Origin of the sequence: Bacillus sp. OV166, from assembly GCF_900177675.1 — a bacterium.
Taxonomy (GTDB): domain Bacteria; phylum Bacillota; class Bacilli; order Bacillales; family Cytobacillaceae; genus Neobacillus.
In genome coordinates this window covers 2,523,501-2,635,493 of record NZ_FXWM01000001.1, presented here as the reverse complement: position 1 = coordinate 2,635,493, position 111,993 = coordinate 2,523,501, and the positions used below count along the sequence as shown (strand labels likewise).

Annotated in this window: 136 protein-coding genes, 1 pseudogene and 1 other annotated feature (2 of these 138 running past the window's edge); of the genes and pseudogenes, 38 read left to right on the top strand and 99 right to left on the bottom strand. The window is 37.9% G+C overall.

What is annotated here, in order from left to right; all coding sequences use genetic code 11:
• Positions 1-269 carry the 5' portion of a hypothetical protein gene (locus CCK98_RS12650; RefSeq protein ID WP_088086914.1) on the bottom strand. It extends 151 nt beyond the left edge of the window, so the window shows 269 of its 420 coding nt (coding positions 1-269); its start codon is at positions 267-269; the stop codon falls past the left edge of the window.
• 115 nt (positions 270-384) lie between these two features.
• Complete coding sequence (locus CCK98_RS12645; protein WP_088086913.1) at positions 385-609, bottom strand: hypothetical protein; 225 nt, start codon at positions 607-609, stop codon at positions 385-387.
• A gap of 231 nt (positions 610-840) precedes the next feature.
• Between CCK98_RS12645 and CCK98_RS12640 the strand changes: the two genes are divergently transcribed.
• From CCK98_RS12640 to CCK98_RS12630, 3 genes are all read left to right on the top strand, one after another.
• Positions 841-1,020, top strand: coding sequence for a helix-turn-helix transcriptional regulator (locus CCK98_RS12640; protein WP_256942330.1), 180 nt, complete (start codon positions 841-843; stop codon positions 1,018-1,020).
• Between the two features lie 63 nt (positions 1,021-1,083).
• On the top strand, positions 1,084-1,458 hold the full coding sequence (locus CCK98_RS12635) for a hypothetical protein (protein ID WP_088086911.1): 375 nt from the start codon (positions 1,084-1,086) through the stop codon (positions 1,456-1,458).
• A 21-nt stretch (positions 1,459-1,479) separates the two neighbouring features.
• Positions 1,480-1,728, top strand: coding sequence for a hypothetical protein (locus CCK98_RS12630; protein ID WP_088086910.1), 249 nt, complete (start codon positions 1,480-1,482; stop codon positions 1,726-1,728).
• A 41-nt stretch (positions 1,729-1,769) separates the two neighbouring features.
• On the opposite strand, the gene CCK98_RS12625 is transcribed toward CCK98_RS12630, so the two are convergent.
• Genes CCK98_RS12625 through CCK98_RS12610 form a run of 4 tightly spaced genes read right to left on the bottom strand, consistent with a single transcriptional unit; the run spans position 1,770 to position 4,301 of the window.
• Entirely contained in the window at positions 1,770-2,783 is a 1,014-nt protein-coding gene (locus tag CCK98_RS12625; RefSeq protein WP_088086909.1) for a peptidoglycan-binding protein, read from the bottom strand.
• Positions 2,783-2,974: a hypothetical protein gene (locus CCK98_RS12620; RefSeq protein ID WP_088086908.1), complete on the bottom strand. Its 192-nt coding sequence runs from the start codon at positions 2,972-2,974 to the stop codon at positions 2,783-2,785. The genes CCK98_RS12625 and CCK98_RS12620 overlap by 1 nt, the downstream gene beginning before the upstream one ends.
• A 6-nt stretch (positions 2,975-2,980) precedes the next feature.
• On the bottom strand, positions 2,981-3,262 hold the full coding sequence (locus CCK98_RS12615) for a hypothetical protein (RefSeq protein ID WP_088086907.1): 282 nt from the start codon (positions 3,260-3,262) through the stop codon (positions 2,981-2,983).
• A gap of 46 nt (positions 3,263-3,308) precedes the next feature.
• On the bottom strand, positions 3,309-4,301 hold the full coding sequence (locus CCK98_RS12610) for a tyrosine-type recombinase/integrase (protein ID WP_088086906.1): 993 nt from the start codon (positions 4,299-4,301) through the stop codon (positions 3,309-3,311).
• 115 nt (positions 4,302-4,416) lie between these two features.
• Between CCK98_RS12610 and CCK98_RS12605 the strand changes: the two genes are divergently transcribed.
• Positions 4,417-4,635: a helix-turn-helix transcriptional regulator gene (locus CCK98_RS12605; RefSeq protein WP_088086905.1), complete on the top strand. Its 219-nt coding sequence runs from the start codon at positions 4,417-4,419 to the stop codon at positions 4,633-4,635.
• Between the two features lie 16 nt (positions 4,636-4,651).
• Here CCK98_RS12605 and CCK98_RS12600 read toward each other — a convergent pair whose 3' ends face one another.
• The 28 genes from CCK98_RS12600 to CCK98_RS12475 form a co-directional block, all read right to left on the bottom strand.
• The gene (locus CCK98_RS12600) at positions 4,652-4,945 is read right to left on the bottom strand and encodes a hypothetical protein (RefSeq protein ID WP_088086904.1); all 294 of its coding nucleotides are present in this window, start codon (positions 4,943-4,945) and stop codon (positions 4,652-4,654) included.
• A 221-nt stretch (positions 4,946-5,166) separates the two neighbouring features.
• Positions 5,167-6,513 (bottom strand): nucleotide sugar dehydrogenase, encoded by a 1,347-nt coding sequence (locus CCK98_RS12595; RefSeq protein ID WP_218780155.1) that lies wholly within the window; start codon positions 6,511-6,513, stop codon positions 5,167-5,169.
• A gap of 40 nt (positions 6,514-6,553) precedes the next feature.
• Positions 6,554-7,237, bottom strand: a complete 684-nt coding sequence (locus tag CCK98_RS12590; RefSeq protein WP_088086902.1) for a PIG-L deacetylase family protein — start codon at positions 7,235-7,237, stop codon at positions 6,554-6,556.
• A gap of 395 nt (positions 7,238-7,632) precedes the next feature.
• Positions 7,633-8,559, bottom strand: a complete 927-nt coding sequence (locus CCK98_RS12585; protein ID WP_088086901.1) for a hypothetical protein — start codon at positions 8,557-8,559, stop codon at positions 7,633-7,635.
• 69 nt (positions 8,560-8,628) lie between these two features.
• The gene (locus CCK98_RS12580; protein WP_088086900.1) at positions 8,629-10,533 is read right to left on the bottom strand and encodes a BppU family phage baseplate upper protein; all 1,905 of its coding nucleotides are present in this window, start codon (positions 10,531-10,533) and stop codon (positions 8,629-8,631) included.
• Between the two features lie 62 nt (positions 10,534-10,595).
• A complete protein-coding gene (locus tag CCK98_RS12575) occupies positions 10,596-10,790 on the bottom strand; it encodes a hypothetical protein (protein WP_088086899.1) in 195 nt (64 codons plus the stop codon).
• On the bottom strand, positions 10,791-10,931 hold the full coding sequence (locus CCK98_RS35300) for a hypothetical protein (protein WP_179195786.1): 141 nt from the start codon (positions 10,929-10,931) through the stop codon (positions 10,791-10,793). It abuts the gene before it with no gap.
• Positions 10,932-11,216 carry a hypothetical protein gene (locus CCK98_RS12570; RefSeq protein WP_088086898.1) on the bottom strand — a complete coding sequence of 95 codons (285 nt, stop codon included), beginning with the start codon at positions 11,214-11,216 and terminating at the stop codon, positions 10,932-10,934.
• Between the two features lie 14 nt (positions 11,217-11,230).
• A complete protein-coding gene (locus tag CCK98_RS12565; RefSeq protein ID WP_088086897.1) occupies positions 11,231-11,734 on the bottom strand; it encodes a hypothetical protein in 504 nt (167 codons plus the stop codon).
• 3 nt (positions 11,735-11,737) lie between these two features.
• Positions 11,738-12,997, bottom strand: a complete 1,260-nt coding sequence (locus CCK98_RS12560) for a phage tail spike protein (protein WP_088086896.1) — start codon at positions 12,995-12,997, stop codon at positions 11,738-11,740.
• Between the two features lie 13 nt (positions 12,998-13,010).
• The gene (locus CCK98_RS12555) at positions 13,011-14,678 is read right to left on the bottom strand and encodes a distal tail protein Dit (protein WP_179195785.1); all 1,668 of its coding nucleotides are present in this window, start codon (positions 14,676-14,678) and stop codon (positions 13,011-13,013) included.
• Positions 14,675-18,097, bottom strand: coding sequence for a phage tail tape measure protein (locus CCK98_RS12550; RefSeq protein WP_088086894.1), 3,423 nt, complete (start codon positions 18,095-18,097; stop codon positions 14,675-14,677). Before CCK98_RS12550 ends, CCK98_RS12555 begins: the two co-directional genes overlap by 4 nt.
• Positions 18,098-18,111: 14 nt before the next feature.
• The gene (locus tag CCK98_RS36230; RefSeq protein ID WP_256942329.1) at positions 18,112-18,240 is read right to left on the bottom strand and encodes a hypothetical protein; all 129 of its coding nucleotides are present in this window, start codon (positions 18,238-18,240) and stop codon (positions 18,112-18,114) included.
• A gap of 26 nt (positions 18,241-18,266) precedes the next feature.
• The gene (gene gpG, locus CCK98_RS12545; protein ID WP_088086893.1) at positions 18,267-18,578 is read right to left on the bottom strand and encodes a phage tail assembly chaperone G; all 312 of its coding nucleotides are present in this window, start codon (positions 18,576-18,578) and stop codon (positions 18,267-18,269) included.
• Between the two features lie 64 nt (positions 18,579-18,642).
• Positions 18,643-19,524 carry a major tail protein gene (locus CCK98_RS36225; RefSeq protein ID WP_256942328.1) on the bottom strand — a complete coding sequence of 294 codons (882 nt, stop codon included), beginning with the start codon at positions 19,522-19,524 and terminating at the stop codon, positions 18,643-18,645.
• Between the two features lie 12 nt (positions 19,525-19,536).
• Positions 19,537-19,857: a hypothetical protein gene (locus CCK98_RS12535; RefSeq protein WP_088086892.1), complete on the bottom strand. Its 321-nt coding sequence runs from the start codon at positions 19,855-19,857 to the stop codon at positions 19,537-19,539.
• A complete protein-coding gene (locus CCK98_RS12530; protein ID WP_088086891.1) occupies positions 19,854-20,219 on the bottom strand; it encodes an HK97-gp10 family putative phage morphogenesis protein in 366 nt (121 codons plus the stop codon). Before CCK98_RS12530 ends, CCK98_RS12535 begins: the two co-directional genes overlap by 4 nt.
• The gene (locus tag CCK98_RS12525; RefSeq protein ID WP_088086890.1) at positions 20,212-20,574 is read right to left on the bottom strand and encodes a hypothetical protein; all 363 of its coding nucleotides are present in this window, start codon (positions 20,572-20,574) and stop codon (positions 20,212-20,214) included. The genes CCK98_RS12530 and CCK98_RS12525 overlap by 8 nt, the downstream gene beginning before the upstream one ends.
• A complete protein-coding gene (locus CCK98_RS12520; RefSeq protein ID WP_088086889.1) occupies positions 20,574-20,852 on the bottom strand; it encodes a hypothetical protein in 279 nt (92 codons plus the stop codon). The genes CCK98_RS12525 and CCK98_RS12520 overlap by 1 nt, the downstream gene beginning before the upstream one ends.
• A 58-nt stretch (positions 20,853-20,910) precedes the next feature.
• Positions 20,911-22,188, bottom strand: coding sequence for a phage major capsid protein (locus CCK98_RS12515; RefSeq protein ID WP_088086888.1), 1,278 nt, complete (start codon positions 22,186-22,188; stop codon positions 20,911-20,913).
• 19 nt (positions 22,189-22,207) lie between these two features.
• Positions 22,208-22,864: an HK97 family phage prohead protease gene (locus tag CCK98_RS12510; protein WP_088086887.1), complete on the bottom strand. Its 657-nt coding sequence runs from the start codon at positions 22,862-22,864 to the stop codon at positions 22,208-22,210.
• Positions 22,851-24,104, bottom strand: coding sequence for a phage portal protein (locus CCK98_RS12505; protein WP_088090390.1), 1,254 nt, complete (start codon positions 24,102-24,104; stop codon positions 22,851-22,853). The genes CCK98_RS12510 and CCK98_RS12505 overlap by 14 nt, the downstream gene beginning before the upstream one ends.
• 13 nt (positions 24,105-24,117) lie before the next feature.
• Positions 24,118-25,836, bottom strand: coding sequence for a terminase large subunit (locus CCK98_RS12500; RefSeq protein ID WP_088086886.1), 1,719 nt, complete (start codon positions 25,834-25,836; stop codon positions 24,118-24,120).
• On the bottom strand, positions 25,833-26,159 hold the full coding sequence (locus CCK98_RS12495) for a hypothetical protein (protein ID WP_088086885.1): 327 nt from the start codon (positions 26,157-26,159) through the stop codon (positions 25,833-25,835). Before CCK98_RS12495 ends, CCK98_RS12500 begins: the two co-directional genes overlap by 4 nt.
• Before the next feature lie 119 nt (positions 26,160-26,278).
• Complete coding sequence (locus tag CCK98_RS12490; protein ID WP_256942327.1) at positions 26,279-26,578, bottom strand: hypothetical protein; 300 nt, start codon at positions 26,576-26,578, stop codon at positions 26,279-26,281.
• 11 nt (positions 26,579-26,589) lie between these two features.
• Entirely contained in the window at positions 26,590-27,273 is a 684-nt protein-coding gene (locus CCK98_RS12485) for an HNH endonuclease signature motif containing protein (RefSeq protein WP_088086884.1), read from the bottom strand.
• Positions 27,274-27,276: 3 nt separating this feature from the next.
• On the bottom strand, positions 27,277-28,086 hold the full coding sequence (locus tag CCK98_RS12480) for a terminase small subunit (protein ID WP_088086883.1): 810 nt from the start codon (positions 28,084-28,086) through the stop codon (positions 27,277-27,279).
• 65 nt (positions 28,087-28,151) lie between these two features.
• Positions 28,152-28,412, bottom strand: a complete 261-nt coding sequence (locus CCK98_RS12475; RefSeq protein ID WP_088086882.1) for a hypothetical protein — start codon at positions 28,410-28,412, stop codon at positions 28,152-28,154.
• A gap of 95 nt (positions 28,413-28,507) precedes the next feature.
• On the opposite strand from CCK98_RS12475, the gene CCK98_RS12470 reads away from it, so the two are divergent.
• On the top strand, positions 28,508-29,107 hold the full coding sequence (locus CCK98_RS12470; protein ID WP_088086881.1) for a hypothetical protein: 600 nt from the start codon (positions 28,508-28,510) through the stop codon (positions 29,105-29,107).
• A gap of 88 nt (positions 29,108-29,195) precedes the next feature.
• Here the strand turns inward: CCK98_RS12470 and CCK98_RS12465 are convergent, their stop codons facing one another.
• The 4 genes from CCK98_RS12465 to CCK98_RS12455 all read right to left on the bottom strand — a co-directional run bounded on the left by CCK98_RS12465 (position 29,196) and on the right by CCK98_RS12455 (position 30,883).
• Entirely contained in the window at positions 29,196-29,813 is a 618-nt protein-coding gene (locus CCK98_RS12465; protein WP_088086880.1) for a hypothetical protein, read from the bottom strand.
• A gap of 122 nt (positions 29,814-29,935) precedes the next feature.
• A complete protein-coding gene (locus CCK98_RS35295; protein ID WP_179195784.1) occupies positions 29,936-30,088 on the bottom strand; it encodes a hypothetical protein in 153 nt (50 codons plus the stop codon).
• Between the two features lie 53 nt (positions 30,089-30,141).
• Positions 30,142-30,321, bottom strand: a complete 180-nt coding sequence (locus tag CCK98_RS12460; protein WP_088086879.1) for a hypothetical protein — start codon at positions 30,319-30,321, stop codon at positions 30,142-30,144.
• Between the two features lie 292 nt (positions 30,322-30,613).
• On the bottom strand, positions 30,614-30,883 hold the full coding sequence (locus CCK98_RS12455) for a hypothetical protein (RefSeq protein ID WP_088086878.1): 270 nt from the start codon (positions 30,881-30,883) through the stop codon (positions 30,614-30,616).
• Positions 30,884-32,165: 1,282 nt separating this feature from the next.
• On the opposite strand from CCK98_RS12455, the gene CCK98_RS12450 reads away from it, so the two are divergent.
• Positions 32,166-32,927, top strand: a complete 762-nt coding sequence (locus CCK98_RS12450; RefSeq protein WP_088086877.1) for an MbeD/MobD family mobilization/exclusion protein — start codon at positions 32,166-32,168, stop codon at positions 32,925-32,927.
• Positions 32,928-32,941: 14 nt separating this feature from the next.
• Here the strand turns inward: CCK98_RS12450 and CCK98_RS12445 are convergent, their stop codons facing one another.
• The 6 genes from CCK98_RS12445 to CCK98_RS35290 form a co-directional block, all read right to left on the bottom strand.
• A complete protein-coding gene (locus tag CCK98_RS12445; RefSeq protein ID WP_088086876.1) occupies positions 32,942-33,403 on the bottom strand; it encodes an ArpU family phage packaging/lysis transcriptional regulator in 462 nt (153 codons plus the stop codon).
• A gap of 51 nt (positions 33,404-33,454) precedes the next feature.
• Entirely contained in the window at positions 33,455-33,931 is a 477-nt protein-coding gene (locus CCK98_RS12440; RefSeq protein WP_088086875.1) for a hypothetical protein, read from the bottom strand.
• 2 nt (positions 33,932-33,933) lie between these two features.
• Positions 33,934-34,203 (bottom strand): hypothetical protein, encoded by a 270-nt coding sequence (locus CCK98_RS12435; protein ID WP_088086874.1) that lies wholly within the window; start codon positions 34,201-34,203, stop codon positions 33,934-33,936.
• Complete coding sequence (locus CCK98_RS12430; RefSeq protein ID WP_088086873.1) at positions 34,204-34,536, bottom strand: nucleoside triphosphate pyrophosphohydrolase family protein; 333 nt, start codon at positions 34,534-34,536, stop codon at positions 34,204-34,206.
• 208 nt (positions 34,537-34,744) lie between these two features.
• Positions 34,745-35,194, bottom strand: coding sequence for a hypothetical protein (locus tag CCK98_RS12420; protein WP_088086871.1), 450 nt, complete (start codon positions 35,192-35,194; stop codon positions 34,745-34,747).
• Between the two features lie 9 nt (positions 35,195-35,203).
• Positions 35,204-35,377 carry a hypothetical protein gene (locus CCK98_RS35290; protein WP_179195783.1) on the bottom strand — a complete coding sequence of 58 codons (174 nt, stop codon included), beginning with the start codon at positions 35,375-35,377 and terminating at the stop codon, positions 35,204-35,206.
• A gap of 144 nt (positions 35,378-35,521) precedes the next feature.
• Between CCK98_RS35290 and CCK98_RS12415 the strand changes: the two genes are divergently transcribed.
• Together CCK98_RS12415 and CCK98_RS12410 are read left to right on the top strand one after the other, a co-directional pair.
• The gene (locus CCK98_RS12415) at positions 35,522-35,602 is read left to right on the top strand and encodes a YjcZ family sporulation protein (RefSeq protein WP_088086870.1); all 81 of its coding nucleotides are present in this window, start codon (positions 35,522-35,524) and stop codon (positions 35,600-35,602) included.
• Positions 35,603-35,852: 250 nt separating this feature from the next.
• Positions 35,853-36,050, top strand: a complete 198-nt coding sequence (locus CCK98_RS12410) for an aspartyl-phosphate phosphatase Spo0E family protein (RefSeq protein ID WP_088086869.1) — start codon at positions 35,853-35,855, stop codon at positions 36,048-36,050.
• Positions 36,051-36,236: 186 nt separating this feature from the next.
• On the opposite strand, the gene CCK98_RS12405 is transcribed toward CCK98_RS12410, so the two are convergent.
• The 18 genes from CCK98_RS12405 to CCK98_RS12335 form a co-directional block, all read right to left on the bottom strand.
• Positions 36,237-36,446: a hypothetical protein gene (locus CCK98_RS12405; protein ID WP_088086868.1), complete on the bottom strand. Its 210-nt coding sequence runs from the start codon at positions 36,444-36,446 to the stop codon at positions 36,237-36,239.
• Between the two features lie 155 nt (positions 36,447-36,601).
• Complete coding sequence (locus CCK98_RS12400; RefSeq protein ID WP_088086867.1) at positions 36,602-36,829, bottom strand: hypothetical protein; 228 nt, start codon at positions 36,827-36,829, stop codon at positions 36,602-36,604.
• Positions 36,826-37,404 carry a hypothetical protein gene (locus CCK98_RS12395; protein ID WP_088086866.1) on the bottom strand — a complete coding sequence of 193 codons (579 nt, stop codon included), beginning with the start codon at positions 37,402-37,404 and terminating at the stop codon, positions 36,826-36,828. Before CCK98_RS12395 ends, CCK98_RS12400 begins: the two co-directional genes overlap by 4 nt.
• Positions 37,382-37,522, bottom strand: a complete 141-nt coding sequence (locus CCK98_RS35285) for a hypothetical protein (RefSeq protein WP_179195782.1) — start codon at positions 37,520-37,522, stop codon at positions 37,382-37,384. The genes CCK98_RS12395 and CCK98_RS35285 overlap by 23 nt, the downstream gene beginning before the upstream one ends.
• A gap of 3 nt (positions 37,523-37,525) precedes the next feature.
• Entirely contained in the window at positions 37,526-37,759 is a 234-nt protein-coding gene (locus tag CCK98_RS12390) for a hypothetical protein (RefSeq protein WP_088086865.1), read from the bottom strand.
• Between the two features lie 24 nt (positions 37,760-37,783).
• The gene (locus CCK98_RS12385; protein WP_088086864.1) at positions 37,784-39,070 is read right to left on the bottom strand and encodes a DnaB-like helicase C-terminal domain-containing protein; all 1,287 of its coding nucleotides are present in this window, start codon (positions 39,068-39,070) and stop codon (positions 37,784-37,786) included.
• Positions 39,051-39,908 (bottom strand): replication protein, encoded by an 858-nt coding sequence (locus tag CCK98_RS12380; RefSeq protein WP_088086863.1) that lies wholly within the window; start codon positions 39,906-39,908, stop codon positions 39,051-39,053. Before CCK98_RS12380 ends, CCK98_RS12385 begins: the two co-directional genes overlap by 20 nt.
• Before the next feature lie 15 nt (positions 39,909-39,923).
• The gene (locus CCK98_RS12375) at positions 39,924-40,133 is read right to left on the bottom strand and encodes a hypothetical protein (protein WP_088086862.1); all 210 of its coding nucleotides are present in this window, start codon (positions 40,131-40,133) and stop codon (positions 39,924-39,926) included.
• A complete protein-coding gene (locus tag CCK98_RS12370; protein ID WP_088086861.1) occupies positions 40,134-40,877 on the bottom strand; it encodes an MBL fold metallo-hydrolase in 744 nt (247 codons plus the stop codon). It abuts the gene before it with no gap.
• Positions 40,878-40,880: 3 nt separating this feature from the next.
• Complete coding sequence (locus tag CCK98_RS12365; protein WP_088086860.1) at positions 40,881-41,780, bottom strand: RecT family recombinase; 900 nt, start codon at positions 41,778-41,780, stop codon at positions 40,881-40,883.
• A 14-nt stretch (positions 41,781-41,794) separates the two neighbouring features.
• Positions 41,795-41,947, bottom strand: coding sequence for a hypothetical protein (locus CCK98_RS35280; protein ID WP_179195781.1), 153 nt, complete (start codon positions 41,945-41,947; stop codon positions 41,795-41,797).
• A complete protein-coding gene (locus tag CCK98_RS12360) occupies positions 41,944-43,458 on the bottom strand; it encodes an AAA family ATPase (RefSeq protein WP_088086859.1) in 1,515 nt (504 codons plus the stop codon). Before CCK98_RS12360 ends, CCK98_RS35280 begins: the two co-directional genes overlap by 4 nt.
• 4 nt (positions 43,459-43,462) lie before the next feature.
• A complete protein-coding gene (locus CCK98_RS35965) occupies positions 43,463-43,987 on the bottom strand; it encodes an AP2 domain-containing protein (protein ID WP_218780153.1) in 525 nt (174 codons plus the stop codon).
• Positions 43,988-44,001: 14 nt separating this feature from the next.
• Positions 44,002-44,253 (bottom strand): hypothetical protein, encoded by a 252-nt coding sequence (locus CCK98_RS12350; RefSeq protein ID WP_088086858.1) that lies wholly within the window; start codon positions 44,251-44,253, stop codon positions 44,002-44,004.
• A 6-nt stretch (positions 44,254-44,259) separates the two neighbouring features.
• Complete coding sequence (locus tag CCK98_RS35275) at positions 44,260-44,415, bottom strand: hypothetical protein (protein ID WP_179195780.1); 156 nt, start codon at positions 44,413-44,415, stop codon at positions 44,260-44,262.
• 4 nt (positions 44,416-44,419) lie between these two features.
• Positions 44,420-44,704 (bottom strand): DNA-entry nuclease, encoded by a 285-nt coding sequence (locus CCK98_RS12345; protein ID WP_088086857.1) that lies wholly within the window; start codon positions 44,702-44,704, stop codon positions 44,420-44,422.
• A gap of 194 nt (positions 44,705-44,898) precedes the next feature.
• The gene (locus CCK98_RS12340) at positions 44,899-45,207 is read right to left on the bottom strand and encodes a hypothetical protein (protein ID WP_088086856.1); all 309 of its coding nucleotides are present in this window, start codon (positions 45,205-45,207) and stop codon (positions 44,899-44,901) included.
• A 142-nt stretch (positions 45,208-45,349) separates the two neighbouring features.
• The gene (locus CCK98_RS12335) at positions 45,350-45,601 is read right to left on the bottom strand and encodes a helix-turn-helix transcriptional regulator (RefSeq protein WP_179195779.1); all 252 of its coding nucleotides are present in this window, start codon (positions 45,599-45,601) and stop codon (positions 45,350-45,352) included.
• Between the two features lie 221 nt (positions 45,602-45,822).
• On the opposite strand from CCK98_RS12335, the gene CCK98_RS36810 reads away from it, so the two are divergent.
• The 4 genes from CCK98_RS36810 to CCK98_RS12315 all read left to right on the top strand — a co-directional run bounded on the left by CCK98_RS36810 (position 45,823) and on the right by CCK98_RS12315 (position 50,189).
• Positions 45,823-46,206, top strand: a complete 384-nt coding sequence (locus tag CCK98_RS36810) for a helix-turn-helix domain-containing protein (protein ID WP_306298936.1) — start codon at positions 45,823-45,825, stop codon at positions 46,204-46,206.
• A 135-nt stretch (positions 46,207-46,341) separates the two neighbouring features.
• A complete protein-coding gene (locus CCK98_RS12325; RefSeq protein WP_088086854.1) occupies positions 46,342-47,568 on the top strand; it encodes a type I restriction endonuclease in 1,227 nt (408 codons plus the stop codon).
• Positions 47,569-47,700: 132 nt separating this feature from the next.
• Complete coding sequence (locus tag CCK98_RS12320; RefSeq protein WP_088086853.1) at positions 47,701-48,717, top strand: ImmA/IrrE family metallo-endopeptidase; 1,017 nt, start codon at positions 47,701-47,703, stop codon at positions 48,715-48,717.
• A gap of 53 nt (positions 48,718-48,770) precedes the next feature.
• Complete coding sequence (locus CCK98_RS12315; protein WP_088086852.1) at positions 48,771-50,189, top strand: recombinase family protein; 1,419 nt, start codon at positions 48,771-48,773, stop codon at positions 50,187-50,189.
• Positions 50,190-50,421: 232 nt separating this feature from the next.
• On the opposite strand, the gene CCK98_RS12310 is transcribed toward CCK98_RS12315, so the two are convergent.
• The 3 genes from CCK98_RS12310 to katA all read right to left on the bottom strand — a co-directional run bounded on the left by CCK98_RS12310 (position 50,422) and on the right by katA (position 53,164).
• Entirely contained in the window at positions 50,422-50,892 is a 471-nt protein-coding gene (locus CCK98_RS12310; RefSeq protein ID WP_088086851.1) for a GyrI-like domain-containing protein, read from the bottom strand.
• A gap of 141 nt (positions 50,893-51,033) precedes the next feature.
• Positions 51,034-51,558, bottom strand: a complete 525-nt coding sequence (locus CCK98_RS12305) for a CBO0543 family protein (protein ID WP_088086850.1) — start codon at positions 51,556-51,558, stop codon at positions 51,034-51,036.
• Positions 51,559-51,703: 145 nt separating this feature from the next.
• Entirely contained in the window at positions 51,704-53,164 is a 1,461-nt protein-coding gene (gene katA, locus CCK98_RS12300) for a catalase KatA (RefSeq protein WP_088086849.1), read from the bottom strand.
• Between the two features lie 401 nt (positions 53,165-53,565).
• Between katA and CCK98_RS12295 the strand changes: the two genes are divergently transcribed.
• Both CCK98_RS12295 and CCK98_RS12290 read left to right on the top strand, forming a co-directional pair.
• Positions 53,566-53,769, top strand: coding sequence for a hypothetical protein (locus CCK98_RS12295; protein ID WP_088086848.1), 204 nt, complete (start codon positions 53,566-53,568; stop codon positions 53,767-53,769).
• Positions 53,762-53,959 carry a YwbE family protein gene (locus tag CCK98_RS12290; RefSeq protein ID WP_088086847.1) on the top strand — a complete coding sequence of 66 codons (198 nt, stop codon included), beginning with the start codon at positions 53,762-53,764 and terminating at the stop codon, positions 53,957-53,959. The genes CCK98_RS12295 and CCK98_RS12290 overlap by 8 nt, the downstream gene beginning before the upstream one ends.
• Positions 53,960-54,083: 124 nt before the next feature.
• Here the strand turns inward: CCK98_RS12290 and CCK98_RS12285 are convergent, their stop codons facing one another.
• Positions 54,084-54,284 carry a cold-shock protein gene (locus CCK98_RS12285; protein ID WP_088086846.1) on the bottom strand — a complete coding sequence of 67 codons (201 nt, stop codon included), beginning with the start codon at positions 54,282-54,284 and terminating at the stop codon, positions 54,084-54,086.
• A 123-nt stretch (positions 54,285-54,407) separates the two neighbouring features.
• Positions 54,408-55,163 carry a Cof-type HAD-IIB family hydrolase gene (locus tag CCK98_RS12280; RefSeq protein ID WP_088086845.1) on the bottom strand — a complete coding sequence of 252 codons (756 nt, stop codon included), beginning with the start codon at positions 55,161-55,163 and terminating at the stop codon, positions 54,408-54,410.
• Between the two features lie 218 nt (positions 55,164-55,381).
• On the opposite strand from CCK98_RS12280, the gene CCK98_RS12275 reads away from it, so the two are divergent.
• From CCK98_RS12275 to CCK98_RS12265, 3 genes are read left to right on the top strand one after another with little or no spacing between them, the layout of a single operon-like run.
• On the top strand, positions 55,382-55,648 hold the full coding sequence (locus CCK98_RS12275) for a spore germination protein (RefSeq protein ID WP_088086844.1): 267 nt from the start codon (positions 55,382-55,384) through the stop codon (positions 55,646-55,648).
• A gap of 20 nt (positions 55,649-55,668) precedes the next feature.
• Positions 55,669-55,911 carry a spore germination protein gene (locus CCK98_RS12270; RefSeq protein ID WP_088086843.1) on the top strand — a complete coding sequence of 81 codons (243 nt, stop codon included), beginning with the start codon at positions 55,669-55,671 and terminating at the stop codon, positions 55,909-55,911.
• A 12-nt stretch (positions 55,912-55,923) separates the two neighbouring features.
• Positions 55,924-56,346 (top strand): Hsp20/alpha crystallin family protein, encoded by a 423-nt coding sequence (locus tag CCK98_RS12265; RefSeq protein ID WP_088086842.1) that lies wholly within the window; start codon positions 55,924-55,926, stop codon positions 56,344-56,346.
• Positions 56,347-56,410: 64 nt separating this feature from the next.
• On the opposite strand, the gene CCK98_RS12260 is transcribed toward CCK98_RS12265, so the two are convergent.
• Positions 56,411-56,713, bottom strand: coding sequence for a heme biosynthesis protein HemY (locus tag CCK98_RS12260; protein WP_088086841.1), 303 nt, complete (start codon positions 56,711-56,713; stop codon positions 56,411-56,413).
• A gap of 374 nt (positions 56,714-57,087) precedes the next feature.
• On the opposite strand from CCK98_RS12260, the gene qoxA reads away from it, so the two are divergent.
• From qoxA to qoxD, 4 genes are read left to right on the top strand one after another with little or no spacing between them, the layout of a single operon-like run.
• A complete protein-coding gene (gene qoxA, locus CCK98_RS12255; protein ID WP_088086840.1) occupies positions 57,088-58,050 on the top strand; it encodes a cytochrome aa3 quinol oxidase subunit II in 963 nt (320 codons plus the stop codon).
• Positions 58,040-60,016, top strand: a complete 1,977-nt coding sequence (gene qoxB, locus CCK98_RS12250) for a cytochrome aa3 quinol oxidase subunit I (RefSeq protein WP_088086839.1) — start codon at positions 58,040-58,042, stop codon at positions 60,014-60,016. The genes qoxA and qoxB overlap by 11 nt, the downstream gene beginning before the upstream one ends.
• A complete protein-coding gene (gene qoxC / locus CCK98_RS12245) occupies positions 60,006-60,611 on the top strand; it encodes a cytochrome aa3 quinol oxidase subunit III (RefSeq protein WP_088086838.1) in 606 nt (201 codons plus the stop codon). The genes qoxB and qoxC overlap by 11 nt, the downstream gene beginning before the upstream one ends.
• Entirely contained in the window at positions 60,611-60,904 is a 294-nt protein-coding gene (qoxD, locus tag CCK98_RS12240; RefSeq protein WP_088086837.1) for a cytochrome aa3 quinol oxidase subunit IV, read from the top strand. Before qoxC ends, qoxD begins: the two co-directional genes overlap by 1 nt.
• A gap of 78 nt (positions 60,905-60,982) precedes the next feature.
• Here the strand turns inward: qoxD and pssA are convergent, their stop codons facing one another.
• The 4 genes and pseudogenes from pssA to CCK98_RS12220 form a co-directional block, all read right to left on the bottom strand.
• Positions 60,983-61,609 (bottom strand): CDP-diacylglycerol--serine O-phosphatidyltransferase, encoded by a 627-nt coding sequence (pssA, locus tag CCK98_RS12235; protein WP_251026664.1) that lies wholly within the window; start codon positions 61,607-61,609, stop codon positions 60,983-60,985.
• 94 nt (positions 61,610-61,703) lie between these two features.
• Positions 61,704-62,375 carry a phosphatase PAP2 family protein gene (locus CCK98_RS12230; protein ID WP_088086836.1) on the bottom strand — a complete coding sequence of 224 codons (672 nt, stop codon included), beginning with the start codon at positions 62,373-62,375 and terminating at the stop codon, positions 61,704-61,706.
• 193 nt (positions 62,376-62,568) lie between these two features.
• Positions 62,569-63,375, bottom strand: a pseudogene (locus tag CCK98_RS12225) (TerC family protein); the annotation flags it as partial.
• A 278-nt stretch (positions 63,376-63,653) separates the two neighbouring features.
• Positions 63,654-65,186, bottom strand: a complete 1,533-nt coding sequence (locus CCK98_RS12220) for a carboxypeptidase M32 (protein WP_088086834.1) — start codon at positions 65,184-65,186, stop codon at positions 63,654-63,656.
• Positions 65,187-65,458: 272 nt separating this feature from the next.
• Between CCK98_RS12220 and CCK98_RS12215 the strand changes: the two genes are divergently transcribed.
• Positions 65,459-67,546: a penicillin-binding protein 2 gene (locus CCK98_RS12215; protein ID WP_088086833.1), complete on the top strand. Its 2,088-nt coding sequence runs from the start codon at positions 65,459-65,461 to the stop codon at positions 67,544-67,546.
• A 39-nt stretch (positions 67,547-67,585) separates the two neighbouring features.
• Here CCK98_RS12215 and CCK98_RS12210 read toward each other — a convergent pair whose 3' ends face one another.
• The 3 genes from CCK98_RS12210 to CCK98_RS12200 all read right to left on the bottom strand — a co-directional run bounded on the left by CCK98_RS12210 (position 67,586) and on the right by CCK98_RS12200 (position 70,118).
• On the bottom strand, positions 67,586-68,017 hold the full coding sequence (locus tag CCK98_RS12210) for a (2Fe-2S)-binding protein (RefSeq protein WP_088090385.1): 432 nt from the start codon (positions 68,015-68,017) through the stop codon (positions 67,586-67,588).
• Between the two features lie 60 nt (positions 68,018-68,077).
• Complete coding sequence (locus CCK98_RS12205) at positions 68,078-68,911, bottom strand: xanthine dehydrogenase family protein subunit M (RefSeq protein WP_088086832.1); 834 nt, start codon at positions 68,909-68,911, stop codon at positions 68,078-68,080.
• Between the two features lie 193 nt (positions 68,912-69,104).
• Complete coding sequence (locus CCK98_RS12200; protein WP_088086831.1) at positions 69,105-70,118, bottom strand: XdhC family protein; 1,014 nt, start codon at positions 70,116-70,118, stop codon at positions 69,105-69,107.
• Positions 70,119-70,269: 151 nt separating this feature from the next.
• On the opposite strand from CCK98_RS12200, the gene CCK98_RS12195 reads away from it, so the two are divergent.
• Positions 70,270-71,640 carry an MFS transporter gene (locus tag CCK98_RS12195; RefSeq protein WP_088090384.1) on the top strand — a complete coding sequence of 457 codons (1,371 nt, stop codon included), beginning with the start codon at positions 70,270-70,272 and terminating at the stop codon, positions 71,638-71,640.
• Positions 71,641-71,728: 88 nt separating this feature from the next.
• Here the strand turns inward: CCK98_RS12195 and CCK98_RS12190 are convergent, their stop codons facing one another.
• The gene (locus CCK98_RS12190; protein ID WP_088086830.1) at positions 71,729-72,379 is read right to left on the bottom strand and encodes a hemolysin III family protein; all 651 of its coding nucleotides are present in this window, start codon (positions 72,377-72,379) and stop codon (positions 71,729-71,731) included.
• A gap of 575 nt (positions 72,380-72,954) precedes the next feature.
• Between CCK98_RS12190 and CCK98_RS12180 the strand changes: the two genes are divergently transcribed.
• Positions 72,955-73,305, top strand: coding sequence for a hypothetical protein (locus CCK98_RS12180; RefSeq protein WP_088086828.1), 351 nt, complete (start codon positions 72,955-72,957; stop codon positions 73,303-73,305).
• Here the strand turns inward: CCK98_RS12180 and CCK98_RS12175 are convergent.
• Complete coding sequence (locus CCK98_RS12175; RefSeq protein WP_088086827.1) at positions 73,302-73,931, bottom strand: TVP38/TMEM64 family protein; 630 nt, start codon at positions 73,929-73,931, stop codon at positions 73,302-73,304. The two genes, CCK98_RS12180 and CCK98_RS12175, sit on opposite strands and share 4 nt — an antisense overlap.
• Before the next feature lie 112 nt (positions 73,932-74,043).
• Positions 74,044-74,817, bottom strand: a complete 774-nt coding sequence (locus CCK98_RS12170) for a C40 family peptidase (RefSeq protein ID WP_088086826.1) — start codon at positions 74,815-74,817, stop codon at positions 74,044-74,046.
• A 412-nt stretch (positions 74,818-75,229) separates the two neighbouring features.
• Between CCK98_RS12170 and CCK98_RS12165 the strand changes: the two genes are divergently transcribed.
• Both CCK98_RS12165 and corA read left to right on the top strand, forming a co-directional pair.
• Complete coding sequence (locus tag CCK98_RS12165; protein ID WP_256942325.1) at positions 75,230-76,360, top strand: TIGR04053 family radical SAM/SPASM domain-containing protein; 1,131 nt, start codon at positions 75,230-75,232, stop codon at positions 76,358-76,360.
• Between the two features lie 197 nt (positions 76,361-76,557).
• On the top strand, positions 76,558-77,508 hold the full coding sequence (gene corA, locus CCK98_RS12160; protein ID WP_088086825.1) for a magnesium/cobalt transporter CorA: 951 nt from the start codon (positions 76,558-76,560) through the stop codon (positions 77,506-77,508).
• 37 nt (positions 77,509-77,545) lie between these two features.
• On the opposite strand, the gene CCK98_RS12155 is transcribed toward corA, so the two are convergent.
• The gene (locus CCK98_RS12155; RefSeq protein ID WP_088086824.1) at positions 77,546-77,857 is read right to left on the bottom strand and encodes a hypothetical protein; all 312 of its coding nucleotides are present in this window, start codon (positions 77,855-77,857) and stop codon (positions 77,546-77,548) included.
• Between the two features lie 179 nt (positions 77,858-78,036).
• Between CCK98_RS12155 and CCK98_RS12150 the strand changes: the two genes are divergently transcribed.
• On the top strand, positions 78,037-79,128 hold the full coding sequence (locus CCK98_RS12150) for a M42 family metallopeptidase (RefSeq protein ID WP_088090382.1): 1,092 nt from the start codon (positions 78,037-78,039) through the stop codon (positions 79,126-79,128).
• A 124-nt stretch (positions 79,129-79,252) separates the two neighbouring features.
• The gene (locus CCK98_RS12145; RefSeq protein WP_088086823.1) at positions 79,253-79,468 is read left to right on the top strand and encodes a twin-arginine translocase TatA/TatE family subunit; all 216 of its coding nucleotides are present in this window, start codon (positions 79,253-79,255) and stop codon (positions 79,466-79,468) included.
• A gap of 379 nt (positions 79,469-79,847) precedes the next feature.
• Here CCK98_RS12145 and CCK98_RS12140 read toward each other — a convergent pair whose 3' ends face one another.
• The 7 genes from CCK98_RS12140 to hmpA all read right to left on the bottom strand — a co-directional run bounded on the left by CCK98_RS12140 (position 79,848) and on the right by hmpA (position 86,517).
• Entirely contained in the window at positions 79,848-80,411 is a 564-nt protein-coding gene (locus CCK98_RS12140) for a hypothetical protein (protein WP_088086822.1), read from the bottom strand.
• Between the two features lie 572 nt (positions 80,412-80,983).
• On the bottom strand, positions 80,984-81,352 hold the full coding sequence (locus CCK98_RS12135; protein WP_088086821.1) for a glyoxalase: 369 nt from the start codon (positions 81,350-81,352) through the stop codon (positions 80,984-80,986).
• 289 nt (positions 81,353-81,641) lie between these two features.
• Positions 81,642-82,622 (bottom strand): ABC transporter permease, encoded by a 981-nt coding sequence (locus CCK98_RS12130; RefSeq protein WP_088086820.1) that lies wholly within the window; start codon positions 82,620-82,622, stop codon positions 81,642-81,644.
• Positions 82,615-83,529, bottom strand: a complete 915-nt coding sequence (locus tag CCK98_RS12125; RefSeq protein WP_088086819.1) for an ABC transporter ATP-binding protein — start codon at positions 83,527-83,529, stop codon at positions 82,615-82,617. Before CCK98_RS12125 ends, CCK98_RS12130 begins: the two co-directional genes overlap by 8 nt.
• A gap of 13 nt (positions 83,530-83,542) precedes the next feature.
• Positions 83,543-84,316 (bottom strand): SGNH/GDSL hydrolase family protein, encoded by a 774-nt coding sequence (locus CCK98_RS12120; RefSeq protein ID WP_088086818.1) that lies wholly within the window; start codon positions 84,314-84,316, stop codon positions 83,543-83,545.
• A gap of 188 nt (positions 84,317-84,504) precedes the next feature.
• Complete coding sequence (locus CCK98_RS12115) at positions 84,505-85,113, bottom strand: DedA family protein (protein ID WP_179195777.1); 609 nt, start codon at positions 85,111-85,113, stop codon at positions 84,505-84,507.
• A gap of 189 nt (positions 85,114-85,302) precedes the next feature.
• The gene (hmpA, locus tag CCK98_RS12110; protein ID WP_088086816.1) at positions 85,303-86,517 is read right to left on the bottom strand and encodes an NO-inducible flavohemoprotein; all 1,215 of its coding nucleotides are present in this window, start codon (positions 86,515-86,517) and stop codon (positions 85,303-85,305) included.
• A gap of 313 nt (positions 86,518-86,830) precedes the next feature.
• Here hmpA and CCK98_RS12105 point away from each other — a divergent pair, with 313 nt between their 5' ends.
• The 3 genes from CCK98_RS12105 to CCK98_RS12095 all read left to right on the top strand — a co-directional run bounded on the left by CCK98_RS12105 (position 86,831) and on the right by CCK98_RS12095 (position 88,398).
• A complete protein-coding gene (locus tag CCK98_RS12105; RefSeq protein ID WP_088086815.1) occupies positions 86,831-87,067 on the top strand; it encodes a DegV family protein in 237 nt (78 codons plus the stop codon).
• Positions 87,046-87,678: a DegV family protein gene (locus CCK98_RS12100; protein WP_179195776.1), complete on the top strand. Its 633-nt coding sequence runs from the start codon at positions 87,046-87,048 to the stop codon at positions 87,676-87,678. Before CCK98_RS12105 ends, CCK98_RS12100 begins: the two co-directional genes overlap by 22 nt.
• A gap of 132 nt (positions 87,679-87,810) precedes the next feature.
• Positions 87,811-88,398, top strand: coding sequence for a YdcF family protein (locus tag CCK98_RS12095; protein ID WP_088086813.1), 588 nt, complete (start codon positions 87,811-87,813; stop codon positions 88,396-88,398).
• A 71-nt stretch (positions 88,399-88,469) separates the two neighbouring features.
• On the opposite strand, the gene CCK98_RS12090 is transcribed toward CCK98_RS12095, so the two are convergent.
• Both CCK98_RS12090 and proS read right to left on the bottom strand, forming a co-directional pair.
• The gene (locus CCK98_RS12090; protein ID WP_088086812.1) at positions 88,470-89,036 is read right to left on the bottom strand and encodes a GNAT family N-acetyltransferase; all 567 of its coding nucleotides are present in this window, start codon (positions 89,034-89,036) and stop codon (positions 88,470-88,472) included.
• A gap of 330 nt (positions 89,037-89,366) precedes the next feature.
• On the bottom strand, positions 89,367-90,797 hold the full coding sequence (proS, locus tag CCK98_RS12085) for a proline--tRNA ligase (protein WP_088086811.1): 1,431 nt from the start codon (positions 90,795-90,797) through the stop codon (positions 89,367-89,369).
• A gap of 78 nt (positions 90,798-90,875) precedes the next feature.
• Positions 90,876-91,092, bottom strand: a binding site (T-box leader).
• 152 nt (positions 91,093-91,244) lie between these two features.
• On the opposite strand from proS, the gene CCK98_RS36205 reads away from it, so the two are divergent.
• Complete coding sequence (locus tag CCK98_RS36205) at positions 91,245-91,376, top strand: hypothetical protein (RefSeq protein ID WP_256942324.1); 132 nt, start codon at positions 91,245-91,247, stop codon at positions 91,374-91,376.
• Between the two features lie 166 nt (positions 91,377-91,542).
• Positions 91,543-92,436: a cupredoxin domain-containing protein gene (locus CCK98_RS12080; protein WP_088086810.1), complete on the top strand. Its 894-nt coding sequence runs from the start codon at positions 91,543-91,545 to the stop codon at positions 92,434-92,436.
• Between the two features lie 58 nt (positions 92,437-92,494).
• On the opposite strand, the gene CCK98_RS12075 is transcribed toward CCK98_RS12080, so the two are convergent.
• From CCK98_RS12075 to CCK98_RS12065, 3 genes are all read right to left on the bottom strand, one after another.
• Positions 92,495-93,757: a cell wall metabolism sensor histidine kinase WalK gene (locus CCK98_RS12075; RefSeq protein ID WP_088086809.1), complete on the bottom strand. Its 1,263-nt coding sequence runs from the start codon at positions 93,755-93,757 to the stop codon at positions 92,495-92,497.
• Positions 93,758-93,766: 9 nt separating this feature from the next.
• On the bottom strand, positions 93,767-94,438 hold the full coding sequence (locus CCK98_RS12070; protein ID WP_088086808.1) for a response regulator transcription factor: 672 nt from the start codon (positions 94,436-94,438) through the stop codon (positions 93,767-93,769).
• Positions 94,439-94,566: 128 nt separating this feature from the next.
• On the bottom strand, positions 94,567-95,532 hold the full coding sequence (locus tag CCK98_RS12065) for an efflux RND transporter periplasmic adaptor subunit (protein ID WP_088086807.1): 966 nt from the start codon (positions 95,530-95,532) through the stop codon (positions 94,567-94,569).
• Positions 95,533-95,811: 279 nt separating this feature from the next.
• Between CCK98_RS12065 and CCK98_RS36805 the strand changes: the two genes are divergently transcribed.
• Positions 95,812-97,293, top strand: coding sequence for a TerD family protein (locus CCK98_RS36805; protein WP_088086806.1), 1,482 nt, complete (start codon positions 95,812-95,814; stop codon positions 97,291-97,293).
• Positions 97,294-97,337: 44 nt separating this feature from the next.
• On the opposite strand, the gene selB is transcribed toward CCK98_RS36805, so the two are convergent.
• The gene (gene selB, locus CCK98_RS12055; RefSeq protein WP_088086805.1) at positions 97,338-99,221 is read right to left on the bottom strand and encodes a selenocysteine-specific translation elongation factor; all 1,884 of its coding nucleotides are present in this window, start codon (positions 99,219-99,221) and stop codon (positions 97,338-97,340) included.
• A 257-nt stretch (positions 99,222-99,478) separates the two neighbouring features.
• Between selB and CCK98_RS12050 the strand changes: the two genes are divergently transcribed.
• The 3 genes from CCK98_RS12050 (at position 99,479) to CCK98_RS12040 (ending at position 102,131) form a co-directional block, all read left to right on the top strand.
• Positions 99,479-99,925 (top strand): hypothetical protein, encoded by a 447-nt coding sequence (locus CCK98_RS12050; RefSeq protein WP_088086804.1) that lies wholly within the window; start codon positions 99,479-99,481, stop codon positions 99,923-99,925.
• Between the two features lie 198 nt (positions 99,926-100,123).
• Positions 100,124-101,779, top strand: coding sequence for an FAD-binding dehydrogenase (locus CCK98_RS12045; protein ID WP_088086803.1), 1,656 nt, complete (start codon positions 100,124-100,126; stop codon positions 101,777-101,779).
• 34 nt (positions 101,780-101,813) lie between these two features.
• Positions 101,814-102,131, top strand: a complete 318-nt coding sequence (locus CCK98_RS12040) for a putative quinol monooxygenase (RefSeq protein ID WP_088086802.1) — start codon at positions 101,814-101,816, stop codon at positions 102,129-102,131.
• A gap of 106 nt (positions 102,132-102,237) precedes the next feature.
• On the opposite strand, the gene CCK98_RS12035 is transcribed toward CCK98_RS12040, so the two are convergent.
• The 5 genes from CCK98_RS12035 to CCK98_RS12015 all read right to left on the bottom strand — a co-directional run bounded on the left by CCK98_RS12035 (position 102,238) and on the right by CCK98_RS12015 (position 109,369).
• Complete coding sequence (locus CCK98_RS12035) at positions 102,238-105,375, bottom strand: AAA family ATPase (protein ID WP_088086801.1); 3,138 nt, start codon at positions 105,373-105,375, stop codon at positions 102,238-102,240.
• The gene (locus CCK98_RS12030) at positions 105,372-106,517 is read right to left on the bottom strand and encodes an exonuclease SbcCD subunit D (protein ID WP_088086800.1); all 1,146 of its coding nucleotides are present in this window, start codon (positions 106,515-106,517) and stop codon (positions 105,372-105,374) included. The genes CCK98_RS12035 and CCK98_RS12030 overlap by 4 nt, the downstream gene beginning before the upstream one ends.
• A gap of 199 nt (positions 106,518-106,716) precedes the next feature.
• Positions 106,717-106,917, bottom strand: coding sequence for a cold-shock protein (locus CCK98_RS12025; RefSeq protein ID WP_007083969.1), 201 nt, complete (start codon positions 106,915-106,917; stop codon positions 106,717-106,719).
• A 328-nt stretch (positions 106,918-107,245) separates the two neighbouring features.
• Positions 107,246-107,599 carry a helix-turn-helix transcriptional regulator gene (locus tag CCK98_RS12020; protein WP_088086799.1) on the bottom strand — a complete coding sequence of 118 codons (354 nt, stop codon included), beginning with the start codon at positions 107,597-107,599 and terminating at the stop codon, positions 107,246-107,248.
• Between the two features lie 21 nt (positions 107,600-107,620).
• Positions 107,621-109,369 carry a SulP family inorganic anion transporter gene (locus CCK98_RS12015; RefSeq protein ID WP_088086798.1) on the bottom strand — a complete coding sequence of 583 codons (1,749 nt, stop codon included), beginning with the start codon at positions 109,367-109,369 and terminating at the stop codon, positions 107,621-107,623.
• 351 nt (positions 109,370-109,720) lie between these two features.
• Here CCK98_RS12015 and CCK98_RS12010 point away from each other — a divergent pair, with 351 nt between their 5' ends.
• Positions 109,721-110,515 carry a TIGR00266 family protein gene (locus tag CCK98_RS12010; protein ID WP_088086797.1) on the top strand — a complete coding sequence of 265 codons (795 nt, stop codon included), beginning with the start codon at positions 109,721-109,723 and terminating at the stop codon, positions 110,513-110,515.
• Between the two features lie 59 nt (positions 110,516-110,574).
• On the opposite strand, the gene CCK98_RS12005 is transcribed toward CCK98_RS12010, so the two are convergent.
• Both CCK98_RS12005 and CCK98_RS12000 read right to left on the bottom strand, forming a co-directional pair.
• Positions 110,575-111,567: an ABC transporter permease subunit gene (locus tag CCK98_RS12005; RefSeq protein ID WP_088086796.1), complete on the bottom strand. Its 993-nt coding sequence runs from the start codon at positions 111,565-111,567 to the stop codon at positions 110,575-110,577.
• On the bottom strand, positions 111,564-111,993 hold the 3' portion of the coding sequence (locus tag CCK98_RS12000; protein ID WP_088086795.1) for an ABC transporter permease subunit. Its footprint extends 446 nt past the window's final position; the window shows 430 of its 876 coding nt (coding positions 447-876); its start codon lies beyond the right edge, outside the window — the gene reads right to left on this strand; it ends in the stop codon at positions 111,564-111,566. The genes CCK98_RS12005 and CCK98_RS12000 overlap by 4 nt, the downstream gene beginning before the upstream one ends.

Here is a 111,993-nt window from a genome sequence, read left to right as displayed (position 1 = left end):
TTACCGACTGATTTTATTGTATCGATCCCGCCTTTAAAAACAATGATCCACTTTCCAACGCCAATCACTTCTTTATAAAGTTTATTTGCTTCAACATCGATGCTCCCAGCTGCGAATACATCGCCCCCCATCCCAGTTAAAAGAATCAAGGTTACTCCAGCAACTTTATAAACCAATCCATACTTTTTAAAATGACGTTCAACTTTTATAGAAATAGGCTCTTTTTCTCTATTTAAAAACTGACTTATGGACATAGCCTGTGTTTTCATTGGTTAACCTCCGTCAAACTTTATTTTGGTTCCTAACCCGGTGTACTTGCATTATTCCGTAATCTGGAGCATAAGCTGACGTAAGAGCGCGTCGGCTACCTAGCCATAGTCTGCACTATAATTTAATCCCGTTTAATTGCGTCATACTCAGGTTACTAACCACCTGGGATGGCGCTTTTTTTATGCTTCTTACCTTTGTCCCCTCCTCCATATCCCTTTGAATCAATCTCTTCACATAAGCTGAAAAATTCGGGTATTGCTCCGCATAATCTTTCATCTGTTTTTGAAACGGGTCTACCAAATTAAAACTCACTGACTTATTCCTAATTTCCTTTGCCATACTGGATACCTCCTAACTAAATATGCGCTAGATAGTAACTGAATAAGACCTCTTAACTGGTTACTATCTAGCTCTTTACTAAATCATATGTGCGTTTGCCTAGATATTGCATGTACCTAAACATTTTTGATAACTTTTTTTATCATTTTTTTTAACAGGAGTTAGCGAATATGTGTTGAATTGGTAATAACAAGAAGGTGATAATAATTGTTTACTAACAGGATTGAATATTTGGCCAAGCTTAAAGGGGTTAAACATAATTACTTAGCAAAAGAATGTGGAGTTTCGATACAAACTTTTTCTCGCTGGGCAAACAATAAAACTCAGCCTGATTTAGAAAAAGCGTTTATATTGGCGAAAATATTACATTGTAAAATGGATGATTTAGTCGAAGTTATTGAGAACGAGTGAAACTTGCTGCTTTATTAAACGTAAGAGTAAATGGGTTTTATAAATTAAAGGGGGAAGTCAGTTATGAAAGAACGGATTGAAAAAATACTTAATATTGTCGGTTGGGTATTCATGGTCTCAGGGATACTTTTGGGGTTAATAACTTATGGAGGAATTGATAAGGAGCCTTATGAAAACGCTAAAGAGGCATATGAAAGTATTCCAGATAATGAGCTTGCACAAGCAGCTTACCAAACTGCGCTAAATATTTACAATGTCCAATTTACTTATGCTATGTCGATATTGTTTGGTGGAATTGTAATTGGATTGTTATTCATCGGATTTGCCAGGATTATTGAATTGCTAAAGGAGAAAAATGAGAGGGATTATAAAACCGCGCAATTAGTAAGCAGAATTGATACACATTTAACCGAACTGAAAGATATTAATCATTCCTGATAACTAAGGGAAGTGAAGAAAATGAACGTAGTGATTGAGATACATTACAAAGCTGATAGTAGAGCCTTGCAAGTTGGTACATTTCCTCTTAAAGGACGTAAACCTGAATATATCGCTCTTGAGTTTTGGAGGCAAATTAAGAAGCAAATGTCTCACCGAGCAGAATTAGAAAAAATTATTAGCGATGGGGATCGAGACATCACGCAGCTAGTGATTGACCTGGAAAAACATGAGTGGAATAAATCGATGAATGATAATTTGCCTTTTTAAAGCAGAAAAAGCCCCTCTCCAGTGAGAAGGGCTTTAAAACTTTAATAACCTTTCGATTTTAGGACAGCTTGTAATTTCTTACGAGTATTTTGTCCGTAAACACCATCCACTTCATATGGCAAGTAAACCTTTTGAAATCGTGTAACAGCATCTTCGGTCCCAGGACCGTAAATCCCATCCACATTGCCACAATCGAAATAAACAGCGATTAATGCTCTTTGTAGCTGTTTAACCCATTCACCTTTAATTCCTCGCTTTAGGGTGTCATTTGGAACCGGAAATCTGTAGAGTTCTTGTGGTTTCATAGGTTCTTCTGGTTTAGGAGTAAATGCATTTTTTGCTTTGCCTAATTTAATCTTTTGCCCCACTTTAAGTTTCGTCGGATCCACAACAGGATTTGATGCAATCAGATCCTCCACTGTCACCCCTTGAGCTCCATCCCGTCCAGCAATGCTCCAAAAAGTGTCACCCTCTTGAATAGTGTACATTCCAGGCAGCGGATCCGGAGTCGGATTTACCTTAGCTGGGGTAGCGCCTTTGTAGGCGATCGCCGCATGATAATCATACATACAACATTCTTTCCAGCTGTAACCAGGCATTTCTCTGTGTGACTTATCCTCTTTTCCAATACCATCCTTAACAAGTGCAGCATGAAGTTCAGAGATAGATTTTAGTGTAGTTTCATCCAACTTGTCTGACCTGTAGTCCCCAGCCACACAGATTCCCAATGAAAATTTGTTGCTGTTTCCTACATGATAGGAGCTGACTCCAGGATCATGAGCCCACACGATTCTGGCTCGGTTCTTTCCATCTGCACCTCTGACCAAATTCTTTGGCTCAATGATAAAATGATATCCTACTCCCGGCCAGCCCAGGCTTTCATGATAATTAGCAAAAGCCTCAGCCGTTGAACCAGATAGCTCTTTTTTTGTCAGGGAGTGATGCCACACCCGGACAGTTTTGGTAGACACCCCGTAATTTTTGTATTCTCCAATTTCTTTGAGCCCTTCTCTCATGTCCACTAACTGAGGTAATTTTTCAAAAGCATACACCATTATTTACCCTCTCCTTTATGAGCATTTTTAGCATCCACATGGGCTTGTCCAAGGACGTACGCAGCAACTAAAGAAACTAGCGAAAGTACAGTGTTATTATCCAGTTTTAAATTGAAATAATCGTTTGCTACAACAGTAATTACACCCGCAATTGTGACCAGAAATTTTCTAGAGCTAAGCTTCTTTTTCAATTCATCCTACTCCCCTTTACCTTCCATTTTGTCGATTCGTTTATGGAGCGACTTGTTCGATTCTTCCACTCTTGTTACTCGCTCGCTTAATGCTCCAATTTGACGCTCGTTGGCTTTTAAATCGATGCGGATATCATCGACCCCTTTGCCGATATAATCAAGTTGCGCTTGGATTTTAGCATCTTGCCTTGATTCTGATTTTGTTTCTTTTTGTTTGTTAAGTTGAAATCCTTGATAAGTGATAATTAAACTAAGAGCTCCTATTACAACTACCCACTGAATATCCAAGCGACCACCCCGTTCTCAAAATAAAAAGAGCCCTGGGAAGGACTCTTTACATAACATGATATCTTTTAAATGCTTGCTGTTTACGTTCTTCTGAAACTTGACTATAAATAAGCGTAGTTCCTGGATTGCTGTGTCCCATCAGATGTTGCAAGTCTGCAAGCTCGATTCCTGCATCCATACTTAAGTTTGCAAAAGTATGGCGCATAACGTGAGGTGTTAATTTTCTCTGTATTTTGGATGCTTTTTCGATTGCATCTATTTCCCTTTGTATCGCTCGGTTTCCCAAGCGGCAATAAGGTTTTTTGCTCGTGACAAACATTGCTTCACTGTCATCATTTCTGCTGTTTAAATATTTCTTCAACTGTCTATAGGCCTTAATGGAAAGATATACAACCCTTTCCTTATTACCTTTTCCGATGACCTTCATGTTCATATCCTGAATATTAATATCATTTTTACTCATGTTTGAGACTTCCGATAATCGGCAACCAGTTGAATACATTACCTCAATTAGGGCTCGTTGCCGTAAAGTTTCGCATGAATCACGTATCGTTTCTAATTCCTCGATACTAAGACCTTTGGGTAAGCGTTTCGGCTTTTTAGGCAATTTGACCTTCGCTGTTGGATCACGTAGAAGTATTTCCTCTTTTACCATCCACCCGAAAAAACTTTTAAGGACGGATAACTTTTGTCCAATCGTACTCATCATCGCCTCATTAAAAGATGCTAAGAAACTCCGGATATCGGCAGTAGTGACCAGGACCGTTGCTTTGTGACAGAAACGACTAAACACATATAGCTCACTTTTGTAGCCGGCGAGCGTTTTTGAACTTAGGCCTTCCAACTTCTTAGAAGATATATAGAGTTCGATTTTCTCTGGGATGTCCATTGCCAGCTTCTGATCTGACTTTCTACTAATCTCATAATTACATAATACCTCCTCCAATCGGATAGAAAGTTTATTAATTTCGACATCGGGGACAATGGTACTTATTACTGTATTTAAGTCATTCATGAGGCGGGCTGTGTCGTTTGACATCTCTCTTCCTCCTTTTTTAATACGTTTAACGTATTGATTAATTTAAATATATTGTAATACACTAAACGTATCAATAACTAAAACGTATCAAAATTAAAATAAGGAGGAAAGTCCTATGAGAGTTGTCATCAAATTAGATAAATTGCTTAATGATCGTAACATGTCTCAGCATGAGCTATCCCGGTTAACAGGGATAAGGCAGCCATCAATAAACGAAATGTGTCGGAATCAGACAAGAAGAATACCAGCTGATAACCTGGCAAAGATCTGTGAGGTATTAAACTGCGAAATATCTGATTTGTTAGAGCTAGTAAAAGAAAATCCCGACTGTTAATCAGCCGGGATTTTTACTAATAGAGTAGCTTGTTTTTGTGTTTATCAAACTCAAGTCTAGCTTGGTAGTATACCTCTACTAGGTTGCTAATTTGAGTTTTTACTTGCTCAACATCACCATTACTGTTGGAAATTACACTTTCTACATTTGAGTGAAGAAAGTCTTTTAAGAAATTATTCACTCTTTCTCTGTAGATAAGTTTAAAATATTGTATTGATCCATAGGGTTCTTGTTCTTGTTCTTGAACGAAAATTAATTCTCCAGACGTATCTACTTCATCTCCAAAAACCATCTTAAAATCTTCTGCCAAAAAAATCGCCCCCTCTTCTCATATTTGGATACGTATAAAATTATGATGAGGGATTCTTTATTATTACGTCACTTAGTAAAAATAACCTCGAACCCATAAAAAAAAGAAGACTGAATATCAGCCCTCTCTCTTACTCAATTCTTACTTATCTCTTACGACGCTATTTCGTCCAAGTGTTCATTCAAAAGAATAAATAGCAATTGTTTTAGATAAAAACATTTTTAAACTTCGATTAATTTATTAACTTTACTATAATTTAAATTATTTCCTAACACATGAATTTTTTCAGAATTATACGTTGATTTAGTTACATTCCTAGTATCATAAATTAATTGAGCGTTGTCTGTTATCCATTCATAATCAACATTTGAATGATCAGTTGAGATAACAACAAGATCACATTCGTTTACTATTTCTTTTGTTAATTCTACAGAATTAACAACAATCCCTTGATTATTAATCTCCTTTATATATGGGTCAAAGTAAATAACATTTGTCCCTATTCTCTCTAATTCACTAAAAAGTTTAATGGCAGGAGATTCTCTGTAGTCATTTACATCTTTTTTATACGCTACACCTAATAACATGACCTTCGAATTTATCAATCCTTTGTTTCTTTTTTCCAACAAAGTAATTATTTCATTAAGCATAAAGCCAATCATATCCTTATTAACCTCATTTGCAAGTTTGATAAACTGACTATTGAAGCCAATCTTATTGGCTTTCCATAATAAATATATAGGATCTACCGGTATACAATGTCCTCCTACTCCTGGACCAGGGTAAAAAGGCATAAAACCGAAAGGCTTCGTATCAGCTGCCTCTATTACTTCCCAAATATTTATCCCAATATGAGAAGACATTTGTGCAAATTCATTTACCATTCCGATATTTACAGCTCGAAATGTATTTTCAAATAATTTTACCATTTCAGCAGTTTCTAAGGAGTTTACAGGCACGACCATATTAACAATTTCTTTATAAAACATTGCACCGATTTCTAAACACCTTTCGGTCGCTCCACCTATAACTTTAGGAGTATTTTTTATATTAAATAATTCATTTCCGGGATCCACACGCTCTGGAGAGTAGCATAAATAATAATCACATCCTACAGAGAAACCTCTGTTTTTTTCAATTTCTCTTTTAATAAGTTCTTCTGTAGCACCGGGATAAACAGTACTTTCTAAAATAATTAGAGTATTCTCTTTTAAGAATTTTAAAATTTGCTTTACTGAAGAGCTGATAAATGAAACATCAGGCTCCATATTTTCTTTCAATGGTGTAGGAACGCAAATTATAATTACATCAGCTTCATTTATTTCATAATAATTTTCTGTAAAAGTAATACTTCCATTGTCAGCCAATTCCTTAATACGTTTATTATTTATCCCCTTGATGTATGAAACACCATTTTTTAGGTTTGTTACTTTCTCGCTAGATTTATCTAGCCCTTTTACTTGGTATCCTGACTCTGCAGTTAAAAGCATTAAAGGCAGACCTACATATCCTAATCCAATAACAACTACTTTGGCATCTTGGTTTTGTATCTTCTTTTCTAGTATCAACAATGTCAGCCCCTAAATTTACTTTACTTCAAATTGGAATTTAAATTAGGAAGGCTTTAAGTAGGTGATATTTTTCTGCATATCTAACACCCGCTTCTAATCCCCTTTTTTCTGCCCATTGCCTTACTTTTTCAGGAGAAATTAAGTGTTCTGAATTTCTAATTTGTGATTCATGTTTATATAATGCTTCAATTTTTTTATCAATTGTTTCACTAATATCAAGGTACAACTCACCTACATTATTTATCTTTGGATATTGCCATACGATTAGTGGATATTCAAACATTGCAATCATTTTGTAATTACGGCCAGGTACTGGTCTTAAACCAGCCATACAAGCATTAAACAAAAGTTGATGATCTTGGTGAAAACTAGGGTATGGAATAAGTACAATTGTTGGTTTGTATTCCATGAGTATTTTGTCAATTTTCATAACTACATCCCGTTGAGGAACCATGTCTAATGGATTAGTCTCGCCCTCATACAATACTTCAAAATCGTAACAACCCAAAACCTCTAAGGCATTTTTTAATTCCTCTTTACGATGTTCTACTGTTACAACGTTTCCGCTATGCCAGAAGAATGAGTCACTTATAGAACCAATTATTACTTTTGTACTATTGCCTAAACGACATGCTTTTTCAATTAACCCAGCACACCCTAATACTTCATCATCAGAGTGTGGTGCAAAGATCAATATTCTTTCTTTTCCTGATTCCAACATTCTTACACATCTACCTTTCTTGTAAATCAAGGTTGTTTTTTTATTCAATTAAAGAATATCATCTTTTCACACTATTTTCTTCTAAATAAATTTGGTACTAAGAGCTAACACTTGGTTCACAAGCCTAAATCTTAACTTCAAAATAAAAAGCCCTCATGGAGGACTTAACTCAAAAGTTGAATAATCATTTTTAACCATCCTAAGAAAGAAATCCATAACGGTATACTCAAACTCGTCCCAAACAAAAGACCTTTTAAGAAATTACCTTCTTCATAATATACCATAATGAACAACTCCCTTATTGGTTTGTTCGATTAATTATAAATGAAAACGCTTTCTTTGTATATACTTTGTTCATTAAGGTTGTGTCACAGTTTTCTACTGTTGGGATGCAATCAAAATGGCGGATAAAACTCCCAATTAGCTCTTTGGTAAGAATCAGAAGTATCGTTTAACCTACTTGATACTCTTCTGTCAATTTTCTGTCTAATATACGGAATAGCAGTTTCAAATTTCCCCTTAATACCATCTAATGCAATGATAGTTACTAAGTTAAATACTGTACTTCCTATTGAATGATAAATATCTGTACCATGCAGAGATGAATTTCTCCATTTATATATCGTGTTTAAAGCATTATTAACATTCCATGTTTTTTCAATAATTTGAAACATTTCCGTTAATTGTATGTGTAAATCTAAATTAGATATTTTTGCATGTAGCAAATATAATAAAACTTTTAGACTACTTACTCGAACAGGATCATTAACTCTAAATACTTCTTTGGGGTGAATGTGCTTTGGTACTGTAAAATTTTTCAATACTTTCCCAGACGAATCTACATATTCTTTACAACTTTTTTTCAATACCCCTTCTAATAACGGAAACGACAACTGTGAAAAAATTAGGGAACTATGTCTAGCTAGATCTATCGTATTGAAATCAACACTTTTATTAAATGATTTCGCTTCCTCAAAGTTAATTTTGTATGATGCTTTTCCTGTTAAAGATGCTCGTACACAGGCAGAAAAAAGTTGTTGTAATCCCATTTCATTTTCCGAAAAATATTCAAATTCGCTGAAAATCAGCTCAGCTACCCACGCTCTAAAATAAGAGTGGTCTAATGATTCTGCTCTTATACTTGTTAACTCTTTGCAAGCTGTTTGTGTATCCTCGAAGTCAAATTCATGAAATTGAATACCAGTAGTTAATAGCCTATATTTTTCACCTTCTAATGTATAAGACACACTTCCATCTTCATACTTAACTGAATTTCTCCATTTTTCACATAAATCCTTAATTTTAATTGATGTTTCTGACATAGGGACCACCTTTTTATATTGATATTTATTAATTCTTTTATTCAATATAAAAACCCTTCTAAGTGAATATTAAAGCCTTTCATCAAAATCTCTAATGCCTCCACCATTCACCGTATCATATTGACATAGTTTAACGTGAACCGTTTCGCCAGTAGGCACATACACGTCTGAGTCATTACCGAATGATATACATCCTTCATACCATAACTCACAACTTTCTACACCTTGCGCTCCTTGTGTTCCCATTCCTTGACTCCAAGTAGCATCAGTTGCTTTACTATCAAAAGTTACAATGCCTAAGTTTACACTTTTGACTCCTTGCACATCTATTTGATTACCACCCACATTATGATAATAAGTGCAGTTAATTCTTATTCCGTAACTTTTCGCATGTGCCGTAGAACCGTTATGGGTATTAGCTGTGTTTATTGTATTGTCACCGTTCGCAAAGGCTTTACAGTTAACTTCAATAAAATCAGGTATATTACTATTGCCAATGGTTGTAGAATAGTTAAAACCGTCTTTAACAGAGTAAGCGCAAATTGAACCTTGATGATAAGAGCGTTTTGCATTCTGTGTAAGAACACAATCTAATGCGGTTGAATAATAAAATTTACAGTTTTTAGTGTATAGTTCATGATTATTAAAGTTTGCATCGCCTAAGAGATGAACAACTTTATCACCGCCCACTAAAATTAAATTCTCAAGATAAATTTTAGCACTTTGGGTTGAAACATTGGAAGCATTCGCATTTTGAACCATCGCTCTTCCTGTGGTGAGTAAAGGAAGTATCTTATTATTAGGAACTTTATTTCCACCGCTGTTAACATAGGTTTTAACATTATCCGTATACCATGAATATTTATTCGCTTCGACTTCTGCAATTGAGGCAACTTTCTTGTATTCCACAGGAATATCCATATTGTTAAAGTCAACTACTCTTTCCACAGCACTTCTTGTTACTTCATATGTTTTTGTATAACCAGAAGTAAGTACCCATGTAGGAGTATCGCCTTTAAATGCAACAATCTTATTTTCAGCAATAATATTCACATTCTTCGAAATAACTCCATCATTTGCCCATCCAGCACGACTAATCATTGTTCCTTCTGGGTCAATACAGATAATTGTGTCTCCATTAACAGCAAGCACCATTGCTTTTTCAAGCGATTGGCAAGGGGTGTTCCTTGTCAAACCATCGTTGGAAGAAAGTCCCGTTGTCGTACTCATGTAGATAGTTTTACCACCTGTATTTTTGAAGTTTGCAACATCAAAATTCGTTGTAAATCCTCCTTGGTTGTCAGTAAAAACAATCGGCAATTCATCATATCTCAATGAAAAGGGAGTACCATCCGATCTAAGAGGATAAGCATATCTATTTAATGCAGAAATAGTATTATTTTTTCTGATTTTAGAGAACTGTCTTTTTCTTTCAATTGTAACATCTGTCTGTTTCGCTTTTTGGGCCAATTGTGTCGCCTGGGTTTCGATATCTGCCCTTGCTTGAGCGTCAATTCCGGTCCCATTAGTCCGTAAATCCTCTAAGAGTGCTTCGTTGTCCGCAATAGCTTGGGTAATCGATTGAAACTCGTTTGTGCTTTCGATGGTATCATCAGAAAGGATTCCTTTTTTTGCTATATAGCTAAAGCTACTTGTGACCGCTACGGTATCAGACGCATAATACACCATCACTTCCGCTTCGTGGGTTCCAGCTACATTATAAGCTTGGGTGCCTAAAACGACCTCACAGCTTCCAGCCAGTGGATCCACAATTGTACAATCCTCTAAGACGGTCTTTTGATCAGGTTTTTTAACTGCTAATCGGACGGTCGCACCGGTTAGATCCAGCGGCTCTTTGTCCTGATTAATTAAAATACTTATCTTTAACGTTTTTAAATCATTCGTGTTCACATTAAACGATGGATTGGGTATGGTATCCATCGTATCAAGCAATACGTTATACTGTTTAACCATGGTATCACCTGTCTTTCCTATTTAAGTGCATAAAAAAAGAGCCTATTTTTGTCATAGGTTCTTTATGGAGTTTCTAAGGCTGCTATCCGTGCCTCTAAAGCGGCGAGTTTTGTATCGGTCTCTTCTGTCGAATATGCCCCGCTTGTTGGCACCCAAGTATTGAGGATAAAGTCAAACTTTTTCAACACATTTACGGCTGGGTTGGATGTGTCCAGCCACATGCCATTTACATATAACTCATTTTCCCAGGTCGCCATTTACTCACCTCCGATTAAATCTTCTCTCCCCTTGGAAATTAAATAAGCGTCGATACCTTCTTTGAGGTCCGGACGCTTAGATATGACATATTCATAAGTGTAAATTCCATCGATAATTCTCTGCCCCATATATGCAGCCATTTACAACATCCCTCCTAATATGAGGTCATCAATAGCTTGCTGTACGAGTGCTAATTGTTGTTCAACAGTAGGTTTATTCCTGCGATCTTCTTTTTCTTGAATAAGCTGTTGTTGAAATATTTCATCTTTCTTCAGATCCCCGTTTTCATAGATGAATATAATCGGATTTATGAGCGCTTCATGGTCATCTGGTACAATGAACTCGATATCCTCATCGCTCCCTCTGGTGCTTGAACTATGAACCAGGCGGTTGTTTTCAGTCAACGGGCTATAAAACTTCTGCATTCACTTCACTCCTCTTAAAATTCTACTATTTCACGTAATACCACATCGTTCGAGCCATAACTTGCACTACTTCCATTTCCTCCGACACTATTGTCATCATGACCCACAATTTTGTCGTCATAAATATAAAGACGCTTATTCACGTAGGAAGAAGTGGTAGCACTTAACGAAGTAGGAATTTCGAACATTTCCGATTTTCCATTTGCAGATACGCCTCTTTGCTTAAAGACTGGTGATTCATAAAAATCATAGTCATTACTCCCGACACCCGGATCATAGTCAGACCATCGAAGTATCCAACCATTTTTACACTCTGATAATTTTTTTGTAGGAGTAATAGTGGAAGCTGCTGGAGGATACCCGGCCCCCGTCCATAATACCGTTTGAGCGTTCTCTATTAATTTTGTAATCTTCTCATCAATGGCTAATAAATTGTTGTTATAATCCGTCCAAGTCGTTATCTTTTCGTCTGTTGCCGCCCACTGTTTTAGCAATAAATTAGGTGTTGGTTCACCCATTTTTTACACCTCACTTTCCCACGTTTGCGATAAGTCCTCATCAATCCATCTAAATTTGATTACATCTGGAGGAGTAGGGCCCTTAAATATTTTTTCTCCCACTTCATCCCATGTTGCTTCCTTATAAAGTAGTTTTGACTGCAAGGCCCGCATATCTTTGGTAATATTACTTTTTGCGTTTTTAAAGTTTCCTAATGTACATTTATCGCGGCTCGGGTCGCTGAAACAAGTTTCTAAATATCTAACACGAGCGTCAAGATACAAAGCGGGCGAAAAAGTTTCGTCAATCGCATACAAAGTATCTCCAAGACGTGTTTTTTCGTGTTCCGCACCCGTTAATCTCTCCAAAAGTGCAACATCGAGTTCATATGTGATTTTAGGAGTTTTTCGCCTTTGCAATTCTGCCCAAGTTTTATCTAGAAGTAACTTCGGATCAGTCGTGTCATATTGATAAACCCCAAATAGATGCTTTCCTTTGATTCCATATCGTTGTTGTGCGACAGGGTCACCAACCCAATCCTGACCTGCTGGCTTATAGTAAGGTGTGCTCTTAGATATAGCTTTAAATGTAGTGATAAGTCCTTTTGCGTCTGCCTTTCCTACACCAATCAATGCGGTGACTAGATTGGGATTGGTCATATCGACTTTCTTTCTTATCGACGTGATGTCTTTGTTATACGTAAAGCGCTTTTTAGTATCCGTCCCTCTTTTGGTAATCAGGTCCACATACCGAGCGACAATCTCCCCGTTTTGCATCTTGACTCGGAAGCTCAACTCGCCTGATAATCGATCGGATATATATTGAAGCGCGGACACTACGTTTTGGTAATCCTCGAAATAAAAGTTTTCGACACCGAAATAATCAACTTCGCCTTTAATCCACCGGGTATCCTGCAGCACGATATCAAGGATTTGAGACGCGTTTTTTGACATATGCGTGGCTGGTCGAAAGATATCGTTTAATAGCTCTAATCCCGCATTTTCAGCGTAAATATACTTATCACTGCTGCCTGAATGAGTTTCCTCGATTCGCATAACGGTAAACATGACTAAATTATCGTCCAAGTTCTTGCGGACAATAAAACCGCCTTCTTCTATTTCGTTGGATTTAGGGTGATTTGATGGAATCCAAAATTCATAAGAAGAGGCTCCAGTATCCAGATCTTCTTTTAGCAAATCATCGTAATAAGGGCAAGAGTCAGGACTACCGTTATTTGTAAAAATGGCTTGGACTTTCTCATGACGGTCCATATAAAAGATCAAATGCTTTCACCTCCTACAAATACCTCTCCGTAAACTCAGCGGTAAAGGTAGCCTCTGTATCGTCGGAATTTACCTTTACCTGGGTCTCACCTTCGTTAATCGGAAAAAACGTAGAGGCAACGTCCACTTCTTGCATGAAAGGTTCCCCATTTAACCACACGCTGCTATCTGATAAATCTACCTCAAGCTCATCGCCTGCGCTGAAAATCGCTGGAACATCGATCACAGTGTCTGTATTATGCTTTAGCACCTTTAAGTCCGTGACGCGCATACGTTGAACGACGGGAGTAGTGTCATACTGAGCATAATGAATGACGATATACGATAAAGCTGACGTAGTAAATGTATCGTCTTTATCATAAAACGTCTTTTTAATCGGTTTCGTTTTCTTACCATTTACTACTCGCGAAACTTCTGCGTACCATTTATCGCCTATACGTGAAAGCACGAACTCGCCATAGAAGTCGTTGTAAGTTCCAACATGTGACGGATACAGCCACTTTGTAATGGTCTTATCATACACTTGTAACTTTCGTCCAACCTTTAAAGCGTCCGTAGTCCGTGATTTATTGAGCGTTGCCAGGTCCTTTGCAGACATATGAAACTGTTTCGCTACTGACGCCCAAGTATCGTTCTTCTTTACGGTGTACGACTTATACGTTTTCTGTAGCTTTTTCTTACCCGCGGGTGCTTTCGGCTCACTTTCAAGAAACGTTGAATTTCCAATGAAGATTTCCGGAACATTAAACTCATATTGCGTATATGAATCTCGCATAACCATTTTGCCAATCTTGCCGCCAGATTGATTAAATAAGTAGATTTCGAGACGCCCAACCCTATCCCCATCAAGTTTGGAAGTACCGTCTTCAGACGTAAAGTCAATTCTAGCTTTTACTTCGAAATTTTGGACTATTTGTGATAAGTCTTTGCGAACGGCTGGACCGTGCCATATCTTAGCGCCGGCAGTGCCAACTCCATAGTTTGATGCTGAGATACCGTCATCTACTGAGATAACTGAACCTGTGTTTATGCGTCCGCTGTCTAAAACATCCCCCGCATTTGCCCATCCGCTTGTGCTCGTCATTGCATCGTTTAAGATAGTTTGCGATTTTGGCAGCACGATTTGGTCAGGGTCGCTCGGATTCCCCACTAAGATAACTCCATCGGGACTAATGAACGAAACGAAAGTGGCATCATTTTCGAAATTAACCGTGAACTTTGGAAAGGTTGCGGTCGTCCCATTATTAACGAACATGAACATATTAGCGCTTGGTACGATGGTTTTCGCATCTGTACTATAAGCAAACGGGTCTGGGCAAAGGAAGGTAAGAGTACCTGTACCAACTCTCATAAGATCATTAGTCATATCGGTGTTTCCGGACAAGATAGCATAATTCAGTTTGTTAGGTTCATCAGAAATAATTAGTTCCGTGGGTTCTTCGATATCTAGGCAATATGCTAAAAATCTTATTGTATCCATGTACTCCGTTGCCGTTTTTGCGATGACAGTGAGATCTAAACTTATTTGTCTAACTCCGTATCTTGCGCCTGTAAAATACGCTCCGTGCCGAGCAGGAATAGAAAGCAAAGATATTTCGCGCGGGGGGAGAATGCTTCGGTGAACTTTTTGAATGCGAAAATAATCACTAATTTGAAAACCACCTAATGATGCTGTTCTCACGTTACTCCCCCCATTCGATTTTCCCTTACTCTCAATATATCAAGCGCGTTGCTAATATCGTCAATGGTTGCTCTTACAAACTCTCGACCATTTATTATCATGTTAACGTCCCGGCTCGCTAATTTTTCAATCGCATTGACTAAAGGTTGTAAACCGTTATTATCCTGAACAGTTTTAGGTAATGATGTTGTTCTAGCCCCGCGCATATCCACAAGCTCTCTTCCCCGTTCGCCAACTAGAGCGATGCCTGAAGCAAGAGCCTCGCCACCATTTGCCAGCATTGGAATGTTCCAACTTCGTAATAGTTGCTCCGATTGCCGATTAGGAATAACCTTTGCGCCCCTTGGGAGGTACGTTAATTCAGGACCATTTTCCCCAACCCAAGCAAGCCCTCCCGGTGCGTTTCTTGTGCCCCTTGCAAAGCCCGGAATATTAATCCCTGACATTTTCTCAAATGCTTTAACTGCACTTTTAAAAGAATTGGAAATGGATGCGCCAATACTTATAGTCTTGCTGGCACCTTTACCCGCCTCCTGGTGGATAGCATGGGTTTTTCCATAATCAGTGGCATTTATTTCTTTTTTTGCATTTGCATTTGCTTCGTTACTGATAATTTTCGCTTCACTATATCCGTCGCCAGTAAATTTAATATTTTTCACTTCTGACGCAGAAAGAACCTCAGACATTTCGCCAGCCTTACTCGTTCCATCTTCGATTTTTTTATTAACTGTTTTCTGTTCACCTTGTATTTCTTGGATTGACTTTTTAGCAGTTCGGTATTTATCAAGAGATCCGTCAAGGTTTTGTAATTCTTTTTTTTGTGCTCCATCCAAATCGCCGTATTTACTTTGGATTCTTAGTAATTCAGCTTTACGGTCCACTGTTTTCTTAATGGCCTGGTCTAATTGGCTAATGCCTTCTTGACCTTTGGTGTTAATTCCTGCTTGTGCTAACTGAAGATTAATCATTTCATCAAAAAGGGCTTGAGTTTTGGTAATTTGTTCGGTAGTTTTATTGACTGCTTTTTGCTTTTCCTGAACCTCAGAGGCGATAGAATTAACGTTACCATTTTGGAGATTTACTTCTTGTTCTAGAATCAAAATTTGAGATTTCATCCCGTTTGCTAGTTGATCCTGTCCAGCCTTGTATAAATCTTGTTGTTGCTTTTTCGCCTGCTCTAATTGATATTCTTTAGCAGCAGCTACGATCTTTGCATTATTTAAATCAATGACCCTTTTGTTTAACTCATCTATGCCATTAATTTGGTCACGAATGCTTTGATCTAATTTCGCTTCTGCTTTTGTTTTTTGTAATTCTAATTCTAACTGAATATTTTCTCTTAATTTATTATTTGCCTGGTGGAGGTCGTCCGCATTCGTGAGGATTTTATTCCCTTGATCGGAAAAAGCTTGCCCTACCGTTGGAGCTTTTTCTATCAATTTATCGTTAAGACTTAGCATTTCTGATAACTGTGCATTCGACAATCCTGATTTTTCTCTTAGATGTTCCGCTTCATCTTTTAATTTCCCTATTTCTTCTGCGGATTTCGCTGTTTTTAATTCGCTTTGAATGTCCCGAAACCGTAATAATTCATAGTTTGAGAGGTTGTTTTTATCGCGTAATTCCTCGTATTTTCCGGTTAATGTTTCAAGAGATTGTTGCTGATCGATGAGTGATTTTGTATGATCAAGATTTACATTGGTAGATTCCTTGGCACCATTTTTAAAAGCTAACACTGCTCCTGTAACAAGACCTACACCAGCAATGGTTAGACCAACAGGTCCAGCAAGTGCTGTAAGTGCTCCAACTAACCCTCCTGCGCCTGCAATGGCTGTAGATGCCGCCCCAAAAGCTGTTACAATTGTACCTACTGAACTAACGAGAGTGCCAGTTATGACTAATACAGGACCAACCGCCGCCGCAATCCCCGCGATAGTAAGTATTGTTTTCTGACCTTCAGGCGTTAGTTTCTGGAACTTGTCAACTAAACCTTGAATAGTGGAGGACATTTTTAAAACTGCAGGTTTAAGTGTAGTACCAATAGTGATAGCCGCAGTTTCAATCGTTCCGCCTAATTCATCTATGGCACCTTTTAAATTGTCTTTCATTTTATCTGCCGCTTCTTTAGATGCCCCTCCGCTATCCTCTAACGATTTTGTCATCTTATCAATGGTAGACGGTCCAGCTTTCATAAGTGACAGCATGCCCGATACCGCTTCTTTACCTACAAGAGCAGATATAGTTGCCGCCTTTTGCGTTTCGGTTTGACCTTCCATTGATTCTGTTAAATTCTCAATTAACTTAGAAAGTCCAACGAAATTCCCCTTAGCGTCAGTTATTGCTACACCCATTGTGTTCATTCGCTTAGAGTTTTCTTCAGAAGGATCTAATAGTCCTAAGAGTGCCCCTCTTAATGTTGTACCAGCACTTGATCCATCCATCCCCGCATTGGTCATAATTCCTATAGCTGCTGACGTTTCTTCTAATGTCATCCCCAGTGCTGCAGCTGGTGGTCCTGCATATTTCAAAGCATATTGCATGTCGGTTAAACTCGCAGCTGATATGTTAGCTGTTTTCGCTAAAATGTCGGCTACCTTAGTGGCGTCAGTTGCTTTTAAACTAAAGATATTGAGCGAGGACGCCATTACATCTGCAGTTTGAGCCATATCTGACCCGGATGCTTCGGCAGCAGCAATGACACCAGGCATTGCCCCAATGACTTCATTCGCTGTAAAGCCCATAGCGGCCATGTTTTCCATACCTAAAGCTACTTCTGATGCTGATTTTGACGTGTTCGCACCTAAATCAAGAGCAGTTTTAGAGAGACTATCCATATCCTCAGATGTAGCACCCGCAATGGCTCCTACTCTGTCCATTTGGGCCTCAAATTCCATCGCAGTTTTAACGGATGCTGCTCCAATTCCTACGATTGGCAAAGTGACAGAGGCGGATAAATTCTTTCCAATATCTTGCATCTTACCGCCAACCGCTTTAAACCTGTCTCCCGCGGCGTTTAATTGCTCGCCTAATTGATGCCATCTACCCGACTGCAAAGTGATTTGCTCATTCACATCTCTTAATCTGGATTCTGTTGTTCGCATGCCCGCTTGAGCGTTATTATAAGCAGCCAGCATTCGTTGGGTAGCTGCGGCATTTTCACCCTGCGTAGTTCTTAACTGCTCATATCGACGCCTAAGAAAATCAACTTTTTCTTGCTGTGCTTTTAATGTGTCTTCTAAATACTTTGATTTAGCCTTAAGGCCATCCATGCTTTTACCAAAATCGGCGATTCCTGCTCCGGCTAATTTAAACTCCGATTGAGCAATTTTTAATCGGTTACTTACGTCCCTCATACCACTTTTAAATTCGGCGTTGGTCAAACTCATATCAATATGCAAGGATCCAATTTCTTCGGCCATATAAATCTCACCTCCTAAAACACGTCGTCAATAAATCCCACTTTGTCTTCCGCTACGCTAGCCATTAACTCAAAATAAAATTCAATGTCCATCTCATCTATTTCATGAAGTTTATATCCAATTTTCATAAGATCCTTATACATTTCTTTTATCGCTTCATAAGGATCCGTTAATCGTTTTTTGAGGTGTCGGTCCCGCCTTGAATACTTTTTGTGCCACGATCAATAACCTCAAAAAATACACCCTGCAAAGCCGGTAATATCCCGTCTAACGGCATTCCATCCCACACATCGTCAGGAGTAAATTGACTATTAAAAACTTCGCAAACAAAATCGACTAGTTGATCTGTTACCTCTTCGGTTATCTCTCCTCCTTCGTTAAACACTTTGTTCATTTTTAAGGCTTTTCTAAAAAGACGGCCCTTTACAAAAGGTACTGAAAAGGTTTTTTCTTTATCTTCCATAAACAATTTAAACTGCATATCCTTTCCCTCCTAAATAAATAAAAAAGGAGTAAGGACATTATCCCTACTCCGATGTTTGTTCTTAAACTGTTGTAAATTTTGTTACACTAGGTGATGCTAATGCATTACCCGATACATCTTGAACCCCTTGAGTAGCAATCGCCATGTATTGAGTAGCGGCTGTCAAGTTGGTGCTTGGTGTAAAGGTGACGATCCTTAGAGTAGCATCTAATACGAGTGTTCCTGCTACTTGAGCTGAGCCGTCCGCTTTTTGGACCAAGAAATTTCCTTTGTTTACAGTGCTTGCTAAGATTGGTTCGTTGAATGTCCAAACAACGCTAGATCCTACTGCAACCGTTGTAGCATTATTAGCAGGAACAATTGTTACTGTTGGCGGAGTGGTATCAAGAATTTGTTCAACGGACGTAAACCAATTTGCTCCAGTAGCTGGAACATAACTTGAAAGATCTTCGTCTGTGACGCGTTGCCATTGCCCGTCATAATCCCTTTTCATAAAAGTACCAGCGATTTTAGGCGTTTGAACAGAAGGCTTATCTTCCTTCGTTTTATCTTCTTGTCCTGGCAAATCAAATTTACCTTTTAGTAGCCACATATAACGGTACTTCCCATTACTCTTAGAAGACCGATATCCGATCGCCACATAAGGAGGAATATCCGTATCCTTTTTAATAAGAACCCCGCCGACTATTGAATGCCCGAGTAGGGCAGCTTGAACATCTAGAGGTAAATCCTTTGTTTCCAGTTCCAAACCGATCGTCCCAAGTTGATTGATTTGTTCACTCGGACCGTCATCTGCATAAACCGTAAGCGATTCGCTAGAAGGAGAGATTTTTGCGTTGATAAGACCCGCGATTTTAATCGGTGCACTATACGCTACCCCAGTACTATCATCTTTTGTTTGAACTGCATAGTATAAATCTTTTAAGCCAACGATTACTGGCATAATAAAGCCTCCCTATTGAACAAAATTAAATCGTAAAACCTTGTGATATATCTTTGTATCGTTCTCGTAAAATTCTGTTTCGTTTGTTCGCCGAAAGCCTATAGCTTGTAAGCTATTTTTCACTTGATCTACAAGATTGGTATAGTCATTTAAGGACCATATATCAACCTGTATTGAATGTGCGGTCATTTCTTCTGAATCGTCCGCATTTAGTGCTGATTGCTGATTAAATTCAAAAAACGTAATACGTGGAAAAATGGAACCCGAATAGGTTAAGAAGAATGTTGGAGCGAATGGTCTTAATGTTGTAATAATTAAATTGTTTAAACTCATAAGCCCAACTCCCGCCTAATCACTTCTGCCATCTTTTCCTTTGCTGCTTCTTTTTTTCGCTCAAATGACGGTCCCATAAATGGCTGTGCCGCCATTTTTGAAGTCCCGAACTCCAAGAAATGCGCATGAAAATATTCGATACCTGGTCCGATAACTGCTTTGTCATCTTTTATGTTAGTAATGATCCCGTCCGCCATGTGGTCATGGTTTATGTTACTCCGTTTGGTATTGCTCTCAATCTCAGCCCGAATAACTTCAACGCCTTCTTCAAGCGCAGTTTTCTTTACTGCTTCTGCCTGTTCTCCTATCTGTTCCAAACGTCGTAGCAGCTCGTCCATTCCGGTAAAGGTTATTTCACTCATTGGATTTCGTCCCTAATGGAATTTCGTCATAGGCCTGGCACACCAGCTCAGTCATTTTGTCTTTTTCATAGGTTCGGGTGACTTTATACGTTTTGTCTTTTTCATAGGTTCTAATAACCTTATACATTTTCGATTTATATTCAATATATTTTTGAGATTCATATTCAAGCGTTAAAACCTCAAACATAAGCTCAAGTGAAAATCCACTTTGAGAGGCTAAATAAAATTCACTGCTTCTAATACTTCCTTTTTTAGCAAAGACCGTTTTCCTGCTTTTTATTGAGAGTTGAGGAAAACCATTATCGTTGGTCGATTCTTCTAATTCCAACAAGTCGATTACGATGTCTAATCTCATTACGTCACCTCGCTATCATAGGTGAGTTGGTTAATAAGTGTATTTAAGGCCGGGGAAAATCTAACTTCACCTGGACTCGTCTGCCATAAATCAGCTACGCCCATAACGATGACACCAACAGCAAGGTCATCCTCCATTTTTGCATCAGATACGCCGGCATTTTTCATATATGATTTAATCGCTTTAATCTTTTGATTTAACAATCCATCAAATACATTGCTGCCTTCTGATATGCCTAGTCCTTTTTTGCACTCGATTAACAATTCATAATTCTCCACTCTATCACCTCAAAAAAAGAGGTGGTGGGAGAATACCCAGTCACCTCTAAATTTTTAACTACGCGCCTTTTTTGACGATAACTACTCCGTTTGGATCAATGAGTTTACCGTCTGCAATAAGAATTGCTTTGTCAACCCATTCGTTTGTATCGTGATCAAAATAACGGTACATAGTCATTTGCATGTTGCTGTTGAAACCGTAATTCTTAAGGTCAACATAGACAGCAACGACATCAGCAACAGCTGCAGTATCGTAAGGTACGATAATATCATCTTCCACTTGAACAACAGCTTTACCACCGAATCTTTCTTGAGGGCCGTCTGCAATTCCGTAGTTTGTACGTCCTACAGGCTGACCCTGTGTATCTACCATTCCATCAATATAGCCTTCAAACGTGCCAGAAGCCATAAAGAATGAAGCACCCGCTTTGTAGCTTAGGGGCATTTTAGCAAACACTTTCTTCTTCCAGGCATCCCATTTAGCAAAATCAGTTGATGAAAGAGTAACGATTTGAGCAGCCGGTACGCGTGTATCTTTTGTAATTCCTAACGGTGTTCCCGTACCTGTTCCGTTAAGGATAGAAGTGTCCAAAGCTTTTACCACTGCCTCAGTAATAAGGTCAGTAATAGTATTTTCAAAACCTGCAAGATGAACAGTATCAGCCAATAAAGAAACGGAAACTTTACATTCTAGGCCGTAGTAGCTGAAAGAAATACTTGTATTCGCTTGAACCTTTTGTTTGTCAGATACTGCTGACTCTCCAATCCAAGTCGCTACAGGTTTTAGTGACAGAATTGGGATTGTCATACCGCCTTTGACATTTAACTTTCTCACACGGCTAAAAAGTTGACCATAAGACGTAACTTTTCTAATGACCTCGTTCAAGATTGTGGATGGGATAACAGCAGAGATATCACCTGTTCCAGTCATTGCATTAGCACGAAGTTCTGGAGTGATAGTTCCTGTTCTTGCGAACTCCATGAAAGCCCTTCTATATTCAAGCGTAGCATAACGATCTTCAGGTTCTTCAGAACGTTGTTGTGCAGGTGCGCCCGCGCCTAAACCAAAGGTAGCTAACGGATTCATTTGTCCAGCAGGTGTCATCCTTTGCTCAATTACTGGAGGTGTAACTGCAGGCGCGGCAGGTGCAGCAGCTGGTTCAGCAGGAATGGCTTCTAACTGAGCACGAAAATCAGCAATCTCACCGTCCAAGCCCTCGATTTGTTCGCCAATGCTACGTACTTCGTCGATGTTCTGGCTTTTCTTTGCCTTTTCTTTTAAACCTGATCTTGCTTCTTCTTTTGCTTTGATTTGTTTTAATAACCAATCTTTCATTTATAAACACCCTTTCAAATTATAATAGTTGAATTTTTAATTTTTCTAATGCTAATAGCTGCTCGTTTTGAGAGTTATCCAACTCTGACCTGGCATTCTCCAATGCCATCGCCGCATTATCCAATACGGCTTGATCACGTGCATTTATGTCAGTCCCGGCATAAGCAGGGAAATTGACCGCAGAAACTTCTCTTACAGTTTTAATTTTTGATATATACCTGGTTGGCATATCGGTATCTAAATTAGTCCATCTTTCTTCTTCTACATAAAACATAAAAGACATCCCATCGATGTCTCCTCTGCTTACTGCACTATAAAGGCTTTTTGCTTCTGCATTATTTTCAGTGTCTAACGTCGCTTTAATAGACAAGCCCTTGTCATCCACTTTCAGCTGCATTGTAGAATTGCCGTTGTTTCTCCGGCTTCTGGCCAGTGGCAATTTTCTCAAGTCGTGATTGACACAAAAAAGAACATCATCAAAGTTGGTAGAGTCGAAAGCCCCTCGTTCGATAATTTCATAAAACCATCCGCCTATGTCGGTTTTCTGGTCATAGACAGCAGGATGTCCTTCAATCGAATTAACATTTTCATCCCCGATTGCTCTCAGATCTTGAATGCCAAAACTACGAATAACCGGCTCTGACTTGAGTGGTATCAGTTTATTATTTTTCCCCATTTCCTTTCCCCTCCGTTCCCGTTGCCCCTGCCTGCTTCAATTGATAGTTAGCAGCAAGGTTCACGTCGATATAATTGAGTGATATGGTTCTTTTATCTCCACCCTCAATAGGCGGGTATCCAAGTATCGCGAGCTTTTGATTGTCCGTTAGTAGCCCTTGCTCACCAGCAGTTTTAAGTAAATTTAGTTTTGCGTTTGTACTTAGGTACATCATGTCTTTTTGATAAAAGACGATCTCATTACCTACATCTAGTTCTCTATTAGAAAATAAAGTTTTACTAAATGCCTGCCCTAAACTGATTATGATAGGCTCTAATGTTTTTTCATAAAACGCTTGATACTGTTCATCGTTAAAATCGCCGCTTAGAATCGGGACAGAAACACCGTAATAGTTTAATATTTTGTCCTGCAAAAATTGCAAGGTGTCCTTGTCGATTATTTTCGGGTCCACTTTGATATCTTGATATTCGTTTTTCAAATCCATTGGCAGTATTCCGGATTCACTGTTCCTCATAGATGTTTCAAAACGTTTACGTTCCTCTTGCTGTTTCGCATCATCAAGCATGGTATTGATCTTTATAATTCCCCGAATAGAGAAGCTTGTTTTTATCCCCTTTTCCAATCCTTGTAATACGGTATCATTGATACCCAATACTTTTAGGATGGCTGAGTTGTCTGGTTGACCGCTTAATCCACCGCCCATGATTTCACTTACGGAAAACTTTTTACGCAAGTGAATGATATCTGAGTATGCAAGCGTATAATCATATCCGCTAGAAAATTGAAGCTTCACAAAAAGAGATCCTGTCTCATCTTGTAAAAATGTAACTTGAGTCGGATTAACCGGGTAAAATCCAGTGTACTCTTTTCGCGTCTTCCCATCCGCCCCAATGACGACGTCGTAAGTCGGATAGATAAAAGAATTGTAATTCATGTAAAGGAGCCAAATTATTTTTTCAATAAAATCCTTTGTTGTCATCAACTCATTCGGGGAAAACTTAAAAAGCCGGTTGATGTTGCTCTTTACGTTTGTTTGCATATCGTTGGTATCTGTCCGAATATGTTTGGGCATGAGTTTACTGCATTCTGTCGCAATAATATCTATGCACGTCTGAACAACATCGGATGCGTAAACATCGTTACCAAACTGGCTAAAAACGGGAGCGTAGCCGTTTAGCATTTTTGCGTATTGCATGCTTTTATTGTTCTTGCTTGAAAAGAAATTCTTTAATCCCTCCATTAATGCCAAGTGATCACCTCCCTACCAGCGAAAGAAACTCAGTTCGATTATCAATATAAATCTTATATCCAATGATCATCGTAACCGCGCCATCTATTTTTTTATCTTCCTTGCCCTGGACTTTAACCGGCATAATCTCCTGCTTCGAATTCAAGTTAAGAGCCGTATTCTCCAAGCACCATTTATCGATTGGGTTATTGCCATAGTTCACGAGGTTACTTTTCAGATCCGCCTCAACCAACTTCATCGGTTCCGACATGCTGCCCCATTCTTGAGATACCCTCTGGCAATCGAATCCGTAACTCTCCATTTCTTTGGCCCAATAGGTTGCGGACCACTTATCGTAGCCAACTTTATAAACCCTGATGCCATATTCCTTAAACAGCTTAATGAACCACGCAGTCACGAGACTAAAATCGTTTTCATTTCCAGGTGAAACGGTAATGAGATCCTGTCGAATCCAATCCAAAAACATGGCCTTATCCTCTTTGTTTAAGTCGTCCAACTTTGACTCCGGGATAAAGTATTTCTGGAGCATGTATTTTTTTTGACTACCTGGTTTCATCATAATGACTCTTGCACTTGCCAAGTCCCCCGATTTAGATAAATCAACTGCACCGATTGCAAAGGAATTTCGAAATTCATCAATGGTTAGAGTCTCTTCATTTTTGATGTCTTCAGGCGTCAACCAGGCAGTAGCATTATTCTGCTTAATATTAAAGTCCTTCGACAAAACAAAGACGCGCATAGCCTTACTTGTTTTGGCCTCGTCAATCATTTTACGAAGAAAGCTCCGCTTTTTTATCACGCCGAGGCCCGGATTAGATTTTGCCCAGGAGTTTTCATCCTGCCAAACTTCTTGTTCACTATCCTGCGTGTACATCCATATTAGCCAACGCGGTCTTTCTAATTCACCACTCAAAACTTGTCGTGCCTCTTTTAATCGGCCGTCCAAATACCCGTCATTGACTACGCCCTCAGTGGTCAACTCAATATATAGAGGTTCATCTTGTGTAGACACTGCCTGGCGAATTGGCATAACGGATGTGTTATCTTTCAACTCATGTACTTCATCTACAGCGCCGACCTTAATGTTTTTTCCTTCTTTGGCGCCCGTTTTCGCTGAGATTTTTTTGATTTGCCCTTTATTTTTATAGCTAAACTTACCTGTGTGTTTTGGTTTTTTGGGGTTACCAAAGAAAATCCCTTTGATATTGCTTCTTGTTACATTTACGAGGGATTTACTTTCCTCGCGCATGGAGTTAATGGCCTGAAACATCAGGTCAGCTTGTTCATAATCATTGCTGGCACATAAAATCCGAGTGCCCATCTCTCCACAAAAAAACTCAGCTAGACATTCCGCTGAGATAAGTGGAGTTTTTCCGTTTTTTCGGGCGACTAAAAAAAGGACGTCCTGGTATAACCTTACCCAGCGCCCAATTTCCTCGTCAAAAATCTTGAAAATGTAGGTTGCTTCGATGAATGCCTTCTGGAATAGCTCTAAAAGAAACGGTTTGCCCGCAAAAGGTGCTTCAAAGTGTTTGCATTTGGTCTCGATAAAATTGATTCTTTTATTGGCATCGCCGAAATCAATCTTTATATCAGGATTATCGAAATGCGTGAGCAAAACATCCAGCATCTGCATGAGTTCCTGGCCGATAATTATTTCACCTGACTTGCACTTATTGATGTACTGCAGCAGGTAAGAGTGCGGTAAAGCGTTTTGCATCATTCAAAATCACTCAGATCGTCTTCTTCTTCAATCATATTTTTGCTTAATACCCCATTCAATGTCTTAATGACAACCGAATAGCTATTAATATTTTTAAGATACTGTTTTCCTGCTTCGGTAGGTTTCTGCAGCTCGGGATATTCTGGATGTACCTTGACCATCCCGGTTTTAGATATGACCTGTTTTAAAACGTCATTTTCAGCTTTTAAAAAGGCAGCATCTTCGATAAGCCCTTCAACCAGCTTTCGCTTTGAAACATCCACATCAGCGAATATTTCGGTCAACTTCGCCAACTCTTGTCGATAAACTTCGCTTTTTGACACAGCTCAAAAAACCTCCAGCGTTTTTCAAATTTTTCGGTTTGTGCACAAAATGAGTCCCCTCCTCGGTCCCTGATAAATTTGTAACCTTTTTAAGATGGGGGGGCTAAAATTTTTTGCGTTTAACTAAACGACCTTGTAAATTCAAGTTTGAAAACTTCTAGTGCTTCTTTTGCCAATGCTGCAGGATCCTCTGTACCCTTAGCTATGTCTTCTAAGACTTCTCTAACTAACTTATCCTGTTCGACATGCGCCTTCTCACTGGCGATAACCGGATGCTCCTCCTTAACGATTTTATGGATCAGCTCCAGTCTTTCTTTTACATTTTCTTTTGTTATGATTGGTGATACAACTACTGGCTGCTCTTCAGTTACTTGTTCTGTAGTATTGATTAGTTCATCTGCTATTGTTTTCTTTGACATATTAAACACCCCTATACTGTATATTGTTCAAACCATTTATTGATATAACCTTCCCATTCATCCTGCCTATAGATCCTGTCCTGGTCCATGTTCAATCGCCTTAGACATTCCTCTTTGCTTACATCACAGAAGATGATCTCAGCACCTAAGTCATTGGCCGACTTCTCGCGCTTATACTTATCCGCGTATCCACCAACTACCCAGGCAGTAGTCCACTTACCATATCGAGTTTTAATGTTATCGATTAATTGATTGTGGATTCCTATAACATTACTAAACAATTGGTCCGGCTTATCATAGCTTGGCAGCATGGTGATAGCTTCATAGAGTCTGTCCATATCTACGACAATATCCCCTCGACTAATGTAGTTCTGAACATAGTTCTTCTTCCCAGACATCGGCGGACCATACACAAGATAGACTTGCTTAGTTGCCCTATGCCCAAAGCGGTTGTGCTCCTTGTTATGGCAATCGAAGCATACTAGATCTACTTGGTCAGGATTCAAACTGATCGTGTAGTCATGGACATTCTCAGGAGTCAGCTCTATCTTATGGTGACCAATGAGGTCTCTTGATCTGGCAATACGTTCGCCACACCTAGAACACTTAGTGCCTCGCTCATTGATTAAGCCTAAGCGGAAGTTTATCCACTTCTCGGAAGCATAGAAAGATTTTAATACTGCATACTTAGCCATAGCCTACCAACCTTTTGTTTTTTCTTCTCGTTCCCTTAACTCAACGACACGCTTATCTAATTCATATTTCATATGATTTAATTTCATTTGCTCCTCTGCCAGACGATGCTTTTGCTGATCCGACAGTAAGTCAGTGTATTTCTCTAACTTCTCTAAAGCCTTCATCTTGTCGTGGAGCTTCAAGGTTATCCCATCTTTACTCTTCTTAACCTCACTAATGATAGTCCCGTCTACTTCATCCATATCTTTAAAAAACATTTCATTAGATGATTCAAGCTTAGGGACAATCTCTTTAACGGTCCCGTCCGGATTCAATAAGACTTCCATTTGGTCTGTCTTAACGTCACGGCGGTAGAAGGTAATGAAATCAGTAATGTCTGCAAAAGCAATGTCAATGTACTTTTGAAGCACCGACATACCGTCTAAGAATAGCGCCTGTTGTTGCTCGGCTTTTAATCGGTTAATTTCAACGGCTATCTTAGGATTGTTAAGGTGACGATGTCCTTCGACAGCTGCTGTTGTATATGCACATCCATAAGCTTTCTGATAAGCCTTTGTTGCGTTGTAATACTTGAGATAGTGCAGGCAAAAAAGCTTTTGTTTTTCGGTTAATTCATCAGATAAAGTCACTGGTTTAATGGTTGCATCCTTTTTCTTTTTAGTGGTTGCATCCTTTTTTGTAGGATCCCTCGACCATCCTTCACGGCTCTTTCTACTTTTAAGTGTACCTAATTTGATTCCGTATTTTTCGGCAAGCGCCTTTAATGTGATGGCTGTTGATTCATATTCTTTTCTGATTAAACTCCACTCCATTTACATAGCACCTACCTCCCGAAATCTATTTGTTTTTAAAAATTACTCATTAACGGCTTCATTTACTAAAGCCTACCTGTACGCCTATTATCTAATACAAGTTGTCCACTTACTGCTTTTGCAATCTCGTTGCCATCAAGTTTAATAACACTAACATCAAAGGTATTAGCCATGTTCTTTTGCTGCTGTTCCAATTCCTTTAATGCTTCAGTTGCTCTCTTCGCCTCTCTTGTTACTGCTTTTAAACCTTTCAACGCGTAAGAACAATCCACATCAATCTTTACCTTTAATGCGCCAAAGTTTGTCTCGCGCTTTTTTTCAGTCATGTCACAACAACTCCTTATATTAATTTCTTGATATTATTTGCTTGTCTTCATTACCAGATAATGTACAATTTAAAGAGAAAGTGTGGTGAAAAGAAATGGATGATAAATTATCTTTAAAGGAGAAGTTAGAAATAACTGTACAAACCGGATTACAATTAATCCCATATGTTGGTGGAGCCCTTTCAACTGCTTACTTTTCAACAAAACAAGAAAAAAGGTTTAAAAGAGTCGAATCATACTACATAGAAACTGCAGATAAAATAAATCAGCTCCAACTTCAACTGCCTCCTATAAATATTCACGATGAAGATAGCTTGACTTCATTAATTGAACATTTAAATGACAAAATTGAGAAGGAACATTCTGATAAAAAAAGAGAGTATTTTAAAAACTTCTTTATCAATATGCTTAGAACTCCAACATTAGAGAATAATTACGATGAGAGACGAATTTTTCTTGAAGCACTTTCAGATATAACCATTCTTGAATTTAACGTTCTCTTGTCTTTTTCAGAAGAACATAAAGCAAAAACAATTCTTAATAATGATGATGATGTTATTGTAGGAGCAAAATCAAGACTTGAAATGTTTGGTTTCCTTGAAGGTCAATATATGTCATTTTTAGGTGGCACAACGGTTAAGTCATTATTAATTACTCCGTTTGGAAAGAAGTTTATTAATTTTTGTTTAGAATAAAGTCCGAGCGCATTTCGGGCTTTTTTAATTTCATTTCCTTCTCACAGCTCCATTCCTTACAAATAAAAAAGCACCCTAACTAGGATGCTTACTCATCTTCCTCATTATGATTAAATAGAACAGGTAACTTTAATCTTTCTCGTAATATTATTATTTCATCAGTTATTAGATCAATAATTTCATTATATAATCTATTTACTTTTTTATCTTTTTTCTCTTTCGATGCCCATTTTAATTCAATAAATTTTGAATACATTACTGAGTCGCCATAAATAACATTTTGATTCATAAGAGATAAAAAATGTTTTTGTTGGTCATTATTTAAATCAGAAAAACTATGTGCACCATACTGGTGAATAAATTCCGCATTTAAAGCATCGACGGGGTGATAAAAATTGAATAACCTCTCTTTTGAAGTTTGCAAAAACACCTCTTGTTCCCTAATTAGATTTTGTTCGGCAAGTGTTTTGTTTATACCTTCAGTAGAAGATTTCACCGTAATATTTACTCCAATAAGAGTTAATGCACCTGAAATAACTCCCCCAAGAATAGCACCCCAGAATGTTCCTAATGTAGATATCCAGCTATTTTGATCACCCGACACTGGAAAAATATTAATAAACATTAAGATATTTATTAATATTGGAAACAATATCATAATTGCACCTATAGACATTAGAAATTTGTTAATTCTTTTTTTATCCATCAATCATTATCTCCTTTCAATATAAAATTCGATAAAAAGTGATAAATTCCTTCTCATTTCCTTCTCACCGCTCCATTCCTTACAAATAAAAAAGCACCCGCAATGGATGCTCCTCTTACATATTAACCACCTGGCTTGATTCCTTGGACAATAGCTTTCGCCTTATCTCCACCCGGTTTAGTTCCTGTATAACCTCTTAATCCACCTGTACCTGGATCTTCTAAACGATATCCACCTGGTTTAGGTCCTGCATAACCCCCTACTTTATCACTCATATAAATCCCTCCTTGTCTTAATTATATACGACATTAAGGAGATAATTCCCTTCTTATTTCCTCCGGACTGCTCCATTCACTCGTTTATAAGTATCTCGATTCATTCCCATAAGTACTTCCCAGTCTTTTTGACTAAGATGTTCTTCCTTCTTCCTCGATTTCTTTTTAGGAGAAGAACGCATTTTATTTAACTGCTGCTTTTGTTCTTTGGATAAATGATCTGCAATCCGCATTTCCTCACCTTCTTTTACAAAATAAAAAACACCTGTTTATTACAGATGTTTTAAAAGACAATCATTCCTTGCAAATGATGTTGCAAGTATATTTCTTTATATTTTTCTTTATATTTTTCTTTAGAGTTTTCGCTCTAATGAAGGAAAAATTTTTATCGTCCTACAGGTGTGGTACGATGACGTCCTACAGGTGTAGTACGATATCGTCCTACAGGTGTGGTACGATAAACATCGTCCTACAATTGTGGGACGAACAAGTTTTCTGATTAAATAAGCACTCTATAAAAGATGCTCACCGTCTATTCGATCTAGTCTTATACATATATCCAGACCTCATAAGTTTATGAAGTTCGTCATTGCCTCTGCTCTTAATGACGTTCGTAACGAATTCTCGGTCAATCTTTAATTTTTCCGTTACCTTTCCAATGCTGTTCGTAATGGCATATTCCTTAATGATTTCCTGTTCAACCGTATCGACAGGATAGGACTCAACCAAAGTAACATAGTTCTGCAGCTTAATAATTTCATTCTTTGCTCTTTCAAGCGTCATCAATTTTGTCATTTACTACCTCCTCCTTTAAAGGAAATATTCGACAAAAGTTTACAACCGCCTATTATTAGTTGTTAATGTTTTGTGACAATATTAAAAGCACCCTCGAAAGGATGCTAGTAAACTTTATGTGGAAATAAAAATATGCTACCAATTACAATTACAACTACAAATCCTCTTCTAAACCACTTTAGATCAATATTTACTTCTACTTGCGCTTTTTTTACTTTTTGTTCTTCACCTAAAAACTCGTCAAGTGGGACTGTTTGTATTCTCAGGTTGTCTCAACTCCCATAGGAAAGATGTCATATTAAATAGATATTTAGCAGGACTTATCCGAAATACCAATTAATAATTATTTCCTCCTCATTGCCCCTCTAACTCGCTTATAGGTATCACGTTTAGGATTTAAGCCCTTTTACGCGTTTTAAAGAGCCGTGCACCTCTCGCCAGCCTCTTTGTGCACGTGACCTTCCCTATATTCAGAGGACCCCCAAATAAAAAAGCATCCTAAGGGATGCCTGAAAAATGATGCGAATATTCCTCTCTTTATATAAGCAAAATAGAAATGGGAGGTGATATCGCATGCTGCAGATTAATTTAAACATTGAAATAAATGCAGGAAAAACACTTTATTTCGTTTGTGTAATCTGCTTTTTAATATTTAAATGATTTGTTTTGGAAATGCTCTAGGGCCTAATCTAGGGCATTTTCATTTATAATACAAATGTATTATATCTATATTATGTCATTATTTCTTGCTTTTATTATTAGATTAATTAATTTTAAAAATCACCTCTTTATGACATAGAAAAACAGCTGAAGGTTCTAGCTATACCAGCTTATCAGGCCTATACCTTTGAACGAACTCTTCCGGCTGTGCTGCTTATATATCAGCTACCACTTACTGCGGCTGGTAACAAACCGTCTCGATCCACACCTTGGGCAGTTGAGATCACTGTTTGCCCAGGAGGCCTAGTCAGGGGTTATGGGTATAAGCTGCGGACAGTCTATGAAGGACCTGCCGCAACCAGGTGTGGAGTAGCAAAGTTTAGGATTTAGCAATTAAAAAAGGAACTGATAAGGTTGTCCCTTAATCAATTCCCGATGATATAAATTTACCATGTTAGAAAGCAATCAACATAAGTATTTTTTACAATTATCCCCTAAATTTTTAATAAAATATTTAATTTAATTTTAAATTTATGTCGTCCAATCATTTCCAAAAAATTGAAAGAATTCACTTTTTCATATAGAATATCTATATTCATATTATTTTTTTAGGAGGATTACTTTGTCTGCAATTAGTCGTACTTTTCTTATAGAGATTGAAAAAAGGTTAACCACAAATTCCTTTCTTAGTGAAGATTTTATTATTACTTCTGAAAGTGAAGAACAAGATAATGCAGTCTCTGTAAAAATTAAATATCTATATATTCCAGATTATTATTTTGTTGTCTACATTTCTGGAAACGGATCAAATTTCGAGGTAGAGTACTGTCCTGGAATGATTATCAAAAAAGAAATTACAGAATGTAAGAACACTTACAACTTTTACTCAACTTTAGATAAATGGTTATTTAATATAGAAAAAGAAATGCAAGCGAGCCCAATCGTAAGAAAATTAATGGAACATGAAGATATATTAAAACAATTTCAAGAAAAAATTCATCAAATGGAAAATGCAGATAATTATTTTTCAACAGTTGAACAAGACGATTACCTGCAACGCCTCGATAAACTTGAAGAAGCTTTTACAAAGAAATTAGAAGAGGATATCCAAGAAAACGATGAATTAAGTGAACAAATCGCAAAACTTAACTCTGAAATTAATACGCTTAAAACACAATTAGATGCACTATCAAAGAAAAATTGGTTCTTATCCCTTTCGACTAGATTGTTTACTTGGTACAAGAGAAATCCCTCTGCCGCAAGACAGTTAGCCGGCTTTACAAGGGAGTTGCTTCCTCAAGAAGCAAAAGACGCTGTTTCACAAGAGGCACTTGATCAACTCCTCTTGCCAGTTGACAGTACTGCAAAGCAAACGGTTGAATAGTCAAAAAAAAGCCACTACTCTGTGGCTTTTTTACTTTCTTTTGTAACAGCAATATTCAAATTTAAAGCAAGTCTATAAAAAGCTTTCCACCTAATTTTGTCATAGGTCATCGCTGAGATAGGTGGCTGAAACTTATGACAATATACACTGTAATCAGTTAAATACTCACTAACGTCTGTCATGTACCTAGCCTCGATTAAAAACCTTTCCATAGGTGGAAGATGCTTTACTGCTCTTTCAGTACGGAAACAGAAATGTTTTCTTTTTTCTTGCTCATCAACATTATAAATAGCGATTTCCCCTGTTTGGTCACTCGTCTGATTTGTTGGGCCGTGATATCTTGGGGTGCTGCTGGCTGTCACGGAAGCTTCACGCTCTTCAAATGTCAGATACTTAAAAAGGCGATATTTTAAAAGATGTTCCTCCACCTTCCGTTTTGTTGCTTTTCTATCTAGTTCCGGAAGTTCAAAATCCAAATTGTTCAACCCCTTTAGGAGCTTCCCCGGGAATAATCCCGGGGCCTTCTGCTAGTTTAATAGGTCGCTATCCAAATCATCTTCAATTTCTTCTTTCACATCATCCAGCGTTAATTGATCTGGTTTAACCTCGGCGGTACCATCAGGATTGATCTTGTATTCCACACCTTCATGCGGGCCATCCTCGAACTGCTCAGAATCATAAAATTCCTCAATACTCATTTGTGATTCTGCAACGTGAAGCGTCACATCTGACCCGGCTTTCCTATAAAAGTTAAATGATTGGTCTGCTGATGTGTCTCCTTTTACAATAAATTCTAATGCTGTTTTCTTGCTATCTTTAGTGGTTTTGCTGAATTCGCAGGTAAGCTTCTGCTCAATGCCCTCAATCTGCAGCTCAACCACTTCACGAGTCATTTGGTTAATCTCAGGCTTTTTTTCGTCCTCGCCTTTTACATAAAATTGAATAAGCTCTTTTTTACTATCCTTGGTTTGTTTATTAAAATGCGCTTTGACGGTTACTTGCATGATTAATTCTCCTCTCTGGATTTAGCAAATCGATTGGCAACTTTTTGTTTTTGTTCCTCAGTATAAACTCGTTCTTTTTTCATGCTGACCATTTTCTCTGATAACTCACATTTGATTGCAACCGGTCTATCTCCGTCCGATTCTAAGGTCAGAAACTCCGTTAATTTAGATAGTTTTCGAATGTGTTTTGGTACAGTCGAGTAAACGTTCCACTTACCTGTACTGTTGTCAAAAACCATTGTAGTTTCTTGTTCTTCTCGGGAAAAACCCATTTAGGAATCTCCTTCCCGATTCAAGCTCATTTCTTTATCAAAACCATTAGGATATCGTTTCATCAATTTGGTTACATTCATGGTTGCTACTTGCTCCAGTGAAAATCCTGCTAATTTTGCAAGGTTAGCAATATACCATAAGCAATCCCCAATTTCTAAAGCAAGATCATGACGATTTATTTCATGGCCGTGAAAAACACCTTTCTTTAAAATGTCAGAAACTTCACCCGTTTCTCCACTTAACCCCATTGAGTAATTGCATAGAGCCTGCGGCTGTGATAATTCCTCATTATGCGTTCGCAAAGCCAATTCCTGATATTCATTTAATTTCACTGTTCCCCACTCCTTTAAAACCATTTATTCAAATCGCATTCAATATTCGTTTCTCTGTATTTCGTTTTTAATTTTTCATTATCATCAATTCTGAGTTTGTCGGTCATTGATTCTAGCTGTTCTTTTCCTTTCTGAGCACTATTAGTCTCGAAAGTTCTTAAACACCTACAACGGGTTTTATGGCATTTTGAATCAGCTGTCACCAAACTCACTCCTTTAATTGACACTTAACGAAAAGCTTTTGATACAAATCCTTATCATCTTTCAAACGTCCGATTTCTTGAGCAAGACGTAAATTATGTTCTTCCAGCTCTAAACATTTAGAAACTCTATCTTTAATTTTCAAGTCACGGATTGTTTCTTTGGCTTGTAAGAGCTGTTTGTTCAACCATATGTTTTCTTCTTCCAGTTCACGCAAATCATTCTGTAAAGCCTGCATTCGTTCTAATGCTGCATAAATATAATGGGTTTGATCCACGTTCTCTTGCATAGCGTGTTCAATAATTTCCTCGTTGCTCCAAGAGGCTGTTGTAAAGGGCTCCGGGTATTTCTTGGATCCTTTTACTATTTGTCCAACCCTAACTTTCTCTCGATATTGATTAGCGTCTTGATAAAACGGATGGTTTAAATGCTTTTGTTCGTTTTGGTCCGTTTTCATATATACACCTCACTTCACAAAAAGGATTTTTATTTCATTTTCTGCTTCTGTTAATCTGCCAAACTTATATCCTTCGATTAGGACATGCTTTTCGTGATCTGTTAACTGGCGGCGCCATTGTTGCTCCAAGTAGTAAATAACTTCGTTGTAATACATATGAGGATAGTGAAAGGGTTTCTGCATCGATTTATCCTCCTTTTTTGCGTCATTATTTGTTCGTAATGTGCAATACACTAATCTATTTGATATAATTCCATGTTTGTCCATTTCGGTATCAAGATATTTCACATAAGATGTACAAGCTTGAAATAAAGGGGGTGAGACCTTATGCGCAACTTTGCTTTAATTGTTGTCCTCTTCATCCTATTAATTATTGTTGGTGCGTCTTTAATGGGTGGTAGTTACTAATTAATAAATAGGGTTTAAGCACCATGCCCAAATCTAGAATCTAACACCTTAATTTTTAGTGGAAGTGTGTTTTTTCACGCTTCTTTTTTGTCGTCTTTTCCATCAATTGTACAGTTTTCTCGTATTGTGCAGTTTTAACCTATGTCTAATTTCGACAACATTTGTCGAATCTATTTCATAATCCGAAATTTATTCTATAATGTTTTAGTGTGATAAAATCAATAATTTTATCTAGGAGAATTTTAAAAAAATGAACAAATATACACTTGAATTATCCTTGTTAAAACGTATAAATGTAATGAAAGAAACATTGGTGAATGTTGCAAAAAGTAAAGGTATCAATAGCCCTGAAACAATATCATATAGCCAAGAATTAGATAAATTACTAAACCTACATATGAAGCATGTTTCTAATTACGATAAAGATAGAATAAGCAAAGCCTCATGAAGTATAAGAATTTAGTCAGGAGTTTCCTGGCTTTATTTTTTTTATACATTCACAATAATTGACATTTATTTACTTCACAATATGGGTCAAAGGCACATCATTTCTTCCGTCCAATTTCACTCAAAAAACCAAAAGCAATGATGACCCCTAAGGTTGTCCACCAAGGATGCTGATATACAACTTCCATTAATTTTTCCCTCCTTTTTTAGCTCCTCTTTTGCTGTTTTTATAATGCGGCTTCCGGTCCTTAGCAGCAGCATCTTTGAGTTTCTTAATCACTCTTCCTAAATGCCTGATTGTTTTATCCTTATTGATATTGGCCCGGCGCAACTGCTTATTCTGTATGGTCACATTGGCAAGTTTTTCCGTTAGTGCCTGGTAATCGATATCGTCCATAAGCACATCTCCTAAACAGTTTGGAGTAACCTATTAAATTTTGGTTATTGCCTGACTCGCCTTTTTCCTACATTCATGACAAACTCGTTTTTGCTCAATCACGACCGTTTTATTGCTAGCCAATACATTTCCACACCTGCTGCAACTAACTAATTTCATGCTTCTTCAACCTTTCTCATTTTCGCAATCCAGCAACTGTTTTCGGTATTTTCAACAAAGATTTTTCTGTTATAAGAATCCCGGGTAAAGGTTTTTCCATCGCTTTTTAGTTCCGTTAGTGGAAAGATAAGGACAAATCCTCTTTCCTCCAGGTCTTTTATGGCTTGTTCCGCCTCATGCTTCCTTTGACGGTGGATGGTGACAGGGAAATCTTTTCTTCTCATGCTTTAGCCTTTTTCTTTTTTGCTTTTGGTTCTGGATGTAAGATTTGCTGAATCACTTCTGCTTGATGTTGTGGTAATAATCGGAATATATTCTGCTCCATCCATATTTCTTGAGCAATTTGAGCCAAAATGTAAGCATCCACTACGTTGTCGCTCTTATGCTCAAACGAATAATGTTCCAAGACTGCTTTCATAACAACTCGTTTTTTCTGTGGTCCTGTTAGGCGTTCTTTTTTACCTACTTCTCCTGTCCAACCAGTAACATTAACGAATTTTTTTACGGCATTCGGGGCAACTTCATAATAGGGAAGTTTTCTCTTAAACAATTCGTTTCTTATGCCGTGGTGCAATCCTCCTGCAAACATGGCACGCTGAGTATCAAAGGGAAAACCTTCTATACAAATAAAGTCGCCGGGCTTAACATGGGCTATAACTTCATCGATAAGAGTAGACATCCTACGCAGATCCTCAGAGCCAACGCCAGTAAGCTCTTTAGCCCGGACGACCTGTCCTGATTGATCTATTGCGATAAACCCTGTTTTAGTTGATGGGTCAATTCCTACAAAGCGAGTCATCACCTTTCATCCTCCTTCTCTGCAATTCTTTTACAGCTGCATACCGTTCAACTAATCTATTATTCTCGTCCAAGGCAATTTCATAGAGTTGCTTTTTAGTAGCTGTTGAATAGTCCATTACTCAGTCATCCAAATCATCGTAGGGTGTTTTTTTTTGTTCCAAACGTCTTTCTGCCTTTAATTCCTTTATCATGCCATTAGCGACCCTTAATTCTTTGGACATTTCTTCGAGAGCCTTTTGCTGTTCCTCATAAGAAAGAATTAAACTCCTAATTTCATTTGCATTTCCAACAAAGATCTTTGAACCATTATCATTAAGGTATTTGTTTTTTATCGCTTCAAAATCAAATGTCATTTTGTCTGTCCTCCTTCACTTTCATTATTTAATTTCATCTGGAATTTCGGTGAATTTCTGTTTCCAGTTCATGAAAAGAAGCTTGAACTCATTAACACCGACATCGCGGCCTTTAGCGAAGGTTTGAATGATTATTTTCCCTTGTGTTGTTTTTTCTCCCTCACTCCACAAGAATTCAACAACGTCTGCATCTTGTTCAATGGAGCTAGATTCTTTTAGATCAGAGAGTAATGGCCGTCCTCTTTTATCTGATTCCCTTGTCATTTGGGACAACATCATGAAACAACAATCCATATCCATGGCAATTTGTTTTGCTTGTCCAGTCACACGTCCGATGGCTAATGCTCTTGTATCGCCTTTGGTTTGAGGGATATTCATGATTTGCAGATAATCAACAACAATCATGGCAATCTTTCCGTATTTCTTTTTAAATTGCTTTGCTGTTGCTTTAATCTCGTCAATGGTTACACCAGAAGAATCTTGCATGAAAATAGGCAAGTGCACATATTCGTCATAAGCAAAATTGACTAAAGATTGTTCCTTTTCATTCAAGTTTTTCATTTTGATTTTTTGGAATGCTATTCCTGTCTGTGCGGACATCATTCGATCCTTTAAAGCATTTCGTTTCATTTCTTGACTCCAAACAAGAACGCATCCCTGATTTTGTTTAGCCACACCGTATATTCTTTGCAAAGCTAAGGCAGTTTTCCCTACAGACGGCCGGCCGGCACTGATAAATAGCCAACCTCTCCATAAACCTTGTGCCCATTTGTCATACTCATCGAATCCAGTTTTAATAAATTCCGCCGGCGTTTTGAGGTGTGTATAATACTCTTCTTTTGTTTCGGAAAAATTAAGCATTTTTGCATTATCCTGTGGCCTCAGTTCGGCTATTAGGTTTTCAATATTCGAGAAAAACTCCTCATCTGTTTCGTAATCATCCCTAGACATGCCTGAAATAATATCGCCCATGTTTCTTGTTCGTCTTTCCATGGCTTTGGAGCGAACGATCCGAGCGTAATATTCAGTATTTGCCGTAGTAGGACAGGATGCTGCTAGTTTTGAAAGGTACGAAACCCCACCCAAATCCTCTACGTTTCCGAATTTAGCTATTGCATTGGTTACGGTGATTATATCGACAGGTTGACCTTTCTTTTCTAGGTACCTCATAACCTTATAGATCGACTGGTGACGCGGGACAGAGAAATCACGTTCTTCTAAAAAAGTGATATCGTCCATAACTGAAGCTTCAAGGAAGATCGCACCCAGCACCGATTGTTCAGCTTCTATGTCATGTCCAGTTAAATTCATCTGGATTGCCTCCATTCGCACACCATTTTTGAAACTCAATATCTTTATCTCTTGTATCTAAGTGTTGAATTGGTTTTGGTATTTTATTTTTTTGGGAGTTTTTCATTTTAATAGCAAGTTCACTGAATTTCTCCCGAAGCTTTTTAGCAGATAAAACATTTGTTTTCCAAAATGCATCTTGTGTTACCCAATCCATTACTGCTTTTGCCAAATGCTTGTCTACTCCATCATTTTCAATCAGCTTTCTAAAATCATCTGCCCACTTTTGTAGATTAACTTTTTTAATTAAATGTCCTACGCCAGCTTCATTCGCTACAGCTGAAACTTTATCAAAGAAGTAAAGGGCCATTTTAAAATAACTGCTGTCCTCGTCATACGTTTTTTGTTGACGAGTATTTTTTTTAATATTTTCTTTAATACTTTCTTTCTTGGTACCACAAATGTGGGACGATATCGTACTACAGGTAGTGGACGATGATGTACTACTATTGTGGGACGATGATTGATGTACTACATCTGTAGGACGTTCTTGCCATTCTTCGTAGTTCTTGTTGAAGCTCAAAACCCTTCCCCTCCTTGAACCGATCCCAACGATACTAACAATCTTGCGTTCTATTAAAGCCGTGAGTTCTCGGTCGACATGACTCTTCCTGGTGTCTATCGCTTCAGAGAGAAAAGTAAGTGATAATTCGTGCTGTTTCCTACTGAAGCCATATGTATAGCGCCATATCACCAAGACAATTCGCATTTGCGTACCGTTGAGATCGGTTTTTGAGATGTGTTCTAATATCTCATTAGCAACCTTGGTATAACCTTTTTCAGTTTGTGGGTTTGCCATGAGTAATCATCCTGTCTATTTTGCTTTCTCCAATTCTCTGTATCTATCAATTTCTTTACAAGCTGTTTTCAAGGTCCTGGATAAGAGTTGAATGTGAAAGTTTACTTGTTCGAGTACTTTGTTTTGTTTATTGATTATTTCAGTTAAATCAATCACTTTTTCCTTTTCTTTATTAAGCCTAGCAATGTAATAAGCTTCGATGCTCTCCCACTCTGCTTCTTCCACTTAAATCACCTCTAAATGATAATGTGTACCAACTTTAAATCCTTTTCTTGCTAATGCTCTTTTTACCGTCATTTCAGCCAGCGCAGGCATGTTGTTATTGCTTGATAGATGTGTCAGGTATATTTGTTCACCGAGACCTGAAATTAGCTTAGAAAGCGTTTCTGCGGTTTGCTCATTACTCAAATGTCCAATGTGAGAAAGTATCCTGGCTTTAACACTGTTGGGATAATCAGATACTTCAACCATATTAGGTTCATGGTTAGCCTCGATAATGTAGATGTTTGAAAATTCCATTGTGGCCAGCATATTTTGATCCACATGACCTGTATCTAAACAGACGGAACACTTCTGCCCTTTGTAATCACTGAGAACGTACCCAAGGGGGCTGTATGCGTCATGGTGAGTTTTGAATGATTCGATGTACCAATCATCAATGTTTATATCCGAGCCTGCTTTAATTGGTCGCTGTAAGTCCTCTTCCACGCCTTTTAGGGATTTCCATTCACCATCAGCAGCATAAACAGGAATCTTATATTTGTTGGCAAGTGGTAAGCCTTTGACGTGATCTGAGTGAGCATGTGTTATTAAAATGGCTCTGATGCTATCTGGACGAATACCTACATCAAGAAGCCGTTTCTCAACCTTCGTTTTGGCTATTCCTACATCCACTAGAATAGTAGCTTCAGAGGACCTGAGAGCGATGCAATTGCCCCCGGATCCCGATGCTAAGATATCTACTTTCATGGATTAATCCAACATGTCGCCATCACTGGCTTGTGCTTCCTGCATTTCGATGTGCATGTCAAGTAATTGGCTTAAACCAACAAAATCGGAGAGTGAACCTTTAAAATCTTTAATGTGCTTTTCCACATATTCCGTTTGATTTTCTTTGTCGATACCTAACTTTTTGAATTTTTTAGATACCTCTGTGCGGACTGCTTTCAACTTTGCAGCTCCTTCGTCTTGCGGTTGTTGTTGAGGATGAACATCAATCACATCGTGGTTAGGAGTGATATCTTTTCGCTCTTGTGACTTGTACACTGGAATTGTGTTTTCCTGTGAACCATTAGTAATGGTTTCATCATCAAATTCAAGACCATACTGCTTTTTTAGAGCACGTTGCTGTACATGTTTTCCAAACATATCTGATGTCCATTTGTTCCAGTTGTCTTTGTTTTGTCCTGTAAACATATGGGCCACTTCTTCGATGTCCAATACAACAGTCACTGGACGGTGCCCATCTCTGTATGCAATAGAATATGCACCGATAATCTTGCCTCTTGGAAAGCCGATCTCATGTAAAGTAACTTCTAATTCTTTTGTTTCTTTATTCATTGCAATTTTAAATTCATCATTTTCATGGACCATTTGCGTATCAGGTGGTTGAAATCCTTCCATTGCCCTGGCTTTTGCTAGGTAGGCCTCAGCTGCAAACTGAATGCGAGCGGTGTTTCCGTATTTGATGAAAAAGATTTCGTTTTTAAACGGATCCAAACCATATGAAGCTGCTTTGTGAGCAAATAATAAAAACTCAGTGTCTGTAGCTGTTGGTGCAATTGATGTGCGGATAACTTCCAGCACAGCCGGTGCAAATGCTTCTGAAATTTCCGGTGTTAGTGGTAATGTTGCTAGTTGATTTTTTGACATAATTTATTTTCCTCCTAAACAAAAATAGTTTTTGTGGTACCTGTTTCCCGGTGAACCAGAATCATTTGGTCAGATTGGTTTTTAACAACCAACCAATTACCTGGATTTAATCCTGCTTCTATAACTTTTTTCTTTTGGTTTCGCGTTGGCCTCTTACCGTTTTTCATGCACCCACCTCAATTTTTAATTCCTGCCCAGCGACAACTCTAGATGTAATCAACTGGCCATTCGGTTGTTTAAAGCTTGTAATCGATTCGGCATTATCAACAAAACAAGGAGTAATGATCCCGCTTTGCTGACTAAGCACATCACGAAGTTCTAACCCTGCACGGATGCCTTCGGATAGCGATAATGTCCTGTAAGGCTTTTCATTCATTTCAATTTCAAAATCTGGTTTAAATTCTCCATCGCCTTTGTTTTGCTTGAACAATCTGATTGAAAGTGTTGTGAATAAAGCTTGTACTTTTTCAGCTTGCAATTCGGCTGATTTTGCATTAAAAGCCTTTATGCTATCTAGGACAAAAATTGAATCGTTTAAGGACTGTAGGATCTCTTTTTCGTTTTTCTTAGCAACATCCACTTGGGTTCGAAGGTGCTCGTATTCATCAACGGTCCTAATGGCATTAAGTAATGACTGGCGATTGGATTCTAATTCCCTAACGTGTTCGAACTGTTCAGACACATCAATGTATTCCATCTCCGCAAGCTGGTTTTTCAGTTCATCACGTTGTTTAATCAGGTTGTTATGATTCGCCTTGTATTGCTCGATACGAGTTTCTTTATCTGTTTTAACAGCTTCCACCGAATCTTCATCAAGCGGTCGTTTGCAGGTGCGACAAGTATCTTCAATGGCCTCGTTTTTAAGTGCCGGCCAACGCTCTTTTGACATTTCAATTTGGTCCTGCAACCCTCTTAATTTGGATTGAGTAGTGTTATAGACTCGGTTCTTATCACCAGCAGTATCTGTGACTCTTTCAATCTCTTTAATTTGTCTTTCATATTGACTAATTTCAGCCTTTAATGACTCAACAGGGGCATTTACACTCGGTAAACGTTCCAGTTGTTCCAGAATGGTTTTAGTACGGCTTTGCGCAGCGATATATTCTTTGTCTTTTTTGTTTTTGTTGTCTCGATGTATTTTGTCAATATCAATTAAGTTATGTTTTTTTAGCAAGGTTCCTAATGTCTCAGCTTGCAATTCTGGTAGTTTCTTAAGTACTTCCTTATTCGCAGGTGCAGTTACATATTTTAATAGCATTTCCCTTTGCTTATCCCATTTAAGAGTGAAGAAATAGGATGGATTAAAAAGCGAGAGAAACAGATCTTTATCAAATAATTGCTCCACAATTTCATTGAATTCTGTTGCTTTCGAAGGCACTTCATTAATGTAATAGCATGCTTTTCCCTTCTTTAACCCGCGGCCGAGTAATAGTGATTTTCCATCAACCGATAAAAGAAGTTGTACTAAAGTTTCTTCAGCTGCATAAGTTAGTGGTGTAGGGTCCAGCTTTCCCCCGAACACGTCTGTGCCGTATACTGTAAATGTAATTGCTTCTGGAATGGAGCTTTTACCCATTGCATTTTCCCCTGTGATCTTAGTGGTCTCGCCAAAGTTCACTGTAAGGTCACAGTGGGATTTATAGTTTTGTAGAGTAAGAGATATAAATTTTATAATCATCCTTTTACCTCGCTTTCATTGCTTCTTTTGAAAATGGCATGTTTCTTGCTCTTGCGTCCATGACAATACGTTTTGCCTCTTGAATATCATCAAAGTACCCAAGAAAAATATCCTTACCATTTAACCCAATTTGCGCTCGCCATTTTTTATGTTGTTTGTTCCAATACACTCCGCGTATACCTGATTTACTTTGTTTATGCGCTCCGTTTCGATTTTGCTGGTTTTCTGCATTTGTTAATAATCTAAGATTGCTTTTCACGTTTTCTAATGTTTCATGATTGTAGTGGTCAACATGGATATTTTTTGGAGCGCCTAAAATCCAACGGTGCATTATAACCGTTCCTTGCTTCGAGTTGCCTACACAATAAAAACCATTTATACTTGGGTCCCAACGCGCATACCACTTATTAGGGAATTCTTGCACCCTAGGTAAATCCTGTGTATCAATAAACGTCTCCAGCGGACCGTATTTTGGACTATTTAAAAATATTGCCGTAACATCCCCACGAACTTCATAATCATTCTTCAAGAGGCTCGCCTCCCTTATAATTCAGCTAGTTCCTGTTCTAGCCTTTCGATTTCTTTTATTGCAGCATTAACGAAAGCAAACTTAAATTCCTCCAATAGTGGTTTATCAGTTACTTGAATTGATAAACAATCACGCATTCCGAAAAACTCAACTTCTTCGCAACCTTCGATGCTTAGAGCTTTTCCAGAAAGTTCGTCGATTGCATTTACAATCTCCCTTGCTTTCTTAGACTTTTCTTCCATTAACTCCAATGTTTTGCGATCCATTTATCCTCACCTCCTTAAAATCATTTCTCCAGGACCCAAATCGTTAATTTTTTCAGTACCACATTGTGGGCAGCAAATACCTGACTGGTCCTCCAAAGCCTGCTCTACAGAAAACACCAAAATACAATCCTCACATCCATAAACATGAACCGGGATATTCACTTATTCACCTCCTTGAAACGCAATGTTTATTTAGCCTTTTGTAGTAACTGAATTTACCTTGTTTTTTTAACATAGATACTTGAGTTGCTAAGCTAGTTTCTGGCCTTCCTAGAGCAAAAGAAATGGTCCGAATATCGTCAAAATCAAAGAACCTACACAAGTATTCAAGCTCTTCTTCGGTGTAACGTTTTCCATTGTTAAAATGAAAATCCGGATGATAGAGCATACGACCTTGTTTATCGAACCGAAGACCATCTTCTAGATCTTCCTTCAGCACTTTTTGTACCATTGCCCATTTGTTCACCTCCTTCGTCTTCTTTTGGCATTAAGCCAAATGCCCAAAATAGGAAGTACCCTGTAAACACCCCGACGAAAAGTATCACTCCAGCAGCGATGTACCCGATATGAACCAACTCCTTAACTTAGAACTCTTTTCGTGCACCAAATTTTGCAATTTAGCTAAAAAGGAAAGCCTGGTTAGGCTTATCGAAAAAATCTTAAAGTTATTGCTTCCATGGCTAATTTCTTGTTGTAATCATCTAAATAATCCATCTCCGATAAATTTACTTTGTTGCTATCGTTATAAAGGTGTAATGCTAAGTTCAACATGAACTTTTCAGATTGGGACCATGGAGCCGCTGCCCTTTTTAAAGCTGTAATTTTGATTGATCCATTCTCTAAATCAAAATATTTTGTGGTAAACAAACTTTTTAACTTAGAGCTATTCTGAAATAAGTGAATAACTCCTTTCCAGTAGCGATCTGTCGCAAGGTAGTTTGGAATTGCGGCCATTTTCAATCCCTCCTCGAGAGTTCCTTTTCTCTTTTCCGCTTTTCCAGCTCCTTAGGTAGCAAATCTTTTAAAGCGATATCGATTAGGATTTTGGATTGTTGCTCATTCAACCTTATTACCAAGTTGCTTCCTCCTTCCAAGGTTAAAAGTTTATGTTAGAATCATCATTCCCTTTAGGTAACACTTCATCAAAAATAAATAGCTGTTCAAAATCAGCTCCGGCACACGTTTTTAAAATTTTGGCAATAAATTCATTTCCTGGGTTACGAAGTCCTCTAAACACTCTGTAAACTTGTTCGTAAGAAACGCCCATTTCTTCCGCAAGAGCCCTTTCATCCCAACCTTTAAACTTCATATATTCTTTAACTTTCTCAACATTCAATGTTAGTTTCACTGCATCACCTCCCATTCGTTACCTCTTGGTAATAATATAGCATCATCGTTACCAGTAGGCAATAGATAAACCCAATAAAATTACAAAAACTTTTCGATTATGTAATATTTACCGTTTTTACCTACGGGTAATACTTTTGATAACAAACCATTTACCTACAGGTAATATTGTATTTAAATATAAGTATAAGTAGATACTATTTTCCGATTGAGGTGAAAAAAGTGAATTCGGAAGAAACAACCGAAATTGGAGCCTACATTAAAAAGATAAGAGAATCAAAAAATTTAGGGGTAAACCAATTAGCTCAATATGCTGGGGTAAGTGCTGCTCAAATTTCTAGGATAGAGAATGGGAAAAGAGAAAATCCCAAGCCTGAAACGCTTGCAAAATTAGCGAAAGCATTAAAAGTTGATTATGACGAATTAATGAGTAAAGCTGGCTATATTGATACAGATGAAAAAAAGAAAAACGAAGAAATCAACACCGCCTTCCACGATTTTGACAATTTAACGGATGAAGAAAAAGAACATTTAGAAATCCAACTTGAAATTTTCCGGGAACTGAAAAAGAGGAAAATGACTAAAGAACGCAACGAAGATAAATAAAAAGACACCAAGACCTATATTTTTTTGGCTAGGTGTCTTTTTATTTTGGAAAAACATAAGGACTTTTTTCACACGAACATGGGATTACATAATGATAATGTAAAAATTAATTAGGGGCGAAGGAGAACACAAAAAGTGAATCTTATTGAAACGTTAGACACATTAAACAAAGTTGTTAATGACAACAAAGATTTAATTAAAAATGAGGAATCAACGAAACAGTTTTTAATCTTACCTCTCCTCAGGGGACTTGGATACGATATATATAGCCCTCAAGAAGTAACACCAGAATTCACTGCGGATTTCCATAAAAAGAATGAAAAAGTTGACTATGCTATTTCTATTAATGGTGCACCCAAAATTTTTGTTGAAGCTAAATCTGTAAACAATAAAATTACAAAAAGCGCTCCACAACTTAGTAGATATTTTAGTACTTTTCCTAGCGTTCGACTAGGTATCTTAACAAACGGAGTAGAATATCATTTTTTTACAGATCTAAATGACGCAAATATAATGGATCCCAAGCCGTTTTTTGTTTTTAATATTACAAACTATACTGATGAAGATTTTAACAATTTGATTAAGTTTTCTAAAAACCTTTACGACTATGAAAGCATAAAAATTATGGCTGAATCACTTATTTACTCTCAATCTTTTAAGTCAGTAATTAAGGAGATTTTCGATACTCCTAATGACGATTTCATTAGATTTGTCATAAAAGAACGTTTTAAATTTAAAGTTACGCAGCAATTTATTAATACTGCTCGGCCTCTAATCCAAAAAAGTATCCACGAAGCTTTATCTGAATTAATTAGTGAAAAATTTGAGAATGTTATGCAAAACCAATTGGTACAAGAATCAGCAGCAACTGACATTGCAACACAAGAGGAAAAACGGGTGTATTATTCTCCAGAAGAAATTGAATCGTTAGGTTCCTATGAAGACTTTGAGGGAATTAGGATAGTCCTTCCTAATTCTGAATCATATAAAAAATTAATGAAACTATCAACTGATGTATATTCAGTTGACAAAGGCAATCCAATAAGTGATTTTTTTGTGTCCTCTGTTCTAATGCAAGGTAGTTCTATTGTTGGATATTTGATCGGACAATATTATAATAAACAAGAAGACACTACACTTTACACAGTAAAATCGAATGAAATTGCTAAATTCTTATCAGAGAATCCAATCGTTGAACAAACTGGCTTTATTAATGCAAAGTTGGGGTACAGAACCAATAAAAATAACAATGAGAAAACATACTATTTGAGAAGTTGCTTAACAAATCTTTCTTTTAAAGATATACCAAATTTAGCTTCAAAAGTTGATAACCTTGATGAATTTTTTAAAAGTATTCAGTGAATAAATTAATAAATATGATTTCAGTAGTTGCATTTCTAAATGTCCATAATATGGGCATTTTCTTTTTATTGTAAAACAGAACATATATTCGTATAATAACAATATAATTGATTAGTTTTGGAGGAATGTACAGTGCTAAGTGGATATACTCTCACTGAAACCGAACGGAAAATAGAAAAAATGTTCATGGAGAGAAATATTTTAACCCCTTCTGATTTAGCTATTCGAAATGTAGCAAATCTTTTTCAAATAGAATTAGACTTTTCAAATAATGGTCCGCAACGGGCGATTTGGGAAGATGATTTTTCAGTGATTTTTTTGGATCCTGACGAAACTGAAGAAAATCAAAGAAAGGTTTTCTTTCATGAACTAGGTCATCCCATGTTACATTGTGGGGACCAAACCAAGAATATGAGTAAAAAATTTAGGGAGCTGCAAGAAGCTCAGGCAAATCAATTTCAACTTTATGCTGCTATCCCCTTTTTCATGCTAAAGGAGCTTGAACTCCCGCCCCTCGAGTATCAGATTATTAAGTTGATACAAATGGTATTTAAAGTTCCGGAATCATTAGCAAAAAAGAGAGTGGAACAAATCAAACGACGGATTCTTCAATCTAAAATAGATGTTCGTTTACCTAATCTACCTATCCCGCCTACAAAGATTGCTGAAGAAAAGGAGCAATATGAAATGGAAACTTATCCTTTGTTAGAAGATTTATTCTCACCAAATGAAATCAAACAATATTTCTCCACTAAAGTAAAAAGAAAAAACAAGGTCTATTTTGATGTTGATGAAGGTCACCCTATTCCCCGTTGGTATTGTATTGAGGTGAATCGTGGTGAAGTGAACTGGGGCAAGAAAATGCATCTTTTTCCTATTGACGATGAATTTGAGTTTTTACCCATTTCGGAATTTCAAAATAGTGACTCAGATGCACATGTAATGGAATTGTTTCTTCATCCCTCCTATCCAAATGATTTTGCCATCAATTTAAAGGCCATAAAGAAACAACTAAATTTTTTTAATGTGGATCCTTATAACATTAATCGAATGATCATCGATGCGAATTATTTAGAGCATTTACTTGATTTGAATATATTCGGAAATCGATTAATGCAAGTAGTCAATAACGAGGTAACCAATAATTAACACGTACTGACCTTTTATTTTAGTTTTATAATGGTTGATGGAGGTGAGAAAACATGAAAGCAGCATTATACCCCAGGGTTTCAACTGAGGAACAGTCAAAAGAAGGATATTCTCTTGCCGCACAATTAGACAAAATGAGAGCCTACTGCTTTTCTCAAGGCTGGACAATTTACAAGGAATATGTTGAGGAAGGCAGATCAGCAAAGGATATGGAGCGTCCCCAGCTACAGTCGTTATTATCAGATATTCCTCATTTCGATGTGGTATTGGTTTACAAATTAGACCGTCTATCCAGAAATGTTTCGGATATCAATATTCTTCTAAACACTTTCGAAAAAAATAAGGTTGCCTTTAAAAGCGTCACAGAGCCCTATGACACGACAACAGCTCAAGGCAAACTGTTAATCAATATCTTTGCTTCTCTTGCCCAATTTGAACGAGAGCAACTGGCAGAGAGAACTTATATGGGGATGGCTAGAAAGCATGAGGAAGGTTCCCGTAATGGAGGCCGTGCTCCTTTTGGTTATTATCTGGACGATCAAGGTAAGTTGGCTATTGATGAAGTAGAGGCGAAGTGGGTACGATGGATGTTCGAAGCATTTCATACCAAGGGTAAGAAGATGATCACTGAGGAACTAAATAAGAACGGGATACGAACAAGAACAGGCGCTCACTGGAATCATAGTGCTGTAGACTATGTCGTGACCAATCCTGTCTATTATGGAGCTCTAAGGTGGAATTACCGTACGAAGCAAGGCAACCGTACCTATGAGGAAGTGATTGTGGAAGGTAATCACCCTGCTATTATCACCAAAGAAGTTTACGAAGAGATTAAGAAAACACGGAAAGATCGTAAGAATACAGGTTGGAAATCGAGGACCGTTTACCCCTTTTCCTCCGTTTTAAGATGCGCCCGCTGCGGACATTCCATGTCAGGTGGAAAAAGGAATCGAGCTGACGGAACCGTGCACCGGTTTTATAAATGCTCTGGCCGCTTTGAATATAAAATTTGTGATATGCCTGTAATTGCTGAGGATACCATTGAACAAGAATTTATTAAATCTCTTGAATATCTACCAGTTGAAACCGACGCTCCTGATCAGCAAGAAGTTGATATAAAAGAAATCAAGAAAGAACTAAAACGGATTGAAGAACGGAAAGCGCGCTGGAAAGAGTTATATGTGGATGGGGATCTAACGAAAAAGGATTACAAAGAAAAAATGGATGCCGAAATAGAAAAAGAGAACGAATTAACTCGCTCTCTCGAAATTAACCAAGAAACTCCAACATCTGAAGTGATTAATACTATCATCGAAAACATTAAAACCAAATGGCAGGATATCTCGTTAGAGAATCGAAAACGAATCTTAACCACCATTTTTGATACGGTACAAATCGAATGTCTCAAATCCCACTCTGGTGGTTTGGGCGAACGGCCAGTAATTGAAATCAAAGAAACCACTTTTAAATAGCCTTAACACAGGCTTTTTAATTAACTTCAATCGGTTGAGTTATGACCGTCACGCGACCCCGAAGGAAATATACAATTCTTAAATTAATGATAGTATACTTTATTGGAACAGTAAAGGAAAACGCACTAAAAAGTATTTTCATACTAAAATTATTTGATTATTATTTCACATAAAATCCATTAGCTAAGGTGATTGCTTCTTCCCTTAGCTTGCTTCAATTGAAAGAATTAGTTTACTCTTTATAAGTCTTTACTGGTAAATAAATATCAAAGTGAAGCTCCCCAGAAGCATACAGATGTTTATGCTCTTCTTTATATACTTCAATGCTTAATGCATTGTGATCCTGTTCATAGCCATATTCTTTCATCAAAGCATATATTTGTTGATATGTATTTTGGACTTCCTCTTGCGGTCCTTTATGAGTAGCAAAAACATAATTTTTACTTGGAATCGTAAATCCAACCATACCATCGGGAATTTCGTCAATTTTTTCTACGGGCGTTGTTACATAATAGGTGAACTCTGTTTCCCGGCTATGAAAAGGTGCAATCAAGACAGGTTCTTTCGTTTGATAGGATACTTCTTCTAGTCGATTAACCATTTCTTGAAAAAGACGTGGAAGTGTACTGATTTGTGAGTAAGTTCCATTCCATGAAATCCCAACAACTTTCATTTCTTCTTTTTCTATTACCTGGATACTCATGCTAATCCCCCTTTTGAATCATCATATTAATATAATTCTAATCTTAGTCCTCTAAATCCTGCATATATATTTCGACCAAATCAGTAAATTTATTTCAAAAAATGCAAAAAAGCACCCTAAAATAGGTTAGTGGAGGACGATTCATTTTAGAATACTTTGTGGTATCTTAAAAACATTCCACAGGAAAGTAGCAAAGATAGCAGAAAGAATCCAAGCTAAAAGCGGCTTTTTATAATGAACATCTAAAACAATAAACATGACGAAATTAAAAAAAGCTGACCAGCCTAAATTCCAGCCATTTTTATGCACTATTACACCTAATTTCAAATCAGTGAATTCATTAATCGTATAGAGAAGTGTCCAGAATAGGATAAACACTAGTTTCTTCCATGCTGCCTTGGGCATATTACCAAGGAACATGCTAATAGTTGCAGGATACTTAATTAACATAATCAAAAAAGCAATATGGGTGTGCTTAGCCCAGCTTTTATCACTTCCTACTGGTACATATTCCCACATACTATGCTTATAGAATAAAAATTGATAAACCAAATCACCTACCATTAAAAAGAGAAAGGTTGGATAATAAGATTTCCAATTTTTCCAATCGCCCCATTTTATTGCTGAAAAAATAAATATCGCACCATACATCACGTTAAGATTCACGAGCAGGCTCCTTATCACTTATTGTTATTTATTTTTTCCAATTAAATGGAAATTATAACACAATAAGGAATAACCGTAATCCTCCGAATTCACTATATGAAAAAAGACCGCTCAACTAAATGAACGGCCTTTACTAGTTTAATAGTTACTTTACCTCTTGAGGAATAGCTAGATTTAACCCTTTGGCTACTTTCTCACCATATTCTGGGTCTGCTTTGTAGAAATGTTGAATTTGACGAAGCTTTATGTCATCCCTCTCAACTGGCTTCATTGCGCCTACAACTGTTTCAATTAAGCGGGCCCGCTCCTCTGCTGACATTAAGCGATATAAATCACCTGCTTGTGTGTAGTGGTCATTTTGATCATAGGCTACTTGTTCAGCAAGGCCAGTAACCTGGAAAGCAGTTTGTTTATGTTCAGGTTCTTCCTTTGGTCCTCCAAAACTGTTTGGCTCATAGTAAACCGAACCACCACCATTATTATCGGAACGCATTGCACCGTCACGTTGATAGTTATTTACTTCTACCTTCGGACGGTTAATTGGGAGCAAATTATGATTCGGTCCTACACGATAGCGGTGGGCGTCCGAATAAGCAAATAGTCGGCCTTGAAGCATTTTATCTGGCGAAGCCTCAACACCAGGGACCATTGTTCCAGGAGAGAATGTGGCCTGCTCGACTTCTGCAAAATAGTTTTCAGGATTACGGTTGAGTACCATACGTCCAACCTCGATTAATGGGTAGTCCTTATGTGACCATACCTTTGTGACATCAAACGGATCGAAGCGATATGTTTCAGCATCTTCAAATGGCATGATTTGAACATGGAGCCTCCATGCTGGGAAGTCACCCTTGTCAATTGCATTAAATAAGTCTTCCGTATGGTAATCAGGATTATCACCAGCTAACTTACCAGCAAGCTCTGGTGCCATATTCTTAACACCTTGCTCGGATTTAAAGTGATATTTGACCCAAACTGCCGCTCCATCCGCATTTACCCATTTAAAGGTATGGCTGCCATAACCATTCATATGTCTTAGTGTTGCTGGAAGTCCTCGGTCACCCATTAAATAGGTAACTTGATGTAAGGATTCAGGTGACAGTGACCAGAAGTCCCAAACTGCGGTTGGATTTTTCAAATGGGTTTTAGGATCTCTTTTTTGAGTATGAATGAAATCAGGAAATTTAATCGCATCGCGAATGAAGAAGACTGGCGTGTTGTTTCCTACTAAATCATAGTTTCCTTCTTCCGTATAAAACTTAACTGCAAACCCACGCGGATCACGAACTGTATCCGCTGAACCAAGTTCACCTGCTACAGTTGAGAAGCGAATAAACATAGGTGTACGTTTTCCAACGCTATTAAACAATTTTGCTTTTGTATATTTTGACATATCATTGGTCACTTCGAAATAGCCATGTGCTCCGGCACCTTTGGCGTGGACAACACGTTCAGGAACTCTCTCACGATTAAAGTGTGCCAATTTATCTAGTAAATGTACATCTTGAATCAATGTTGGTCCACGTGATCCAGCCGTCATAGAATTTTGATTATCACCGACTGGTGCTCCATTTCCTGTTGTTAAGTGTTTGTTACCATTACCCATTTGATCACCTCGTAAACTATTTTTTTTAAAGCTTAAACAAATTATAATATAAATCTTATTAAAATCAATATTAAATTATAATTAATATAAATTAATATTGATTATCACTAGATTAACATGTACCCACTATTACATAGGTATTAAAAATAAAGGACGTTATTCCAAAAATGAGAAATAACGTCCAAAAAATTTTTACTTTTATGTTAGTAAGCCCTTAGTTGTGATTGAAATTGTCCGCGGACGTCACTCATGTTCATTCTACCATATTTTAGTATGATTGATTAAAAGAATATTTTAAAGAATATGAACATTTTAAGGCAAGTTAAAGAATTAATGGTTAAATTTTAATTTGGACGAAAATAGCTTATAATGTAGTTAACACTTTATTAGGAGGATTTTTTATGAGTGATTTAAACCAAACCAATCCACAGGAAGAACCGAAGAAGAAAATTAGTCTTCAAGAAGCGATGAAACAGCAGTTGGAAAATAAGAAAAACAAAGCGGCCGGAGGAAATTCAAGCTTAAATAGCTCACAGGCAACTAAAAAGCTACAAAGCCAGCAGACTAAAAAGGTAAGTAATTCACGGAGAAAAATGGGTGTCTAGTGGTCAAAATAGAGTAGACATTGTCCCAGGAACTTTAGTCAAAATAGTCCTAAAAGCAGATCAAAGAAGCGGGAAACTCACTGAGGGGACTGTTAAGGATATATTGACCAAGTCAAGTTTTCACCCTCATGGAATTAAAGTGCGGCTGACGGATGGACAAGTTGGCAGAGTCAAGGAAATCAATCGTTAAATTAACCCTCTACATTTATGTAGAGGGTTTTTTGTAAATGGGACGCTCATTCATTGTTCACACAGAACGGTTTTTCCAATAAAAAACAGACCCAAATGCTTGGGCCTGTTTTATCGGTGGGTCATTATGCTTTACGGACGTTTACTGCTTGTGGTCCACGTTGACCACTTTCAATTTCAAACGTAACCTCTTGACCTTCATCTAACGTTTTGTATCCTTCGCCTTGAATAGCTGAGAAGTGAACAAATACATCTTCTCCACCTTCACGCTCAATGAATCCAAAACCTTTTTCACCGTTAAACCATTTTACTTTACCATGTTCCATTTTTGTAGCCTCCTAGCATGTAACAATTACATGTAAATTGCAAATTGACTTGCCTAATTATTTTTACCCATTTCCTGTTTGCATATACCATTCTAATTCTTAAATAAATTTTTCATCCAAATTTTATTTTGAAAGCACCCATTTATGGATTGCTTCCGCTACTCCATCCTCTTCATTGGTTTCTGTTACCCAGTCAGCGGACTCCTTTACCGTATCCTGAGCATTTCCCATCGCTACACCCAAACCAGCTGCTTTGATCATCGCTAAATCATTGAGGCTGTCCCCAACGGCCATAACATTTTTCATTTCCAAACCCAGCCGGCTGCACACAATCCCCAGTCCTTTCGCTTTATTAATACCAGCTGGATTCACTTCTATGTTCTTCAGGGTTGAATTGCTTAATTCAAATTCACCTTTAGCGTGTAATTCATTAAAGATTAGTGCTCTTGTTGCGTCATCATCGATATTAAAGCCAAATTTCATCCATTCCAGTGTATGTAGGTCAGCCGGCATTTCATTATGCCAATTACGCTCGGTACTTATCGCCCAAAATTTTGTGTTATGCTGTTGAGATAACCCCCACATCCACTCAACCAGCTCCGATTTAACCAAATTCCTTTCCACTAGTTCCCGTTTCTCATCCCAAATCTCACTTCCATTTACCGTTACCAAATATGAATTCAGCTCCAATGAATCAGCATGCTCTCGACTAGTAATCACAGAACGTCCAGTACTTAGTACGACAAAAACTCCTTTGTCCTTTGCTGCTTTAATTGCCTGGCGATTTGCTTCCGATATCTGGCCTTTATTATTTAATAGTGTGCCATCCATATCAAGTGCTACTAATTTGATTTCAACATCATTAATAAAATTATCCATATGTTTAAACATTCTCCCTTCTAACTTTTCCCATTATAAGATTAACATCATTACTAAAAACTAATCAAATCATTAAGTTTACATAATACATTTACGTTAAACAAAAAAGAACCCTGCGAATCCACATTCAATCATAATACAGGAATACCATTAAGTAACAAATAGGCACACTTTAGCATATAGTACCCATAAGCCAAAGGATAGAAAGGTGTTTAAAGATGCCATCGGTTGTAATCAATTTATATTATTTAAAAATCAATAGTATTTCGGGTAATGGTTCCATAACTATAGGGGAAGCATCTCATAATAGTCCCACTTCCAATACTAAATCGCAAGGAATTAATGCTTCATATGGAGACACTTCACCGACTGAGGCAATGATGGAAAACCTATTAAATGATCCTGACGTCAATGATCAAACTTCAATTGGAACTACTGATGTTGCAAATGTAAATAAACCCATTCAACCTGTACTACCAATCTAACATTATAGGGGTTATATGATATGCCATTTCAAATAAATATTTTAAATTTTAAGATTAATGGAGCTACGCAAAACGGAAATGTTGATATAGGTCCCACTGTGCATAACAGCCATACTGCCAATAGTAAATTTGTCGGAGCAAATTTTTCTTTAGGTGATTTTTCACCTGCTTCTTCTCTTATGAACTCAGGCAATATAGATCCAGATATTAGTGATCAGGATCAAATAGCTAACCCTTCTATGCCTATCGCCAATCAAATTTAAAGGAGTAGTAAGATGGATATAGAAAAAATGAGAAAATGGCTAGAGATTACAAATGAATATAGAGAGAGCAATTTTTGGTCTAGTGTACTTAAGCAAAAACATCCTGATGAATTTTTTAGAGAAGCGGTATGTAATCCAAAATTTGATATATATCAAAATGAAAATTATTACTTTATTATTTTTGAAATACCTGGAGTAAATCAAGAAGATCTTTCAATTAACTTAATCACAAATACACATTTAAAAATTAATGGCAGAATAAAGCCGGTTCTACCATTTGAAATGGAAATGAAAAGAGAGCGAATATATGGTGATTTTGAACGTGTAATTGAACTTCCAGAACCAACATATGTTCATTTAATGCAAACACAAATTTATAATGGACTACTTCATATATCATATCCTCGAAAAAGTGTGTTAAATAATTGTCAATAGAAAGAAAAGAAAATAGTCACCAAAAAAAAACGCAGTGAACTCACAAGCGTTTTTTCTTGTTTTATTAATGGTGATGATGAACACCCATTGTTGGGTTGGTAATTAGCCATTCTTCTTTTGGTAATTGGAAATATTGAATCCAGATATTATTTAATGTCGGATCATTTTTATCAAGAATAAAGTCAATTTCTTTATCACTTGTAACCACTACATCGTTTTCTGTTGGTGTATCAAGCTTTAAATCATAATGGGCGTGGTCCCCGTGGATACTTGTCACATATACTCGAAACAATTTCCCTTGTGCCTCTTCTTGTTCCATCATTTTCTTCAATGCTTTTGCTGCATTCCGATTAACTTTTACCTTCATTTTTTGCTCTCCTCTATCTATGTATTCCTTTATATTATCCCACTTTAAATCCAAAATAGACAATGTTTAGCTTTGAAACAACAAAAGTCATAAATGCACTTTTTGTAAAATCAACTTACCTAATTTTTCCTAGTAAGGGATTTTAAAACCTTAACAAATTTGTCACAATTTAATCCAAAAACCTATATTAACATCACAGCAATGTTGATAATATAGATTTTAGGAAATACATACAGACTAATTAATATTAAATGATAATTAATTTAAATTCTTACATCTATTACAATGAAGGAAGGAATTAGTCTTGTTTTGTTTGTGAATGAATTCACGATAATCATATCAAAAAATGAACATTCTAGAAGGGAGAAATATTCATGTTTAAAAAAAGCTACATCATTCCACTGTTAGCTTTAGTACCAACTTTACTTTTAAGCGGCTGTACGAATATGGTCGTCTTTGATCCAAAAGGCCCTGCCGCACGTGACATTCTAGAATTAATTAACTGGTCACTTATTTTTATGCTGTTGGTGGTTGTCGTTGTATTCGGTTTATTTGGATATATCATTTGGAAATATCGTGCGAAACCTGAAAATGCAGATTACGAACCGCCTGAAGAACACGGAAGTACAAAATTAGAGATTATTTGGACTGTCATTCCTATTCTGATTGTCATTGCTTTAACGATTCCAACTGTTAAAACAATATATAAATTAGAGAAAGTACCTGCCGGGTATGAAAATAAAAAACCTATTACCATTAATGTAACATCAGCTGATTGGAAGTGGATTTTTAGCTATCCAGAACAAGGGATCGAGACAGTGAACTATGTGAATATTCCTGCTGGCACTCCGGTACAGTTTAAGTTAACCTCTGCTGGTACAATGCAATCCTTCTGGGTTCCTGCTTTAGGTGGTCAAAAGTATACCATGAACAAAATGGAGACAGAGTTGTATCTCACAGCAGACAAGCCTGGAGAATTTCTAGGTAGAAATACAAACTTTAACGGCAAGGGATATGCAGAAATGGAATTTACAGTTGAAGCGAAATCCCCGCAAGCCTTTGAAAAGTGGGTTAAGGATGTCAAAGATACTGCCCCTAAGTTAACAGAAAAGAAATACAATCAACTTCTAAAACCTACACACTTAGGTCGTGAAACATTCCTTGGAACTCATCTAGCCTGGGTAAATCATGCTGATATGAATTCTAAAACTTATACAAATCCTGAATTGTACGAAGTACATGGCGTCAAAGGAAAGATTTTTAAAGAGAAAGAAACAAATGGGCATTCTATGGACATGGGCGAAAAATCAGATGGAGGTGAGCACGATGGGCATTAATTGGCATGACTTTTTTATTGTCGGCAACCCATTAATACTAGGTTCTCAGATTGCTATTCTATTAACAATGATAGGAATTGTAGCAGGGGTTACCTATTTAAAGAAATGGAAATGGCTTTGGAGAGAATGGTTAACAACCGTTGATCATAAACGAATTGGGATTATGTACATCCTTTCTGGTGTGCTGATGTTTTTCCGGGGAGGCGTAGATGGTCTTTTAATGAAGGCTCAAACCTCTCGTCCAGAGATGAAATTTTTAGATGCGCAGCATTACAATGAAATTTTTACCACACACGGTGTGATCATGATTTTGTTTGCGGCAATGCCATTATTAATTGGTTTAATGAACGTGGTAATCCCGCTACAAATTGGCGCGCGTGACGTGGCATTCCCTCAACTTAACGCGCTAAGCTTCTGGTTGTTCTTTAGTGGTGCTATGTTGTTTAATATTTCGTTTGTTATTGGAGGGTCCCCGGATGCCGGCTGGACAGCCTACTTCCCTCTTGCAGGTAAAGAATTTACTCCTGGGATCGGAAATAACTATTACGCTATTGCCCTGCAAATTGCCGGGATTGGTACGTTAATGACAGGAATTAATTTTATCGTAACTATCTTAAAAATGAGAACTAAAGGTATGACACTAATGAAAATGCCAATGTTTACTTGGACTTCATTCATTGCATCTGTCATTATTGTGGCTTCCTTTCCAATTTTCACTGTTGCACTTGCCTTGATGACCTTTGACCGGATCTTTGGAACGCACTTCTTCACCCTAAGCGGTGGCGGTATGGATATGATGTGGGCCAACTTATTCTGGTTATGGGGTCACCCTGAAGTATATATCGTTGTTCTTCCAGCATTCGGGATGTTCTCTGAGGTTATTTCAACCTTTTCTAGAAAAATGCTGTTCGGTTATAAATCAATGGTATTCTCCATTGTTGGAATTGCGTTATTAAGTATGCTTGTTTGGGTTCACCACTTCTTTACGATGGGAGCCGGACCAGGAGTCAACTCTGTTTTCTCCATTACGACGATGATGATTGCTATTCCAACGGGTGTCAAAATGTTTAACTGGTTATTCACGATGAGAAAAGGTCGAATCGAGTTTACAACAGCGATGCTGTGGGCGCTTGCATTCATTCCTTGCTTTATCATTGGTGGTGTAACTGGGGTAATGCTTGCCATGGGTGCTGCAGATTATCAATATCACAATACCCTATTCCTTGTCGCTCACTTCCACTATGTGTTAATTCCTGGTGTTGTGTTTGCGGTGTTTGCCGGGTTATATTACTGGTGGCCAAAAATGTTCGGACATATGCTAAATGAAAAAATCGGTAAAATTCATTTCTGGTTCTTTACGATTGGATTTAACTTAACGTTTATGCCGATGTTTTTCCTAGGCTTAAACGGTGCTGTCCGCCGTTCATACACGTATTCAGCTGAATCAGGCTATGCACCATTATTCATGTTATCTACCATTGGCGCAGTGATTTTAGCTATCGGATTTGGTGCTCTTTGCTATAACATTTATTGGAGTGCACGCTATGCGGACCGTAATATTTCAAACGACCCATGGGATGCAAGAACCTTAGAATGGGCTACTGCTTCACCCCCTCCATTCTATAACTTTGCGAAATTACCTGAAGTGAAATCTGTTGATGCCTTCTGGTATATGAAAAAGGATAACGTAGGATTGACCCTGAAAGACGACGAAATTAAAGAAATCCATATGCCAAGTAATTCCGGCTTACCAATCTATATGGGGGTTATCTTTGGCATCGCCGGGTTCTTCCTTGTCTTTGAATGGAAAATTGCGGCTCTTGTAGCCACTGTTGGAATAATTATTGGGTTAATCATTCGTTCGTTCGATTATAACGATGGCTTCCATGTTACAGTTGACGAAATAAAGGAAACGGAAAAAGCATGGCGTAACGTCGATAAAGGGGGGAACAGCCATGTCGGCTAATGTAAACACAGCCTTACCACTCGAATATCAAACTGAACAGAACCGGATGAATATTCTAGGATTCTGGATTTTCTTAGGAGCTGAGATTGTCCTCTTTGGAACTCTCTTTGCGGTCTTTTCTGTATTAAATGCAAGGTATGCTGGTGGTCCCACACCAAAGGACCTTTTTGAAATAAAAGATGTAATGATCGAAACCATTCTTTTATTAACAAGTAGTTTTACTTGCGGTCTTGCGATCTATGAGATGCGTCGCCATAATCGTAATGGTCTATTATTATGGTTTATTATTACCCTTCTACTTGGTGCTGGCTTCGTATTCATGGAGATAACGGAGTTCATCCATTATGTTCACGAAGGAGCAACAATGCAAACTAGTGCTTTTCTATCTAGCTTCTTTGTATTACTTGGTACACATGGACTGCACGTGAGCATGGGTATCGGCTGGGCAACAATGGTGATTATTCAAATATTAAAAAGAGGTTTAACACCTGTAACTGCCCGTAAAACATTTATTATCGGTCTATATTGGCACTTTTTAGATGTTGTATGGATTTTTATTTTCACATTTGTGTATTTAGCAAGGATGGTGTCATAATGGCTAAAAATACCAAAGGGTTTCCACTTACACACGTGTTAGGTTTCATCATGTCATTAGTACTAACCTTTGCTGCACTTGGTGTGGCACTAAAAACCTCTCTTCCTTTTACAACCATCGTTTGGATTATAGGCACTTTAGCTGTAATCCAAGCTGCCCTTCAATTATATATGTTCATGCATATGAACGAAGGGGAAGACGGAAAATCCCAGATCATCAACGTCATCTACGGCTTCTTCATTGCCTTCGTAACCGTTGCTGGATCCATTTGGGTCATGTCGTTTGGAATGTAAGTATGGAAATAGAAATAGAAATAGAAATAGGGTGTCAGGCACCATGTGAAAATTTCACATGGTGCCTGACACCCTTCTTTATTTTGGACTATTTTTTCTTTTGTTCCGAACTAATTGGTAGCCAATAAAAGCTATATAAAGCGGTATTGCTACGTATATGAAGTATGGAAAGCGGTGCTGTTCTTTTTTAAAGACAAGGTATATGGCGTATCCCAAAAATAGTGTGACGATAATTCCGTATTTTGGCAGCGGGATATCCTTTAGGCTAGGAATTTTAATGGTACTGACCATCAAGTAGCACAGAATAAAAAAGGCAAATGGAAGGATAATCGCTGGCATTTTCCCGTGGAACAAGGTAAGAAGTGTTAACAATCCACCTGCAGCCGTTATTGGGACACCAGTAAAATACTTATTGGATGATTTAACCGCATTAATATTAAAACGAGCTAACCGATAGGCACCGAATAAAGGAAATAGACCAGAAATGGCCATGCCTGCTACCCCAAATTCAGAGAAGTAGGAATAATATGCCATCATGGCTGGTGCTACCCCGAAGGTAACCACATCCGCTAAAGAGTCTAATTCTTTCCCCAATTCACTATCCACCCGTAACATTCTTGCAATTCGGCCATCCATGCTATCGAGCATCATTCCTATCAAAATTAAAATGGCTGCGTTTTTGTAATCCCCTTGGGCAGAATACATAATTGATAAAAATCCAAAAAATAAATTAGAAATCGTAAATAAATTAGGAATACTGTTTCTGATGATATGTATCACTCCATACTAATTAAGATAATCATGCAATACCCTTTTCTCTTTGTTTCTTCTTATCATAACGTTTCTCTTGGTAATATTGAAAAAACAAAATCGCCGTTGTAATCCAGAACCCACTTGCAAAATAGCCGCCAATTATATCGCTTGGATAATGGACACCTAAATAAATTCGACTGATTCCAATTGCTAAAATCATTACCATGCTTACGGAGATTAACACACCTCTGCCAAACCTGCTTGGAATATGACGCCATAATAAAAACGAAAGAATCCCATAAACCGTAAAAGCATTCATCGCATGTCCACTTGGAAAACTATAGCCTTCAATATCAATTAAACGATGGAAATCAGGACGGACTCTTTGAAAAAACTGCTTTAAGATACCATTTAATATCGCAGATCCCGTGATTGCCGCAGCAAACAATATTAATTCAAAGCGATGATGAAGTACTTTATAGAGAAAAAATAACAGAAAAAGACTAAGAACAATGACAAAAGGGGCAGAACCAATAAACGTAAAAATTTTCATCACATTTGTAAGAACCAATGTTTCAGACCCTTGAACCATATCAATTACGGTACGGTCAAAATGGATGATTTTCTGATCACTTATTAATAAGGATATCAAACTAAAGCCAATTATGGAAACAACACTAATGCTAAAGGCAATAACAAGATACGTTTTTAAATTCATCAACTTAAACCTCTCAGGCAAATAGGATTTGTGATTGTACGATTAATAGGTGCTCTTAGTTTAAGCCTTTACTGTCTATACTATCACTGAGACTTTGAAAAGTATCTCAAAAATGTATATTCTTAGGTAGGAATAATAATAAAAGGCAGACAATCATAGTCTGCCTTTTATAAGGCTTAAAAAGAAATAATAATTATAAAGTCTCTTGTTCTTTTCTCATTGGTTCTGTGCTGTTGTCTTTGGAGAAAAACCAACCTGCGGCAGCAATACCTACCAACACAACATAGAAGGTTACTTTCCATCCCATTGAATGCGCAAATTCCTCGCTTAAAATAGCCAATGCAGGATGTGATAAGGTGTAAACTGCTAGCTTCACACCAACCCAGCCAACAATCGTAAAAGCTGCAATTTCCAGACCTGGACGTTTTTCTAAAAGCTTTACAAACTGATTTGCTGCAAACCTCATAATAATTAGACCAATAATCCCGCCGGCGAAAATAACTAAGAATTTACCACCATCCAGACCACCGATATTTGGAAGTGGTGTGTCTGGTAAAGCAACTGCCATAGCGACCGCAGCAAGAATCGAATCAACCGCAAAAGCAATGTCAGCCACTTCGACTTTTAATACTGTCATCCAAAAGCTGCTTTTTTTTGATCCTTTCTTCTCCTCTTTATCCTCTGTTGCCTTCCCTTTGATTACCTTACGGAAAATATGATTTCCAGCCATAAACAGTAAATAAAGTGCCCCAATTGCTTGAACCTGCCATACATCAACCAGAAACGAAATCACAAACAAGGAAGCAAAGCGGAACACAAAGGCTCCTGCTAAACCATAAAATAATGCCTTCTTACGTTTTTCTTCGGGTAATTGTTTAACCATAATTGCAAGTACTAATGCGTTGTCGGCAGCTAACAGACCTTCTAATGCCACCAAGATAATTAACACCCAGCCGTATTCGAGTAACAGAGTTAAGTCCATGAATGTTTCCTCCTCAAAAGTTTGTTTTTTTTAAAATACTCCCTTACGCCATAAAAATAGGCCTTTACTGGTTACAGTAAAGGCCTAAAAAAACACAAAAAGACCTTTACAGTACAGTAAAGGTCTTGCTAACAACGTAAATGTTGCCAATAAAGCCGGAGAATTGAATTCTCGGAATGACGACTTTATTGTAGCAGCTACTCCCCTTTAAAAAGGAAATATTTAATTACTCATACTATAATATAATTCAAGTTTATTGTCAATGTGAGTTTGAATGTTTAATAAACTTAAATAGTTTACAATTCGTAAACCTCTGCATATTTTTTCTCAAGGTATTCGACCAGGTATTCGGCGTTTAATTCCTCACCCGTTACCTTTACAATCAATTCATTTGGGGTGTAAAGCTTCCCGTACTGATGAATATTTTCTTTTAACCAATCTTGAATCAGGTCAAATCTTCCGTTTTCGATATGATTGTAGAATTCTGGAAGTTCTCTTTGAATTGTCACGAGGATCTGCGCTGCATAGAGATTTCCTAATGAATAGGACGGAAAATAGCCAATACCGCCAAATGACCAATGAACATCTTGGAGTACGCCTTCTGAATCAGTACTTGGTGTTACACCAAGGTAATCCTGCATTTTCTGGTTCCAGACAGTCGGAAGGTCTTTCGCTTCGATCTCACCGCTTATTAATGCCTTTTCGATTTCATAACGAAGCATAATATGCAAATTATACGTTAACTCATCCGCTTCTACACGGATAAATGAGGGTTTCACACTATTAACCGCCCGATAAAATTCATCCACAGAAATAGTTTCGAGCTGTTTCGGAAAATACTCCTGCAGTTTAGGGTAAAAGTATATCCAGAAAGCCTTGCTGCGGCCGACCATATTTTCTAAAAACCTCGATTGCGATTCATGGATTCCGAAAGATGCCCCGCTTTGGAGAACGGATTCCTCATAATCAGGGCTGATATGCTGTTCATAGATTCCATGTCCCGCTTCATGAATTGTACCGAATAGTGCGGACCGGACGTTTCTTTCTAAATAACGAGTTGTTAACCGTACATCTCCAGTATTAACGGTTTGGGCAAACGGATGGACCGTTTCATCCAACCTGCCTGCCTCAAGGTCAAAACCAATGATAGGCAAGATAAAGCGATTAAATTCTTTTTGTCTTTCAATTGCAAACGATTGATCAAAAATTTCCGCCTGTGTCCGCTTTCCCTTTTGTTGAATACGTTCTAATAGTTTAACACTAGAATCTCTTAACTTGGCAAATAGCGGGTCCAGTCTCTTAACGGTTAATCCAGGTTCAAATTCATCCAAGAGCGCATCGTATGGGTGGTCAACATATCCATATATTTCAACAAATTTCCGTTTGTACTCAACGATTTTTTCTAAATAAGGGAGGAAGCAGGCAAATTCATTGTTTTCCCTAGCTTCTTCCCAGGCATCATTTGCCTGAGCTGTTAGAATGCTATATTCCTGAAAAAGGTCAGCAGGAATGCTCTTCGATTTTTGGTAGTACGCTCTATATTCTCTAACTCTTGCTTTTGTTACTTCATCTAATAAATCAAAGTTGTCAGGAAGAGTTAGTTCCGCTAGCAAGTCGCCCATTTCCTGAGAGACAGAGAGTTTAAAAATTTCCGTCCTTAGTGTGCCAGTTGCCTTGGCAAAGATACTTCTACCTTTTTTCGGTGCCATGACCTTTTGATCCCAATCAGCCAAACCGATGATACTTGAAAAATGGGTGATTTTTACATCCAAACTCTTAAATTGAGCTATTGCCCTTTGTACAGCTGGATCAATCACTTTCTGTTCCATAATATACAGACCTCCTAATCAATCTCTTTTTCTGCTTCTAAAGATGTTCGTTCAAGAAAACAACCACATCCCAATTTATTATAAATTAAAATTTCAAATATGGGAAAAAATTAGAAATTTTTTTTATAGACAAAAAATTCATAGAAACATAAATACTGTCGATAAATGATCCCATCAGTTAAAGAATTAGAACAATTTTCATACCATTATTTACAAATGGGTAGGATATATATGTAAACATTTTTGTTCTGTAAAAAGGATGTGCAGGCAATTTGGATAAACAGAAAAAGAAGAAGTCTCACTTCCCCTTTCGGTTAAATATCATTTTTTTTAGTGTTTTTTTACTATTTTCTGTTTTAATCCTGCGGCTTGGCTTTGTGCAAATCGTGTATGGTGAAAATTTTAAAAGGGATTTAGAAAGAAAAGAAGATGTAACGGTCAGTAATCCTGTCCCAAGAGGAAAAATACTTGATCGGGATTACAGGATCATCGTTGATAATGTACCAAAGAATGCGATCAGTTACACGAACGAGGGATATAGCCAACAACAAATGCTTGAAACCGCTGAAAAATTAGCAAAACTAATCAATAAAAAAACAGATAAGGTCACCGAAAGGGATAAACTTGATTTCTGGATTATGAATAATCCTGAGCGTGCTAATGCCAAAATCACAAAGAATGAAATGGAATTATATTATGCAAAAAAATTAACAGACTGGGATATTTATCAGTTAAAATTAGAGCGCATAACACCTGAAGAATTAAAGGAAATAAATAAAGATAGACTTGAGGTACTTGCACTTTTTAAAGAGTTCAATAGTGGGTACAAATTTACAACACAAATTATTAAAAATGAAGGAGTTACCCCTAAAGAATTGGCCGTTGTGAGCGAAAATCTTCAATCCCTTCCCGGAGTGGATACTACTACCGACTGGGAGAGGTCCTATGCGTTTGACCGGACCTTAAAGTCTGTGTTAGGAAAAGTCACCAAATCAGATGAAGGGCTGCCAGCTGAACAATTGGAATATTTCTTGGCTCGGGATTACAGCCGTAATGATCGTGTTGGCAAAAGCCAACTTGAATGGCAGTATGAAGATGTTCTTCACGGCTATAAATCAAAATTAAAAAATGTAACGGATAAAACAGGCAATATAATTGAAAATCATCCCTTATCAAAAGGAAAAAAGGGAAAAGACCTTGTCTTAAGCATTGATATGGATTTGCAAATGAAAGTTGATCGGATCATAGAGGAGGAGCTTTGGGCAGCTAAAAGATATCCTGGTACTTTTTTCACTGACCGTGCCTATGTTGTCTTAATGAATCCAAAAACAGGTGAAGTTTTAGCCATGTCAGGTAAAAAAATCGACAGAAACAAACAAACTGGCAGAATTGAAATGGAAGATGATGCCCTCGGGACCTTTACCACCACGTATAACGTGGGTTCGACTGTCAAGGGTGCCACGATTTTGACTGGTTATAAAACAGGTGTAATTTGCCCCGGAACTGTTTTTGATGATAAAGGTTTAAAAATTCAAGCTACTCCTCTCAAAAAATCGTATGCCTACTTAGGAAAGTTAAACGAAATTAATGCCCTAAAATTATCTTCTAACGTTTATATGTTTCATACGGCAATTAGAATTGGAAAAGGGCATTATGAATATGATAAACCCTTAAATATTAACGCGAAGGCTTTTGACACGATTAGAAACTCATTTGCTTCGTTTGGTCTCGGATCAAGAACTGGAATTGATTTACCAAATGAACAAACCGGATTTAAAGGTCAGAGCCACTTGCCCGGATATTTGCTTGACCTTGTGATTGGACAATATGATACCTATTCCGCCATGCAGTTGGTACAATATGTTTCAACAATTGCGAATGGTGGATATCGAATGCAGCCACATGTGGTCAAACAAATGCTTGAACCAAAGGAAGGGAAAGATGAACTAGGTCCTGTTGTACAAGAAATCTCTCCAACCGTCTTAAACACGATTGATGTGAATCCAGATTGGATGTACCGTGTCCGATTAGGTTTTAAAAAGGTCATGCAAGAACGTGGCGGTACGGCCTATAAGTACTTCAGCACTGCACCCTACTCACCTGCTGGTAAAACAGGCACAGCTGAAGCCTTTTATGACGGGCCGGAGCGATATAGGTTTGGTAAGGAACCTCCTCCCGTAATGAACCTAAGCTTGGTTAGCTACGCCCCTAGTTCGAATCCAGAAATCGCCATGGCTGTTATTGTTCCATGGGCATATCAGGGAAAGAAAGACAACCGAGCAAACCTGAAAATTGGCCGCCGAGTACTAGACACCTACTTTGAGATGAAAAAAAATAAATCATGGACGAGGGTGCCATAAAATGGCATCCTTTTTCGTTAGATCATTCCCCTTTTGTCATTACTTCTTGAGCACTGATTTCAATGCACTTTCAATTTCTGCATAGCCGGTACATCGGCAGATATTCGACTCCAGCCATTCTTTAATTATTTGATCACCTGCTTCTGGATGCTTTCGTATTAACGAATGGCAATTCATAATAAAGCCGGGGGTGCAGTAGCCGCATTGAAAAGCAAAGTTTTCCACAAAAGCCTGCTGGATGGGGGTATTCTCCAACCCTTCAATAGTTATTACTTTCTTTCCAACCGCTTCAACGGCAAGCATTAAACATGATTTCATCGGCCACCCTTCTACATTCACTGTACATGCGCCGCAGTCTCCGTTTAAACAGCCCGGTTTTGCACCTGTCAAGCCAAGTTTATTCCGGATCGCATATAAAAGTGTATCGGCAGACCGAACGGTTACACTTCGAATTTCTCCATTTATATTCATCGTAATTGTGTGAGATTTCAAGTTACTCTCCCCTCCTTTTTTTATTTTATCAATCTAACTTCATGTTCCATCCAACACTGCTAACACATCCATCAATAGATTCCGCAAAACAAATAGCCTATATTTTGGTGACCCTTCTACATCATCTAAAATAGGCTTTGGTAATTTGGAAACCCCCTCATCAATCCTTGAAGCTGCTGGCAGATCTCTTTTATTTAACGAAGCTTCCAGTTCTTTTGACCGAAATGGAAAAGGGCAAAAGCCACTGATTGCAACACGTACTTCCTGACCTATTTTTAATGCCGCTACGGTGATCAACGGGTAGCCAGTATCCCACTGCTGACGACGCTTGAAACTAAAGAACGGTGCTTTGATAAACCGTGTTTCTGTTGCTAATTGAACGAGAAATTCCCCTTTTTTAAGTTGAAGCTTTTCTAAAAATATCTCATTGATTGGCACCATCTTTTTTCCTCCTGGACCGACAATCAAAACTTGGCTATCAGAAAGTAAAAATGGCAAAACAGCTTCCCGGTAAAAAATCCGAGCACAGATATTCCCTCCTAAAGAAATCTTCCCTCGAGCCGTATGATCAGCGACTTGACTGGCAGTTTTCGTTAATAATGGGAAAAGATTTGCTTCTTCTATTTTTGTAAGTGAGAGGGTACTGCCAAGCAGCAATTGTTCCCCACTAACCTGCATTACATTACATTCGGGGATATCCTTGATATCAATAACTGCTTCGGTATAGGCTAAATCTATTCTTCCAAGTGTAATTAATTCGGTTCCTCCAGAAAAGAACATCGGTTGCTTGCCTTGCTGATCTAAATACTGATGTAAATCGACTGCTTCTTTCAATGAGGCCGGCTTATAATAATCAAAATCAATGGGAAGCATTATTTTTGCGCCTCCTTTGCTTTCCAAATCAACTTCTTTCCAGATACCTTATCAAGTGCCTCTTTGCGAATGACACTTTTCCCAATAATATGCAATTTCATCCCTCCACCATGATTAAGTGGATTTTATACTGAGTAAATCCAACTTATTATGACTTATAACACTGTTATTACCTACTGAAGAACAATTCCACTTACTCGGGAATGGTCCATAGAAGTTGCACTCTTTCATGGACAGGCTTTCTCCACACCTCAATCAATTGAGCAACGATACTAACAGCGATTTCCTCAGGACCCTTTGCTCCAATATTCTTACCCATAGGTGAATAAATCCAGGTTGGGACATTTTCATTTTTAAGCAGCCTTTTGGTTCTTTCCCGCGGCCCTAGTACGCCTAAGTACTTTATATGCTCATTGCGTACCTCCTTTAATATTTCTTGATCCCTCTCATAATGATGCGTCATGATGACCACATAATCATAGGGAGAAAAGGAAATTTGCTTCAAAAGCTTTTTAGGAAAGCCCAAAAGGAGCTGCTCAGCTTTGGGAAAATATTTTTTTTGACAAAACTCTTCCCGCCAATCGCATACAGTAACTAAAAATCCAGTTTCCGCGGCAAGGTGAACAAGCGGTTTTGCGTCTGGTCCTGCCCCGAAGACTATGAGCCTTGGCCTTGGTTGATACGTATGTTGATAAAGGGAATCAGTTCCAGGTATGATTCCACTTTTAGATGTAAAGGCAATTTTAGGAATATCCCCTGACCAATTGCCAAACGGATCCCCTTCCTCCTCAATAAACAGATACTCCCCCAATTCATCGAGTTTTTTTAACATAATTACAGGTTTACATTTATCTAAGGATCTTTTTACAACAAAGAAATCCTCTGTTAATTTTTCAGAGACTGGCTCTAATAAAATATCAATTGTTCCATTGCAGCCATTCCCTTGACCCCAACTCATATCGTTTTCATCTGCTAAATTATAATGGAACATTTTTGCTTCTTGCTTGATGAAAACCTCTTGAGCTTTAATGGTCAAATCTGTTTCCAAACAACCTGCAGTTAACATGCCAAATTGCTTCCCATCTTCACAAAAAAGCATGGAAGAACCTTCTCTTTTATATGCTGATCCTTGAACACGAACAATGGTTGCTAATACCTTTTGGCCTGGTTGATCAATGACTTCTAAAATCGGATAAATATCATCCATAAGACTCCTCCACTTCATTCTCAAAAATTCCTATCTTATTTATATTAGTTTGGAGGCTATTCCTAGAATGATAAATTTTCAATGTGCCACTCATAGAAATAAATATATTGCAAAAAATAAACTGATTCTAAATCCAGCAAAGGATGAAGACATGAAAAAAAATCGTGCATTATTTTTAACAGCTGTCGCCTCTGGAACGATGTTAAATCCTCTTAATTCATCAATGATCGCCTTAGCATTACACAGTATACAGAAGGATTTTCAGCTTTCCTTTACAACCGTTTCGTGGTTGATATCCAGCTTTTATTTAGCAAGTGCAGTAGCACAGCCGGTTACAGGAAAAATTGGTGATATTTTTGGGCGAAAAAAAACCTTTTTAACGGGACTCATTTTAGTTGCCTTGTCAGCGTTTGGTGCACCTATGTCACATACCTTTCTCATGTTACTTGTCATGAGAATGTTTCAATCGATTGGGAGTAGTGCCATTTATCCAGCAGGGATGTCGTTAATTCGAGACCATATCAAAGAAAGACAGGCCTCAGCCCTTGCCGTATTATCAATTTTCGCTTCGGCAATGGTAGCACTAGGGCCTACCATTGGAGGTTTCTTAATTGTTTGGGGCAATTGGCCTGCCATCTTCTGGGTGAATTTCCCTTTTATTATCCTCAGTTTTCTGCTGGGGTGGTATATGTTTCCTAAGGACATCAAACAAGATAAGGCTCACATGAAAAAATTATTCTCCAACTTGGATTTTCTAGGAATCGGGTACTTCGCTGCAGGAATGGTATTCTTTTTATGGTTTTTGTTATCTTTTGAAGGAAAAATTCATTATCTGTCGGGAGTTGTTGGAATCATCTTTTTCGGTTTATTTGTTCTGAGGGAGTTAAGAGTCAAGGAGCCATTTATTGATATTCGTATTTTTAAAACACATCCAAAGCTTTCGATGGTGTACATCCAGTTCATCTTTTTGAATATCTTTTTTTATTGTTTATTTTTCGGGCTGCCCAGTTATTTTCAAGAAGGATTGGGTTTAAGCGTGGAAATGAGTGGCTTGTTAATGTTATTTATGTCTGGAATAAGCATTATTATTTCATCTGTAACGGGAAAATGGATCGACCGGGCCGGTGTAAACCTGCCGATTATGGTTGGCTCTTTTATATCGATTATTGGTGCACTAGCTTTTATTCTGTTTTTTGTAAATACTTCCTATTTGGGTATCGGGATTATTTTATCAATCATGGGGTTAAGCTATGGAATTGGAAATGTTGTTCTCCAAGTGGCCATGGTTAAGGAGAGTCCAAAAGAGATTATTGGGACAACATCCGGCTTATTTCAAACCTGCCGATATTTGGGCTCTATTTTATCCTCAATCATTTTAGGATTAATCTTTGGGAAAGAAGTCACTGCGGAAAATATGAAAATCATCGGGGAAGTTTTACTGTTCACGGGCATCATTAGCTTTTTAATGAGCCTATGGTTTTCTCGGGAGACATTTAACTATAGAAAAATGCGGCATGTTTAATCACACACTATTCGAATTTCTGTCCTCATGAACGCTCCATGAGGACAAATTTCGCTCTTTGATTCTGATTTCTGTCCTCATGAACAACTTAAGAATGAATCGGCAATACATAAAACAACACACAAAAAAAGTGAGCAACACTGGCTGCTAATACAAATAGGTGCCAGACTGCGTGGTGATATTTAAACCCACGCCAAACATAGAAAATGGCTCCGAGTGTATACAGTGCGCCCCCAATAGCTAAATAGGTCATCCCTTCCAGAGATAGATTATTCACTAATGGTTTCCATGCGAAGACAATTAACCAGCCCATGACCACATAAAGCGCCGTTGATGAAAAAAGGTACTTTTTCACAAAAAAGCATTTAAAGACGGTACCCGCAATCGCAAGTCCCCAAACGATTCCAAAAAGTGACCAACCTAGTGTTCCTTTGATTACGATTAATAAAAATGGTGTGTAGGTCCCGGCAATAAAAAAGTAAATAGACGAATGGTCAAAAATTTCAAAAATGTCCTTTGCCTTTCCTTCAGGAAAACTATGAAGCAAGGTAGATGACATATAAAGTATAAACATTGTTACTCCAAAAATCGTGAAGCTAACCACATGCCACACCGTTCCATATAGGGATGCATATACAATTAAAATAACTAAGGCAGAAATGCTTAATAGGGCCCCCACTCCGTGTGTGATGGAATTAGCTAGTTCCTCTTTTTTTGAAAAAGTATGTGTAGCTGCCAATAGAAAGTCCTCCTTTCAAGTAAAGCGCGATTCAATTAAATAGAAATGATATTCATGAAAATAACATGATTATCAAAGAAGGACAATGGACATTTGTCATCTACAAAAACTAAAAAAAGTGAAACTTATCGTTAAGTATCACTTTCCTTTCTAACCTTATTAACATTATCGATTATTTTCTTAATATTTTCTCTCGGAAACCAGCAATTAAATTTGTAGTTCGTTTTTGTCTCAAAGCCTAAACGACTACAAAAGTAGTGCATCCCCTCTGGCTTTTTTTCTGCTTTAAAATGCCTGCATGTCGCACAAAAATGGAAATCTTTCATTTATTCTCCTTATCTTTTCTTAAACTATTAATCTTTCGTTCATAATTTATTAATAATTATCCATTAAGATTTAAATAGGTTCACGGAAGAGCCTTAAACCTCCGCCCCCTTAAAATATAGATTAGTTTGAATACCCGGCCCCATGGCCGGGTAATTTTTTTATAGAAATTTCCACACCTGGATAAGTATACTTCTCCTAAACCCTGTCAATAACAATACCAATCAAGGAAATAGAATGAGGTGTTGTTTATGAAGGGTATTTATTTTATCAATGATCGTATTTGTATAAATGGTCTAACTAAGGAAGAAAGTATTTCAATACAAGAACAATCTTTAAAAAAGATGATCCACGACCAAAAAATTCAAGTAGTAAAGTTCAACCCCTACCAGTTGAATGACTATTACACGATTCCACATGCACTTTTATACGATTTAAAAAAAGAAAAAGTTCCTATCGATTGTTTTTTGTATTACTCCTCTCAGGTGATCGAAGATTTTATTTACAGCTATCCAGCTAAATGGCTTATTTTAAAAAGCTTCTTTAAGGAACTAATCTCCGTTGAGGAACAAAATGATTTAAATATTCAAGAAGTTGTTTAATCAAGAGAATTCTTTGCCTGCTTTCGATAAACAATAACAAAGTTAATCAGGATAATGATGACCATATAGGCGCCGTAAAGCCCGAAAGAATAAAGCTTGTTGTTACTAAATGAAGCACCTGCATACGACAAAAGCAGAATGTTTGGAACTTTTCCGATTATGGATGCAGTAAAAAATGTTAGCCATCTCACATGACTTAACCCACAAATGATATTGACAACCGGTGCTGGAATGATAGGAATTAATCGACAGGTTAATATTGCTACAAAGGAATTTTTGTTTAAAAACTCATCGTATTCCTGAACTTTTGGATATATCATCAGTTTATCCTGGGCAAAATCGCGAAAACCATACCTGGATAAGAAGAAGAAAGCCATCGTCCCAGCCATGGCCCCTGTTAAGGATACAAGCATCCCTTGGGCCGTTCCAAATACGGCTCCGATCATTCCTGCTAAAACTGGAAACGGGATGACAGGAAAAAAGACACAAATCGACACTAATAACATACTAATAAAAATCGATAAGGCTCCGCCTTGTTTAACAAGATGCAGTAATTCATCTTTTTGAAAAAAACCAATCGCAATGATTACTAGCAATATCACTATACTAATAATTTTTTTAAACATCCGACAACTCCATTCACTTCAATTTTTTTGATTAGCCTTATCATACTATATTTTTAATTTTGAAAAAATAAAAAGAGCCTTTCAATGTTGAAAGACCTTTCTACTTTATCTATTAAAATGCAGTCCTTGAACCAAGGTACCTTGGTTTCCAGTAGGAATTGGTCATATCTGCAATCGATACACCTTTTGATCCCGCTTGAATGAATTGGTTATTTCCTAAATAAATCCCTACATGTGTAGGACCTGGAGCATATGTTTCAAAGAATACTAGATCACCGGGATTTGGGCTACTGACAGCTTTCAGTCCAGACCATTGTGTTGCTGACGTTCGTGGAATGGTTACTCCAACTTTATTAAATACATAACTTGTCAAACCGCTGCAATCAAAACCTGACGGCGTATTGCCACCCCATAAATAAGATGTTCCAATGTATTTTTTGGCTTCATCTATCACCAGTTGCGCCTTTGATACTGTTGGTGCAGGTACTGGATTTGATGTACCACCCGCATTTATCTTTAAGACTTGTCCTACATAGATCGTATCTGATGTGAGGTGATTCAGTGATTTAAGCTGGGCAATGGAAAGTTTGAATCGTACTGAAATAAGGTAAAGTGTGTCCCCTTTTTGGACCGTATAGGTAGGTGCAACTAGTTCGTGGCTGTGTGGTGCTAATAATGATAGCTTCTGATTTACATAGAGATTATCACTTGTTAGGTGATTCCAAGTTTTCAAGTCAGAGACTGAGACTTTGTTTGCTTGTGAAATCTTCCAAAGTGTATCCCCCGATTGGACATTATAAATGTTTTCATGTGCACTAGCAGAACCAACAAATGTAGAAAACAGGATTCCCGCCGTTGCTGCGAATGATAATAGTTGTTTTTTCATCGTAGCATCCCTTCAATTCGTTTGTGTACCTAAATCATAAACGAACATTAAGGATGGAATAAACCCCAAGGATATGGCTTACAAGGTAAAAAAATCCAATTCTAGCAAAGAAAACCGTAAATATAACAAACACAACTATGTAACTATCCGCTATATATTATGTTTATAATGGAATCTTACATTATTTATTAATGTTTTTGTAACATAAATGTAATACAAAAGAAGATTATGATTTTTATAGATATCACATAATTCTCACTAGGATGTAGAAATATTGTAACAATACTCCCATGCACTGTGGGTTGATAAACCTATAATAAACCTATAGTTTTATAAATATTAATGAATTTGGGTGATGATGATGCAAGGAATAGGAAAAGGACATCCACATGCTATGGGGCACCCTCATGGAATGAGAAATGTAATAGATTATGATAAAAATCCATTTATCGTCATTTGGGAAGTAACGAGAGCCTGTCAGCTTAAGTGCATTCACTGTCGTGCTGATGCGCAGCTTACTCCAGACCCACGGGAACTTTCACATAAAGAAGGAATCAATTTAATTGATCAAATTTATGAGATGGATAATCCAATGCTCGTTTTTACAGGCGGGGATTGTATGATGAGAGAAGATCTTTATGAACTTGCTGATTATGCAATTAAAAAAGGGATGCGCGTGTCGATGACACCTAGTGCCACAGCGAATGTAACAAAAGAAAAAATGAAACTGTTCAAAGATGTAGGACTCTCACGCTGGGGCTTTAGTTTAGACGGCCCAACACCCGAGATTCATGATCATTTCCGCGGGACCCCTGGATCATTTGATTTAACCGTTGAAAAAATTAAATACTTAAATGAATTAGACATGCCGCTCCAAATCAATACAGTAATCTCTCGTTATAATTATGACTCGCTTGAACAAATGGCAAAACTTGTTGGCGAGCTAGGCGCTGTTATGTGGTACATCTTCCTACTTGTCCCAACTGGCAGAGGTCAAATGGACGCATGTATTTCTCCTACTGAGCATGAAAAGGTGTTTCGTTGGTTGTATGAATTAAGCAAAACTGCACCATATGATATTAAAACTACCGCAGCACAACATTACCGCAGGGTTGTTTTACAGCAAAAAACGCGCGACCAGTTAATTGAAAAAGGTGAAATTCATTACGAAGACTCGATTACAACTGATTTTGCTTCCATGCATGATGGCTTGAAGCGTGCGCCAAAAGGCGTAAATGATGGCAATGGCTTCGCCTTTGTCTCCCATCTTGGAGATGTTATGCCAAGTGGATTACTTCCTATTGTCGGTGGTAACATCCGTGATACCCCGCTTGCAGAAATTTATCGTGAGTCAAAAGTATTTAAAGAACTACGTCAACCTGATAACTACAAAGGCAAATGCGGCTTTTGTGAATACAACAAAATGTGCGGCGGTTCCCGCTCTCGAACTTATGCCGTAACAGGCGATTATCTGGAAAGTGAACCGTTCTGTGTTTATATACCACAATCGATGCGGAATAAAGAAACTTCACCAATCGTATAACCATTATTAATTAGTAAAGAGGCATTCTGCTATTAGAATGCCTCTTTATAGTCCATTAAATCTCTCATTTTCGAAATGGACTATAAAGTCAGGGAAACTCCTTATATAATTTTGAAAATTGACCATTAAAAGTTATGATAAAGTTATACATAATAATCATTTTATGGAATGATAATCGAACGAACTAAGGAGTTAACATGATTAGAACAATTGCGATATCCCAAACTAACCAATTGAAACCAGACCTTTCAATTGAGGAACTGATAAGAGGAGATTTTCTATGGTACTGGATTGATTTTGGGCAGCCAACCACCGAAGAAATTGAATTCCTAAGGACCCCTCTCTCCTTTCATCCACTTGCTATTGAGGATTGTGTCCATACTTTACAGCGACCAAAGCTGGATTATTATGAAGACTACACTTTTTTGGTTACGCAAGCACTAAATCAACAGATGCTTACAAGGGAAGAAATTGATTTCTTTCTTAGCAAAGACTACATAATTACTTTTCATCATAACTTTTCACCTGAAATTGATGAGGTTTGGAAGCGAATTACTTTATCAACCAACGTTGAAGAGTGGGAGCCATCCCATATTTTGTACCTTGTTCTTGATAAAATGGTCGATAATTATTTCCCTCTTGTCTATCTAATTGAGGATCGGTTAAATGAAATTGATGAGAATTCAAAAGGAAGATCTATGGAGGCATTGCTCGAAGATTTATTTGATACAAGGCACCATCTTCTATCATTGAGGCATACTATTACACCGATGCGCGATCTTATATACAGAGTCTTAAATTCACAGCGAATGACTTCGATTCAGGGGAAAAGGGAATACTATTCTGATATTCATGACCATTTGCTTAAATTAACAGAGATGATTGAGGCAAACCGTGAACTTACCACGGACATCAGGGATAGTTATATTTCGATAAATTCACACCAAACAAATCATGTAATGAAGGTCCTTACCGTTATTACCACGATTTTCATGCCGCTCACCTTTATTGCAGGTCTATATGGGATGAACTTTCATTATATGCCTGAGTTGACATGGAAATATGGATATTTCGCAACTATTGGGCTGATGATTCTTGTAGCGATCGGCATGTCGCTCTGGTTTAAGAAAAAAGGTTGGTTTAAGTAAAAAGACTAGCTGCTGCTAGTCTTTCTTGACTTCTACTTTATTTCCACTCTTCAAAGTCAACAGTTCCCCCTGTTAAATCAATCGTGTTGCGCTCACCCTTATAATAGGATTTCCCATCCTTTTCAAAAATTAGATTCTCATACGTATAGACCTTTTGTCCGTTTGGAAGATGGATAACCACCTTTGGTCCCGGATTTTCAATTGGTGCTTCAATTTGGATTGTGTTTTGATAGAAATAACGAAAAACAAAAAAACCGGCGGTTAATACAATACAAGCTAATATGAAAAAAAATAGACCCTTAAAGGATGATTGCTTAGGCTTAGAGTGGTATAATTCGGCTCTGGTCAACTTTTTCTCCTCCCATTGGTGATTATTCAATTAGTTTTTTAAATAGTTAGAATAGTTCCATTCATGCCCATACCACCATTTTTTATTCCTATTTAAAAAAAATTTAATACTTGTTAACCTATGCATCACCTAAGGAAAAGTTGATAATAATCGTATCAAGACACATCATTTTCGTAATTATGTATAATATTAGAGAAAGAAAACAGAAAGGGGTATTTGCTTTGCCTACTATAAATCCACAAGAAACGTTAAAATTAATCACTGATTTGGTATCCATTCCAAGCCCATCAGGAAACACAAATGAAGTGATTACCTTTGTTGAAAAATATCTTGCTGAGTTACAAATTAAAACCTATAGAAATCGTAAAGGCGGTTTAATAGCCACAATTGAAGGTAGTGATTCAAGTAAGCACCGCATGCTTACGGCACATGTGGATACTCTCGGTGCGATGGTAAAGGAAGTAAAGTCAAATGGTCGCTTGAAAATTGACTTGATTGGCGGTTTTAAATATAACTCGATTGAAGGAGAATATTGCCAAATCGAAACCAGCAGCAGCAAAAAATATACTGGAACCATTTTAATGCACCAAACATCAGTCCATGTTTATAAAGATGCTGGAAAAGCTGAGCGAAATCAGGAAAATATCGAAATTAGAATTGACGAGAAAGTACATACTGCTGAAGATGTTCGTGCATTGGGAATTGAGGTCGGTGATTTTGTTTCATTTGACCCACGTGTAGAAGTAACTCCAGGCGGCTACATTAAATCCCGCCATTTGGACGATAAAGCAAGTGTGGCCATTCTCCTGCAATTAATAAAGCAAATTAAGACTGAAAATATTACCCTGCCATATACAACCCATTTCTTGATTTCTAACAATGAGGAAATCGGATATGGTGGAAACTCAAATATCACGCCTGAAACGGTGGAATATTTAGCGGTCGATATGGGAGCAATGGGCGACGGACAATCGACAGATGAGTATACTGTTTCGATCTGTGTGAAGGATGCAAGTGGACCCTATCATTATGAGTTGAGAAAAAACTTAGTTCGACTAGCAGAAGAAAACAATATCCAATACAAATTAGATATCTATCCTTTTTATGGCTCAGATGCCTCAGCAGCGATCCGCTCTGGTCATGATATTGTTCATGGTCTAATCGGACCTGGCATCGATTCATCACATGCATTCGAGCGTACACACGAATCATCCATTGATAACACGTCAAAGCTGCTATATCATTACGTTCAATCAGAATTAATTCAATAGGAATATTCAAACTGGTGCAGTGTTTCAACGTTTTTTTCTATTCCATTCGAATTTTGTACAATTAAAGATAAAAAAGGTATAATAGACACTAGTTATATAGCATTCATCACTAGGAGATGTAAATATGTTTTCTAATATTGGAGTACCAGGATTAATTTTGATTTTAATCGTAGCCTTGGTCGTCTTCGGTCCAAACAAACTTCCTGAAGTTGGCCGTGCTTTTGGCAGATCGATTCGCGAATTTAAAAGGGCGACTGACGGAATTGCTGACGATATAAAGGAAGAGATAAAAGAGGAAATCAAAGAGATTAAACAAGAAACAATTAGTTTAAAAAAATAAGTTTTATGAATTATTGTTGTCAATCATAGGTAATTTCTTTCATCATTAAAAACATCCCCATCAACGGATTTAGGGGATGTTTATTTTTTGGATTATTTTTTAGTAAATGCTTGAAATTGATTCATTAATTTTTGCCTGGATTTTGGATTACGAAGTAAATATGCAGCACCTAGTGCAACGGTGGTCATCATTAAATTTTTCCTTCTCATTTCAAACCTCCTCGGAATTTATCATTCTTAAATATTCCCTTTATTAAGTTATTTTAACAGCAGTAATTATTGACATCTTGTCATCATGAAGAGGTTGAATAATTGAAGATTGAACTGTTTAAACAAAGAAAAAACTAATCCCTTTGAATTAGTTTTTCGATAGAAGCTCATTACTTTTTCAGTAATTCTTTAATTTTTTGATTATGCTGTTTTGTTTGATCTAACAGTTGATTTAGAAGTAACACGGCCTGTTTGTTGTCTTTCTTTTCAACGGCATTCCTTAATTTATGGAATGTCCTCCAATGTGACATTTCTTTTCCGCCATGTGCCTGTTTTATAAATTCCTCTTTTGTTAACTTACCTGCATCAAATTGTTTTTTTAGTTCTTCTATTTTCGCCATTTTTTCTTTTTTCCATTGCTCACGTTTTTCAGCATTTTCAGGACTCATCCATTGGTTACTTAGTGTTTTCTTTTCCGCAAGGACGGTTGTCCACTCGCCTTTTTTATCTGGAGTATACTGGTCTACCCATGATAGAAGCATTTTCTCTCTTTCCGCCATCTTTGCTTGCCAATCTTTATGCATCATATGATGCTCTCTGCCCTCTTTACAATTACAAGGTGCTTTTTCCCTTTGTCCCCCATTATTGGTGTCAGGCACCGTTTGGTTTGCTCCAGCCATTCCAGGCACAGACAATAATAATCCTAATGATAAAAGTAACATTTTAAACTTCATAATTATCTCCTTCCGATTTTTTAATTAGTAAAATAAACCTTTTTTTAACGGTACGGAATTATCATTCCCAGTTGGGCAAAAAAAATTTACCATTTTGACAAATATTTAGTTATTAAACACTTGAGATTTTATTTGGATTATCGTATTCTAAAAACAGAGAAGATATGTGAAATATTTCACAAGATAACAAGAGCATTCGCTCTATTTTTTTATAATCCTCATGTGAAATGTTCAAAAATGGGGGTTACCAATTGAAAAAGGCAAACTCGCTGTCGACTCTTATCTTCGCGTTAAGGACACGAAAAATGTTTTTAGTATCGGGGACTGCTCATTATTCATGAAGGATGATAAATCTGCCCTGGCCCCGACTGCACAGGTGGCCTTGCAACAAGCGCCAGTCAGTAAACCTAACCATTATTTATGCTTATTTCCTTCCGGCTGGGGTCCCCTCTCCCTGCTGGAAATTGAATAGAATCATCCCTAAGAAATGTGCCTTCAATCCCCCAATTTAAGGCATTCAGCCCCATTCCAAATTTCTGGAGTGGAGCTGTATTTATATCTCAAAGGAATTTCTAGAGCCATTCTAATAATTCAAGTCGATTGCCAAACGGATCATGTACATGAATTCTGCTCGCCCCTGGAAGTAGATCGTCCTCTGTATACAAAACTCCCTTATCACGTAGATGACCTTTTAAAGCCTCGATATTTTCTACCACTAATGCAGGATGTGCTTTTTTAGCTGGTGAAAATGGTTCCTCTACCCCAATGTGAAGTTGAAAGTTCCCAAATTCAAACCAAACCCCGCCGCGTTTCTTTAATTCTGCTGGCTTTTCAACTTCAATTAATCCCAGAATTCCATTGAAAAATTCCCTCGCGGTTTCTTCACAGCCCTTTGGGCCAGCAAGTTGAATATGATCGATCTTTTTTATTGCAAATGACATAGACACTCCTCCATTTGTCAATTATCCTCTCTAATATTTTATTAATTTTATAATATTCTTTCAAGTTGGAACTTTTTTAATTTTAATCGGTTAAACTGGGCTGTTGATTTCCATTCCAGGCGCGTGCGGTTCGCGAGCGGTCCGTGGAGCCTCCGGGGTCTCCCCTGCCCCGTCCTCCCGCAGGAGTATTCGCGCCTTACGCTCCAATCAACTTGGCTATAAAAATCAACTATGACCTTTAACGCACCCAATAAAAAAGCTATTCCCGCAAACACGGAAATAGCTTTCTCTAATAGACATCTCTCCTAGTAAAGACAAAAAATGAAACGAATAAAGCAACTGCCCACCACACAAAGAGGATTTGGATGGAAAATGAAAGATCCATGCCTTCAATCGGAGGTGCTGTTCCTTTCATATAATCGGTTAACCGTAAATTAACCATAAAAAAGTACTTGGCAGATTCCCAGGAGGATACCATGTTCGTTAATATAGCTCCTGAAATTAAAGAGGCAAGCATGACACCCATGCCGGCAGCCGTACTGCGAATCAAAACCGACAGCATAAAGGATAAGGTACCGACGACAATAGAGACAAACCAGACCAGTCCAAAGTCCATTAATAAAAATTTCCATTGCCCCATAAGTTTGACTTCTGAAGTATTTAAGCCTGTTTCGGTCACATTAAAGCCTGTTAAAATGGGTGCTCCCCAGCCTTTGTACCCAAACACCAAACCAGAAATCAAATAAGAAAGGATTCCTGCGATCGCAATAATTAAAGAAATGGCTAAGCAAAGAGTCAAATATTTACTTAAGAGTACCTTCCATCGTTTGACCGGCCTCGTCAAAAGCAGTTTAATTGATCCTAAACTGTGCTCGGATGAAACCAAATCACTGGCAATGACCATGACCATTAATGGAATAAAGAGATCAATCGAGTTTTCTAAGAAAATCCTCATAAACGTTGGTGCACCAGGCTCAGAAGGATTAATATCATGATCCAGATAATATTGTTGCTGTTGCAGGGATATTTGCAGTTGTTTCTTCCATTCATCGGTAATCCGACTGCTGCTCAAACGATTGGTCGTGTCAACAATTTGCTGTTGTAAAATTGTTCGCCAATCACTAGTTCCCAATTTTTCTCGTTGTGTTTGAACTTGTTTATATTGTGCATATGTAAATAACATGACAAGAACGCCAATAATGATAGCAATAACAATAAGCCGCTTCTTGGCAATCAGTTTCATCATTTCATTTTGAATCAATTTATTCAATCGTATCACCCCCCGTAAGTTCGAGGAATAAATCTTCCAGGACTGGCATTTTTCGATTCATTTCAGTCACAGCAATTCCTGCTTCAACCAACTGCTTATTCCATAGAGGTATCTTTTGTTCATTAAATTCTGTCAGTATGGTACCATCTTCTGTTACATCAATTTTGGTTAACGAACTTAATACTTCCTTACCCTTCTCAAGCGGATGAACCTGCCAAACGACTCTTTCGCGATTTGCTAGCAGTTGATGGACAGTATCCGTTCGTATAATCGTCCCTTTTGAAATAATCGCGACACGGTCACACAAAAGTTGAATTTCGCTTAGCAAATGACTGGAAACTAAGACGCTTAAGCCTTCATCCTCTGCAAGAAACCTTATAAATTGTCTCATTTCACGGATTCCTGCCGGATCCAACCCATTAGTTGGCTCATCAAGAATCAGCACTTTTGGTCTCCCTAATAAGGCTTGAGCAATCCCAAGACGTTGTCTCATCCCTAAAGAATAGGTTTTTACCTTATCATGAATTCTTTCTGTTAAACCAACAAGTTTAGTAACCTCTTTAATTCGTTGTTCTCCGATTCCTTCGAGCATTCTGGCAAAATGAAGGAGGTTATTATACCCGGAAAGATAGGGATATAATTCTGGATTCTCGACAATACAACCAAGATTGGTCATTGCTTCTTGAAAATTCTCTTCTATATTCGCGCCACAAATGTGAATGCTGCCGGATGTGGGTTTGATTAATCCAACAAGCATGCGGATCGTCGTTGTTTTCCCTGCTCCATTTGGGCCTAAGAAGCCAAATACCTCTCCTTCCCGTAAATCGAAAGTCAATCCCTTGATAATTTCCTTTTTTCCAATTACTTTTTTAAGATTTTTTACAGATAGTGTAATTTTTTTCTCCATCGAATTCCTCTCCTTACCAGGTAAGCAATGAAGCTACCCGTTCGGCAATTAAACGATACCCTTTTGAATTTGGATGAAACTTGTCGGAATATAAGTAGTCATTCACTTTTAACTCAAACAAGTCGAAGGTTGGTACAAACACGATTTTTGGAAAAGAAGCACTGACTTCTGCACTATCGTAATTCCAGTGGCGGACCACTTTTGACATCTCTTTTCCCTGCTCTAATTCAATAAATGGATTATACAAACCAATGAAAAACACATTGGCATTTGTATTGTTTTTACGTATTTGCTCAAAAACAAACTTCAAATTATCCAGGTATTTCTTCTCAATCGCTGCAATATCTTCAGCTTTAAAATCGCTTAAGCCTTGCCCCCCGCGGAACAAGTCGTTTCCGCCAATCGTCACTAGGACAATATCAGCTTTTTGAATTTGGCGCCCTACTTCTGTTTCCTGTACTTGCTTCCTTAGAGATCCAGATCTTTGACCATTGATACCAAGGTTGGTAAGCTGTACCGGACGCTTTGTTTTTCCCTTGATTTCATCAATCAAGACACCCACATATCCTTTTCCGGTTTCATCGCCTGTTCCTCGAGTTAACGAATCACCTAACGCCACGATGGTTAACCCTTTTTTATTTTCCACCTTGGAAACGGTTTTTGCTTCTGGAACCTTTTCTGGTTTTCCAGCATAAAATTCCCCTACCGCCCAACCAAGCCCGATCAGCCAGAGGAGGCAAAATAATACAGCTATGCCCGTGATCGAACGTATGACATTTTTATTCATTAAATAACATCCTTTCTGGCCATTTCTTTATTTAATTTAATCATAGTTGAGATATGAATCAAACTTTCAAGGACCATATATCGTATAAAATACATAAAGTTCGAAAATTGTTAACTTCTACAACTATTTACTCTAAATAAAAATCAAAGGAACCGTTGAGAGGACTCCTTTGATCTTAATTTGTTCTCCTATTTCGTTCCTGTTTCTATAACTACATTCCTTAATTTCCTAATCCCATAAATAATTACAATTAAAATGATAAGAACCACGCTGGTTAAAATTAAATATTTCCTTATGATTTCAAAAAAAACTTCCCATTGAGGACCAAGTATTTTTCCTAATGAGATAAAACTCGAAACCCAAATCGCTGACCCAAGCCCTGTATACAAGGTATAAATCCTAATTGGTAAACGAGTGACCCCAGAAAAATAACCGATAAAATGCCTAAATACTGGAATAAATAAGGCAATGATTAATAGTTTATTGCCATATTTTCTTAACCAGTTTGAAATTGAATTCAAACGATCTGGCTCTAAATGCAGCCGCTTCCCATGCTTTTCAAAAAATTGAATCCCAAGCTTATAGCCTACCCAATAGGAAAGCAACATTCCAAGCGTACAACCAGCTGCAGAAGCGAGTATACTTCCAAACCAATTAAGCTTTCCAAGAAAGGATAAAAACCCTGCATATGCCAACATTGCTTCCATAGGAATCGGAAGTGCAAATATACCAAGTGTAATGGAAAGAAAAAGAACAAGATACCCGTACTCGTTTATAATCGTCATTAAAAAATGCAATAATGTTTGCTCCTTTCCTAAAAGGGATATTTGGAATTGATATGGCATTAATTCTTATTGGTATTTTAACCAAACTTCTCTAATATAGTTATCGACTTATAGATTTCAAATTTATATTTTTGAAAGGCTGTTCGTAAGTTCACTACAAAAATAAAGCCGACTTCTATTAGAAATCGGCTTGTTTCTCTGTTATTCTTCTAAATTCCCCATAGGACCAAAAAATTCAAAGTGAATTCTTTCTTGATTTACTCCTAATTCTTTTAATGAACGATTAATAGCTTTCATAAATGGAACAGGTCCACAGAAATAAAAATCGGCGTCCTTGGTTGTGATATTTTCTTTCAGCCACTCACGGGTTACATAGCCTTCAACATCAAAGCGGTTATTCTTGCAATCCTCTTCTGTTGGTGAATCGTAAAAGAAATAGGAATGTACGTTTTCAAGCTTTGATATCTCTTCTACTTCGTCTCTTAGTGCATGTACATTCCCATTCGCAGCTGCATGGACAAATGTTACCTTACGTTCTGGCTGGACTTCAACGACTGTTTTTAACATACTCATCATTGGTGTTAAACCAACGCCCCCACTAAGTAACACAACAGGAGTATTCTTATTAGTATCAAGAACAAAATCCCCTGCAGGAGCACTTACTTTTAAAATATCTCCTTGGTTCACTCCGTCGTGTAAGTAATTGGACACCATTCCATCTGGATTTTCAGTCCCAGATTCGCGTTTAACACTGATTCGATAATAGTCCTTACCTGGAGCATCTGAAAGGCTGTATTGACGAATATGTGTGAACTTTTCACCTGCTATTTCTAGCTTGATACTAATATACTGACCAGGGGTAAAATTGGCAATTCCTTTATTGTCTTCTGGTTTTAAGTAAAACGAGGTGATCACTTCACTCTCAACTACTTTACGGTCGACTTTAAAGTTACGAAAGCCGTTCCAGCCACCCTGTTGATTTTCAGTTTCATCATATAATTCTGCTTCTACACTGATAAAAACATCTGCTATTACATTATATGCTTGAGCCCATGCGTCAATAATCTCGTCTGTTGCTGCATCACCTAATACATCCTTAATCGCTAGCAGTAGATGTTTTCCGACAATCGGGTAATGTTCAGGCAAGATGCCAAGGCTTCTATGTTTTTGTGCAATTTGCTTCACTACTGGAAGAATAGCTTCCAGATTATCGATATACATGGCAGCGGCATATACCGTTCCAGCCAATGCTTTTTGCTGTCTGCCTTGTTTTTGATTAGCATGATTAAATATATTTAGTAATTCAGGATGGTTGCCAAACATCAATTGGTAAAATCGAGTTGTAATTGTTTCCCCATGTTTTTCTAGAACAGGTACAGTTGATTTGATTATTTCTATTGTTTTTTGATCTAACATTTTTAACACTCCCTATATATTTCACTGTTTCCATAGTGATTATATGATATTTAACGCACAAAATAAGTGATTTAAATCACAGACTACTATTTTTGAACAATTCGAACTAGGTCCTTTTTGGGGTTTCTCTCCTAAAAACTTCACAAAGTTTTCATATTTTAACATGACAAATATAACTTGTTGGTTAATATTCCTTCTTGTAATGTTGAATCTAGTTATCAAAACAAAGGGAATAAAACTAACATGTGTAATGAGTAATATTGAGATTATATGATATAGAAATAAGAGATTTCACTGGAGGAAGAGGATTAACATGAATGCAGCAAAAATTGCATGGATTACTGACACAACGGCTTCGCTAAGCAAAGAGTTTATCGAGCAAAATAATATACATGTAGTTCCACTTAACATTGTAATTAACCAAGAATCCTACAAGGAAACAATAGATATTACACAAAAAGAGTTTTATGAGCGAATGAAACATGAGGATTCGAAATTTCAAACCACCCAGCCTGCCTGGGTGATTTTGTGGAACTTTATACAAGGTTAAAGGAAGACTATGACTACGGAATAGCTCTTCATGCTTCTAGTCTCTTATCAGGGACGTTTCAAACCTCTGTAATGGCAGCAGAAATGGCTGATTTTAAACTGTTTCCTATCGACTCCATGACAGGTTCCTACCCTCTTTCTTTTTTAATAAAAAAAGGGATCGAACTTGTAGGACAAGGACATGAGAGCGGTGAGGTTGTCGCAGAATTAAATGCACTACGCGACAATACACGCTTATATTTAGTCCCCTCAAATCTGGACCAACTCAAAAAAAGCGGCAGAGTATCCGGAGGCCAAGCAATACTAGCTTCATTATTTAATATAAAGCCGATTTTAGCGATTGAAGACGGTGGCGCTAAGATTAAAGATAAGGTTCGCACCGAAAAAAGAGCGATTTCCTGGTTGATTAATAATTTACAAACAGACTTGGAAACAGCGAATGTTAGGAAAGTTGCTATCGTTCATGCTAATGATATCGAGAGAGCTGCCGTGCTTGAACATTTAGTCAACGAAACATTCCCTGATATCCAAACTGAATTAATGATGCTGATTACTGTGGCAGGCGTGCATACTGGGGTAGGAACGCTTGGACTGTCGTGGGTTTGTGAATAATGAAAAGGAAAGGACTGGGGGATCGTCCTTTTTTAAATTCAACATATGTTAGTATTTCACACCAACTTAATCTATTATTTTGTATAATAGGTTTAATTAGTTGTGAAAAAAACTTGAAATGGATTTGAAATCATGAAAAATAAGAAAAGAGTGTTCTTGTTGTTGGGAGTTTTCGTGGCTTTAGGTTTAATTTACATTGGCATATTACAAATTAAAATTAGTCAATATAGTAACATGGAAACACCTAAAAATGCAGACTATTTGATTGTCCTCGGGGCAAGGGTAAAAGGAACCGTCCCTTCCTTAGCGTTTGCGAGCAGAATAAATGCCGCTGCAGACTATTTAAAGAAAAACCAAGATACACTCGTCATTGCTTCTGGGGGGAAAGGATCTGGTGAAGAAATATCCGAGGCTGAATCCATCAAGAGAGAACTTAAGAAACAAGGAATTAGCGAGAATCGAATTATCTTAGAGGAACAATCAACTGATACATATGAAAATATTAATTTTTCGAAAAAGCTTATTCCCGAAGGTGCCAAGCTTGGTCTTGTGGTTACAAATAATTTTCATCTATATCGGGCAGTCTCAATTGCCCGTGATTATGGCCTACAGGTACAGGGACTCCCAGCAGAAACACCATGGATTGCTGTGGTAAAATCCTATTCCCGCGAATATTTGGCGATTACTAAATTCTATCTAAAAAGATATTTCCTTGATTAAATCCCTGTAGATAGAGTTTTTCAATAAGTTCATGCAAAAGAGTACTGAAAAATCAGTACTCTTTTGCTGTATTAATTATTACTTATTTTTGCATAAATACATGTATCACGTAGATCTTTTCTGTCCGCAGACATTTCATCACTTCTTAAAATGCCTTCTAAGGTAAACCCTAAGCGTTCAGGAATGGCCCGACTTTTGATATTTTTTGAGTCACAACGAATTTCAACCCGTTTTGCTTTGAGTTCATTAAAGGCAAATTTCGTTATCGCCTCTGCCGCTTCCGTTATATACCCCTGCCTGGTATAGCGTGTATCGATCCAGTAACCTATTTCAACCTTAGGGATATTCCAATTGATCCTGTGCAATCCAGAAGAACCGATGAATTCTCCTGTTTCCCTATTAAAGATATGTAACCTCAAATCCTCGCGAGTTAAAAACTTAGCATGTGCCTCACGCATGTTTACTTCTACATCTTCCTCGGTTTGCTCCCGATGGGCCCAAGGCATCCAATCTTTTAGTTCGTTTAATGATGCCTGTATTGCATGGTAAACAGCTTTACCATCTCCGGGTAGTGGCATGCGAATGAATAATCTTTCTGTGTAAAATTGATTGGGAAAGTCTAGTAGTATTGGTTTCATAACCTTTCCTCCTTCTGAATATAAACAATTCGCTACGATCATTGTTCATTCCTTTTTTCAGAAAAAAATATGGAGGAGCCGATTCGCTAATAGAAAGGGAAGATTGGCAGATAGAAAAATCCGCTGATACGCCAAAATTTTAATTCGCTCATTGACTGAGAAATTCGCCCATTCAACTAATAAATTCGCTCATAAAACCAAGAAATTCGCCCATTCAATAAATAAATTCGCTTAAATTCGCTCATAAACTTAATTTCGTTCACTGTTGCAGCACAATATAAAATAAAAAAGACTCTTCCTAACCAGGAAGAGCCTGAAAGTTTGCTATTTTTAGTAAGCTTTTGCCCAATAAACCATTTTATTGGCTTCTTTTCCACAGCATACACATTTGTCAGATACTTTTTCTTGCTCGAATGGCAAACATCTAGATGTTGCCCCTGTATCTTCTTTTATTTTTTCCTCACAAGCTAATTCGCCGCACCACATGGCCTTGATAAAACCTGGTTTTGCTTCGAGTGATTGCTTTAACTCATCAAGTGTTACAGCAACAGTGGTTCTTTCTTCACGATGAGTAAGTGCTTTATTATATAAATTTGTTTGAATTTCATCTAATAACTCAACAAGCTTCGTTTCTAATTGGTCGAGCGGAACAAACACTTTCTCTAAAGTATCGCGTCTAACTAAAACCACTTGCTTGTTTTCGATATCTTTAGGTCCCACCTCAAGACGGACTGGAATACCTTTCATTTCATATTCATTGAACTTCCAGCCTGGCTTTTTATCACTAGCATCGATCCCTACACGTACAACACTTGATAAAGTCTCTTTTAACTCATAGGCAAAATCAAGAACGCCTTCTTTATGCTGAGCAATCGGCACAATCATCACTTGAGTTGGTGCAGCTTTTGGCGGAATCACAAGGCCGCGGTCATCGCCATGCACCATGATTAAGGCACCGATAATCCTTGTGGTGAAGCCCCAAGAGGTTTGATGCACATATTGGAGCTTTCCTTCTTTGTCTGTATATTGAATGTTAAATGCCTCGGCAAATCCTGTGCCGAAGTGGTGGGATGTACCAGACTGTAATGCTTTTCCATCATGCATTAAGCTTTCTATCGTAAAAGTAGCTTTCGCACCTGCAAACTTTTCTTTTTCCGTTTTTTGTCCTTTTACAACTGGAATCGCAAGGATTTCTTCACAAACTGCGGCATAAACATTTAGCATTTTAATGGTTTCTTCCATAGCCTCTTCGTCAGTTGCATGCGCGGTATGACCTTCCTGCCATAAAAACTCTAATGTCCGTAAGAATGGACGGGTTGTTTTTTCCCAACGGACCACGTTTGCCCATTGGTTATAAAGCTTTGGCAGATCTCTGTAAGAATGGATGATGTTACTATAATGCTCGCAAAAAAGAACTTCTGATGTAGGACGGACAACTAATCGTTCTGCTAATGGTTCAGACCCGCCATGTGTGACCCATGCCACTTCTGGTGCAAAACCTTCAACATGATCTTTTTCTTTTTGCAGCAAGCTTTCAGGAATAAACAAAGGCATATAAACATTTTCATGCCCCGTTTCTTTTATACGGCGATCCAATTCATTTTTTATATTATCCCATAAAGCATAGCCATATGGTCGAATAATCATCGAGCCACGAACACTTGAATAATCAATTAAGTCAGCTTTTGTTACCACATCGGTATACCACTGGGCGAAATCATCGTCCATTGCAGTTACATCTTTTACAAATTCTTTTGCCATGTTTGACACCTCATTAAATTTTTTTAAATAAGTAACGGACGCTTCCGCATTTCTACACAAAAAGGCCTTGATCCTCAAAAAAGGGACCAAGGCCTGGCGGTACCACCCTAAATTCATAAAGCAAAAAGCTTTATACACTTTCCATGATAACGGACATTATCCGCATGTATCTTCATATGTATCCGATACAGAACTCAGAGGCAGGTTCAAATGACCGTCTTAAGAAACCTCGCACCATTGGTTTCCTCTCTTGGTAAGACCTTTTCACTTTACTAATCCCCGTCACAGTTTCAATAGTATTTTTGAAAATTATATATTTCATTATAAAAAAAGTCAATTTTTTTATGGAATATATTGCTGAAGCGAGCAATTTTCTTTCAAATTTACTTTAAACGTCTAAATAAATCAGTTAAAATGCTAGTAATTAGAAAAAATGGGGTGGCTTACTTGGAAAAAGAAAAGGATGATCTCCAACAAGAGGAAGAAGAAAAAGAATTTCTGCTTGAATATATCAAAATGCAGAATGAGGCCATGAAAAGAATTTATAAAAATACCCTTGATAAAGAAAATAAAGAATAAAATCGATCTCCTACTATTCCATATCCTAATTTAACCTCAATAATATTCATAAAACGTTCATATTAATCACTAAAAATACAAATTTGAATGGGTCATTTCCATTTATAATACTCATATGTTGTAAATTATTTAATGAATAAAACATACACATCTGAGGAGACATAAAATGAATATTTTTGCGATTATTTCGGCGATTGTAGTTGCCATTGGTACCGGATATTCCATTTATTCTGTTTACCGTCATAAAAATAAGCTAGCCAATACATCTGGGATTATGATTAGTATGGTCATTGCGGTAATCACAGGGTTACTGACCGGCAGTATCATTGGCATCATTTCCGGTGAGATTTTTCTAGTAGTCGGAGTCAGTATGATTATTGGTTTCGTCGTAGGGTTCTTAGCTGGACACCCCGTTGGAATATTAGCCATCCTAATGGGATCAATTTCTGGTTTAATGGGCGGGATCATTGGAGCTATTCTCGGTGCCTTTCTTCAATTTATTAATCCTACTATTTTACTTGGAATCTTGTTAGGTTTTTATATATTAATTATCGGATTCGTAATCATGTATATTTTCGTGGAATCGAATAATAAATTATCCCTTGATACACAAGAGCTCTCACCCTTTGCGATCATCGCAGGAGGCGTTGTGATAGTATCATTATTTTTATTTATGTACAGCAGTGATATGGTCGAAATTCCAGGTCAAAGTAAAACAACTCAAGCAACAACTCAACAAGCTGCTACTAGTCAAGAGGTTCCCAAAACGGAAGTTGATGTGTCAAAGGAAAGCAAGCCACTTGTAAAGATGGAAATAACCACACAGGGGTACACGCCTAATGTTATTCGAGTGAAAAAGGGTGTACCAGTAGAACTAGAAATTAAAAATCCATTGGATAGTAGTAATTGTATATCCACCTTTATGATTCCTGATTTTAATATTAACAATGTCAACCTAAAAACTGGAACAACAAAACTAACCTTAACTCCGGATAAGTCCGGAGAATATACCTTTAGCTGCGGGATGCAAATGTTTAAAGGGACAATTATTGTTGAATAAGAATGCAAAAAGCACACGACAACTTCATTCGTGTGCTTTTTGTTTAGAAAAAACAAATTCAATTTTTTTGAGTTTTTGGAAAAGTAATTTCAATTGTTGTCCCTTTTCCAAGGGTGCTTTGTACCTTTATTTTTCCATGATGCTTCTCAATAATCCACTTGGCAATCGACAGGCCCAATCCTGTTCCCTCGGCAGCCGTTCTAGCTTTATCGCTTTGATAGAAGCGGTCAAAGATTTTAGGGATATCCATTTCAGGAATACCAATTCCGTTATCTTTTACTTTAAGGAAAATAGACGAATGAGTATGTCCACACGAAAGCAGGATCTCTCCTCCTTCAATCGTATATTTCATCGCATTGTCCAGTAGTATGACGGTAAGTTGATGAATTCTCGCTTTATCACCAAAAAAGGTAACAGGTTCAGCTGCTTCTAACCGAAGTGATTTTTCTTGATACATAACAATTTCTTCGTATTGTTGATGGATTTCTTTTAAAAGTTCATTTAGATGGAACGTTTCCTTTTTCACTTCAATTTGGTCAGAATCCGATCTCGCCAATGTCAATAAGTTGGTGACTAATTTGGAAAGTCGCCTAGATTCATTTGAAATCGTTGATACATCAAGAATTTTGTCCTGTATCGTTGCAGCGGGAGACCGAAATAGTAAATCCGTTTTTGCTTGGATGACGGCTAATGGGGTTCTTAACTCATGCGAAGCATCGGAAACAAACTCTGTCTGCTTTTGCCAAGCCTTTTTAATCGGGACAAGTGCCTTTCCCGCTAAAAAATAACCAGACACAACTGCACAAATGATTCCAACTCCCATTCCAATCAGCATTATCAACAATAGTCTTTCGAGTAATTTTTGTTCAGAGTTTACATTACGGATGAATTGAACAGTGATTTTTCCTAATTGAGGATGATCCACTTCGAAAGCAATATACCTAAACGAAAAATCTTCTACATCAACATCCTTAAGGGTATTTAATGTTTTGGGGCGAATCAGCTTCTCATTATCTTGAAAAATTTCAGAATCACGGTTTTGATCCGACATGAGCTGATTATTTTCATCCCAGATTAGGGTTAATATCCGGGGATCTCTCCTTATAAATCTTGGAATAGGCCCCCCATCGTCCCCACGAATTTCACCTGGTCCCCCCGGCTGCTTTTGAAAATGTTCAATCGATTCATAGAGCGATTGGTTTACATCTCTATATAATTTATTCTCTGTGTAAAAATAAATAACGCTTCCGAGTGCGCTGATAAGTACAATAAAGACTAATGAATTTAAAAATGTCAGCTTAATAAGTGTTTGCCGAAACATGAGATGCCCCTATTCTTCGTTCAACATATAGCCTACGCCACGAATGGTTTTAATATCGGTATGATAGCCTGATGGTTCTAATTTTTTACGGAGGTGGTGCATGAATACCTCAACTATAGCGATTGTTGTATCCGAATCAAAGCCCCATACACGGTCATAGATTTGCTCTTTCGTTAGGATGGCGCCTTTATTCTGAATCAGAAATTCTAATAACTCATATTGCTTGGCCGTGAGTTTTAACTGCTCATCATCGACGACAATATCTCTTTCCTTCCCTAACAATTCAATGCCGCGAAATTGAATGGTTTGATTGGTTGTTAAGCTGCCACTTCTTCTTAATAAGGCACGGATTCTGGCTTTCAATTCTGCTGCTTGAAATGGTTTAACTAAATAATCATCTCCCCCGCTATCTAAGCCTTTGACACGATCTTCGAGGGAATCCCTTGCAGTAAGGAATAGGACAGGAATCTTTAATCCTTCCTTTCGAATCGTACGTAAAACTTCGAACCCATCAATCTCAGGAATCATGACATCTAATACAATAACATCATGGATATTCTGCATCGCTAAAAATAAGGCATCCTCACCATTGGATGCTTGATCCACTTCAAACTCATCTGATAAAAGCTGAACAATCGATTCCAATAAAGGAAGATTATCCTCCACAACTAATAAGCGCATTGTCGATCTCTCCTAAGTTTGTATCTAAAAATAATTATATAGCAAATAAAGCAATCGTAACAAAGGACATGTCCGCTGTTTACCTTTCATTTAAAAGAGATGTTTGGGAAGCTAAAATTACCTCCTGCTTAGTTTCCACCCCTACCGCCAAATTTTCCTTGACCTCCAAAGTTCCGGTTCATTCCGCCCACGTTTCCGATTCCACCAAAAACACTGCTTTGGGAATTACTACTTGAATTATTTGACGAGCTCGCTTTTGCTAATTGAGGTAATTTTACTGTTTCTCCTTCCGATACTCCTTTTGTTATTTCCACATAATCTTCATTTGCGATGCCCGTTTGAACTATATTTTCCTCTGCTCCTGAGGTGTCACTATCTGTGCTCTTCGAATTGACTATGACATATTTCTTCTTGTTTGATGTGTATACAGCATCAAGTGGAACATAAAGGGCATTAACTTTACTTTCTGTTAAGATTCTTGCTTCCGCACTCATCCCGACTTTAAGCTGATCTGGTTTGTCAATATGAATGGTAACATCGAAAGTGGAGACTCCGTTCGATGATGTTCCGTCTTCAGAAATTGCAGATACTTTACCAGTAAATACTTGATCAGGAAACGCATTAATGGTTAGGTCAACTGGCTGGTTCTTTTTAATTTTGGATATATCAAGCTCATCAATTTGGACCACGGTTTGTAATTGCTTATAGTTTGTGACATGGGCAACAACTTGTCCATTTGTTACTGGCTCTCCTGCGGAAACTGCGATTGTCGTAAGAACGCCAGTGGCGGGTGCTGTTATAGGGTCACTTCCATCCGAAAAAGTAATTAATTCATCTCCTTCGGTTACGTTCTCCCCCACAGCTGCAAGTACTTCATCAACTTCATTATTATTAAACGTTGATTTAATATCTTCACTCGTTACCGCTTGAACTGTCCCCGAACCACTAATGTTGACGTTTAACGTCCCTTTTTGAACAACCGCTGTTCTGACTTGAGCTGACACCGTTTGTGTACCTAACTTTAATGAATCCCATCGATAACCAACGAAACCAACAACGAGTATACTGCCTACAATAATTATCCATTTTTTCATCTATACCTGCTCCTTTTCCGTCCTGAATTCCTCCCAGGAAGACAAATAATCTAATCTACACCCATTATTATGTTTATTTCTTAACTTTTCCTTAATTGAGAGTAAGATTGATCAGCATGCTTTTTTATGGCTTTATATATTTTTGAAACTTTTTCACACCTGTATCGTACATAAAGTGTGGTATAAACAATGAAGAAACTTATCTGTCATGAAATTTTTCCCTTTTTCAAAAATACATTTATAATGTACATATGAAAATAATCAAGAGGAGTGAAAAAAGTGGGTGTTACACTAAGCAAGGGGCAAAAAGTAGATTTAACAAAATCTCACCCTGGACTGCAAAACGTCGTTGTCGGCTTGGGTTGGAACATTAGTCAACAAGGGTCCAATTTTGATTTAGATGCTTCTGCATTTTTATTAGGGCAAACTGGAAAAGTGAACAGTGACCAGGATTTTGTGTTTTATAATAATCCGGCAGGTGGAAATGGCTCCATTATCTATAGCGGTGACAATCGAACTGGTGCAGGAGCCCAGGATGATGAGCAGATCAGGATTGATTTAAACAAGGTTCCTTCCCAAATTCATCGGATTGCTTTTACAATTACGATCCATGATGCGCAAGCGAAACGGCAAAATTTCGGACAAATTTCTGATTCTTATGTGCGTATTTTTAATGAGCAAACAAATGAAGAATTATTGAGATTTAACCTTGGACGGGATTTCACGGTTGAAACAGCAATTGTGGCAGCGGAGCTCTACCGTCATAACGGTGAATGGAAGTTTAATGCAATTGCCAGTGGCTTCCAAGGAGGATTAGCTGCTTTATGTGGTAACTTTGGTATTACCGTTGACGACCCACCTGCAAGTGTGCAAACACCGCCGCCGTCTCAGCCAACAAGTTACCAATCAAGCCCTAATTCATATCATCAGAGTAATCCATACCAACCAAGCCAAACAAATCCTAATTCTTTTCAACAAAGTAATTCATATCAACCAAACCAATCAAGCTCAAATTCGTATCAGCAGCCCATTCATCTTCAGCCAGAATCGACTTATCAGCAGCAGCCTGCCTACGGATATCCGACACAGTCCTATCCTGCTTCAGCAAATTCTCACCAATCGTATGGTGGAGATGATATCATTTGTCCACGCTGCCATTCCTCAAATGTCAGGACAGGAAAGAAAGGGTTCGGTCTTGGTAAAGCAGCAATAGGCGGGTTAATCCTTGGCCCTGTCGGTTTACTGGGTGGTTTTATTGGAAAAAATCAACTAAAGTTCTCATGTAATAGCTGTGGCAACAACTGGTCCCCTTCGCAAACAGATTACGCGGAGTGGGCAAACAATCAAAAGAAAAAAGCACAAGAACTTTTTAATCGATATAAAAGCCAGGATGTACTCGAAGCAGTGGTCGCAGCCTGTGCATTAGTGGCGATGGCAGACGGGTACTTGGATGCTTCTGAACGCCAGAAAATGACTGAGTTCGTCCATCAAAGTGAAGAATTACGAGTGTTTGATACAAATAAGGTCCTCCAAAAATTCAATATGTTTGTTTCTAGAATAGAAAATGATCGGATGCTTGGTCGTGCCGAGGCATTTCGTGCCCTTGGAAAAATCAGAACTAAGCCAGAAATTGCTCGTCTTGTCGCTCGTTATTGCATCGCCATTGGCTATGCAGATGGAAATTTTGACAACAATGAAAAACAAATGGTTAGCGATATCTGTCGTGAACTCGGCCTAAACCCTGCAGAGTTTCTATCTTAAAAAGTAAAAAGCCTCTTTCCCATCAAAGGATCGAGGCTCTTTGGCTATTTTTTCCAAACTCGCTTATTTTCCACTCGCTTTGTAAATCCTAATGCATCTAATTTTTCTAAAAACGGAATCATGTATTTTCGTGACAGTTCAAGAACATCTTTTGCATCCCCGACCTCAAATTCAGAACCTGTATGGCTGCGCAGTTTATCCACGGCTTGTTTAAATACTTCCCCATGATAAGCAAACTGTACATCCAATTGGATAAGTTGTTCTTCCTCTTCAAGAAAGCGTCGTAAATCAGCTTCAAGATTGTCAGGAATACCGGCATCAGCAAAATATTCCTTTAGGTTACGAACCTTTAATCCATCCCTCTGCAATCCATTAATTAGATTTTCAGTCCGCTTCGCCCAGTTTTTTGGTACATGTGGTACAAAACTTGCCAACGAAACAAACTGTCCTTTTCTGTGAAAAATATGATTTGTCATTCCATTTTCCAAAACATAATCTAGCAGTGATTTAGGAAATCTTTTTTGCATTGTTTGCAATAGCTCTGCTTTATTGATCCCAATCTTCATCGAATGAAGTTGATGATAATCCTGCAATCTATCAAAGATATCTTCCTCTATCGAATCGATCAACTGCTGGAGTGTATACTCTTTTCCATCATATAAAACAAATTCTGCTTCCGATAAGTACTCAATTAAGGTAGCTTCATCTAGGGAAGTTCGTTTGATCAACTCATGTAGGGGTAAACTTTTCGCTTCCATTAAAGCAGCAGAAATTCGCTCGTTCGGTGTGCCGACTTTTTTCTTTTCAAGATCCTCGATGGTTTGAATGCCGAACCGGTATTTATCTCCGCGTGGGTCAATCACCCAACCCCCGCCAATCGTCTCTTGCGGGCTTGGCCTGCGTAGAATAAAGCGGTCACCTCGTTTTGTAAGAATTTCATCCTCAAGCCTCAGTTGGCAAAGGATTTCACCATTTTCTTCCTTGATTTCATTGCGGTCAAAAAAGACAATCCGCCCCATTACCTCAGCTGTTCCAAGATGAAGCTTAATTGGCATCCGTTGTTTAACCATATGCTCTAGGTCCTCAACCACACGAATAGCAACATCCAAAGTCTTCGTAACAAGGAAATGTTCAGACGATACAAGCACATCTCCCCGTTCTACCTCTTCCTTTGCAACACTTGAAAGGTTAATCGCCGTCCGTTGTCCAGCATAGGCCTTCTCGGCCGGATTATGATGTACTTGAATCTGCCGCGCTCTTACCTCAATACCTTTTGGCATAATCTTAAGTGTTTGTCCCTCTTCGACCGTTCCTTCATAAACAGTACCTCGAACCACAGTCCCCTGACCCTTAACCGTGAATACTTGATCAATTGGCAGACGGAAGGCCCCTTTTGCATCTCGCATTTCTTGTTCTTTTAACATTTTGATGATTAATTCTTTAATTTCTTCGATCCCTTTTTTGGAAAGACTGTCTACTAAAACAAACGGTGCATCCTCAAAGACGGTCCCAGTAAGTTCCTCCAAAATATCATCTTTCACTAGCTCGATAAATTCTTCTTCTACCCGGTCAATTTTTGAAATAGCGATTAAACCATTTTTAACTCCTAAAAATTTCAAAATATCCAAGTGCTCCCTCGTTTGCGGCATAACACCTTCGTCTGCTGCAACGACAAGTACTACTAGATCTATACCAGCTACACCAGCTATCATCTGCCTGATAAACCGTTCATGTCCCGGAACATCAATTACAGAAATTTGAATTTCATTATCTTCATATAAAGGCGCAAATCCGAGTTCAATTGAAATTTGACGTTCCTTTTCTTCTTTTAAACGATCTGTATCTACATTAGTTAACGCTTTCGTTAACGACGTTTTCCCATGATCTATATGCCCTGCCATACCTATCGTAAAATACCTTTTTTCCAAATTTGCCACCTACTTTATCGTTGTTCCATTCTACTCTAGCCTAGCCTTTATAGCTCTATTGTTCAAGAGTAGATTTTGCGACATCTACTCTTATCTTTCAATCAAAAAATTTAAAGGTTTAAAAAGGGATCATTTTAATTACCTCTTTTTCTCTTAAGTTATAAATAAACAGGCTAATTTATTAGGACAACATCATTCCGTGATACATATAGATGCAGTATAGATATAATTAATTATTTTAAGGGGGAAAATTTTTTATGAATAAAGACATCATGAAATGTTTTATAGGGAAAGTAATCAGAATTGATCGAGGTGGACCAGAATCCAGAATTGGGAAGTTACTGGATGTAAGTGACAATCTTATCGTCCTTCTCACGGAAGAAGATGGGGTCGTTTACTACAATACATCTCATATTAAAAGTTTTACAGATAATATGAAGGAGCAGATGGCATTCAACATTAAAGTTCCAAAAGATTTCAAGTTTAAAAAAGCTGCTAATTTCCAAGACCTTCTTGACACATTGAAATTAAAATGGATAAAAATTAATCGTGGCGGTCCTGAGAAGTTAGAGGGAGTACTCTGTGAGGTAAATAAAGATTTTGTTTTTTTGATCAATAATGGGGAAATTGTGCGCCTTTCTATGTCCCACATTAAAAGTATTAGTTATGGAGTAAAAATTGAAAAGGCAAAATCAAAAAAATAAAAGAGCGGCATTAATAATGATAAGAAAAGGATGAACCAGATGAATCATTTCCTCATCCTCTTCTTTTGATCTTTCAATTCGTCAATGGATTCTACCTCCAAAATCCTATGTAAGTTATGTTATACTGAATTATATTGATTTTTCAGAAAATAAAACAACACAATAGATAAGTACTTTTAATTAACCGGGGGGATTCATTTGAAATTTGACGTGATCGTGGTTGGTGCAGGTTTAGCTGGTTTAGTGGCTACGGCTGAACTGGCTGAAGCTGGAACAAAAGTGCTGCTATTAGACCAAGAACCCGAAGCGTCTATCGGTGGACAGGCTTGGTGGTCATTTGGAGGTCTATTTCTCATCGATTCACCCGAACAAAGAAGAATGGGCATCAAGGATTCACGGGAACTTGCCTGGCAGGACTGGTTAGGGGCAGCAGGGTTTGATAGAGAAGAAGATGAGGATTATTGGGGGAAAAAGTGGGCCGAGGCCTATGTTGACTTCGCCGCAGGTGAGAAACGTGAATGGCTGTCAGGGATGGGCGTTCGTTTTTTCCCTGTTGTTGGCTGGGCAGAGCGTGGCGGATATACAGCGGAAGGCCATGGCAATTCAGTGCCCCGCTTTCATATTGTATGGGGAACCGGTCCAGGTCTCGTTAAGCCGTTTGAGGATAGAGTCAGACAGGCAATGGAAAAAGGTCATGTCGATTATCGCCCCCGCCATCGTGTGAATGAATTATTAAAAGAAAATGGTGCCATCATCGGAGTCCGGGGTGAATTACTAGTTCCAAGTACTTCTGCCCGCGGTGAAGCAAGCTCTCGCGAGGTAATTGGAGATTTTGAGTTTCATTCATCCGCCGTAGTGGTGACAAGCGGCGGTATTGGTGGAAACCATGCGTTAATTAGAAAAAATTGGCCGGGACGGCTCGGTAAAGCTCCTCAAAATATGATTTCCGGAGTACCGGAACATGTAGACGGTAGAATGCTTGGAATAACGGAGAAAGCCGGCGGACGTATCGTCAATCGCGACCGGATGTGGCACTATACCGAAGGAATTAAGAACTGGGACCCCGTTTGGCCGATGCATGGTATCCGGATCCTCCCTGGTCCATCCTCGCTTTGGCTCGATGCAAAAGGTAAGCGTTTTCCTGCGCCAATCTTTCCAGGATTTGATACCTTGGGGACCCTTGAAGCGATTATGAAATCCGGCTACGATTACTCCTGGTTCATACTAACACAGAAAATTATTGAAAAGGAGTTTGCCTTATCAGGGTCCGAGCAAAATCCTGATCTGACTGGAAAAAGTATTAAAAAAGTATTAGCCCGTATTCTTCCTGGACCCACTGCACCGGTGAAAGCCTTCATGGATAAGGGAGAGGATTTTGTTATTGCGAATACCCTACCTGAACTTGTTGCTGGGATGAACAAACTTACAGGTGATAACTTACTTAATTTCGCCGAAATCGAACGGCAGGTTCTAGCTAGAGACCGGGAGATAGAAAATAAATTTACAAAGGACCTTCAAATTACCGCTTTGCGTGGGGCTCGAAATTATCTTGGAGATAAACTGATAAGAGTGGCATCCCCGCATCGAATTCTCGATCCAAAGATGGGCCCATTAATCGCTGTCCGGTTAAACATTGTTAGTCGGAAAACGCTGGGCGGTCTGCAGACAGATTTATCCGGCAGAGTCCTCGATTCATCAGGAAATCCTGTTCCAGGTCTATACGCAGCTGGAGAGGTTTCAGGATTTGGCGGAGGTGGAATTCACGGCTATCGCTCGTTGGAAGGAACATTCATCGGCGGCTGTTTGTTTACAGGAAGACAGGCTGGACGTGCAATTGCTAAAGAATTATCATAGTTACGATGAGAATTTTATTAAAGGAGGTGAAAATATGTCATCATTAGTTTTTATGGCACTTTATCGTCCAAAACCAGGAAATGCAGAGGAATTGAAAGAAGTTCTTAAAGTACATATCCCAACATTAAGAGAAGAAAATTTAATTACAAACAGGGATTTACTAACTCTTCAAGCAGAGGATGGGACGATTATCGAGATCGCTGAATGGGTGTCAACGGAGGCAATTGAAAAAGCACACCAATCGGCTGCTGTCATGGCCGTTTGGGATAAAATTGGTTCCTTAGCAGAATTAACTAGCCTTTCAACACTTGCTGAAGCTCAAGAACGGTTTCCTAATTTTAAGCCTTTATGAGTAATGGATATTTTTAAAGTCCGTAGAAAAACACGAAAAGCAGTGTGATTTCAAGCCATTGAAATCACACTGCTTTTCGGTTTGGCCATGGGAGGCTACCAATGCATTAATTAGTAAACCTAAATTCCGTCCTGCTGCCCGTTTGGTCTGCCATGACCTCTAGTCTGACATCAATTCGTTCTTTTAGTTCTGGAACGTGCGAGATAATTCCAACCAAGCGGCCGCTGCTCTGAATATCCATTAAGGCTTCAATTGCCTGATCCAGGGACTCAGGATCCAGCGTACCAAAGCCTTCATCGATGAACATCGTTTCTAGCGATACCCCGCCGGCATAATTTTGAACTACATCTGCCAGTCCTAGTGCTAGAGATAAAGAAGCTTTAAAGCTTTCCCCACCCGATAATGTTTTGACATGCCGTTCCTGGCCCGTATACTGGTCAAACACCAGCAATTCCAAACCGCTTTGCGTATTACCTTTGGATCGATCGGTTTTTCTCAGCAATTGAAAACGGCCAGAGGTCATTTTTCGTAAGCGACCGTTGGCTTCTCGTAAAATATCATCAAGAAAAGCCGCCAGCACATACCGTTCAAATGTAATTCGGAAGTTATTTTGACCCTTAGCAATTTCATAAAGATGACCAATTAACTTGTACCGTTCTTCTAAAACCTTCATCTGTTCATTCAAGCTTTCTACCCGGCTGTAAATTTCTTCGTTGTCCCGTTTTTTTACAAATAAATTTGTGCTTTGATGATTAAGTGCCTCGATTTCGCTAGTAATTTTCACTAACTCTTGCTTTAATCCCTCCAAATCAGGTGTTTTCACGTCGATTAACAGTTCAGTAAGTTCTTTCAAACGGTCAGAAACCGAGCGTAATTCTTCACGGTAGCTGCGGATTTCTGCTTCAAGGCTGCGAATCTCTCCTTCTGTCCGTTTGGAAGCAGCATACATACCGTATTTTTCAAAGCCCTGCTCTGAAAGTTTGTTAATAAAGATTTCCCTTTCCGTTTCGAGCTCTTTGTGTTTACTTGCATGGTGATTCTCTGCATCTAGTAATCTTGCCGTTTCATTGGAAAGTTTTTCTTTCACTGCCTGGAAGCGCTGCTGTGCTTCTTCAAGCTGTTTAATTAGTATTTCTTGGCGGTTCCGGGAGACAGAGACAGCCTTTTCGTATTCCGCTTCCGAGCGAAGATTTTCGGGAATGACTTTCATCATCCGTGAAAGATTGGTCTTCTTTTCGGTGAATTGCACCGTTAACTCATTCATTTGAGCAGAAACTTGATGGATGGTGTTTTGTACATTAATTTTTTCAGTTTCTTTGTTTTCTATTTCCAACCTAACCTTTTCAAGCTGTTTAATCTGTTCAGCAAGCTTTCCTTGAATCTGAACAAGCTGGTTCCTTGCAGTGACAGCCTCAATTTTTGCATGAGGTAAATCAGATTCTGTAAAATCTGGCCGATACGTACGTATTTCTTGCAATATTTCATTTACAGCCGCCTTTTGTGCTGCCTCAACTGACTGACTTTGATAAAAAGCAGCTTCATCTGCTGACTTTTCTTTTTCCCATTTGGCAGATTGTGCCTTAGCTGCCTTCATTTCCTCTTCAGTTGGAATACTGTCATCGTGTTGGATTGCTGGTGAAGGATGATGCTCCGAACCGCAAACAGGACAGCCCTGACCTGATTGAAGCCCTGCTGCTAATATCGTTGCCTGCCCGTGCATCCATTTTCTCTCTAAATTTTCAACCATTGCTCTGGCATCAGCAAATCTAGCCGTCGTATTTTCATAACGGGCGGTGATCGCCTTTAGATTTTGTTCAGCCTTTTGATGTTTTCCGAGCAGAGTTTCATATTTTTCATAACGGTCAAGTTCAGCCTTTATTTTTTCAATTCTTCCCTCATTTTCTAAATAAGTCAGCTTTCCTTTTTCAATTTCTTCCTTCTGCCGATTAAGGAATCCTATTTGTCCTCCTAGTTGTTCAAGAAGTTGTTCGGACTGCATATGCTTTTCTTTCGCAGTTTTTAGTTCAGTATCCTTGTTTTGTGTTTCTTTAAGCAATGCGGCAAACGAATAGACATCATCTTTCATATTTACTAATCGATTCACCTCATCAAGGGCCGTCTGGCGCTCACCCTCTCGTTCAAGCTCCCGTTGCAGCTGTTGCTCATGCTGTTTTAAAAGTCCATCCAATTTTTCCATTTCCATTTGAATCGACTTCAAATTTCCCTCGAGTTGATCAACTTCGCGTTTTAAACGGTGGCACAGTTCCTCCTGCTTTGCTAAAAGGGCAGCCTTTTGTGCAAGTTGAACCTGCTTTTCTTTTTCAATAAACACTTCTTTTTGTGAAACTAGGCTGGCCTTTTGCCCCTTTAATTCCTCTTTCATTTGCAGTTGTTTTAAGATCGCTTCTGCTTCAAAAAGCTGCCCCTTAAGTTTGTCCTGTTCCTGTACCCTTCCTTTTAATTGGTGGTTCAATTGTTCCAACGCTACACCCATGCCGGCAATTTCTGCTTGTAAAAGCGGCATAATGATCGTGTCATTTACAGAATCCGCATCCAGATACCCACGAAGCTCTTCATTTGTTACCGTATGAATGCGTCGAATTGCTTCATTTCTTGATTGTACCTGGTCTTCAACAGTCCTTTTTAACTCCGTTGCTTCTTCCTTCAACTTATCTTCTACCATTTTATATAACTGGGTATGGAACAGGCGCTGCAGGATCACTTCTTTATCCTTACTATCTGAGGTGAGAAGTTTACGGAATTCGCCCTGCGGAATCATTAATATTTGCCGGAATTGATTCGCATCAATAAGCATAATTTCCTTAATTTTTTCCTCAACATCATTGATTTTAGAAGCCAGCAGCTTCTTCTCGCCATTTTCTGTCCACATATATAACTCAGCTTTGGCACCTAATTGTGTATAGCCATCACCTTTTTCTTTCTTCTTCAACTGCTGCGGTGACCTTGTAATCGAATACGCTTTGTTACGAAGGGAAAAATCAAGTGAAACCTCGGTTAATACCTCATCTTTGGCAAACTGGCTGCGAAGTTCGGGACCATTACGATCCTCTCCACTCGCTTTTCCATAAATCGCATAACTGATTGCATCAAAAATGGTTGTTTTTCCGGAACCGGTTTTACCAGAAATGACAAACATCGTACGATTGCCCAGGGCGGTAAAGTCGATTTCTTCATTTCCTGCATAAGGGCCGAAAGCTTGCATCTTCAGTTTTAAAGGTTTCATTTCAATCCCTCTTCCCTAAGCACTTTTTCAATTACATCAGTCATTGCCTCTTTTTTATCCATTGAAAATTCAGAGGTTGTCATTTCTGAGTAAAATTGTTCAAACAACTCAAGCTCCGACTTTTTTTCACTTCGAATAGAAGTGAAAGATTGTTTCTTCTTTAAATCGGTAATATCCAGTTTTCTTTCAAGATGGAGGACGTTCGGATACACTTGACGTAACTTATTAATCGGATCGATTAAGGCTCCTTCATCAAGGAGAGTGATTTTTAAATAATCATGCACTGTTTCTTTTTCATAAAAATAAGGATCAAGTAATTCTTCAAGATGTCCTTCTAGTTCACGCATATCATGTTTAGGTTTAAGCGATCGATAACGTTGTGTAAAGTTACCCTTTTCATCCATTTCAATAATGGAGATCGACTTTCTTTGTTTTGCTTCGGAGAAGGAATATTTTAAGAGAGAACCAGAATATTTCACTTTGTGATGGTTAATTGCCTCTGGACTGTGTAAGTGACCCAGTGCGGTATAGGAAAACGGTTCGAACAATTCGGCGCCAACACAACCTGAGCCGCCTACCGATAAGACTCGTTCAGAATCAGAAGTTTGTCCACCTAAAACAAAGGCATGTCCAACCAAAACATTGGGCTCGTTTGGATTAAGGTGTTCCTCCATTTTTCCTATCAGTGCTTTCATCGCTTCTTGATGGGAGTGAATCGAATCATCCTGGAGAAGTTGACGGACCATCCCTGGCTCTGCATAAGGAACTAGATAGAAGTTTACTCCATTGATTTGCACAGGAGTGAAGCTTGTTGATAATTTTCCAGAAAGATAAAATTGGCTGTGCTTATACCATGAACTGCCAAAAGAAAGTCGCTCTGCACTATCGTGGTTCCCAGCAATGGCGACAACCGGTGTTTTCAATTCGACATTTATTTTAAAAAGCATTTCATCAAGTAATTCCACGGCATCGGTTGGCGGTACCGAGCGATCATATAAGTCTCCTGCGATGACAACGGCATCGGGCTTTTCTTCAGCAACAATGGCCACAAATTGCTCTAGTACTTCGCGTTGATTCTCTGTCATATATACCCCATGGACTAATTTTCCTAAATGCCAATCTGCTGTATGGATAAATTTCATCTGCTCACCCCAATTTTTTAATCTGCATCTTTTCCAATAATACTATTATAACAAAATACTTTCAGATATGAGCTTGGAAATGCTAGCAGATTACTGGAACAATGGGTATTTTATACTAGAGGTTATTTGAAGGGAATCTATAAAAATGCAAAAAACAGCCCGGAACTAAAGTACCGGGCTGTTATAGTAGATTACAATATTATTTTTTAGTTACGTTAGCAGCTTGTGGTCCACGAGCTCCTTCAACTACTTCGAAAGATACTTCTTGACCTTCTTCTAAAGTTTTGAAACCTTCTGTTTGGATTGCAGAATAATGAACGAATACGTCGTTACCGTCTTCAGCTTCGATGAATCCAAAACCTTTTTCTGAGTTAAACCATTTTACTTTACCGTTTTTCATGAAAAAAATCCTCCTATTGGCTTATACACTTAAGCCATGTGTAAATTCACCAAATTACAACGTGATAGCTTTACCTTCATTTCCTCATCCAAACATCGGTTAAAACTTTGAACAAGCTTGTAATATAAATCTAATCTCGTGCAACGGCTGATTAAATTTTAGCATTCTAATAGCCTAAATGTCAATAAAGGACAAAGTAAGATAAACCTACATACTTCTACATTTCCCCCTTATTTCCTGAGGTAATTTCGAGCCAAATCGACATCTCTTCAAAAGGGACTATTCCATTCAAATGGAAAGATTATAAGAAAACAATTACCGAAGATAATTAATTCTTCGGTATTGCTGGCTCTTCCTCATCTTCTTTAAACTTGTCTAGTATTGTGATCGTATCAACGAGATGATTGTTAAATATTTGCCTTGCAACGGCTAACAATTCGATGATCATCGGATCCTTTAAAGTGTAGATAACTTTGTTGCCCTCTTTCGTTCCAGACACAATATTTTTTGCTCTTAGAATAGTTAACTGCTGTGAAACTGCTGACCCTTCACTGCCAACAAGGGTTTGAATTTCATTTACATTCTTATCCCCTTCGGCAAGAAGTTCTAAAATGCGGATTCTCAAGGGATGCGCTAATGCTTTGAAAAATTCCGCCTTAAATTGTTGCATTTCAAGATTCAAATTGTCCACTCCTATGCTTTTTTAGAAAGTAGCCGTAAGTTTTGCTCTGCTTCCTTCTACTGCCTCCGCAGCTGATAGCTTATTGCATTCTCTAAATGCGTAATGCTTACAGCCTAGGCACTTATTTTTGTTAATATGCTCAAGTGCATATTGGATGGCTTCACCAGTATGTTCAAAAAAATGTTCCTCGCCGATTATTTGATATAATCCTGTCTTTTTCAAGACATTTTCCGGCTGCTTATTTAAACCCGATATCATAATTATACCATTTTTAGAAAAATGACGAACAATACTTGATAACGTTGCTTCTCCGGTTGTATCCATTAAAGGCACCTTACTCATTCGCAACAATAGGATTTTAGGTCGATAATTTATTGTGCTCATGATCGTTTTTTCAAACGTTTCAGCGGCACCGAAAAATAACGGACCCTCCACATTAAATATACTAATTTGTGGACAGTCATTTGTATCAGAGACAATTCCTGACTCTACCTTTTCGTGTTTATGTTTTCGGTTTGGCAAAGCTTTAGCAGTAACCATAACATCACTCATTCTTTTTGCAAAAAGAATGGCAGACATCACTAAGCCAACCTCAACAGCCATAGTCAAATTTACAAAAACGGTTAATAAAAACGTAACCGTTAAAACAAGTGAATCTGTGGATTTTGTTTTTAAAATATGTGAGAATACTTTTCTTTCACTCATATTCCAAGCAACGACCATCAAGATTGGCGCCATACTTGCTAATGGAATATACGATGCATATGGTGCAAAAAATAGCAGGACTAGCAAGACAACAAACCCATGGATAATGCCAGAAAACGGAGAAATCGCTCCATTTTTAATATTTGTCGCTGTCCGAGCAATCGCACCTGTTGCTGGAATTCCGCCAAATAACGGCGTAATCATATTGGCAATTCCTTGTCCGATTAATTCTTTATTGCTGTTGTGCCTGCTATTGGTCATTCCATCAGCCACCACTGCCGATAACAATGATTCAATACCGCCTAACATTGCAATTATGAATGCAGGCTTTAAGAGCCTGACAATCATTTCTAAATTTATGTTAGGAATATGAAGTTCGGGTAATGTGCTTGGGATTTGACCATAGGCTGTTCCAATCGTTGCAATTTGACTTGGGTAAAATATGGTTGCAATGACCGAGGAAACCACTAAACCAATCAGCGGACCTGGAACTTTTGGTGCAACCTTTGGCGTTACAATGACGGTTACTAAACAAATAGCTGCCGTTAAAATACTGAAAATATTTATCGTATCTAAATGAACAAAAATTTCTTGGATATTTTTAATAAATTCCTCATGTTTCTTAATTCCCACTAAACCTAAGAAACTAGCAACCTGCCCAATAAATATTGTCACCGCTATCCCTGTTGTGAACCCAATGGTTACTGGTCTAGGAATATATTTAATTAGTGATCCAAGTTTAAATACTCCCATTAATAGCAGAATAATACCGGCCATAAATCCAGCGACGAGGAGATTATCATAGCCGTATGTCATCACAATACCAAATAAAATGGGAATAAACGCTCCAGTTGGGCCGCCTATTTGATACTTCGATCCGCCAAATAAGGAAATAAGAATCCCTGCAACAATCGTCGTATAGATTCCATATTCTGGCTTCACTCCTGAAGCAATAGCAAAAGCCATCCCAAGTGGAATTGCGATTACCCCGACAATCAATCCTGAAAGGAGATCCTTTGGTACACTCCTTAAGGAATAATTATGGAATCTTTTGTCAATAAACATATAAACCCTTCTTATCTTCTTATTTTTGTATATCTGATTATTTGAATATATGGTAATTTGAATTATATAGCAAGCTTTTTGTTTTAAAATCTGGAATAATATTTATATAAATACTACTTGTTAGATACTCGTTACCATGTTACAATAGCTAAGCGATGAGCTGAGTTGTGTAAGTCGAGAAACATTCCTTTTTGGAGCACACTATGTGGAGTGTGGTTTTTCGCCTCAATACGCAAAAGACGTCTGTGAAAACAGGCGTCTTTTTATTTTATTTTATTAAAATTAGCACTTTTTTCCTAAATTTTTTATAATATATATAGATTTGCCATTATAAAAAGTGGAGGGAAAAGTATGAATAACCACGAAATTGATTATAAAATCTATGGAGATGACATGCAGTTTGTTGAAGTAGAGCTCGATCCACAAGAGACAGTTGTTGCTGAAGCAGGAAGCTTTATGATGATGGAAGATGACATACATATGGAGACTATTTTTGGTGATGGCAGCGGCACTAGTCCAGGAAGCGGACTTATGGGTAAGCTGTTCAGCGCTGGTAAACGGGTACTTACCGGTGAAAGCTTGTTCATGACTGCCTTTACCAATAACGGAATCAGCAAGAAACGGGTGTCGTTTGCTTCTCCTTACCCTGGTAAGATTATTCCGATGGACTTAAGCCAATTGGGAGGAAAAATTATCTGCCAAAAGGACGCCTTTCTTGCTGCAGCTAAAGGAGTTGAGGTCGGGATTGAATTCCAACGGAAAATTGGTGCCGGCTTCTTTGGCGGCGAAGGATTTATCATGCAAAAACTCGAAGGTGATGGTCTTGCTTTTGTTCATGCAGGTGGAACGATTATAAAAAAAGACCTTTTGCCAGGCCAGTCTCTACGCGTGGATACAGGCTGTTTAGTGGCGATGACAAGTAGTGTTAATTATGATATCGAATTTGTAAAAGGTGTTAAAACAGCCTTGTTTGGCGGCGAAGGCTTGTTTTTTGCCACACTCCGCGGTCCTGGTTCCGTTTGGATTCAATCCTTGCCATTTAGCCGTCTGGCAAGCCGTGTTTTTGCTGCGGCACCTTCACGTGGCGGGGCAAAAGACGAAGGCAGTATCGCAAGAGGAATTTTTGATATGTTTAATGGTGACTGATATGGAGGCGGGATCAATTGATCCCGCCTTTTTAATGTTTAGCTTCTAATTTACCCAGGCTATAGTTTTTGAACAAACTCAAATTTTTTTGAGGAATGGGATTCCATCTTAGGAACCTTTCCCTTTGTTTCTTTCTTTTTCACAACCCTAGAACCATATAGGTTCTCTTCTAGTTCTTTCTTGATCAAATTCACGATGACTATGACCACAAAAAATCCAACCACGGGACTTAAAATGGACCACGGGGCACGAATAAATTCACTATAATTTTGTCCAATTAAACCTGCCCATTCATTGGAAAGTGTTGCCGGCTTTGGCGGTTCTTCAAACCCTAGTACTCCTGCCCGATTTCTTCCACCAAGAAACATTCCAAACAAACCAAGCTGCATTGTAAGATGAAGGGTGCTTATAAACTGTTGGACAGTAAATAATAGCCCGTAAGAACGTATATACGGCATCAATTGCTTTCTTACAATATGTAATTTGCCAGCCCCCATTAACTTAGAGCTTTGCACAAAAGAGGTTTTTAATAATCCATCGATTACATCGGTGGCGAAAATCGTAACCGATGGAAATCCGATAAAAACGAGAATAATAATTTGATAGGTAACAATAGAAGAAATTGCAACATCATTAAAATCTCCCACAATCGGTATCATTAAAATGATCGCAATCAGGATCGATGGGATGTAACGAAAAGTTAGGAAAAAGTCTTTAACATAACATTTTAAGAATGGCGCCCATAATGATAGGAAGATTCCGAATATCCCACCAAGGAATACTCTTAATAAGGCGACTCCAAATGCCGAGATTAATGTAAATTTTGCACCATAAAGTAATAGCCAATGCATATCCTCGCCATTCTGATTAGTACCCAGTAAATGTTGTGCTGATGGAGGAAACGGTGCTCTGCCAAGTATTTCGCCCTGTTCATTTTTTACCAGCACCTGATGATTGTAATCTTTTGGCCCGTAATAAGGGTACAAAATACTCATTAATAAGAGAATCAAAAGCAACGTGGAGCCAATAATAGTTTTTTTATATTTTCTCATAAACTGACTGCCTCCCTCCCTTTGATTAGCTTAGAAATCAACCATCCCGCAGCTTCCATTACCAACAGTGGAATCGATAACATTAGTAAACATACAACGAGTGAAGCAAAATCTCCGCCCATAAAAATAATCTTTAGAAATTGCTGAGTAAACCCATTAATATTAAACAAAAATTCAACTAGATAAATATTGGATAATAATACCCAAATGATCGTCCGCAGCTGCAAGATTAAGAGTGGAAAAATGTTTCGCATGATATGGACGAGTATCGTTCTAAGACGTCCCATTCCCTTTGCCCTCGCATAGAGAACATATTGCTGGATTTGTTCCTCATTGATGACTTTAATCAGAAACTGCAAGAATAGGAAAAAAGGCAGAAAGGATACAGTCATGATTGGAACAAAATAAGGCTTATGACCAAATATC

Excerpts from the sequence above, each read along its gene's own strand:
- proS (WP_088086811.1), bottom strand. The coding sequence starts at position 90,797 with ATGGCAAAAGAATTTGTAAAAGATGTAACTGCAATGGACGATGATTTC.
- CCK98_RS12420 (WP_088086871.1), bottom strand. The coding sequence starts at position 35,194 with ATGAAAACGGACCAAAACGAACAAAAGCATTTAAACCATCCGTTTTAT.
- CCK98_RS12265 (WP_088086842.1), top strand. The coding sequence starts at position 55,924 with ATGGATATAGAAAAAATGAGAAAATGGCTAGAGATTACAAATGAATAT.
- CCK98_RS12050 (WP_088086804.1), top strand. The coding sequence starts at position 99,479 with ATGAATAAAGACATCATGAAATGTTTTATAGGGAAAGTAATCAGAATT.
- CCK98_RS12510 (WP_088086887.1), bottom strand. The coding sequence starts at position 22,864 with ATGGGGAAAAATAATAAACTGATACCACTCAAGTCAGAGCCGGTTATT.
- CCK98_RS12210 (WP_088090385.1), bottom strand. The coding sequence starts at position 68,017 with ATGAATATAAATGGAGAAATTCGAAGTGTAACCGTTCGGTCTGCCGAT.
- CCK98_RS12410 (WP_088086869.1), top strand. The coding sequence starts at position 35,853 with ATGAACAAATATACACTTGAATTATCCTTGTTAAAACGTATAAATGTA.
- CCK98_RS12315 (WP_088086852.1), top strand. The coding sequence starts at position 48,771 with ATGAAAGCAGCATTATACCCCAGGGTTTCAACTGAGGAACAGTCAAAA.
- CCK98_RS12030 (WP_088086800.1), bottom strand. The coding sequence starts at position 106,517 with ATGAAATTTATCCATACAGCAGATTGGCATTTAGGAAAATTAGTCCAT.
- pssA (WP_251026664.1), bottom strand. The coding sequence starts at position 61,609 with ATGTATTCTGCCCAAGGGGATTACAAAAACGCAGCCATTTTAATTTTG.
- CCK98_RS12105 (WP_088086815.1), top strand. The coding sequence starts at position 86,831 with ATGAATGCAGCAAAAATTGCATGGATTACTGACACAACGGCTTCGCTA.
- CCK98_RS12390 (WP_088086865.1), bottom strand. The coding sequence starts at position 37,759 with ATGACATTTGATTTTGAAGCGATAAAAAACAAATACCTTAATGATAAT.
- CCK98_RS12135 (WP_088086821.1), bottom strand. The coding sequence starts at position 81,352 with ATGTCATTTGCAATAAAAAAGATCGATCATATTCAACTTGCTGGCCCA.
- CCK98_RS12350 (WP_088086858.1), bottom strand. The coding sequence starts at position 44,253 with ATGGATCGCAAAACATTGGAGTTAATGGAAGAAAAGTCTAAGAAAGCA.
- CCK98_RS12490 (WP_256942327.1), bottom strand. The coding sequence starts at position 26,578 with ATGTCAAAGAAAACAATAGCAGATGAACTAATCAATACTACAGAACAA.
- CCK98_RS12360 (WP_088086859.1), bottom strand. The coding sequence starts at position 43,458 with ATGATTATAAAATTTATATCTCTTACTCTACAAAACTATAAATCCCAC.
- CCK98_RS12025 (WP_007083969.1), bottom strand. The coding sequence starts at position 106,917 with ATGAAAAACGGTAAAGTAAAATGGTTTAACTCAGAAAAAGGTTTTGGA.
- CCK98_RS12440 (WP_088086875.1), bottom strand. The coding sequence starts at position 33,931 with ATGCAAGTAACCGTCAAAGCGCATTTTAATAAACAAACCAAGGATAGT.
- qoxC (WP_088086838.1), top strand. The coding sequence starts at position 60,006 with ATGTCGGCTAATGTAAACACAGCCTTACCACTCGAATATCAAACTGAA.
- CCK98_RS12075 (WP_088086809.1), bottom strand. The coding sequence starts at position 93,757 with ATGTTTCGGCAAACACTTATTAAGCTGACATTTTTAAATTCATTAGTC.
- CCK98_RS12145 (WP_088086823.1), top strand. The coding sequence starts at position 79,253 with ATGTTTTCTAATATTGGAGTACCAGGATTAATTTTGATTTTAATCGTA.
- CCK98_RS12165 (WP_256942325.1), top strand. The coding sequence starts at position 75,230 with ATGAGAAATGTAATAGATTATGATAAAAATCCATTTATCGTCATTTGG.
- CCK98_RS12005 (WP_088086796.1), bottom strand. The coding sequence starts at position 111,567 with ATGAGAAAATATAAAAAAACTATTATTGGCTCCACGTTGCTTTTGATT.
- CCK98_RS12365 (WP_088086860.1), bottom strand. The coding sequence starts at position 41,780 with ATGTCAAAAAATCAACTAGCAACATTACCACTAACACCGGAAATTTCA.
- CCK98_RS12175 (WP_088086827.1), bottom strand. The coding sequence starts at position 73,931 with ATGTTTAAAAAAATTATTAGTATAGTGATATTGCTAGTAATCATTGCG.
- katA (WP_088086849.1), bottom strand. The coding sequence starts at position 53,164 with ATGGGTAATGGTAACAAACACTTAACAACAGGAAATGGAGCACCAGTC.
- CCK98_RS12080 (WP_088086810.1), top strand. The coding sequence starts at position 91,543 with ATGAATATTTTTGCGATTATTTCGGCGATTGTAGTTGCCATTGGTACC.
- CCK98_RS35280 (WP_179195781.1), bottom strand. The coding sequence starts at position 41,947 with ATGAAAAACGGTAAGAGGCCAACGCGAAACCAAAAGAAAAAAGTTATA.
- CCK98_RS12180 (WP_088086828.1), top strand. The coding sequence starts at position 72,955 with ATGAAGGGTATTTATTTTATCAATGATCGTATTTGTATAAATGGTCTA.
- CCK98_RS12635 (WP_088086911.1), top strand. The coding sequence starts at position 1,084 with ATGAAAGAACGGATTGAAAAAATACTTAATATTGTCGGTTGGGTATTC.
- CCK98_RS35290 (WP_179195783.1), bottom strand. The coding sequence starts at position 35,377 with ATGCAGAAACCCTTTCACTATCCTCATATGTATTACAACGAAGTTATT.
- CCK98_RS12435 (WP_088086874.1), bottom strand. The coding sequence starts at position 34,203 with ATGGGTTTTTCCCGAGAAGAACAAGAAACTACAATGGTTTTTGACAAC.
- CCK98_RS12035 (WP_088086801.1), bottom strand. The coding sequence starts at position 105,375 with ATGAAACCTTTAAAACTGAAGATGCAAGCTTTCGGCCCTTATGCAGGA.
- CCK98_RS12065 (WP_088086807.1), bottom strand. The coding sequence starts at position 95,532 with ATGAAAAAATGGATAATTATTGTAGGCAGTATACTCGTTGTTGGTTTC.
- CCK98_RS12125 (WP_088086819.1), bottom strand. The coding sequence starts at position 83,529 with ATGGAGAAAAAAATTACACTATCTGTAAAAAATCTTAAAAAAGTAATT.
- CCK98_RS12585 (WP_088086901.1), bottom strand. The coding sequence starts at position 8,559 with ATGTCAGAAACATCAATTAAAATTAAGGATTTATGTGAAAAATGGAGA.
- CCK98_RS12070 (WP_088086808.1), bottom strand. The coding sequence starts at position 94,438 with ATGCGCTTATTAGTTGTGGAGGATAATCTTCCTTTATTGGAATCGATT.
- CCK98_RS12645 (WP_088086913.1), bottom strand. The coding sequence starts at position 609 with ATGGCAAAGGAAATTAGGAATAAGTCAGTGAGTTTTAATTTGGTAGAC.
- CCK98_RS12230 (WP_088086836.1), bottom strand. The coding sequence starts at position 62,375 with ATGAATTTAAAAACGTATCTTGTTATTGCCTTTAGCATTAGTGTTGTT.
- CCK98_RS12270 (WP_088086843.1), top strand. The coding sequence starts at position 55,669 with ATGCCATTTCAAATAAATATTTTAAATTTTAAGATTAATGGAGCTACG.
- CCK98_RS12475 (WP_088086882.1), bottom strand. The coding sequence starts at position 28,412 with ATGACTGAAAAAAAGCGCGAGACAAACTTTGGCGCATTAAAGGTAAAG.
- CCK98_RS12630 (WP_088086910.1), top strand. The coding sequence starts at position 1,480 with ATGAACGTAGTGATTGAGATACATTACAAAGCTGATAGTAGAGCCTTG.
- CCK98_RS12395 (WP_088086866.1), bottom strand. The coding sequence starts at position 37,404 with ATGACTCGCTTTGTAGGAATTGACCCATCAACTAAAACAGGGTTTATC.
- CCK98_RS12205 (WP_088086832.1), bottom strand. The coding sequence starts at position 68,911 with ATGCTTCCCATTGATTTTGATTATTATAAGCCGGCCTCATTGAAAGAA.
- CCK98_RS12345 (WP_088086857.1), bottom strand. The coding sequence starts at position 44,704 with ATGGTACAAAAAGTGCTGAAGGAAGATCTAGAAGATGGTCTTCGGTTC.
- CCK98_RS12605 (WP_088086905.1), top strand. The coding sequence starts at position 4,417 with ATGAGAGTTGTCATCAAATTAGATAAATTGCTTAATGATCGTAACATG.
- CCK98_RS12380 (WP_088086863.1), bottom strand. The coding sequence starts at position 39,908 with ATGGCAAACCCACAAACTGAAAAAGGTTATACCAAGGTTGCTAATGAG.
- gpG (WP_088086893.1), bottom strand. The coding sequence starts at position 18,578 with ATGCAGTTTAAATTGTTTATGGAAGATAAAGAAAAAACCTTTTCAGTA.
- CCK98_RS12590 (WP_088086902.1), bottom strand. The coding sequence starts at position 7,237 with ATGTTGGAATCAGGAAAAGAAAGAATATTGATCTTTGCACCACACTCT.
- CCK98_RS12470 (WP_088086881.1), top strand. The coding sequence starts at position 28,508 with ATGGATGATAAATTATCTTTAAAGGAGAAGTTAGAAATAACTGTACAA.
- qoxA (WP_088086840.1), top strand. The coding sequence starts at position 57,088 with ATGTTTAAAAAAAGCTACATCATTCCACTGTTAGCTTTAGTACCAACT.
- CCK98_RS12465 (WP_088086880.1), bottom strand. The coding sequence starts at position 29,813 with ATGGATAAAAAAAGAATTAACAAATTTCTAATGTCTATAGGTGCAATT.
- CCK98_RS12170 (WP_088086826.1), bottom strand. The coding sequence starts at position 74,817 with ATGAAAAAACAACTATTATCATTCGCAGCAACGGCGGGAATCCTGTTT.
- CCK98_RS12460 (WP_088086879.1), bottom strand. The coding sequence starts at position 30,321 with ATGCGGATTGCAGATCATTTATCCAAAGAACAAAAGCAGCAGTTAAAT.
- CCK98_RS12535 (WP_088086892.1), bottom strand. The coding sequence starts at position 19,857 with ATGAGTTTAAACAATTTAATTATTACAACATTAAGACCATTCGCTCCA.
- CCK98_RS12405 (WP_088086868.1), bottom strand. The coding sequence starts at position 36,446 with ATGGACGATATCGATTACCAGGCACTAACGGAAAAACTTGCCAATGTG.
- CCK98_RS12515 (WP_088086888.1), bottom strand. The coding sequence starts at position 22,188 with ATGAAAGATTGGTTATTAAAACAAATCAAAGCAAAAGAAGAAGCAAGA.
- qoxD (WP_088086837.1), top strand. The coding sequence starts at position 60,611 with ATGGCTAAAAATACCAAAGGGTTTCCACTTACACACGTGTTAGGTTTC.
- CCK98_RS12550 (WP_088086894.1), bottom strand. The coding sequence starts at position 18,097 with ATGGCCGAAGAAATTGGATCCTTGCATATTGATATGAGTTTGACCAAC.
- CCK98_RS12010 (WP_088086797.1), top strand. The coding sequence starts at position 109,721 with ATGAATAACCACGAAATTGATTATAAAATCTATGGAGATGACATGCAG.
- CCK98_RS12370 (WP_088086861.1), bottom strand. The coding sequence starts at position 40,877 with ATGAAAGTAGATATCTTAGCATCGGGATCCGGGGGCAATTGCATCGCT.
- CCK98_RS36230 (WP_256942329.1), bottom strand. The coding sequence starts at position 18,240 with ATGTATAAGGATCTTATGAAAATTGGATATAAACTTCATGAAATAGAT.
- hmpA (WP_088086816.1), bottom strand. The coding sequence starts at position 86,517 with ATGTTAGATCAAAAAACAATAGAAATAATCAAATCAACTGTACCTGTT.
- CCK98_RS12415 (WP_088086870.1), top strand. The coding sequence starts at position 35,522 with ATGCGCAACTTTGCTTTAATTGTTGTCCTCTTCATCCTATTAATTATT.
- qoxB (WP_088086839.1), top strand. The coding sequence starts at position 58,040 with ATGGGCATTAATTGGCATGACTTTTTTATTGTCGGCAACCCATTAATA.
- CCK98_RS12095 (WP_088086813.1), top strand. The coding sequence starts at position 87,811 with ATGAAAAATAAGAAAAGAGTGTTCTTGTTGTTGGGAGTTTTCGTGGCT.
- CCK98_RS12260 (WP_088086841.1), bottom strand. The coding sequence starts at position 56,713 with ATGAAGGTAAAAGTTAATCGGAATGCAGCAAAAGCATTGAAGAAAATG.
- CCK98_RS12285 (WP_088086846.1), bottom strand. The coding sequence starts at position 54,284 with ATGGAACATGGTAAAGTAAAATGGTTTAACGGTGAAAAAGGTTTTGGA.
- CCK98_RS12200 (WP_088086831.1), bottom strand. The coding sequence starts at position 70,118 with ATGGATGATATTTATCCGATTTTAGAAGTCATTGATCAACCAGGCCAA.
- CCK98_RS12455 (WP_088086878.1), bottom strand. The coding sequence starts at position 30,883 with ATGACAAAATTGATGACGCTTGAAAGAGCAAAGAATGAAATTATTAAG.
- CCK98_RS12565 (WP_088086897.1), bottom strand. The coding sequence starts at position 11,734 with ATGGGTGAACCAACACCTAATTTATTGCTAAAACAGTGGGCGGCAACA.
- CCK98_RS12120 (WP_088086818.1), bottom strand. The coding sequence starts at position 84,316 with ATGAATAAAAATGTCATACGTTCGATCACGGGCATAGCTGTATTATTT.
- CCK98_RS12530 (WP_088086891.1), bottom strand. The coding sequence starts at position 20,219 with ATGAGTGAAATAACCTTTACCGGAATGGACGAGCTGCTACGACGTTTG.
- CCK98_RS35295 (WP_179195784.1), bottom strand. The coding sequence starts at position 30,088 with ATGAGTGATAAAGTAGGGGGTTATGCAGGACCTAAACCAGGTGGATAT.
- CCK98_RS12295 (WP_088086848.1), top strand. The coding sequence starts at position 53,566 with ATGAGTGATTTAAACCAAACCAATCCACAGGAAGAACCGAAGAAGAAA.
- CCK98_RS12625 (WP_088086909.1), bottom strand. The coding sequence starts at position 2,783 with ATGGTGTATGCTTTTGAAAAATTACCTCAGTTAGTGGACATGAGAGAA.
- CCK98_RS12275 (WP_088086844.1), top strand. The coding sequence starts at position 55,382 with ATGCCATCGGTTGTAATCAATTTATATTATTTAAAAATCAATAGTATT.
- CCK98_RS12220 (WP_088086834.1), bottom strand. The coding sequence starts at position 65,186 with ATGGAACAGAAAGTGATTGATCCAGCTGTACAAAGGGCAATAGCTCAA.
- CCK98_RS12400 (WP_088086867.1), bottom strand. The coding sequence starts at position 36,829 with ATGAGAAGAAAAGATTTCCCTGTCACCATCCACCGTCAAAGGAAGCAT.
- CCK98_RS12340 (WP_088086856.1), bottom strand. The coding sequence starts at position 45,207 with ATGGCCGCAATTCCAAACTACCTTGCGACAGATCGCTACTGGAAAGGA.
- CCK98_RS36225 (WP_256942328.1), bottom strand. The coding sequence starts at position 19,524 with ATGCCAGTAATCGTTGGCTTAAAAGATTTATACTATGCAGTTCAAACA.
- CCK98_RS12500 (WP_088086886.1), bottom strand. The coding sequence starts at position 25,836 with ATGATGCAAAACGCTTTACCGCACTCTTACCTGCTGCAGTACATCAAT.
- CCK98_RS35285 (WP_179195782.1), bottom strand. The coding sequence starts at position 37,522 with ATGGACTATTCAACAGCTACTAAAAAGCAACTCTATGAAATTGCCTTG.
- CCK98_RS12505 (WP_088090390.1), bottom strand. The coding sequence starts at position 24,104 with ATGGAGGGATTAAAGAATTTCTTTTCAAGCAAGAACAATAAAAGCATG.
- CCK98_RS12150 (WP_088090382.1), top strand. The coding sequence starts at position 78,037 with ATGTATAATATTAGAGAAAGAAAACAGAAAGGGGTATTTGCTTTGCCT.
- corA (WP_088086825.1), top strand. The coding sequence starts at position 76,558 with ATGATTAGAACAATTGCGATATCCCAAACTAACCAATTGAAACCAGAC.
- CCK98_RS12610 (WP_088086906.1), bottom strand. The coding sequence starts at position 4,301 with ATGTCAAACGACACAGCCCGCCTCATGAATGACTTAAATACAGTAATA.
- CCK98_RS12480 (WP_088086883.1), bottom strand. The coding sequence starts at position 28,086 with ATGGAGTGGAGTTTAATCAGAAAAGAATATGAATCAACAGCCATCACA.
- CCK98_RS12195 (WP_088090384.1), top strand. The coding sequence starts at position 70,270 with ATGAAAAAAAATCGTGCATTATTTTTAACAGCTGTCGCCTCTGGAACG.
- CCK98_RS12090 (WP_088086812.1), bottom strand. The coding sequence starts at position 89,036 with ATGAAACCAATACTACTAGACTTTCCCAATCAATTTTACACAGAAAGA.
- CCK98_RS12015 (WP_088086798.1), bottom strand. The coding sequence starts at position 109,369 with ATGTTTATTGACAAAAGATTCCATAATTATTCCTTAAGGAGTGTACCA.
- CCK98_RS12385 (WP_088086864.1), bottom strand. The coding sequence starts at position 39,070 with ATGAATTTAACTGGACATGACATAGAAGCTGAACAATCGGTGCTGGGT.
- CCK98_RS12310 (WP_088086851.1), bottom strand. The coding sequence starts at position 50,892 with ATGAGTATCCAGGTAATAGAAAAAGAAGAAATGAAAGTTGTTGGGATT.
- CCK98_RS12485 (WP_088086884.1), bottom strand. The coding sequence starts at position 27,273 with ATGGCTAAGTATGCAGTATTAAAATCTTTCTATGCTTCCGAGAAGTGG.
- CCK98_RS12140 (WP_088086822.1), bottom strand. The coding sequence starts at position 80,411 with ATGAAGTTTAAAATGTTACTTTTATCATTAGGATTATTATTGTCTGTG.
- CCK98_RS12570 (WP_088086898.1), bottom strand. The coding sequence starts at position 11,216 with ATGCAGAAGTTTTATAGCCCGTTGACTGAAAACAACCGCCTGGTTCAT.
- CCK98_RS12580 (WP_088086900.1), bottom strand. The coding sequence starts at position 10,533 with ATGGTTAAACAGTATAACGTATTGCTTGATACGATGGATACCATACCC.
- CCK98_RS12575 (WP_088086899.1), bottom strand. The coding sequence starts at position 10,790 with ATGGCGACCTGGGAAAATGAGTTATATGTAAATGGCATGTGGCTGGAC.
- CCK98_RS12040 (WP_088086802.1), top strand. The coding sequence starts at position 101,814 with ATGTCATCATTAGTTTTTATGGCACTTTATCGTCCAAAACCAGGAAAT.
- CCK98_RS12280 (WP_088086845.1), bottom strand. The coding sequence starts at position 55,163 with ATGGATAATTTTATTAATGATGTTGAAATCAAATTAGTAGCACTTGAT.
- CCK98_RS12525 (WP_088086890.1), bottom strand. The coding sequence starts at position 20,574 with ATGAGATTAGACATCGTAATCGACTTGTTGGAATTAGAAGAATCGACC.
- CCK98_RS35300 (WP_179195786.1), bottom strand. The coding sequence starts at position 10,931 with ATGGCTGCATATATGGGGCAGAGAATTATCGATGGAATTTACACTTAT.